The organism is Spirosoma soli (genome assembly GCF_042684525.1).
In the GTDB taxonomy this organism is placed as follows: Bacteria; Bacteroidota; Bacteroidia; order Cytophagales; family Spirosomataceae; genus Spirosoma; species Spirosoma soli.
In genome coordinates this window covers 1-115343 of sequence record NZ_JBHULN010000002.1, presented here as the reverse complement: position 1 = coordinate 115343, position 115343 = coordinate 1, and the positions used below count along the sequence as shown (strand labels likewise).

Here is a 115343-nt window from a genome sequence, read left to right as displayed (position 1 = left end):
TTCCCAGCCCTGCCCAACACAATACGGTGACGTACCACGAGCATCGCCCCCTAACCACGACATAAAGCTAACCTCATTAATAGGGGTTACTATGAGCTGATCGTAAGGATAGCGATCGCGGTAGAACTGAACAAACGCCCGGCACAGAGCCGCAAACCGGCGGGCGAACATGGGGTGCAGGGGCGTAAGGTCGTCTGGATAGCCAAAGTGGCAAAGATCCCAAATCTGCTGAATACCCTGTCTGTGCCCTTCTACCATCATTTGTTCAACAATGGTCCAGTCGTATTGGTAAGGAATCTTCTCAATCTGGCTCCAGCGAATACCTTCCCGCACGGTTCCGATATTGAACAGGCCAAGGTGTTGGTAATCTTCTTTGATCAATTGCAGATGACCTGTCAGCGGTAGAAAATCTACGCGGTTGCCGAAGCAGTTGAGTTGGTCGGTGCATTCGTAACCTGCCCACCAAAAGGTTTGAAATGGATTGGTGAGTACAGGAGTGATTTCATTAATCATCAAGTGGTCCCGTGATCGTATAGGTGATGCTCAAAGATCACAAAAAGGGGAGGTGCTATCAAGAAGATAGCACTTTTTCGAGGGTAAGGCCCGCTCTTATGGTCTGTTTTGTGTAAGATGTGTATACTATAACGCCTGCACGATAGCCAGCACCAACTTAGCTGAATTACGGGCTGCTGTCTTATAAAAGGTGAGCATGTCCTGCCGGGCGTTGCTGTTGGCCTTATCACTCAAGCTGCGAATGACTAAGCATGGGGTACCTTGCTGATAGCACACCTGTGCAACGGCGGCTCCTTCCATCTCGGTAGCGTCTGCTTTATAATCCGTCCGTAATTGGTTAACCCGCGCTTCTGAATTTACGAATTCGTCACCCGTCACGACAGTGCCCGTCACCACAGAAGGTGGGCGTGAGGTAAACGGAATTTGCTCGAATGTAGTTTTCTGAGCCGTAGCCACCGCTTTTATCAGGAGTAAAGAATCCGCAGGGAAGTAAGCAGGATTCATGCGCTTGCTTATCGCATCGCGGGTTTGATTGGTTGGTTTTTGCTCGAACGTAACGCTGTGGTAATCATGATAGCCGGTCAGCCGGGCAATAACAATATCACCCGGTTGCAGATCCGGACTGACGCCACCGGCTATCCCCGTGAATATGATCCGTTCAGGACGAAAGTACGCCAGCACAAAGGCAGTGGTCATGGCTGCATTCGTTTTGCCAATACCCGTTTCGGCAACGACGACCTGGCGATTACCAATAGAACCGGTGGTAAAGGCAATACCATTAAGCGTATCTGTTTTCGGGTTCTTCAGGGATTGCTGCACGAGCTTAACTTCTTCATCGAATGCGCCAAGCAGCGCCGTAATGGGCTGAGGCTTGTATCGTTGGGCAAGCGTAAGCTGCGATGAGAGCAGGAGCAGCCAAAATAAATTTTTCATTAAACAAAGTTAGTTGACAAACAAAGTTACGTTGACCTACAAATATCCTTCATTTACCGGTTTATTGCCCGGTCGTTAGGGCTAGTATACAAAAAGCGTCGACAATCCATAAGCCTAGGGAGACTTCGCGCCCTTTACCCACGGCTACTTTCACGACTGTCCACGACAAAAAACCCCAGATCAGCCCTTGCGTAATGGAATAGCTAAACGGAATCAGGACCAGCGCCAAAAAAGCGGGTAACGCATCGTCTAATTGCCCCCACTCGATGCGGGTAACGGGCTTCATCATGAAAGCGCCGACTAGCACCAGCGCTGGTGCAGTGGCAATGGCAGGAATGATTGATAGCAACGGCGATAGAAACAAAAACGGCAAGAAGCAGCACCCGGCCACTACTGCCGTTAAACCCGTTCGTCCGCCCTGCGCAATGCCCACCGCCGACTCGATGTACGACGTACCAGGGCTAGTGCCAAACACACCCGCCAGCGTCGTGGCCATAGCGTCGGTAAGCAACGCTCGGTTGAGGTTACGGGGTTGACCATCGGCATCATACAAGTCGCCAGCTTCGGCAACGCCGACGAAGGTCGACAAGCTATCGAACAAATCAGTGAAGGCAAACGCGAAAATAACCGGCCAAAGCGACCACTTGAACGAACCTACTAAATCAAGGTTACCCAACAGGCTAAAATCTGGACTTGCCCAAACGCCTTGTAAATTTACTAAGGTTTTTTGCCCGAAGTTAACTGCTGATGCGTCGCCCCAGAGCCGTCCAATGGGCCAGGCCGCCAATGTCGTCAGGACAATACCAATGATGATGGCACCCGGTACGTTTCGCACGACCAAAATGCTTGTTAGTAACAGACCAAATACAAACGTCAGGACGATAGGATCGTCGAAGCGGGCAATACCAACTAACGTAGCCGGGTTAGCAATAATGAATCTGGCGTTTTCAAACCCAATAAGCGTAATGAACAAGCCAATACCGGCCGAAACCGCGTAGCGCAGAGGATGTGGAATAGCCCGCACAATGGCTGATCGAATATTGCCTACCGACAATATCAAAAACAAAATGCCTGCCCAGAACACAGCACCTAGCGCAATCTCCGGTCGAAGCCCCATGCCTTTCACCGCGGTAAACGTAAAAAAGGCATTGAGTCCCATACCTGGGGCCACGACAATCGGGTTGCGGGCATACAACCCCATCATCAAACTGCAAAAAAATGAAAGCAGCACCGTGGCCGTTAGTACCGCACCGAACGGTAATCCGGCCTGACTCAGAATGGACGGATTGACAACAATGATGTACATCGTTGCCAAAAAGGTGGAAATGCCCGCCAGAATTTCAGTGCGGTAGTTTAGGCCTTTAATCGTCATTCGGTGATCATTCATAGTAATGGATTGTATTCGTTGCTGAACATACTATGAATGAAGGTTAATGCCAATAAATGATTACGATTGGGGTAGTAAACTAGCGGCTGCGTTATCGACCCAGACCCGCGCATTGGGATGGGTCTGCACGATACTGGCCGGTACCTGCTCAGTTATAGGTCCCGTCAGTGCTTCGTTAAGCATGGCCGCTTTTTTTGATCCGCTAACTAACAAGATTACCTCATTCGCCTGTGTAAGATGACGTAAACCAAGCGTGATGCCTTGACTCAGTGTCGTTTCCTGCGCGAAATATTTTTGGCCGACGGTTTTAGTGCTTTCGGCCAGCTCGGCCACATGGCAGCCATTGATGAACGGCGTACCGGGTTCGTTGAGCGCAATATGGCCGTTCATGCCCATGCCCACTAATAGTAAATCCAGACCACCGTGGGCGTCAATTATCGCGTCGATCCGGCCGCATTCTGCTTTTAAATCGTCAGATTTGGCGTTGAACGTATGTACTTGATCAGGCCGGAGGTTGAGGGGTATGAAGAGGTCGCGGAACACGTAATACGAACAACTACCCACATCCTCAGGCCCGAACCCAACCCATTCATCAAGACCAATAAACGTACAGCGGCTGATATCGGCTCGTCCGGCTTTAATTAGCTCCACAAACCGATGGTACGTTTCAATCGGCGTATCGCCCGACGCCAGGCATAGCATTGCATCGGGTTTTTGATTGATGACGGCCGCGATATGTTCCGCCGTATGCTGCGACAGCGTATCGTGGTCGGGGAAAATTTGTAAGGTCATCGAATAGAAGTTATTAGTTGGTTGTCATTGAATCCGTACTATACAGTCGTGGTTGATTATTAATGACGAAAGTGACAAAGGCTTAAGAATAACAACAGACTCCTTCGTTTTAACTAGCAAAACAAACATCACTAGTAATGAAGCTGTTTAGGATTTCAGTTCGGGAGCATTTTTTGTCATCCCGACGCAGGAGGGATCTTCGGGTGAGGCTGAAAGCCTCCGGCTAGAGAAGATCCCTCCTGCGTCGGGATGACAAAAAATGCCTGACTTTTATCCTTTTTGTTAAATCCTAAACAGGTCCAATATAATGCCCACAAACTTTGCAACGGATGACTATAGAATTTAGCAATCAAGAGATACAAACAATTAGAAAATACTTTAATAGAATTGATGCTGGAGAAACTCAAAAGCAGTTGCATGGTTTGCATCACGAGTTTCCGGAGTGGAACACTGTTTTTCTCTTGCTAAGAAAATTACTTGCTTACGGGGTTTATTATACCAGTCAAACGGGCCAGGAAATAAGTTACCAGGAGTTGCAGGCAAAAACTCAAAAAGCCGACGACATGCTGGTAAATGTTCACACTCACATTGGTAGATTTGAACAATTATTGGCTACATATATAGCGCACCATTAATGTAAACAACTATACAACCGCCATTTAATCATAATTTAGATTCACTTCAATTCGCTCGCCCGAATATCGCGGCTCCAGCGCTCGGTGCCTTTCTGGTCATACACCTTGATGGTCAGCACCCGGTCTTTCAGCGGACCACTAACCGTCATCATGCTGAAATTGCGATCGGTGACCAGCGTACCGTCGACGTAAGTATCCTGCTTTAGTTCTTCGGGAAGCGGTTTAGCCGGGCTGGATGTCAGTGGCGAAATTGTTACGTCGTAAAGCGGATACAGGCCTTTACGTTCCTGTTTGTGTAAAATGCTGTGGTGACGGTCGCCGGTTATGAAAAGTACGCCCGGAATTTTGGCGTCGGCAATGGCCTTCAGCAGCCGGTCGCGTTCGGTGCCGTAGATGGCATAATTCTCGAATGATTTTGTCGGGTTGATGATCTGCCCACCCGTCACGATAAACTTAAACGTAGCCTTGCTCGAAATCAGGGCATCAAGCAGCCACTGCACTTGTTTATCGCCAAAGTAAACTTTATCTGGTCCGTCGGTCATGTCATCCGGCGCACGAAACGTGCGGTCGTCGAGCATGAAAAATTGGCAGTCGTTCCAAAAGAAGGTACCCGCGCAACTTTCCGGAAAGATGAAGTTGGGATTTGCCCAGAAGAGCTTGAAAGCATCGAGGGTTGTGGCCTTCAGCCAATACGACCGGTCGGAGTCGTTGGGGCCGTAATCGTGATCGTCCCAAATGGCGTAATTATGCGAAGCCGCCAGCAAGGGCTGCATTTCGGGCAACGAACGCGTGTGCGTGTATCGCCGAAGTACACCCGACCGGCTGTTCCAGTCGACTTCGCGCGTGTATGTATTGTCGCCGGTCCAGAGCATGAAATCAGGCTTTTGGGCGGCCAGGACCGTAAAAATTTCGTAGCCTCCACCATAAGGCGTGCCGGGCCGATCGACCTCAGGTTCGTTGACGTAAGTGCAACTTCCGACGCCGAAGCGAAACGTCGGAGGGTCGGTCCGCCACTGCCACAGGCTTTGGGTTTGGAACGTTGTCGGGTAGGGCAGGCTCACCATTCGGCCCTCGATCAACACGTTGTACTCGTACTTTTTTCCGGGTTCCACCTTGTCGGCGAGCAGGTGGGCTGTAAAAGCCGCTTGCTGGTTTGTTTGTACTTCATTAGTTAGATAAACCGGCGTCGGCTTGCCGGCTTCGTGGTAACGAATCTGCACCCGGGCGGGCTGTTTGGTTTGTGCCCACAGCATTACTTCCCGCATGTCTGAGTAGCCTACCATTGGGCCCGATTGAAGCGGATTTGTTGCTTGTGCAGGAGGGCGTTTAACCTTTCTGCTTTGTTGGGGAGACTGAGCCAGACAAGCCCCCATGAAAAGGGCATACCCAAGAAAAAGAACGTGTTTCATAAAACAGTCATTAGCAGTCTTTAGCTGCAAGACAAAGGCGAAAGAATTATATTTGCACCCTAATTTGTGACAAATGCAACTAGAGAACCACCAATATACGATTCAGGGTGTTGACGCGCTGGCCATAGCCGAAGAGTTCGGTCTGCCATTATACGTATATGATGCTGACAAAATTATCGAAAAAATCGGCTTGCTGCGGTCTGCTTTTTCTGGGACACCAGACCGTAGCGTTAATTTAAAGATAAAGTACGCGGCTAAAGCACTTACAAATGTATCAATCCTGAAATTGATGCGGCAACAGGGACTTGATGTCGAGGTGGTGTCGGTTAATGAGGCTCGGTTAGCCCAGCTGGCTGGCTTTGAACCCTCGCAGATCATGTACACGCCCAGCGGAAACGCCTGGAGCGAAATTCAGGAGGCCCTCGAAATGGGGGTGCAGCTGAACGCCGACAGCCTGCCGCTGCTCGAACAAATCGGTCAAACTTACGGTAGCCAATATCCAATTGCTCTCCGAATCAATCCCAGTATTGCCGAGGGCGGTAACTTCAAAATTCAGACGGGGCATGGCGATTCTAAATTTGGTATTCCTATCGACTATCGGGATCAGATCAAGTCCATTATCAGTCAGTATGGTATTCCGGTTGTAGGGCTGCACATTCACACCGGCTCTGATTTTAAAGACGGTAATACGTTCCTGAAAATCGCTGATGTATTGTTCGACCTGGCGATGGATTACCCAGATCTGAAGTTCATTGATTTTGGCAGTGGTTTTAAGGTCCGTTACCGCGAAGGTGACTACGCCACTGACCTCGTTGATTTAGGGGCGAAAGTATCAGCTGCCTTTCGGAGTTTCTGCGAGCGCTACGGCCGCGAACTCGAACTCTGTTTCGAACCGGGTAAGCTGCTCGTCAGTGAAAGCGGACATCTGTTGGCGGGCGTAAACGTAGTGAAGGAGAATCCGACGAGGACATTCGTTCAGGTAGATTCTGGGCTGAATCATCTGATCCGGCCAATGATGTATGATGCGTATCACGACATCAAAAACTTGTCGAACCCGAATGGTGCCGAAAAATCATATACCGTTGTTGGGTATATCTGCGAAACAGACACCTTTGCCACAGATCGGCAGTTACCCGAAGTTCGGACGGGCGATGTGTTATCGTTCGAGAACGCCGGCGCTTACGGGTTTAGCATGGCGTCGAATTACAACGCCCGCCTACGCCCGGCCGAAGTGATGGTGTACGAAGGTAAACCCTACCTGATTCGTCAGCGTGAGACATTTGAAGACTTGCTCAGAGGGCAGGAAATCATTGAATTCGAAGAAGAATTAGTGAAAAATTAATTCATTTAAACACGGAGGTAACAAAGAACTACACAGAGAGCACAACCAAGCTCTGTTACCTCCGTGCTCACCTCTGTATTCTCTGTGTTTTAATCAATTCATCATAATGGGACGCGCATTTGAATACCGGAAAGCCCGAAAAATGAAGCGGTGGGGGCAGATGGCCAAGACCTTCACCCGCATCGGCAAAGACATCGTTATCGCTGTTAAAAATGGTGGCCCTGACCCAGATACGAACGGTCGGCTCCGCGCTATAATCCAAAATGCCAAAGCGGCTAACATGCCGAAAGAGAACGTCGACCGAGCTATCAAAAAAGCGTCGTCGAAAGAGCAGGAGGACTACAAAGAAATTGTCTATGAAGCCTATGCTCCGCACGGCATTGCGCTTGTGATCGAAACGGCAACGGACAACCATAACCGTACGGTGGCTAATGTCCGGAGCTATCTAAATAAACTAGGTGGTAGTTTAGGCACCCAGGGAATGCTCGACTTTATGTTCGATCGTAAGTCAGTATTCCGAATTCCGGCCGATGGCGTTGATCAGGAAGAGCTTGAACTTGAATTAATTGACATTGGTGGAGACGAAGTCGAGTTCGACGAAGAAACGAATCAATACGTTATCTACGGTGAGTTTACCGCTTTTGGTGCTATCCAGAAGTTTTTAGAAGAAAAAGGGTACGAGATCAAACAAGCCGAGTTTGAGCGTATCCCTAATGATTATAAAGAGTTGACAGAAGAAGAAGCCGCCGATGTGGAAAAACTGATCGAACGTATCGAAGAGGACGACGACGTGCAGACGGTCTATCACAACATGAAATAATGATTGTTAAACACAAAAAGGGGAGCTGGTTCACGTGAACCAGCTCCCCTTTTTGTATGCCTTGTTTTCTATCGGATAGTGACGTTCTCTCGCAGGAGCTGGACCCAGCCCTTGATGAGCTGAGCAGGCGCGTTGCGGTCCACCACCGCATACCGCACCCGCACCTGGTAGTAGTACAACCCGCTGGGCAGCTCACTGCCACTGCTGCTTCGCCCGTCCCAGTTCACACTAGGGCTGCTGGCCTCGTACACCTTGGCCCCCCACCGGTTAAAGATCACCAGCTCCACCCCTTCCACAAACCGAGGGCACCGGGCAGCCTCGAACACATCGTTCTTGCCATCTCCGTTGGGGGTGAACACGTTGGGCAGCACCAGCGACGGGCAGGCCTCGTTGCAGACCTTGTTGGAGGGCGCACTCTCCAGCCCCCGGCTGTTCACCGCCGTCACGTAGTAGCAGCCCGCCACCGTGCTCAGACTGCTGTGGGCAAAGCTGGTGGTGGGAGTGGCCAGCTCGCTCAGCAGCGCCAGGCTGTCCTGCACATAGCGGCCGAAGTAGAGCTTGTAGCCCACCACCCTGGCATCGCAGCTGGGCCCTGTGGTGGGCTGCCAGCGCAGCTGGTTGGTGAATTGGGTCTGCTCACAGAGGCTCTCAGAGCTCAGACTGGCACAGTTCAAAGAGTCCAGCCCCAGCCGGGGTGGGCAGGGGCGGGTGGTGTCGGCGGGCTGGGCGCAGAGAAGCTGGCTGTAGTTGGTCAGCAGGCCCAGCCGACTGAGCTGGGCATCGGGGTAGCGGCCCCGGGTCATCACCCGGTAGCAGTAGCTGGAGTCGGCTGAGAGCACCCCAGCCGTGCTGGGTCCTACCGCATCCCCCCCGTCATCAACGAAGGTGTAGCTGGCAGCATTGGTGACGGGCACCTGGGCGATGAGGTCAAAGGGCCCCTGGGGCCCTGAGCGGCTGCGGTAGACATCATGGGTCTGGTTGTCGTTGCTCCAGGGGGTGCTGGCCTGCCAGCTCAGGCCGATGCGCCGGTTGGCCGGGCTGGCTCCCAGCCGCACCGAGGAGGCTGGCTCGGTCACATCCAGCCGGGTGAGCTGGCCGGTGCTGGCTTCGGTGTAGTAGAACTCCAGGCGGTAGGTGTAAGCGCTGTCGGCGGAGTTGACACTGCGGTCGATGTAGACCGTGTCGGCCGTGCCGGGCTGGAGGCTGGTGTTGATCGTAGCGATGGGCACAAAGGCGGTGCCGCCCAGGCCCGGTGCCCGTTGGAGTCGGTACTGGTAGGGCCCGCCCAGGTCGCCGGCCTGCAGGCCCAGGGGTCGGGTCCAGCGGACGGTGATCTGGCCCCGGGGCTGGGTAGGGGTAGGGCTGGTGCGGCTACCGGTGGAGTCGACGGTGACCTGGGTGATGACCGGGGCCAGCAGGGGCAGCTCCAGGCAGGCCTGGGTGGAGACCACGCTGACCCCCGCGTTGAAGCCGGGGTACTGAGCCACGATGCGGTAGGAGTAGCTCACGCCCCGGCGCAGGGTGCTGGTGTCGGTGTAGGTGGTGGCACCCAGGGGCAGGCTGGCGATCCGGGTGTAGCCCGCGGGTATGCCGGTGGTGCAGGCCCCTGGATCGGAGGGGCCACAGCCTTCTTTGCGGTAGACCAGCAGGGCGGCCGTGTCAGGGGCGGTGGCCGGGGGCGAGCAGCTGTAAGGGCTCCAGCTGAGCTGGATGGTGCGGCCGGTGGGGCCGCTGGCGATGGGGCGGGCCGTCAGGTTCTGGACCGGTGGGCCGATGATGCGGATGCGGAAGGTCTGGAAGGAGACCAGCGAGACGGCAGGCTTGGGGGGCACGTCGTTGACCTTGAAGGTGACGTCGTAGGGAGCCTGTCGGATGTGGTTGCAGTTGGTCTGCCAGCGGAAGGTGACGGTGGCGGGTTGGGCCAGGGGCTGGTTGTTGTTGGTCAGACTGGCGTAGTCGGGGGCGATGAGCTGGCCGGGGGGCAGGGGCTGGCGGTCCTGACCGAGGTTGAAGACGCCCCCAAAGCCGGTGATGATGACGCGCTGGCCGTCGGGGTCGGTGGCCGTGACGGGCTGGGTGATGAGGGCGCCGGCGGTGACGCAGAGGTCGGGGATGGGCTGGAGCAGGGGTCTTCGGTTGAGCTGGTCGACGACGACGATCTGCATGTCGCGGGTGATCTCGCCGATGAGCACGCCGTTTCGCCACTCCTCAACGATGAAGGCGAAGTTGTACTGTCCTTCCTCGCCGGGGGCGTCCCAGCAGAGCTCGCCGGTACGGGCGTCGATGGAGAAGGAGGGTGAGCCGCCGGTCTCACTGGTGCGGCTGAAGCGGGTCGGGTCCTGATACGCCGGGATGGGACGATTCTGTGGACAAACTTCGGTAAGTCCTTGCTTTGGTACACTGAGTCGGTAAGCTAAGCTGTCGCCATCGGCGTCGAAGGCGGCTGGGTTGTGGCAGAATCGCTGGCCGACGCGTCCCGAGTCGAGGGGCGGGTTGAGCATGACCGGCGTGGAGTTGAGACCCAAGGGTTCGTTGATCAGAATCGTCGTTGAGACAAAGAATCTAATATCGGAACTAGGCTGCGGCAAGTTCTTGGTGTTTGCATTTCTATTTGGTATCGTCACCGAGATGGTGTACGGTCCTCCACCAGGGTAAGTGTGAATGACCCGATACACATTGATTGAGGATGTATTACTGTTAATGTACGTGCGCGGCAAACGATTAACCGTCTGGGAGGTGCCATCGCCGAAGCAAATTGGGTAAGACTCCGCTTGGTCAGCCGCCGTCTTACCAGCAGGTGTCTCATCGTAATAAGCGGTAAAGGTAATCTCGTAAGTGAGTGAGGTGGCCGAGATCCGTCGGGTGGTGATCTCTCCGGCCCGCACGTGCGAAGCCCGGCTGACGGTCGGCCATAGTAAGGCACCCATCAGCAGGCTCAGCAGCCCAATTGTATACACTAAGCGCATAGAGTTTGCATCATTTTCATTACAACGATTTACATCATAAAAAGTGTGTTCCTTTTCGGATAAGCAAGGTATTTTCTGACCTATTGAACCGGTTTGTTCTCCCTATGTAATTATTTCAGAAATAATCCCTGATAAGCAGGAGCTTCAGACGTAATACTACTGAAATTTCTTAATGCTATTTCGGGCTACGAACGAATAACAGTATACGAATTGGCGTAAAAGTTACAGGTATAAAAAGCAAGGTGGGAGTTGCACCGCTACAAACTGCTTAGCGTTACAACTCCCACCTTTTCTGTTTGTACTGTGCTTGTCTTATCGAATGGTGACGTTCTCTCGCAGGAGCTGGACCCAGCCCTTGATGAGCTGAGCAGGCGCGTTGCGGTCCACCACCGCATACCGCACCCGCACCTGGTAGTAGTACAACCCGCTGGGCAGCTCACTGCCACTGCTGCTTCGCCCGTCCCAGTTCACACTGGGGCTGCTGGCCTCGTACACCTTGGCCCCCCACCGGTTAAAGATCACCAGCTCCACCCCCTCCACAAACCGAGGGCACCGGGCTGCCTCGAACACATCGTTCTTGCCATCCCCGTTGGGGGTGAACACGTTGGGCAGCACCAGCGACGGGCAGGCCTCGTTGCAGACCTTGTTGGAGGGCGCACTCTCCAGCCCCCGGCTGTTCACCGCCGTCACGTAGTAGCAGCCCGCCACCGTGCTCAGACTGCTGTGGGCAAAGCTGGTGGTGGGAGTGGCCAGCTCGCTCAGCAGCGCCAGGCTGTCCTGCACATAGCGGCCGAAGTAGAGCTTGTAGCCCACCACCCTGGCATCGCAGCTGGGCCCTGTGGTGGGCTGCCAGCGCAGCTGGTTGGTGAATTGGGTCTGCTCACAGAGGCTCTCAGAGCTCAGACTGGCACAGTTCAAAGAGTCCAGCCCCAGCCGGGGTGGGCAGGGGCGGGTGGTGTCGGCGGGCTGGGCGCAGAGAAGCTGGCTGTAGTTGGTCAGCAGGCCCAGCCGACTGAGCTGGGCATCGGGGTAGCGGCCCCGGGTCATCACCCGGTAGCAGTAGCTGGAGTCGGCTGAGAGCACCCCAGCCGTGCTGGGTCCTACCGCATCCCCCCCGTCATCAACGAAGGTGTAGCTGGCAGCATTGGTGACGGGCACCTGGGCGATGAGGTCAAAGGGCCCCTGGGGCCCTGAGCGGCTGCGGTAGACATCATGGGTCTGGTTGTCGTTGCTCCAGGGGGTGCTGGCCTGCCAGCTCAGGCCGATGCGCCGGTTGGCCGGGCTGGCTCCCAGCCGCACCGAGGAGGCTGGCTCGGTCACATCCAGCCGGGTGAGCTGGCCGGTGCTGGCTTCGGTGTAGTAGAACTCCAGGCGGTAGGTGTAAGCGCTGTCGGCGGAGTTGACACTGCGGTCGATGTAGACCGTGTCGGCCGTGCCGGGCTGGAGGCTGGTGTTGATCGTAGCGATGGGCACAAAGGCGGTGCCGCCCAGGCCCGGTGCCCGTTGGAGTCGGTACTGGTAGGGCCCGCCCAGGTCGCCGGCCTGCAGGCCCAGGGGTCGGGTCCAGCGGACGGTGATCTGGCCCCGGGGCTGGGTAGGGGTAGGGCTGGTGCGGCTACCGGTGGAGTCGACGGTGACCTGGGTGATGACCGGGGCCAGCAGGGGCAGCTCCAGGCAGGCCTGGGTGGAGACCACGCTGACCCCCGCGTTGAAGCCGGGGTACTGAGCCACGATGCGGTAGGAGTAGCTCACGCCCCGGCGCAGGGTGCTGGTGTCGGTGTAGGTGGTGGCACCCAGGGGCAGGCTGGCGATCCGGGTGTAGCCCGCGGGTATGCCGGTGGTGCAGGCCCCTGGATCGGAGGGGCCACAGCCTTCTTTGCGGTAGACCAGCAGGGCGGCCGTGTCAGGGGCGGTGGCCGGGGGCGAGCAGCTGTAAGGGCTCCAGCTGAGCTGGATGGTGCGGCCGGTGGGGCCGCTGGCGATGGGGCGGGCCGTCAGGTTCTGGACCGGTGGGCCGATGATGCGGATGCGGAAGGTCTGGAAGGAGACCAGCGAGACGGCAGGCTTGGGGGGCACGTCGTTGACCTTGAAGGTGACGTCGTAGGGAGCCTGTCGGATGTGGTTGCAGTTGGTCTGCCAGCGGAAGGTGACGGTGGCGGGTTGGGCCAGGGGCTGGTTGTTGTTGGTCAGACTGGCGTAGTCGGGGGCGATGAGCTGGCCGGGGGGCAGGGGCTGGCGGTCCTGACCGAGGTTGAAGACGCCCCCAAAGCCGGTGATGATGACGCGCTGGCCGTCGGGGTCGGTGGCCGTGACGGGCTGGGTGATGAGGGCGCCGGCGGTGACGCAGAGGTCGGGGATGGGCTGGAGCAGGGGTCTTCGGTTGAGCTGGTCGACGACGACGATCTGCATGTCGCGGGTGATCTCGCCGATGAGCACGCCGTTTCGCCACTCCTCAACGATGAAGGCGAAGTTGTACTGTCCTTCCTCGCCGGGGGCGTCCCAGCAGAGCTCGCCGGTACGGGCGTCGATGGAGAAGGAGGGTGAGCCGCCGGTCTCACTGGTGCGGCTGAAGCGGGTCGGGTCCTGATACGCAGCGATAGTTCGTCCTCGGCATCCATTGTCAGTGAGGCCTTCCTGGGGCACGCTCAATCGAAAGGCGAGGCTGTCGCCATCGGCGTCAAAGGCGGCCGGGTTGTGGCAGAAGCGCTGGCCGACGCGTCCCGAGTCAAGGGGCGGGTTGAGCATGACCGGCGTGGAGTTGAGACCCAAGGGTTCGTTGATCAGAATCGTCGTCGATACGTAGAAACGGATAAGTTCACTGGGTTGAGGCAGGTTTTTAGTGTTTGCATTGCGGTTTGCTACCGTTACCGAGATGGTGTACGGTCCTCCGCCAGGGTAAGTGTGGTTAATTCGATACGTATTGATGGAAGATGTACCGCCGTTAATAAACCGTTTCGGTAAACGGGTTACTGGTGCCGAGGTGCCATCGCCGAAGCAAATGGTGTACGTATCAGCTGGTGGTCCTGCTGCATCTCGTCCTCTCTGTTCGTCGTAATAGGCGGTAAAGGTAATCTCGTAAGTGAGTGAGGTGGCCGAGATCCGTCGGGTGGTGATCTCTCCGGCCCGCACGTGCGTAGCCTGGCTAACGGTTGGCCATAGTAAGGCACCCATCAGCAGGCTCAGCAGCCCAATTGTATACACTAAGCGCATAGAGTTTGCATCATTTTACTCAAAACGATTTTACCCCTGAAAAGTATATTCCTTTCCAGGGGTAAACAGTCAAGTTTTGCTATTTTTCTACCAAATAGTTGTTGAAAGGTAGTTTGGTAATTTTAAGAAATGACTCTGGCTTAATACAGTACCCAGGTGTCTTTACCGCCACCTCCTTGCGAGGAGTTGACAACCAGCGAACCTTTGCGTAGTGCCACACGCGTTAAGCCACCTGGAATCACATTGACATTGTCGCCGTAAAGAATGTAAGGGCGCAAATCAACGTGGCGTCCTTCTGCACGATCGCCTACAATGCACGGCACTCTCGACAGAGAAATAGTCGGTTGGGCGATGTAATTACGGGGGTTTTCCCGGATTTTCTGCCGGAACAGCTCATGTTCTTCCGGAGTAGCTTTAGGGCCAATAAGCATGCCGTAACCGCCGGCTTCATTGGCTTCTTTAACCACCAGCTGCTCAATATTCTCCATTACGTACCGGCAATCTTCTTCTTCGCGGCAGATGTACGTCCGAACGTTGGGAATGATAGCCTCTTCGCCCAGATAATACTGGATAATACGGGGCACGTATGCGTAAATTACTTTGTCGTCGGCTACGCCCGTTCCGGGGGCATTGGCCAATGCTACTCGCCCTTTCTTATAAACGTCGAAAATGCCCGGTACGCCAATCATCGAATCAGGATTGAAGGCCTTCGGGTCCAGGAACGTATCGTCGATGCGTCGATAGATGACATCGACAATCTGAAAGCCTTTTGTGGTACGCATCTTCACGTAGCCACCTGATACGACCAGGTCACGGGCTTCGACCAGCTCAACGCCCATTTGCTGGGCCAGATAGGAATGCTCAAAGTAGGCCGAGTTATAGATGCCCGGTGTTAAGACTACTACAGTTGGATTAGGCCGGTCAGCAATGAACTGAAGCATTTGCAGCAGCCGGGTGGGGTAGTCGGATACAGGCCGAACGCCAGTTTGGGCAAGTACTTCCGGGAAGGTTTGCTTGGTAAGCTCTCGATTCTCAAGCATGTACGATACGCCTGAAGGGCAACGGAGGTTGTCTTCAAGCACCATGAACTGCCCGTCGTCTCCCCGAATAAGGTCGGTCCCGGTAATATGGCACCAGATGCCCTTGGGGGGCTTTACGCCTAAGCAGGGTTGCAGGAAGGATTTGCTGGACTCGATCAGGTCGCGAGGAACCACGCCGTCGTTCAAAATGCGCTGCTCATTATAGACATCATCCAGAAACATATTCAGGGCTTTAATACGCTGGATAAGTCCGGCTTCCAGCTGATTCCATTCGGCCGATTCAATGACTCGGGGAATGATGTCAATGGGCATGATACGCTCCGTGCCTTCTCCTTCCGAATAGACGTTGAACGTGATGCCCATGCTCATCAGTGCCCGCTCGGCTGCGTGCTGTCGGCCGATAATGTCTTCGCGGGTGAGCTGCTCAACGCGTTGCCGGAAGGGGACGTAACCCGCCCGAACCTGCGTTTCGCTGACGAACATTTCGTCGAAGAAGCTCTCGGTCTGATAATCGGTAAATGAGAAATTGGCTGAATTCTGACTTTGCGATTGACTCATGCCATTCATCGCTTGCGATTGGAACTGCATGGTGGGTTTACGTTTCATGCAACAATATATTGCTAATCGGGTCTACAGCCAAATAATTAAAATGTTCTCGTCGCTTTGTATAAAATGACCGCCGAAAAAGTCAATTAAACGTAGTGTTAATTTTAAGAACCAATTACAACTACGTATGATAATGTTGTATCCTTACGGACGACTATAAACCAGATACAGTTATGAAAAGATTACTTCTTATAATGAGCTTATTGATTACAAGTATTTCGGCGGTTACGGCCCAAACGGAGAAAGGCCGCTGGACGGTTGGGGTAAGTGTAGGTAATTTTCAATACAGTTCTCAGAATAACTATCATTCGTTTTCTGGGAGTTTGTCGCCGTCTGCAGGCTATTTTTTTGCCAAAAACCTGGTTGTTGGTACCGGCTTACCCTTAAGTTTATCAACTAATAAATACCAAAGTATCAAGGCTAGTAACTCCGGTATCGGATTGTCTCCCTTTGTTCGCTACTATTTTGGCGATGCCAAACTCAAACCTTATGTGGGGTTGTCTTACGCATACTCAAAAACCTGGCAGCGAAATACAGGTGGTGGCCAGGATTACAAGGGGGAAGGATACACATCCAGCCTGTCGCCGTCGGTAGGTCTCGCTTATTTTATTAACAACAACGTAGCACTAAACGCTGGGTTAGGCTACGTTCATAGCCGCTTTAAAAGTGCTTCTGGTTACTTTGATGTTACCGGGCAGCCAATAGATTCCCCAGCGTCAACATCAAACTATTTCTCGCTTGGTATCGGTTTCCAGATCTTCTTTGGAAAGTAAGCTGGATGCTCACGCCGTAGTCCTATTCACGGCGTGAGCCGAATTACCACAAGTAATGAACCGGATTTTTGATCCGCTCGTCGTAGATTTTCTTAACTGCCGCCATTTGTTCGGGGGATGGTGCCGGGCGTTCCATAGCCTGTAAGTTTGATGCCAGGTGCTCGGGTTTGGAGGCACCGGGAATGATGCAGCTAACTGCGTCGAAGGTTAAAATCCAACGTAACGCATCGGGGGCTACGTTTTGGGCGCCAGGAAAGACGGCTTTTAGCTCGTCGACGGCGGCTAATCCGGTTTCGTAGTCGACGCCCGAGAAGGTCTCGCCCTTGTCGAACGCGTCGCCCTGGCGGTTAAAATTTCGGTGATCGTCTTTCGAGAAGTTCGTGTTTCGGTCAAACTTACCCGTTAGCAGACCGCTCGCCAACGGCACTCGAACGATGATGCCAATCTCCCGACGTTTGGCTTGCTCGAAAAACAATTCGGCGGGCCGCTGTCGGAACATGTTGAAGATGATCTGCACAGACTGTACGTTCGGAAACTCAATCGCTTTGAGCCCCTCTTCTATCTTCTCGACGCTGACGCCCAGGTTTTGAATCTTTCCCTCGTCTTTCAGGCGGTCAAACTCCTCGAAGATTGCGGGGCGGTAGTAGACCTCCGTGGGTGGACAGTGGAGCTGAATCAGGTCGAGTGTTTCCAGCCCCATATTACGCAAACTGTCTTCCACGAAGTTGCGCAGGACTTTAGGCTGGTAGGCTTCATTAACGTGTGGCTGCAAACGTCGGCCGCATTTAGTGGCAACGTAGATCCGCTCTGTTCGCGAACGAACGAGTCGGCCGACCGCTTTTTCGCTTTCCCCATCGCCATACACGTCGGCGGTATCAATGAAATTAACACCCGAGTCGACGGCGGCATTAAGAATTTGATCGGCGTTGTCGTGGCTAAACGAGTCGCCCCATTTGCCGCCTACCTGCCAGGTGCCAAGGCTAATCTCTGAGATAGAAAAACCGGTTTTGCCAAGGTTTCGATACTGCATACCAATTAGTTTATTAACGATTCGCTTAAACAGCTTCTTAAGGTAACCTGCCTGGCGGCCGGAGGTTTATAACGCTACGTTAAATCGTTCGCCTAAATCGGTAAGACTCTGGACCACTGGCTCCACTAACGGAATGCCGTTGGCTAACCGCTCGGCCTCCATTATTCGCTCAGGGTCGCCCGGAATCAGAACCTGATGCCCTTCGACAGCTTTCGCCTGTCGGAACCGCTGAATCCAGGTATCCATATGGCTTTTGAATTCATCCGCTGGCCGGAAGGCGTCAATACGCATGGCCCCAAAAAAGTGGCCAGTGCCCTGACCGACCCCTTCGTTAGCCTGCATGAAACCGGCGGTGGCAAACGGCGGTACCCATGGGCCATAGTTGGCACCCGACAGCACGCCCGAAAAAATATCGACGATTGCTCCCAAACCATACCCTTTATGACTGCCGTGTTCGCGGTCGGTGCCCAGGGGCAGCAAAGCCCCGCCATTCCGAATGGCGTTGGCGTCGGTAGTCGGTTGACCCTCGGCGTTCTGAGCCCAGCCCAGTGGAATGTCCTGCCCTTTTCGTTGTAAAATTTCGAGTTTACCATAGGCCACCGCTGTCGACGCAAAATCAGCCAGGAAGGTTGGCTCGGTGGCGGCTGGTATGGCCACCGCGATAGGGTTAGTACCCAAAAGCTTATCCAGCGAAAACGTTGGGGCCACGAGCGGGGCGGCATGGGTCATGGCCTGGCCAATCATGTCGTGGTCAGCAGCTAGCAGGGCGTGGTAACCCGCAATGCCGAAGTGATTGGAGTTACGCACGGCGACCCAGCCGGTGCCAGCGCTACGCGCTTTCTCAATGGCGATGTTCATGGCCCAGGGACCAACAATGAGCCCTAGCCCCCGGTCACCGTCAACGACGGCAGTGGAGGGGGTTTCGTGAACAACGCGAATGTGCGGCTGAGGGTTGATGCGGCCGTGGTCGTAGAGCCGAACGTAGCCCGGCAGACGAGCCACGCCGTGCGAGTCTACCCCACGCAGGTCGGCACTAACCAAAACGTCGGCGGCTAAGTGAGCGTCAGCCTCAGAACAGCCGATGGCAATAAAAATCTGTTCGGTAAAGGAACGGAGCTGGTTGGCAGTAATCATGGGCGCAAATTAGCCAACACCTGGCGAATGGGTTAAACTTTGCTAAAAAAACAGCCAATGGCTCCACTTTTCCGTTATACTGCAATCTAAAACGTAACGTAACTCACTTATGAACCGCTCGTTTGCCCGATTGCTCACCATTCTTTTAATTAGTTATTGCTCTTTCTTGATACCTCATAACTCACTAGCCCAACCCCGGGATACGCTTACGACCGAACAACTTCTACAACGGAGAGGTACGGCTTATTCTGCTTTGTTACGCCCGTCGCGTTATCTGGCGTTCGACGTAAACCATGCGCTGGGTGGCTTCCGGCGGTACCGTTACTTCGAAGGCGATGAAATTCATTTTAAAGCTCGGGGAGAGAAATATCGTGAGACGCTGTATGAGGTTACCGACAGCACATTCAGCATTCTGGTGGCAAACGAAGTCATGAATCGCGACGAGCCCGTATCGTTTCGCTTTGACGAAGTTGAGAAAATTATGCTCCACCGCCGAATTCCCTTCGTGACGGCTGCCGGAACACTCTTTCCCATTGCTGGGGGCGTGTATCTGCTGGCCGATGTGATCAATAACCGAGGATTTTATTCAAACACCCTGCCCGTTGTCGGTACACTGGTACTAAGTGGAGCCTTGTTCCACGGGATCAGTAATCCGCATATCCGGGTTAACAAAAACCATCGGTTGAAGGTGTTACGAACGTATTGACCAGGCCCGCGAACAGACATACTCTCATACCGCTAACACGTCTCCGTGCGTTTGCCGCATCACGCTTCGCAGGGCAGGCTTAAACGTACCAAAAGCCCATATACCGGCTTCCGTCAGCCAGGGGTGACCAAACAGCTTTTGTACGTTTCGACCCACCCATAACCGACGGGCAAACATAGCCGACCAGCTGCGTTGGTAGCGTCGTTCGAGTTCGGATCGTTCGAGTTGGCTACGTAAAAAAGCGTCGGATAACTCGCTGGCCAGTTTAGCACCGTGAATGGCCATGGCCATTCCGTTGCCGCACAAGGGCGTAATCAGTCCCGCCGAATCGCCCGCCATCAGCATGTGGTGTTCAACGGCTCGTTTGGGAGCAAACGATATTTCGTTAATGACTTCGGGCTTGTCGAATAAGAAATCGGCCTCCTGAAAAACGGCTTTCAAGTGAGGATTCTGACACAAAATGGCCTGCTCCATATCGGCGACGTTACCAAATTGCCGGAGGTTTTCGCGGGTTGTCAGATAACACACGCAGTACTTACCGTCTTCAATGGCCGACATGCCGCAGTAGCCATCCGCGAAATTATGCAGCGCGATTACGTCGTCGGGAAAGTCCATGACAACATGGTACTTAACTCCAATGTAAGGCGACCGATGCGCTGGTGCGGAGGGCTGCATAAACGACCGATTAAGCGTTTTGTCGAGCCGGGTACGTTTGCCGAAAGCCCCGATCACCAACCGGCTTTCCAGCGCTTGACCGTCAGTAAGCTGAACCGTGAAGCGCTCCTGCTCGAACGTTACGTCTTCAACTTGCTCGTTCAGCATGAACTGAACACCGGCGGCTTGGGCAAGGGTGTACAACTCATAGTCGAGGGTATAGCGGCTGATGCCGAAACCGCCCAGGTCGAGGGGGCTTTCGAGCAGCCGTCCCGATGGGGCTGACACCTGAAACCGCTTTATATCAGCTGCCCCTAATCTCATTAAATCAATACCCAGCGACTCGATATAAGGCCGCACCTCGTTTGAGACGTACTCCCCACAAACCTTATGAAAAGGATAGGTCTTTCGTTCAATCAGTGTGACTGTGTGATTGGCCCGCGCCAGTTCTAACGCACTGACCAGACCCGCCAATCCCCCACCAATAATAATAACGTCCTGCATATTCATTCCCTGCTCGCTATTGACACTAAACGATACGTACGACAAACAGTTTTGACCTTTACCGGATCGGCAACCGTCGGACGAGTGGCTGGTCAGCAATACGTACAGATGACAGGTATGCAAACGGATGGCCTGTTAACAGAAGAAGCCGCCAAACAATAAATACGGAACGTCGGTCTTGTTTCAGAAGCGGAAGCCTGAACAGTTCGGCTGTTCGTATGTTTTCTATCTTTGTCCTATGCCTACCACCATCAATGACCTGCAAGCCGATTGGTATAAGAACTACACGGCGTATGTAAACGACTATCAATCAGGGCAGGCGTCGTTTCTGGCTAACCTGCTACCGCAGACGGCCGTCCAGCTTACAGTCTATCAAACACTCGAGATGTTGCACAAGCGACTGGGCAACGATGCGTTACGGCGGGCACTAGATCCGGCTGACACTATCCAAAGCCCAGCCGCCGTATATTCAGATGGCGCGTGGCTGAAGCGGAGTAACATGGTCGGTATCAACGTTCGGACGATCGGCTCCTTCTGGAAGGTCATTAATTACGTGCTGACGCTGCCAGCCTCCCATGATAGCATTCACTTGTTGCCCATCTGGGAGCCGGGGGTTGTCGGTAGTTTATACGGCATGGTAAGCTGGCAGATCAATCCTGAGTTCTTCGATGTAGACCTGGCCCGTTATGTACCGGCGCTCGATACGGTTGAGAAGCAGCTTAAAGTGGTTACTAACCTGCTGCACGCTATGGGGCGCACAGTGGGCATGGATGTTATTCCGCATACCGACCGTTTTTCGGAAATGGTGCTGGCCTGCCCTTCGTTGTTTGAGTGGGTGCACCGGAGCGGGCCTGAACTTACTGACCACAGTAGTCTGGTATACAAATACGTCGAAGAAGCCATCTGGCAGTTTCTTAAATTTCACGGGGCTGCCGACGGTACACTGCTGACCTTCCCTAAAGATGTGTTTTTCTCAACCGATCTGGCTATTCTGACCGATGACCAGCGATTGCGTATTTTATTCGGCAATGCCCGTGATTATGGTGGGCGACTAAACCGTCGGCTCGCGCTCATTCGTCACCTGACAGCGCAAGGCTTCGAGACGTTGCCCATGACGATGGCTCCGCCGTATCGAGGGCTGCACATTGATCCGACTGATTTTGTCGTCGACGATTTTGGCCAAATCTGGTACCAATACGCGTTCGATGAGCCACAGCAGATGTCGCGGGTGTTTGGGCCTCTGGCCAGGTACCGGTTCTACGAGGCTAAGGACAACAACCAAAATTGGGCGCTTGACTTCAATAAGCCCAACCATGCTGCCTGGGCCTACATTTGTCGTAAGGTACACGACTGCCAGCGGCAATACAACTTTGATTTTATGCGGGGCGACATGGCCCACGTGCAGATGCGGCCAGATGGAGTCCCTGACGTGATCGATGAGTATTACGATCCGTTGCGGGCCATTAAGAAATACGTTCAGGCCAACGGCACACCTTATTACGCATTCTTCGCCGAAACCTTCCTGGCCCCGCCCAATACGATGGGCTACGGCAACGAGCTCGACCATCTCGAAGCGATTGAGGCTGACTCGACGCTGGGCGATTTGCAATCGCTGGTCGTAGGGTCGGACGAGTTCACACGCCAGTTTGTGCAGTATGATCGCTACCTGCGAACGCGACAGTTTGCACCGAACTTTACAGTGATGACCGCCGATAAAGACGACCCGCGCTTCGACGAGTTCTACCGCACTGGCAATCTGTTTCGCTATTTCACGGCGCTGTTTCTGACGGATATGCCGAGTTACGTTGGGCTGGGTTTTGAAGTGCGTAACCGGCATGAGCAGCGCGGGGCAAACGAGGAGTACACGAAGTTGTACGTTTTTCGAATTGAAGATGATCGCCAGCCCGACAAGGTGACGCACGGCCCATTTGAATGGGGGCAAAACGCCGATCAGTTTGCTGCCATTCTGAGCATCCGGCAATGCGCCGAGCGTATCTGGGCTGAAATAGCTGGTCGGGAAACCCGTTGGCTAGTGGCGCCCGGTGAAGCGGAGTACATTGCCTGGACCCACATTGAACCAACCGGTTACGTTTTCGCTTCTGCAATGACCGGAACCCTGCCCGACACGATCCCTGATTTTCCCGCTGGCGAACTGATTTTTGAGGAAAGTGAGTGCCGGGTCTGGCGGGTTGAACTAGTTTGATCTAACAGGCTTTTAACGGTCTATTGCATAGACTAACTTTGGTGAAATCAAAAATATTTTATGCTAAACGCTTCATCTCAGGCCGTTGCCCTGCCAACAACGTTCGAGGAGTTTCTGCGATTTGAGCCAAACGACGGCTACAAATACGAATGGAACGATGGCGAACTGATCAGATTTTCAGGCATGAAACGGAAACATTTGCAGTTGATCAAACGCCTGAACAGGCTTTTTATTCGAACGGCCGCTCATGCGGCAGGGGGCGAACTTATCTGCGAGCAAGATGTAATGTTGACGGGCATTCAGATGCGATGCCCTGACATCGCTTATTTTTCGGATGAGCAAATTCGTAATGAGGAGGATGAACCAATTCCCGCATTTTGTATTGAAATTATATCGCCTACCGATGAAAGCGAGAAAGTAGAGGCTAAACGGATCGAATATTTCCGGGCGGGAGTACAAGTCGTTTGGCATATCTTTCCTGAAAATAAAGAAGTTTACATATACACCAGCCGCAAGACTGTACAAATCTGCTCAGATGATGACACCTGCTCAGCGCACCCTGTGCTAAACGATTTTGCGATTACGGTAAATGAATTGTTGGCGTGACTGAACCAATGGCATTTTGAACAAACGTCTCCCCATGCTAAGAAAGACTGGTGGTTAAGTTGGTAGGAAATGAAGTTTGTGCAAATGGCTGAAGACAAAAAAATAGATCGGCTGCTAGTGGAGTTTTTCTTGATTTTAGCTTGCGAACCACAGGAAAACCGTAACCCTTTTGCAGTTAGATTGGAGGACTTATTCGTTCCATGAATCGTAACCAAACGGTTAGTCGCTACCGCGACGGCCTCAACTTTGCTTCTAAACTGACACCGAAACGCGTAGCCAACGCCTTGAAGGTGGTATCCAGTTATTATCTGTCGAGGCAGAATGGGCGGTCGATGCACCGGGGACTACCCATGTCTGTGTCGTTTGAACCTACAACCTCCTGCAACCTGCGCTGCCCCGAATGCCCCAGCGGACTCCGGTCGTTTACGCGGCCAACCGGTATGCTGGGCGAAGACCTGTATAAACGTACCATCGACGAACTGCACGATACCTTGCTATACCTGATTTTTTATTTTCAGGGAGAGCCGTATTTGCATCCTCAGTTTCTGGACCTAGTGCGCTACGCCACGGATCGTAACATTTATACCGCTACCAGTACCAACGCCCATTACCTGACGGATGCCAATGCCCGTAAAACGGTGGAGTCGGGGCTGGACCGGTTAATTATTTCTATTGATGGCACCACGCAGGAGGTGTACCAGCAGTATCGGGTAGGCGGGAAACTCGAAAAAGTACTTGAGGGCACGAAGAACATTCTGCGCTGGAAAAAAGAGCTTAAGTCCCGCACACCCCATGTGATGTTCCAATTTTTGGTCGTCAAACCGAACGAGCACCAGATTGCCGAAGTAAAGCAACTTGCCCGTGCGCTAGGCGTGGATGAAGTGGTGTTGAAGACCGCTCAGATTTATGACTACGAACACGGCTCTGACCTGATTCCGACCTTGGATCAATACAGCCGTTATGCTCCTCAGTCTGATGGCACGTACCAAATCAAAAACGGCTTTGGTGACCATTGCTGGAAGATGTGGCACTCCTGCGTGATTACCTGGGACGGCCTTGTGGTGCCCTGTTGCTTCGACAAAGACGCTCACCATCGGCTCGGCGACCTCCAGACAGAGTCGTTCGCTGACCTCTGGCAAGGGGCTGCCTACAACGAGTTTCGTCAGACATTGCTCCGGTCACGTTCCGAGATTGAGATGTGTCGGAACTGTACCGAAGGCACCAAAGTATGGGCTTAGCAACAAGTCTTTTTAGTCTCGGCCTAAACCTTTCGAATTCGGCCAATTGCTTTACGTTTGTCTCGCAAACAGTTTACAAAACCAGCTGAGCATGTAGCCGGGCCAGGGTGGCTGCGGCATCGGTGCATAGACCCGGATGAACAGCCGATGTTTGTACAACGGTGCTACGAGTGGCCGTCAGCCAGCGAAAACGAGCGGCTATGGGAAGCTGGCCGATGGTTCCTCCGGTGGCCCGACCCGCACAGATGCGCTCAAAGGCCTGTAAGCGTTCGTGCAATTCGGGTAGATTGATGTCGCCAAAAAGAGCACGTAGCCGCTCTTCGGGTAGCGCGTACACAGTTTGCAAAAAGCCCTGAGCAGGACAGTACAGAATGACGCCTACATTCAGAAACTCCTCGCGTTCAACGCGCGGCATAACGCGAATAATGGCGTATTCAAACAAGTGCTTTTCTGGCATGTTGCGCTTCTTTGACAAAGATTTCGGAATGGGCGAGTCGGGTCGCTAAGAATTGAACGTAAACCTGGCGCTGTTCATCGGCCGAAACATCCGACGACTCGTCCGTCAGCCATTCATCGGGAACCAATGAAACAATGGCTTCAATACGATCGGGGGTTAGAACGGAGCGAAACTCGGCGTCGACGCTATCAAGTTCGCTGGCCCGAGGGAGTAATACATGATCTTTGACCTGAACGAACGGCCGCCTGGCCTGCTCTTCCCAGTTTTGTCCTGAGTGGTGAAAGTAAAGCGACGCGCCATGGTCGATCAGCCACAACTCTTTATGCCAGATGAGCATGTTGGTGTTGCGGGCGGTGCGGTCTACGTTCGTCACCAGGCAGTCGAGCCAAACAATTTGCGAGGCAAGTTTGGGGTCAACAGTGGTGACGAGGGCATCAAACGTAATGGCACCCGACAGGTAGTGAAGCGCCAGATTGAGCCCGATGCTGGCTCGGAGCAGGTCCTGGATTTCCTCATCGGGTTCGGCGCGGCTGAAAGCTATATCGAGGTTGGTAAAGACAATTTCGGGGACGCGCAGGCCCAGCAGCCGCGCTAGTTCGCCCGCAATTAGTTCGGCAATTAATGCCTTGGCTCCTTGCCCGGCCCCTCTAAATTTCAGGACGTACAAAAAGTCATCGTCTGCCTCAATGAGAGCAGGCAACGAACCACCTTCGCGCAAAGGAGTGACGTAGCGAGTCACATTAACGGTTCGGAGTTGAGGGGCGCTATAACTCACAAGTTTATAGGTCAAATTTGCTTTCTACAATTTACTGGTAGGAGTATATACAAGCTTCATTGCGGAAAGTTTGCCGGAAATTTAAGCCAAATTATTCAGCCCGAGGCTAACCCAGGGGGCTTTTTGAACCAGACGTGAACCCAGCGATGCACCGGCGCTTATCCCCTTAGCTTCTTACCCGGCTTTGCTCACTTTCTGAACCGCCCGTTGACCGTTGACGTAGCGTTTGGCCACTGTTGAAGCGGTATGAGAATGAAAGGGTGGCTACACGGCTGTCGAAATAGCTGTACCACCGAGCTGTTGAGTTGGCTAGTCCCTGAATGTCGCCACCGACCTGGTTCGTGTAAAATACATCGCTGAGGGCCAGTTTGAGCGAACCCTTATCCTGCCAGACTTTTTTCGCTAATCCGGCACGAACCTGACCGATGGGAATGATAATAAACTGCCCGAAGTAAGAGCGTGTCTGGTATGAACCACTCAGCTCGGCGCTCCAGGATGAGCTGAGTCGGAACTGGTTCGTTGGTGCTACCTGCCAATACGTTCCGGAGTTATCCAATGTCTGATTGTACAGGGTCGCCTGGAAGCTATTGTGCATCAATTCGGTATAAAGTTGTAGTGTCCACCACTTGGCAAGCTGCCACGTACCATTAAGGCTGATACCGTAGCTTACCTGCTTACCGATATTGCCCGGACGACTGTAGAATATTTGGTTTTCCTGCTGGATGGTCTCCGTAATAACATCAGTGGCCCGGCTGTAGCGTAGAGTAGTCGTAATGGCGTTGTTAACGGTGTGTGATAGCTCGAAATTATCCGAAAACGTGGGTCGTAAGAATGGATTGCCGCCGTAAAGCGTGAAGCGATCCATAGGGTAAGTGAACGGATTCATAGCCTGATAATTGGGCCGGTCAATCCGTCGGCCGTAGGAGAAGCGTAGCTGCTGCTTACCCGCTGAGTCGAGTCGATACGTAGTGTAGAACGTGGGGAAAAGGCTATTGTACTGCCGCGTGAACGATGAGTCCTTCACCATCTCGTTGCCCAGTTGCTCCCCACGAATGGCTGTGTTTTCGAAGCGCAGTCCTGCCTGAAGGGTGAACCGTTTGCGCTCAAGGCTGTAATTTAGATAACCCGCATTAATGACTTCGCGATAGGTGAAGTTATTCGAAAATTCGTAGTTTGGTTCACGCTGGTTACCCACCACATCGAAGAAATCAGCTACGTTTTCAGTCTGAATGTTACTCCACTTCACACCCGCTTCGAGTTTGGCCCCTCCGGCCAGCGGATGCACATAATCGGCTTTGGCGGTCTGAATGGTAATGGTTGAGGGTAGCGATGATTCCAGAATAGTCTTAACTACAGGTTGATCCGTCGCAAAAACAGTGTTGGTCAGCGATTGGTCGATGGCAGATCGGTAGGTGAGGTAATCCAGATTGGTGGAGAGCTCGCGTCCGCTACTGTCGAATTTATACGTGTAGTTCAGGTTGGCGCTACCGTTATCGAGCACCCGGTCGGACGGACTGAACGCTTCAACCCTTGCCGAACTAGCGCGGGTAGCATCCAGCACACGGGCATTATTGGTGATGGTCGCGTTCGTCGGATTACGAAAACCGCTCAACACCAAACCCAGCGTTGACTTTTTCGACACGTACCAATCTACGCCTGTTTTGAAGTTGGCGCTGTTGAACCGGCGCCGAATGAATGAGTTTTGCGTAAAGACTGACTGTTTTTGTCCGGTAGGGGTAAAGTACTCGCGCCAGATTGTTAGGTCCTGATACATGTTGTTAGCATTCAGGCTGGCATTACCAAAGAAGTTGAGGTTACCCATGCGGTAGTTAAGATTGCCGCTATTGTTACTGCGGAACAAGCGACCTTGTCCGTAGCTGACATTCCAGCCGCCGTTCAGGCCGCGTGCTTTGGTTTTTTTCAGCCGGATATTAATAACCCCCGCATTACCAGCTGCGTCGTATTTGGCGGGTGGGTTGGTCATGATTTCAATCGTTTCAATCGACCCCGATGGTAATGAACGTAAGTAATTGGCTAATTCGGTAGCCGATAGATACGTTGGCTTGTCGTCTATAAATACCACTACACCCGCTCGTCCCTGTAGGCTGATGATCCCGTTGGCGTCGACCTGAACACCGGGTGCTTTTTCGAGTACTTCCAGCGAGGTCGTCCCGGCATTGCTGATGAGCGCGTCGGGGTTTACAACTACCCGATCGATGCGCTGTTCTACAAATGGTTTTTTGGCTACCACTTGCACCTCGTTCAGGCTCTTCTCAGCCGCTTGTAATACTATGGTGGGTAGGGTAAGGCTCGTTTGCTGTTCACCGAGGGTAATTAGTTGGCTCAGGTAGTTTTGGTAGCCCAGGTAACTGATTGACACTCGAAATGCTCCCGCTGGCAATCCGGTCAGCGCGAACGATCCGTCGGCCTCTACCAGAGCACCTTTCACGAACGAAGAGTCGGTGGCGCTGAGCAGGGAGACAACTGCCCCTTCGACTGATTTTCTATCCGCCCCAATCACTGAACCTTTAATAAAGTGAGTTTGAGCAACTGCAAAACTGGTTAGTAAGCAAAGAAGGCAGGAGTAGAGTAAGTGGCGCATGAATTAGGGCAGTCTCGTTGACTAGATTCGTGCGCAAAAGTGACGATGGGAGGTTAGGCTACAAACCATCCTTGGTTGAATTGTGTAAAAAGAAGGCTGAAATGATGAAAGCTGGGAATCAATCGAGTATGGAAAACAGAACGGTCAGCTTAATTGAGTAGCCGTAATGAAGGTGCTCACAGATTATGAAAGCCAATGATTTATGATCAATCGCTAACTTTAATCATCACTTAAACTAATTTATATACACTGAACGTAGCACCCTGAACTGCTTTAGTAGTTTGTCAAAAAAAGGGAAGCTCTCCTTATAAGTCGCATCTTCTTTGCCATATTCTCACTAACTCCGCTTTCTGACAGATGCATTGACCGTCACCACTTAACAAACTTTGTGGAACATTCCGTGGAACAGTTCTTGGATTCGTGAAAACTATCCGGCATATTTGGGACTGCAACGCACAGACCCATGGGTAAAGTCATTGCTATCGCCAACCAAAAGGGGGGCGTCGGTAAAACTACGACAACAATTAATTTGGCCGCCAGCTTGGCCGCCCTCGAATTTCAGACGCTCATTGTTGACGCGGACCCTCAGGCGAATTCTACGTCAGGGCTGGGTTACAATCCAAAAGAAATCGAGAATAGCATCTACGAATGCATGGTGGAGGGCGTTCGCCCACACGACGCTATTATCCAGACCGATTTTCCAAATCTGGATCTGTTACCGTCGCATATCGACCTTGTAGGCGCTGAAATCGAGATGATCAATCTCCAGAATCGGGAGGATAAGATGAAAAACGCCCTCGACAGCATTCGCGATGAGTACGATTTCATTATTATCGACTGCTCGCCTTCGCTCGGTCTAATCACCATCAACAGCTTGACGGCCGCTGATTCAGTTATTATTCCTGTGCAGTGTGAGTATTTTGCGCTGGAAGGTTTAGGAAAGCTGCTCAACACCATCAAGATTATCCAGTCAAGACTGAATACGCACCTGGCCATTGAAGGTATCCTGCTAACGATGTATGATCTGCGCGTCCGACTATCGAATCAGGTAGTGGGCGAAGTAACAAGTCATTTTCAGCAAATGGTGTTCAGTACTATTATTCCACGTAATATCCGGCTGAGCGAATCGCCTAGTTTTGGCGTACCGGCGTTGGCTCAGGATGCCGATAGCAAAGGAGCTGTGAGCTATCTGAACCTGGCCCGCGAGATTCTGATTAAAAATGGCTTGATGCCACAGGAAGCTTAATACCAAGTATGTATGATGTATGATGTATGGTATAGTCTGCCATACTTGACAACAGGCTGTATCATACATCATACATCATACATCATACATACTTGCACATGGAAAACGCGAACACCAAAGCACCGAATAAGAAGATGATTGGACTGGGCCGTGGCTTAGGTGCCTTGCTGCATGATAGCGAAGCAGTTAACCGGCAGACCAAAACGTCGCCCTTTGAATCGATCAGTACGATGACCGAAATTGGTCTGGGACTGATTGAAACAAACCCATTCCAACCTCGTACGCGATTCGATGAAGAAGCTCTCCAGGAACTGGCTGAATCGATTCGGGTACAGGGTATTATTCAGCCCATCACGGTTCGGCAGTTAGGTAAGGACCGTTACCAGTTGATTTCCGGCGAACGACGTCTTCAGGCTTCGAAGTTAATCGGATTAACAACCATCCCGGCGTATGTTCGTACAGCTAATGACCAGCAGATGCTGGAAATGGCCCTGATTGAGAACATTCAGCGTGAAAACCTCAATTCTATAGAGATTGCCTTAAGCTATCAACGGCTTATTACGGAGTGTAGTCTGAAGCAGGAGGAATTAGGCGAGCGGGTTGGTAAAAACCGGACGACGGTTAATAACTACATTCGGTTACTGAAGCTGCCACCGGTTATTCAGGCGGCACTGCGTGATAACAAGATCTCGATGGGGCATGCCCGGGCGATTATTAACATTGAAAACCCCGACGCGCAGATTCGCCTGTTCAACCGAGCCGTTGATGAAGAATGGTCGGTACGGAAAGTAGAAGAAGCCGTACGCAATCTGGCCGACGAAGCCGATGAGCCAGCTGCAACTAGCCGACGGGTTACGTTGCCTAAGCAGGAAATGCGCAGCCTTCAATTCAAACTGTCGTCGTTGTTCGGCACAAAAGTATCGATCAAGGCCGATGAGAAACATAAAGGAGAAATCAAGATTCCGTTTACCTCGCAGGAAGAGCTAACTAAAATCCTGGAAGTCTTGAACTCTCAAGCGTAATTGTGTTAAATTATTTTAAAAAGGCCAACGAGAAGGGGGAGCGAAAGGCATTTGGCGTTGTGTAAGTATGAAGTATTTTTTCGCCTTACTCACGGCCATTTTAGTATGTCACTCGCCAATTAGGCTTGCCTTTGCGCAGCAGCCAGCCATCGTGCCGGCCCCGACGCCCGTTGCGACTGACTCGACACGGCAATCCCGTTCGGCAGCAGACACGATCCCAGCCACTGTAGAACGAAATGGTATTAGAGTGCCTAACAGCGGTGCTACCCGTCCGGTATTAACGCCTAATTCAGGGTTTTCTTCGTTAAGTGTTGACACAGTCCGTGTAACGCAAAAACAGGAGGCACAGATCCGAAAGATCATCCCACGTAAGGCCACCCTTCGTTCATTGATGTTGCCCGGCCTGGGGCAGGCATACAACCGACAGTATTATAAAATTCCGTTTATCTACGCTGGTTTTGGCGTAATGGGATACCTGTTTGTAAAATACCGTGGGTTAGCCAGTGAAGCGGCTGACGGATATCGGTTGCTGCTGTATGGCCCGCCAAAGGAGTACGTCACTGTCCCTCCAGATAATGTTCCTGGAACAATAATGAAGCCTGTATTGATTCCTGGCGTTGTGGCTTACTCTGGAAATAAGGTAACTGAAGTGCAGATTGGTGACAATATCATTCGCTCTACTGCGACAGCCAAGAACGCCTATGACCTCTACCGGCGCTACCGTGATTTGAATATTTTGCTCTCGGCTGCCCTTTGGGGTATTAATATTGTTGAAGCGAACGTGGCGGCTCATCTGAAAACGTTTGATTTAACCGACGATATTTCGATGCGTATCGAACCGGGAGCATTGCCCATTCCGGGAGCAGGCATCGTTCCGGGGGTTCGCGTCGCATTTACGTTTAAATAATGTAATAGATGATTAATGGTGTATGAGCTATAACGTAGTTGATATATGGCTTGTACATTGTAATTCATAAATCATAATTCCATACATGAACATTCTTCTTCTTGGCTACGGTAAAATGGGTAAAACGATTGAGCAAATTGCGCTCGACCGTGGTCATCAGATTGCCGGCCGTATCGACCGGATGGCTGACCCCGGCGTTAACCATACTGATTTGGATCAGTTGTCAACCGAGTCGGTCGATGCGGTCATTGAGTTTAGTTCGCCTGAGTCAGCCGTTGAAAATATCACATATTGCCTGGAACGCGGCTGGCCAGTAGTGTGCGGAACAACTGGCTGGTTAAGTGAGCGAGCTTCCGTTGAAGAATTATGCCGTGAAAAGAAAGGTGCATTTTTCTATGCGTCAAATTACAGTATTGGCGTCAATCTGTTTTTTCGGTTGAATAAAACCTTGGCGCAGTTTATGCGTAATTACCCGTCATACCATGTGTCAATGACGGAAATTCACCATACTGAAAAGAAAGACGCACCTAGTGGCACGGCCATTACGTTAGCAGAAGGTGTCATGGAACACTTGCCTAACAAACGTCGTTGGGTAGGCAAGGAAACCGCTGGATCATTGGTCGACTCGACAGATGCCGTCGAGATTGAATCATTGCGAGAGGGAACCGTACCCGGTACGCACACTGTCCGCTACGAGTCGGATATTGACCGAATTGAAATATCTCATGTAGCGCATAGTCGGCAAGGGTTTGCGCTGGGAGCAGTGGTGGCGGCCGAGTGGATCGTTGGTCGCCAGGGGGTATTTGGTATGGATGACTTGTTAGGGGAGTGATAAACGAAGGATGATGTATGATGAGCGGTTACGTTCAGCCAGTTATCCTTCGTAACTTCGCATTTATTAATTTTTTGATAGCGCCTGTCCATCGTTTGTCATTTATTATTTAAGATACTGTGTCAGAGGTAAAAACTAGAGCCGAAATGAAACCGGCTAAAGCCAAGAAATCACCCATCCGGGAGTGGTTCGATTCTGTTTTGTTTGCCGTTGTGGCGGCTACGCTCATTCGTTGGCTGTTTATGGAAGCGTTCACAATTCCTACGCCTTCGATGGAAAATAGCCTCATGGTGGGTGATTTTCTGTTTGTTAGCAAGCTGCATTACGGCACCCGGACACCAAGAACACCGTTACAAGTGCCACTAACGCATCAAAAAATCTGGGGAACGAACATTCCTTCGTACAGCACGGCTATTCAACTGCCTTCTTATCGGCTACCGGGCTTCACACACGTAAAGAATGGCGATGTCGTCGTATTCAATGTCCCACCCAAGTACCTCAACGATAATATTGACTACCCCGTTGATTTAAAGACCAATTACATCAAGCGGTGTATAGGTATTCCCGGCGATGTGTTGGAAGTGAGACAGCGAGAGGTATTTGTGAATGGAAAACCTTTTCCCAAACCGCCCCGCTCCGAACAGAAATACTTCATTAAAACAACCGAAGTGCTTGATGCTAACTTCTTCCGGAAATACGAGATCGTTAACGATTACCGCGATCCCAGCCAGCCCACCGAGAACTGGAAGCCGCTGGAGCAGTACAACGACTCAACCAGATCGTCGACCATGGTTGGGTACAGCGTAAACACGACCGAAGATGTGATTGCAAAATTCAAGGAGTTTGATTGGGTAAAAGGCATTGAACCAATGGCTGACAAACCCGGTGAAATGTCGCCACAGATTTATGGAGCGCCAACCTTCAAGTGGAACCATGACAATTTTGGACCTATCACGATTCCGAAAAAAGGAGCCACGATTCAAATCAATACGCAGACCATTGCCTTGTACGGGCCGGTAATAGAGCTGTACGAAGGCAACGAAAAAGTAGAGGTGACGCCTACCAGCATCAAAATCGCCGGGCAGCCTGTTACGTCGTATACCTTCAAGCAAGATTACTATTTTATGATGGGCGATAATCGTGATAACTCGCTCGACTCCCGCTTTTGGGGGTTTGTGCCCGAAGACCACATTGTTGGAAAAGCAGTTTTCGTCTGGATGTCGCTCGATCCTAACCCAGCGAACATCTGGAACAAAATTCGCTGGAACCGCCTGTTCCGCACGATTGATTAAAGAGATAAGGGCAGGGGGCGCAGGGCTTGGGGGAGATGGTACCCCAAGCCCTGCGCCCCCTGCCCATTCTATTACCACTCAATTAGTGCCAGCCCTTTACTTACCAGATAGTCATTCGCCTGGCTGAAGTGTTTGTTGCCAAACCAGCCACCCCACTGGGCTGCCATGGGCGAAGGGTGCTTCGATTTCAGAATTAAATGTTTCTTGCCATCAATGACGGCTCCTTTTTTCTGAGCATAAGCGCCCCAGAGCATAAAAACGACATGCTCTTTTTCGTCAGAAATTAGCTTAATAACCTGGTCGGTGAAGGTTTCCCACCCTTTCCCCTGGTGCGAACCCGCCTGCCCAGCCCGTACCGTCAGCGTTGCGTTCAGGAGCATAACCCCCTGGCTAGCCCAACGCTCAAGATTACCGGATTTTGGAACAGGCTTGCCCAGATCATCCTGAATTTCTTTAAATATATTGACCAGCGATGGTGGCTTTGTAATGCCATCGGCCACTGAGAACGCCAGCCCGTTAGCTTGCCCTTCGCCGTGGTAGGGGTCCTGGCCTAAAATCACCACGCGTGTATCATCGAAGCTGCATTTGTCAAAGGCATTAAAGATGAGCCGCCCCGGAGGATACACTCGCTGCGTGCTATACTCCTGACGTAAAAACTCAGCCAACTGACGGAAATAAGGCTTATCAAACTCTGGCTGTAGCCGCGATTGCCATGATTCGGCGATAGATACTTTCATGTAGGGAACTGATCGAAGTGATTCGGCATTATAGGCCATGAATGCCAGAAGCCGCCCTCGGAAAATTTTTTAGAAGCGGTTCTTGCGTAACAAAACTAATCAACTTAATTTTCGTTCTAAGGTTGCAAACGACCCAAAATTTATGGTTTCGTCAGTCACAGAAGGCGTAAAGGTTAGCGTGAAAACGGAGTATCAGTCGGACTATTCCAGCCCGCTGCAGGCTCACTACGTATTCACTTACCGAATCACAATCGAGAATGCCAGCGACTACACCATTCAGTTGCTTCGGCGTCACTGGACGATCTTCGACTCGAACGGCACAGTCCGCGAAGTTGAAGGGGAAGGCGTCGTTGGCTTACAGCCCGTGCTGGAACCCGGCGAGGTTCATGAGTATGTATCGGGCTGTAACCTGCGGTCAAGCATGGGCAAGATGGCCGGAACGTATCTCGTTGAACGCATTATAGACGGGAAACAAGTCCGTGTCACTATTCCCGAGTTTACTATGGTTGTGCCATACAGACTGAACTAGTGAGGAAACGCTGCTCCCGTTCATTCGTTAACTGGCTATCATAGCCGTGTGTTTGATTGTGCCCCTGTAATACATCAGCGTTTTGACAAGGAACGGCTGCTATGACCGGATGCGTAGTTACTTCGTAAATGAATTACGGCTGGTTTTTCCGCAACTCCATTTTATCAAATAGACCAATGATATGGAGATTACAATGTGAACCGCTGCCAAACTGAACTGTTTTTTGCTGATCCCTTATTTTCGCTATCTGAGTCGCGCCCGCGACGAACACTCGCTTCATTCGCCCTTTCTGTTTGCCTTATACACACAGGTTATAAAAGCTGATAATCGCCGTGAGGTTGCTTTTATGCCCATCTGGATGCTCCGTAAACAATTACGTAAGAGTAAGGAAACAATTGATATTACTGATTTAGGAGCAGGCTCTAAAGTAAACGCATCTCGGCAACGCTCGATCCGAGACATTGCCCGACATTCGCAGAAGCCCGCTCGTTTCGGCCGTTTGCTGTTTCGACTTATTCGTCGGTTTGATGCAAAAACTATTATTGATTTAGGGACGTCACTTGGCGTAACGACAGCGTATCTGGCTGAGGCAACCAAGCCCTTCAACGGACAAGTGATGACGTTTGAGGGATGCCCTCAGACGGCGGCTGTTGCTCAACAGAACTTCACTCGATTAAGCATCGACAACGTGAAGGTGATTGTTGGAAATATAGACGAAACACTAGCCCCGAACATAGCGACGCTAGACCCCATTGATGTAGCTTTTTTTGATGCCAACCATCGCTATGAACCCACTGTCCGTTATTTTGAGACCTGCCTGCCTTATATCCACAATGATACCGTATTTATAATGGACGACATTCACTGGTCGGACGAGATGGAACAAGCCTGGGCATACATTAAAGCACATTCGGCAGTTAGCGTAACTGTCGACTTGTTCTGGGTGGGGTTAGTGTTTTTTCGCAAAGAGCAGCCTAAACAGGATTTCGTGTTGCAGTTTTGACGAATTGTGTAGTTACATCTCTCGGTGTAACTATAGAATGGCCAATAATATAAATAGCTTAGATCTTGAGATTCTTGACTGCATGATAACTGACAGAAATCCGTTATCTTTCCGTAGTCTCCGTCTGATACGTAGCACATGAACCTTTTTACTTACAGCCGTGTAGCTCTGGCCGCTGGCGCATCTGCTTTATTATTAAATCTTGTATCATGCCAGAAAACCGGTACTGAAGCATCGGACCCGGCCGTGATGGCGTCATTTGATTTAATGCAACAAAAAATCCTGACGCCTTCCTGCGCTACATCGGGTTGCCATGCGTCGGAAAAGGACCCCAGCTTTGCGCAGCACGGGCTGGTGCTGGCTGAAGGGATAGCCTATCAGAACCTGGTTGATGCCGATCCGAAAAACAGTTCAGCTAAGGCAGATAGGCTTAAACGAGTAAAGCCTTTTGCGTCTTTAGAAAGCTTACTGTATCATAAATTAAACGCAGCCGCCAGTCATCACAGCGGTAAGCAATACGGTAATCCGATGCCATTGGGTGGGCAATTATTGTCTAATGGGCAGATTGAGTTTGTTCGGCGATGGATTGAGGCTGGCGCGCCTAAAACAGGTAGCGTAGCTGATGCTAAGCTCTTAGACGATAAAACAACAACGGATGCTACGTATGAGCCGTTACCTGCTCCAACAGCAGGAGCGGGTATCCAGATGAGTATTGCGCCGTTTGATATTCAACCCAAGTTCGAGCGGGAGCTGTTTACGCGAAAGATGGTAGGGAATACACAGGATATCTACGTCAATCGGTACGAGATTAAAATGCGCAGTGGTAGCCACCACTTCGTCGCTTATGATTTTCGCAATAAGAACATATTGCCCAACCTGAATGATGTACGGGATCTGCGGAATGCTGATAACTCGCTGAATCTGTTAACGGCTTTAAGTATGTCAAATCACGTTTATCTGGCTGGCTCTCAGGCTCAGTATCAGGATTATACGTTTCCAGAGGGCGCGGCTCTGTTACTGCCGGCTGGTGCTTCACTCGATCTGAATTCGCATTATGTCAATAAAACCGATGCGGTTATGAAAGGCGAAGCACAAATCAATTTATACACAATAGATAAATCGAAAGTAACCCAGGTTATTCAAACGCTTGATTTAGGCAACACAAACCTGAATATTCCGGCAAACGGCCGTGTGACATTAACGAGATCGTTTACATTCGACAAGCCACGCAAAATCCTGACGCTGACATCGCACATGCACAAACTGGGCGAGAAGTTTGTCATTAAAATTAACGGTGGGCCACGCAATGGTGAGGTCGTCTACACGTCTACGGATTGGGAACACCCAGACATTATTACCTTCAAGACTCCTATTAATCTTCAGAAAGGAGAGGGGTTGACGTCAGAAATAACATATAACAACACCACTAATAAGACTGTCAATTTCGGCCTGACCAGTGAAGACGAGATGGGGATAATTTTTGGCTATTATTACGAATAATCAAAACCGGGATTTAGCGAATTTATGGATTAGACAAATTTTGTGAATCTTTAAAAAGACCAAAATCCTGCCAATCTATAAATCCGCTAAATCCCGGTTCTGACGATTACCGTGCTACTTCGATATTCACCCGGCGGCCTTTGATGGTGTTACCTTCCATGGCGTCGAGAACTCGGTTCGCTACATCTTTCGGTACGTCTACATAAGTAAACTTGTCGAAGATGTCGATGCTACCGATGCTGTTTCCTGGGATGTTGGCTTCGCCAGCAATGGCACCAACGATGTCGCCTGGGCGAACGTAATCTTTACGACCAATGCTCACCATCAGGCGAGTCATGTTAGCGTCGCGCTCACGAGGGGCACGTTGCTCGTCGCGGTCGAAGTATGGCTTACGATCACCATCGCGACCGCCCCGACGGTCCTCAAAACGGCCACCGCGTTCTTCACGGTTGCCGTAGCTTGGTCGATCACGGTCTCCGAAGCGAGAAGCACCCCGGTCGCCATAACTTGGCCGGTCACGGTCTCCGAAACGTGATCCACTGCGCCGGTCTGGTCCGTCGTTACGGTCGAAGCGACCACCCCGATCCGCGTATTTGTCACGGCCATTCCTACGGTCATCTTCCAGGCCAAGGTTTTGGTCAGCAAACTCGTTTTTCTCTAAACCCATGCTACGCTTCACCAGTGCGGCCACGATCTGCTCGGTCGAGAAGCCCGAATGGTGTAGTTGCGTTAGCATGTCTTCGTACAGGTTAAGGTCCTGGCTTTCCTGGATTGTCTGTTGCAGTTGCTCGATAAAGCGGGCTTTACGAACACCGACGATATCTTCAAACGAAGGGATCACCCCTTTCTCAACCTTAACTTTCGTGTATCCCTGAATCTCACGGAATCGGAACTTCTCATCCCGACCAACCAGCGAGAACGCGCGGCCCGATTTGCCAGCGCGGCCCGTCCGGCCAATGCGGTGTACATAGTACTCTTCGTCGAGCGGAATGTCGAAGTTAATAACGGCATCTACATCGTCAACGTCAATACCACGAGCGGCTACGTCGGTAGCTACTAGAATGCTGGTTGTACCCGAGCGGAACTTGCTCATTACGTTGTTACGCTGCGCCTGCCGCAAATCACCGTGTAAACCTTCAGCCTGATAGCCCCGGACTTGCAGGTCTTCAACGATCTCGTCTACCTTCCGCTTCGTGTTACAGAAGACGAGCAGCAGTTTAAGGTCGTACATGTCGATCAGACGGCACATTACCTCAACCTTTGCCTTCGGCTTTACTTCAAAATAAACCTGCTCAATGTTGGTGTTGGTCAGCTCACGCTTAACAACCTTCACCAGGACAGGATCTTTCTGAAATTTCTGGGTGATCTGCATGATCGGCTTCGACATTGTAGCCGAGAACAGAATCGTCTGCCGCTCTTCGGGCATCTCATCCAGAATGCTTTCGATATCTTCACGGAAGCCCATGTCGAGCATTTCGTCAGCTTCGTCAAGAATCATCATTTTGACCTTGTTCAGCTTCAGTGTATTGCGCTCCATGTGGTCCATCACACGGCCTGGCGTGCCGATTACAATATGCACACCGCTTTTGAGCGACCGGATCTGGCGCTCAATCGAATCGCCACCGTAAATAGCTTCGATACGAATGCCACGCTTGTACTTAGCTAATTTCTTGATCTCATCAGCTACCTGAAGCGCTAGTTCACGTGTAGGGCACAGAACAAGTGTCTGTACTGAGCGATCCTGAACATCAATTAACTCAAGGGCTGGAATGCCGAAGGCGGCTGTTTTACCGGTACCTGTCTGAGCCTGACCAATAACATCGCGACCTGCCAGAATTGGCGGAATTGCTTCCGCCTGGATCGGCGAAGGGCTCACAAATCCCATATCCGTAACGGCTTGTAACAGCTCGTCAGAAATGGCCAGACTTGAGAATAAAATCTGGTTAGGATCAGCAACAGGAGCGGCTACTGGCGCGGCTTCGTCAGATGCATTGCTTTCGGCATCAACTGTTTCGATGCTGGCGTTCTCTACATCAATCTGATTGTCAGGTTGTGTGGCAACGTCCGTTGCAGTCTGGTCTACGTTCAGAACTTGGTCCTGTTCGTCAGTTTTCGTTTTTTTCGTTTTCATTAACTTGGAAAGAAATAAGAATAAACCATCCAAGCGAAGACGAGTGTGTGCCAGTGAACGGCGCGATAATGCAGGAATTGCCCAACGAACGATTGCCCCAACGACCCAACAAGAACCACCAACCGCTCTGGCGGCCCGGCCCAACCTACTAAGGGAAAAGACAACTTTATTATTCGACGATTAGCCCACGCGCAAGTGCCCCACCCGGGAGCGTCCACACAGAAAAACCCATCTGTACATCCGTACTGGACTCTGTTAGACCTAACTCAGCGTATAAAAAAGGAGAGAAACAGAGATGCGACGGATGTCGCTTGTAAAATCTAGTACAAAAGTACGTTAAATGTTTGTAAAAAGCAAGTGAGGCTCAGTTAAAATTGTATTAATTATAGAGAGTCTAAAAAGGGTTATACAAAACCTCAAGCAGAGGTAGCATACTAAGTACTATGATAGTACTCTAACAAGTCTGCTTAAAATCTGAACTTTGATTTGCATTACCCGTTTCACTTACAACAATTGTTGTTGACAAATGAATCCGACAACCGGTAAATACATCATTTTAATTGGAGCCGCGCTGGTAGTCATTGGCGCAGTTATTTACTTTTTTGGCGATAAATTAAGCTGGCTAGGACGCTTACCGGGCGACATTCGTATTGAAGATAAAAACGGCGGTGGATTCTATTTCCCAATTGTAACTTGCATCGTAATCAGTATTGTTCTGAACTTAATTATCGTTCTGATCCGTCGTTTTTTCGGGTCGTAGCCTCTGCTGATTTGTTTGCCGAAGAATCAGCGCTATAGGTTAGTTTATTGATATAAAATACTTCACGTTGATTGCCAGAGCTTTTTGTGGGAGCAATCTTCTGAAAGCCGCAGGCTAAAAAGTGCCGGTCGTACCAGGCCATTAGGTTGTCCTGCGCCGAAAATGTTACTTTCTCGTCTTCAGCATTGGTTTGAAGCTTAATCTTCTCGGTCTCCTTCAGCACCTTACTGCCCTGAATCACTTCGGTCGTGATTTCGCCATCGTTGGGGTAAGCCAGCACCATCTGGTCGCCCTGTTGTGAAATCTGAACCATCTCGGTCAATTCAGAACTGAGCAACTCTTTAATGGGTAAACAATTATCCCACAGAAGTGTGCCTTGCTTATCAAATCCGCAGATAAATGCATGCGTGTACCGAAATCCTTCGTAACGATCGGCCCAGCGCAAATACCCTCCATAGGCAAGCGTACTACCCCGATACTGCGGATAATAAACCTCAGCTACTAAAGTCAGCCCATCAGAGGTTGGTTGTAAATCGTGGACAAGCAGGCGATAGTGAAATTTGTAGTCCTTGCCTTCTTCTTTCTTTTTCATAGCCTTAGCCAGCAGCTTTTGCTGTCTGTGCGGTTTGAGATAATTGAAAAAGTTCTGAAGCTGTGAAAACTCGATGTATTGAATTCGGTTCACTGCATCGGTAGAGGCATCAGCTGATTCGCCATGATGAATTCGGGTTACGTATATACCCTGAGAGTAAGGGGTGCAATCGGTAGAATAATTACCAACCAGCAGAGATTCATGTTCATTGACGGGTAGGAGCTTGCCCGAGATCAGGCTGTTTTTAGCCCCGTCAAAATCAATGGTACGAAGCAGCTTGCTGTCGTAATTGTAAGTTCTGATCGAGAACTTGCAATGGCGCTTTAGTGAATGAACCAATACATTGACTTCCTGCCGAGCTTCGTCAATTTCCAGGCTACTGAGCTCCATATGATTAATATACATGCCTGGCAAGACCTTAGCCGAACGGTCGAAGAAGGAGAAGGCCATAACAACCGGACGGCTATGATGATAACCGCCCACGTAGGCCTGACCGCCCATTACTTTGAAATGCTGGATGTCAAATTGCTCAAGTAAGTTGCCTTCAAAGGTCTCAACGGCACCGTCGTCGAGGTGCAGCCGAAGAAACATGAACCGTTCGGTGTCCGGCTCCCGGAAGAGGTGATATACGTATTGTCCGTTCTGATACGAGGTGACGGGTTTAAACTTGATATCTTGCGTAAACGATACTTGCCATACTAACTTCAGATCGGTACTAAATTTTTTAAAATTGAACTTGGCAGGTGTATTGTCATAGAAATTACCTGTCCGGATGGTCATTAATACGCCTTGCTCGGCAAGAGGAGTTACGTCGAAGGCTTCGGCTTCGTTGGGGTCAGACGGAATCTCAATCCGTAGTGAATGCGTCAACTGCCCCCGAGACGGGTGGACTATAAAGCTTAGAAGCAGTAGATAAAGTATGACAGGTACACGCAGCATAGTGTATCAAAAGTACTATTTTTTAACGTCTTACGCCTTCTTACCAGCGCGGCAATTAGTAATAGGTAACCTACATTCTCGAACAGGTCATCTATCAGCATTTTAAATGCCAGTCAATGAATGTACTAACTTGTTTGTTGCTTGTGTGCTGATAATCTGGCTAAACATATGGTAAGGATGCTTTTTAGACCTGCCAGCGTTTTTTTAGGTAATCTTTCATAAAGACATTGATGTCCCACTGACTAGCAACAGGCTGTTGCGTATAAGGAAGAGTAGGCAAATATCCGGCTGGGCCAAATTCACAAGTAATGGTGAGGGTAGGAGCGTTAGCCTTCTGCAAACGTTCACGAATGGCGTCCCACCACTTTGCATGACTTTCGAGGGCACTTTTCCATTCGGGAGCACGGGGATCGCTTACCTGCGGACCCTCAGGATGACCGACGCGGCAGTGGATGTGGTCGCTGACAGCAATGGCCCGATTGACGTTTTCTGCCTGATCGCTCAGATAAGACTCGGCTACGTTGACCCAGTGAGAATAATCAGCCGTTAGACGTAAGTCTGTAAGTTTAAGCAGGTAATACTGAATAGCTGGTGCACTATAAGAGAAACGCCCCCGGTGCGTTTCGTGCAGAATACGAACGCCGGTTTGTTTCTGTACGTCCATTGCCGTCTGAATTAGTTCAGTGTTCTGCTCAAACGTAAAGTAGTCATGGCCCGTATGGGCGTTGATGAACAAGGGCTTGTGCGATGCAATATCCAACAGGTCGTCGTGGTACTTCTTTTGGTGCTCGGTGAAATTGCTGCTTCCGCCAAACGCCATCAAAATCACTTCCAGGCCATTGTCGCGCATGACCTGCACGGCTTCCTTACGTTTATCGGGTCCGGCGGAGATTTCCATGCCATCGTATCCAACCGCTTTTACGCGTTTGGCCGCGTCGGGGTAAGATAGGCTTTCCATACCCCACATTGGGCAGAAGAAGAGAGTTTTCATGCAAATTAAAGGTTAACAAAGGATTGCAAAGTAGAGCGAAAAGTGTATACTTGAAAACGAATGTTTACTAAAAAGTATGATTTCACTGAGTAGCAAAAAGAAGCAACTATTTAATATCATATTTCTGCCGATCCTGAAACTAGGAGGAATTATAATGATAACGTACCTAGTTTTGACTAAACTGCTGAAATTTCAAATGTTAAAGGAAGAAGCACTTGACTATTTCGTTCCGCTTCTCATCGCGTGGATTTGTTGTCTTATATGGATTCGACCCCGTCTACGAATCTTGCAAACGAGCGATTACCGTGATGCTAATACCAATCTTTTTTGGACGGTTCTTTTGATTGCCTTACCTGTAATGGCAGTACGTCAATTTATTAAAAAAGATACTGAAAAGTTGATTCAATTGGGTTCTGTCAATGATATTGTATTTGAGAGCCCATTCAAACGTTATTTTGAATTAGAGTATTATTATCTTGATAAACTGAGAGTCTCTTTCGTAGATATACAGGACACGCGTAATAAGGGTCGAGTTCGTATTTTCCGTAGATACTATACTGTTCCTATTCTGTACTCAAACGAAGACACAGTACGCCATAAATGTGCTGCTTGGCTTGGGATGTGCTATGAAAGGGAAGTTAATAATACAAAAGACGAGTTGGCACTAAAAAGATATCTGCTTGATTTTAATCGATATGTCGAGCGCAGTTTTAGTTCGACTTCCAACCCTAAATTCATCTACTTGGATAAGATTGGTAACACATATGATAAAGATCATTATGTGGAAGCTATTGACAAAAATGGCTATTACAAAAATATCAACCAATGGGGATACAGGGATGAGAGCTATCGAGTACTTGTCCCAATCAATGAACCGTTTGAAAGCCGTGCAAAGATGGCAACGCTGTATGTGTTAGGGGCTTTGTTATTACCAATAATCTATTGGTTATGGCTTCAAACAAAGAAAATTAAAGAAGAAGCTATTCAAGAATGGATAGCTTAATAGTCACTTAGACCAACAAAAATCGTATTTTGCGACTCCATTTCGTCTACACCTCATCTGAACTATCTTTGTTCTAAGTTTTTCTGTCTATAGTTCAAAAACAAGATTGTATGTCTGAAGTAGCCACCCGTTTTGCGCCCGGCGTTGTGACCGGTGAAGGCGTCACCGAAATTTTCCGCCACGCCAACGAAAATGATTACGCCTTACCTGCCGTCAACGTTGTTGGGACGGACTCTGTCAATGCTGTATTAGAAACGGCCAAAGCCGTCAACTCGCCAGTAATCATTCAGTTCTCTAACGGAGGTGGTATTTTCTACGCCGGAAAATCGCTGCCTAATGATAAACAGCAGGCTGCTATTGCTGGCTCTATCTCAGGTGCATTGCACGTTCATCATGTTGCCGAGCTTTATGGTGTGCCGGTGATTCTGCACACGGATCACTGCGCTAAAAAGTTGCTTCCCTGGATTGATGGCCTTCTTGAGGCTGGCGAAAAGCATTTCGACCAAACCGGTAGGCCACTCTATTCGTCGCACATGCTCGACTTATCGGAAGAGCCCATCGAAGAGAATATCGAAATTTGCGCTAAGTACTTCGAGCGGATGGCGAAGATCGGTATGACCCTCGAAATTGAACTCGGCGTTACCGGTGGCGAAGAAGATGGCGTTGATAACTCGGACGTTGACGATTCTAAACTATATACCCAGCCGTCGGAAGTAGCGTATGCGTACGAAGAACTGAGCAAAATATCGCCCAACTTCACGATTGCCGCTGCTTTTGGAAACGTACACGGTGTTTACAAGCCCGGTAATGTGAAGCTACAGCCGGTCATTCTAAATAATTCACAGAACTACATCCAGGAGAAGTATGGAACCGGTCCGCTGCCGGTGAACTTCGTTTTCCACGGTGGTTCGGGATCGAGCCGCGAAGAAATTCGCGAAGCCATTCGTTACGGCGCGGTGAAAATGAACCTCGATACCGACATGCAATGGGCTATGTGGGAAGGCGTTCTCAAGTATTATAAGTCAAAAGAAGGTTATCTGCAATCGCAGCTTGGTAACCCGGAAGGAGCTGATTCACCCAATAAGAAATACTACGATCCTCGTGTGTGGCTTCGTAAAGGTGAAGAGAGTATGGTGCAGCGTTTGAAGATAGCGTTCGAGGATCTGAACTGTATCAATCGGCTGGCCTAAGTCGCCCGGAAATTCAACTTTTGAGGTATCGGTTTCAATAAGCCGATACCTTTTTTATTGCTTGCCGTGTAGCCTTCAAAGTTAAAATTGTTGGGTAAATTCGTAACTTTTAGGATTAAATCAGGAGCCATGTAATCCTTTTTGGAGAAAAGAAGGTTTTGTTTGACCTATTCCTTATGGCGCAGTAAAACAACTGAAGTAGAATTACTTAACTGGCTCAATAGAGTTATGAATTTAATCCGATCGGCGTTACGTAAGCCAATAACTATTTTGGTTTTAGTAGCGAGTTTATTTTTCTTCGGTATCAATGCCATCCGTAATATCAAGATTGACATATTCCCGAACTTAAATTTACCCGTTATCTACATCTCCCAACCGTTTGGAGGCTATACGCCTAACCAAATGGAGTCTTTCTTTGGGAAGCAATACGTCAACTTATTGCTGTATGTTTCGGGGGTAAAAAGCATTGAAACGAAAAACATTCAGGGCTTGACGCTCATCAAGCTGTCTTTTTACGAAGGTACCAACATGGCGCAGGCAGCCGCTGAGGTATCGGCCTACTCGAACCGAGCTCAAGCTATCTTTCCCCCAGGTTCGCAGCCGCCGTTTATTCTTCGCTTCGATGCCTCTACGTTGCCGGTTGGCCAGTTAGTACTAAGCAGCCCTATACGCACAAACAACGAACTACAAGACTTGGCAAACGTTTACGTTCGGGCCGGTTTTAGTTCAATTCCGGGCCTGGTAGCGCCCGCGCCGTTTGGTGGGAACTCTCGTACGGTCGTCATTAAAGTTGACCCGGAGCTGATGCGCTCGCATAACCTGACGCCCGACCAATTAGTAGCTGCGTTACGTATTAATAACCAGGCAACTCCCGCCGGTAATGTGCGAGTTGGCGATTTGAATTATTTTACCCCGGCTAATACAACCGTTCAAAACATCAAAGATTTTGGCAATATTCCATTGTATACAGGATCAGTTCAAAACCTGTACTTAAAAGATGTTGCTACCATTGAAGACGGGGCCGACATCACGCAAGGGTATGTATTAGTTAATGGAAAGCGTTCGGTATATCTGCCCATTACAAAGTCGGCCGATGCGTCTACGTGGGAAGTTGTACAAAACTTAAAAGCCGCCTTACCACGCTTTCAGGCATTATTACCCGAGGATGTAAAGCTGACGTATACCTTCGACCAATCGGTGTATGTAATTAACGCCGTAAAAAGCCTGATGACCGAAGGGGCCATTGGGGCTATTCTAACGGGTTTGATGGTCTTGCTTTTCCTGGGCGACGCTCGTGGAGCCCTGATTGTGATTATCACCATTCCGACCTGTATCATTTCGGGGGTGTTGTTCTTATCCCTGTTTGGGCAGACGATTAATATTATGACCCTGAGCGGCCTTTCGCTGGCGATCGGTATTCTGGTGGATGAATCAACCGTGACGATTGAGAATATTCACCAGCATATGGATATGGGTAAGCCCAAAGCGCTTGCTATATGGGATGCCTGTAAGGAAATCGCCTTCTCAAAGCTGTTAATTCTCTTTTGTATTCTGGCCGTATTTGCGCCTGCCTTTACCATGACAGGCATACCGGGAGCATTGTTTTTGCCGCTGGCGTTGGCCATTTCTTTCTCCATGATTACGTCTTATGTGATGGCGCAAACCCTGGTTCCTGTATTGGCAAACTGGATGATGAAAGGGCATAATCATGTTAGTAATGGCCAAGCGCACAAGGGTAGTAACGGGACTGTGATTAAGTCAAATGGAACGAACGGCGTGTCGGCCTCTAACGGTCATACGGCTGATGGTGACACATTAAATGCAAAGAAGAAACTAGCTCATACGAAGGACCTGAACGGCGATGGTAAACTAAGCTTTTTTGAGCGAGTACGCGCGCGTTTTAATCGCTTTATTGGTCGTATGCTGCCCTACCGCAAACCCATCGTGCTGAGTTATATTGTTGTAGCCATGGGTATTGCTGGCCTCCTTATCTTGACAATAGGCCGGGATGTACTCCCTAAAGTAAACGCTGGTCAATTTCAGGTACGACTACGTGCTCCCGACGGTACCCGGCTGGAAAAAACCGAAGCGGTTATGCTGAAGGCGATCAGCGAATTGAATCAGCTGGTTGGTAAAGAAAACGTAGAAATCACCTCCGCTATGGTAGGGATGCACGGCTCGCAGTTTTCAACGAGTCCGATTTACCTCTTTATGGCTGGGCCGCAGGAAGGTGTTATGCAGGTGGCGTTGAAAGAAGACTATGATGTTGATCTGGATGAGTTGAAAGACCAATTCAGAGCCAGCATGAAAAAGGCCCTGCCCGACGTAAAGCTGTCGTTCGAGCCGATTGAGCTAACCGATAAAATCCTTAGCCAGGGTTCGCCTACGCCTATTGAGGTGCGGCTTTCGGGTAAGAACAAAAAGCAGAACGAAGAATATGCCAACAAAGTAATTGCCAAGCTGAACCGCATTTCGTACCTACGGGATGTGCAAATTGGCCAATCGACTAAATACCCATCCATTAACATCAATATCGACCGGGTTCGGGCGGCACAGTTAGGAACGGATATTTCGGCTATTTCCCGGTCGTTGATTGCTTCTACCTCGTCGTCACGGTTTACTGAGAAGAGCGTCTGGATTGATCCGAAATCAGGGCAAAGCTATAGTGTTCAGGTGCAGATTCCGGAGAATCAGATGAAGAGCGTTGATGACATAGGTGAGATACCTATTCTGCAAAATACGAACCGCCCGGTTTTAAGTGATGTGGCCGACATCCAGAAGGGAACGACCTACGGCGAGAATGACAACCTGGGGGCTATTCCTGTTCTATCAGTTACGGCCAACCTGAACGATATGGATTTAGGGACTGCCAGCACCGATGTTGAAAAAGCCATTGCTTCGCTGGGTGAGTTACCACGTGGATTAACTATAAAAACGCAGGGCTTGAGTCAGGTATTGACCGATACGCTCGATAGTCTGCAAACAGGTTTATTGACGGCCATTGTGGTCATCTTTCTCATGCTGGCGGCTAACTTCCAGTCGTTTAAAGTGTCGCTGGTTGTGTTGTGTACCGTACCGGCCGTGTTGGTTGGCTCCCTGGCCCTGTTGATGCTTACGGGTTCGACGCTCAATCTGCAATCGTACATGGGTATGATTATGTCGGTCGGCGTATCGATCTCCAACGCCGTGCTGCTGGTAACCAACGCCGAAGAGCTTCGAATGCGAAATGGCAATGCCTTGCAATCGGCCCGTGAAGCTGCTTCGGTGCGTTTACGGCCTATTTTAATGACCAGCGTCGCCATGGTGGTTGGTATGATTCCTATGGCGTCGGGGTTAGGAGAAGGTGGCTCGCAGGCGGCCCCGCTTGGACGCGCTGTTATCGGTGGACTGGTTGCGTCAACATTTGCAGCCTTGTTTATTTTGCCCCTGGTATTTGCCTGGGTTCAAAATAAGACATCTACTCAATCTGTATCGCTCGACCCCGAAGACAAAGAAAGTAAATTCTATATTCCAGCACCGTATGAATCGGCCAATTAATAAATCGTTTTATAGTCTGCTTGCCGCCGTCGGTAGTTTGCTGCTCGTGGGGGCGCTAGCCGGTTGCCATTCTTCTGAAGGTAAAGAAGAGGCAACCGCTGAAGCGCCCGAAGCTCCCGCTGCTACTGAGGTTTTCACCTTAAAAAAAGGCCAATTATCGTCTTCGTTACAGGTGCCTGGTGAACTAGTGGCATTTCGTGATGTAGACATCTACGCTAAAGTGAGCGGTTATATCAAGAACCTGTACGTAGATGTCGGTAGTGAAGTGAAACAAGGGCAAATGCTGGCCCTGGCCGAAGCTCCAGAACTAAATGCACAGCTGGCCTCGGCTCAATCGAAACTCAAGGCGCAGGAGGCTTTGTCGATTGCCAGCAGAGCCAATTATGAACGCATACTAGAAGCTAGTAAATTCTCGGGAGCTGTTTCGAAAAACGACGTTGACCAGGCACTGGCTAAGCGCAACGCAGATCTGGCTCAGTTAGAAGCGGCAAAATCAGCGTATCGTGAAGTGGCTGATCAGAAGAAATACCTAGAAATACGGGCACCGTTCAACGGGATTATCAGCGCCCGTAATGCTAGTACCGGAGCCTACATTGGACCCGCCGGTAAGGGATCTGAGTTTCCGCTGTTTGTATTGACTGAGCAGAAGAAGTTACGTTTAGTGATTTCCGTTCCGGAAGCCTATACGGGTTATGTTAACATGAACGACGTAGTGAGTTTCAGCGTCAAGGCGTTTCCGGATAAGAAATTTACTGGGCAGGTGAAGCGCCAGGCGGGTGCGTTAGACAAACGACTGCGCTCCGAACGGGTAGAAGTTGATGTGACAAACAATGATAAAAAGCTGCTGCCCGGCATGATCGCCGAAGTAAGTCTTCCGTTGCCTACGCGAAACAATGCCCTGATTGTACCTGAATCAGCGATTATAAACTCGACAACTGGCGTTTATGTGATCCGGATTAATAACCGCAAAGCCGAATGGGTGCCGATCAAGAAAGGGCTTGAAGCTGATGATAAAGCTGAAGTATTCGGTCAACTGAAAGAAGGCGATCAACTAGTCTCAACGGCCACCGAGGAGATTCGGGATGGTTCACCGGTTACTACGAAATAATAGGGAGACGCAAGTGATTACGTCTCTATTTTTCTGTCTGATTATAATCCACTGATAGTTTCTGAAATGAGGTAATAATTTCTGCCATACGTGGATTGTCTACGCGCATAATAAGTGAAGTGAAAAAGAATTCAGTATCTGCGCCGAAACGGTAGTCAAGTTTTACAAAGCTTAGTCCCTTCTGCTCAGATTGCTCAAACCACTGATTGAATTTTCGATTGCGTGAGTTAGCCCGACCATCAGCGTTTTCACATACGTAGACAACGACAGTTTCCTGCGAGACAAAAAAGTCGTTAAAGATACTAGCAATCGTTGCAGGTAGGCTGGTATCGGGTGGAGGTAGCTTAGGTAAAGGATTTTCAGCTACGTCCATTACAAACTCAAAGGCGAACTCTGTGAAAGGCGGTTGATTACCGAAGATGTAGCTGCTGGGTTTAAACTTTATCTCGTAAATGATCTGATGCCTTGTGACAAACGCGTATGTGTTATTTATTCCACCCAGACAAATAAAGTCATACGGCTTATTCTGTGCGTTCAGCATTACGTTTTTTTAATTCATCAATAGCCGCTCTGACTTCGGGCTTATTCATATCATCCCGAATCTCCTGTTGCAGTTGCCGTTTACTCTCCATCATGCGTCGGGCTACGGCAACCATTCGTTTTCGAAGGTCTTCGTGCTCCCGAAGTTGTTGTTCTACTGAGGTGGTCATAGCTGAAAGATGTTATGTCGAGATTAACTAAATTCAAGTTTTGTTAATAACGGGATTTAGCGCAATAATGGTTCTCGGTTACAAATAAACAGGTATTCATCTTACATACCCCAACTTCCTGGGAATCGTATAAATTTCTGTTTGCCGACCGTCGATGTACCGGAAAGTCTGGCCGTCGAAGAAGCCATCTTCTTCCAGCATGATGCGGATCGTTTTCTTCCAGTCGGGTAGCTCAACGGCTGCGTTGAGTTCAATGGAATAAGCCGTGTTGGCTAGTAAGGGATAGTCACCTGAGCCCGGAACGCCCTTTTGCTGATCCCAGAGCCCGATAGTTGGTCCGGCTGCGTGGCCATGAACGCCAATAGGATGCGAGTAAATCGTGCCGCTGATGCCTTCTTTTTTAGCTTGGTCTAAAGCCGCTAACAGCATCTGATTACCTGTTTTGCCGCCTTTGAACTGCTCAGTCAGAATATCCTGCAAGCGATTGCCTTGTTTGAATGCGGCTTTGAGGGCTTCAGGTACGTCAGTTTCGCCAGCACGTAGTACGTAGGCGTGTTGTTGCTGATCGGTGTTCAGCCGAAGATACGTAATGCCAAAGTCCACGTGTAATAAGTCACCGGGCATAATAACCTGCTTGTCGGGTCGCTTCGAAAAGGTACGGAGGTGATTGAAGTCTTGGCTCGGTCGGGATGCCGCATCACCGTCGCCACGGTCGGCGCGTTGAACGTCTACCGTTGGATGAAACCACGTATCAAGTCCTAAGTTCGTGATGCGCTGACGAAACCACCAGACCACATCATCCGTCGTCGTTACGCCCGGCTGAATGACCTGCTCGGAGAAACCTTCCTGAATAATTTGGTGCGATAAGCGGCAGATGAGCGGGTAAATAGCCATCTCTTTTTCTGTCCGCGTTTCGAGCCAGCCAACAGCCACTTTTTCGGCTGAAACAATACGTTTCTGATACTCGGCAGGTAGTTTTTCGAGTAGCTCTTTATGTTCGGTGAACGACATGCCGTCGGCGTGAGCATAGGTTGCGGACATGTCTAGCCCGATCTTCTTCGGCTTTCGGTCTTCAATTATTTTCACGAGGGCTTCCCACTGGTTCGGTCGCACATCGATATCCCACGCCCCTTTGAGTAGATTACCAACGTCATAACGGGCAATGGCTAATTTCTCCACGTCCTTGCCATTGTCAAAGAACACAATGATAGTTCGCCGACGCGCTGATAGCCAGGTCGATGGCAACATAGTGCGTAAAACGGGATCTTCATTGTACTCTCGGGAAATGATCACCCACATATCCAGCCCTTCCCGGCGCATGAGCTGAGGCAGCAAGTTCGTAAAGCGATCTTCGAGGATCTCGTCGACAACGCGGGCGCGTTCGCGTTCGGGAAGCACGGGCGAAGATGGCTGGGCAAGAGCTCTGGTGATGGTAAGCAAAACAAACAGGAATGGGTAGATTCGTTTGAGCATAATGGTAGGCAGAACACTGTTTCTGGCAAGATACACAAAGACGTTATAGTTTTTTAACACCACAGGCAGGCAACGCTTCGATAATTACATGCATCTTCGGATTACCGGTGAAATGATTAACTCTTTTTTATTAATTGTCTGAAATTGACTGTTTGTGGATGAAATGCCACCACGCTTTCGTTAGTTTGTTACATTCGGTTTGAAGTCAGCCTGCTGTTCATGAAAACACTCGTACTAACATTATTGATTCTTTGTGGCCTTACGACAGCCTGGGCACAAACCAGTTCTACCGGACTGCGAGGCACGGTCAAAAGCGCTGGAGGAGAAATGCTACCTTATGCAGCTATTGTGGTCAAGGGTACCGCAAACGGCACCATTACTAATGCGGAAGGCCGCTATGAAATCGGGTTGGCACCAGGTAAATACACGATTGTCTTTCAGTTTCTAGGCTTTCAATCCGTGCAAAAACCAGTGGAGGTGACCACTGGCTTTACAACATTAGATGCTACGCTGGAAGAGCAAGCCTTTCGGTTAGCGGAGGTGCAGACTAAGGCCGGTAACGAAGACCCCGCTTACACTATTATGCGTCGGGCCATTGCCAAAAGCCGGTTCCACCAGTTACAGGTGCAGCGTTTTAAAGCGCGGGTTTATACAAAATCGTCGTTTACCGTAACCGATTTACCCAACCTGGCCGAAATGGCGTTTCGCAAACAATTAAAAGAGGCTGAGAAGGAAGCTAATTTCAAAGTAGGCGTCCCTATCTTAAACGAAACCGTGTCGGAGGTGTCGTTCACGCAGCCGAACACGTATCGCCAGCGCATCATTGCCAACCGTAACTCGCAGGGCGACTTTTTGAGCCCAAGTCAGTTTTATAACGCCAGTTTCTATAGTCCCACCGTGGCTGGCGCGGTTTCTCCATTATCGCCTAAAGCGTTTGCCTATTACAAATTTGAGTACAAAGGAACGTACCGGGAGCAGGGACCGAACGGCACTCCGGTGGAGGTTAGTAAAATTCAGGTTATTCCGCGGCAGTATGGCGAAGGCGTATTTCGAGGGACAATCTATATAATTGAAAACACCTGGGCCATTCATAGCCTTCAGCTTGAAACCGTGAATAATATAGGTATCTCATTCACCGTCAGACACATTTGTAGCCCTGTTCAAGGCGTCTGGATGCCAACAAACCAGCGATACAATGGGAGCGGGGCGTACCTGGGCGTAAAGGCGAATGGGCAGTACGTTCGAAGTTTGACGTTCAGCGAGTTTGTGGTTAATCCGGCGTTTGTTGAAGACATCGAAGTAGCCGACGAAAAGAAAGGACCGCCCGCTCAGACATTGTCTAAAGGCGATATCAAAGGCAAGCAGTTCGACGAACTGGTGAAAAAGCAAAAGGAGTTCTCAACCAAGAACCTCCGCCAGCTTGTCAAGGAATATGAAAAGCAGGAAAAACAAGCTCGTAAAAATCGGAAAGAGGACGTAACAGTCGTGCGAGATGATTCACTGGTCGTGGACTCGCTCGCCCGCAAACGGTCGAACGTGTTCTGGGATTCGTTACGGTCGGTACCGTTAACGACGGCCGAAGTCAGGAGTTACCGAAAAGCCGATAGCCTTGGACTCGTTCGGGAAGTTAAAGCACCAAATGATACAACAAAACAGGATAGCACGCAGAATAAGAAAAACCCTAACAAGTTCGCGTTAGGGCAATTGCTGGGTGGCCATACCTGGCGGCTAACCAGACGTAGCTCGCTGATTTATACCAGTCCACTGGCGCGTGTCGAGTACAATACGGTTGAAGGGTACTCGCTGGAGGGGGCGTTAAACCTGCGTTATCGCGCAAAAGTGGATTCGGTGAATCGGTTTACGCAGATTCCACTGGGCGAGTGGAACATTGGGGGTACGGGGCGCTATCAATTCGGCCGAAAGCAGTTTGTGGGTTACGGACTAGCCAGCTACCAATACAAAACGACGCGCCTGGCGCTTTCGGGGGGGCGGTATTTGTATCAATTCAACCCCGATAACCCCATCAGCCCGTTCCTGAACACCTTAACGTCGTTGTTATTCGAGCAGAATTTTGCAAAACTATATCAGAAGGATTTTTTGAATCTGACCATCAATGTATCGCCGTTTAAGGAGCGCCTGAAACTATCAGGTAGCCTGGAGTACGCTGAACGTACCGAATTGGCTAATTACAGAGAAGATCTCAAGCCGTGGATCAACTGGCGGAACCGCACCTATACGTCGAATCGGCCTGAAAATGCCGAAGTAGTCACAACGGCATTTCCGACGCATCAGGCGGTGGTATTGAGTCTGACCGCGTCGGCCCGACTTGGCGCGACACAGTACACCATCCGCAACGGTCGGCGCATAGCCCGGCGCGATAACGACAGCCCCTTGCTAACGGTAAATTACCGCAAGGGCATTTCAGGTATTGCCGGTTCAGATGTTGATTATGACTTTCTGCAAGCGTCGATTAGTCACTCCTTCGAGACGGGTATCCGCAGCCGGTTAAATTATCAGCTAAGTGCCGGTACGTTCTTTAATGATCGGGCCTTGTATTTTCCTGATTTTAAACATTTCGCCGGAAATCAATTCTTCTTCCAGCAAGGTGATGTAGTTTCCAGCTTCCGGCTATTGCCTTATTACCAATATAGCACGGCCCAACGGTTCGCGGAGGGGCATGTGCTGGCTGAGTTTCGCAAGTTCCTGATTACACAATTGACCGTTGTCCGGCTAATCGGTTTGAAAGAAAACCTGTTCGTGCATTACCTCTACACGCCCACCTCAAAAAACTACGCCGAAGTGGGTTACGGTCTGGATGGCCTGATTCCGCAAGTGTTGCCCTTCTTCCGGGTTGAGGTGATCTCGCAGTGGCAGGACGGTAACTACAACGGTTTGGGCTTCCGGATAGGAACGACTCTTAAGTTCGGGCGGTAAACCGTAGCCTGGACGGCCACGTCCGGGTGGGAATAGTGACATACTACACACCCGGACGTGGCCGCTGGGACGCCAGCCCGGCCAGGCTACGGTTCAGATGCAAACTCACTACCAGCGTAACTTACCTCACATTCTTCCACCCGGCGAAAGTATCTTTATTACGTATCGGCTGGCAGGCTCGATACCTGCTGATATATTATTAAAGTTCCTTGAGGAAAAACAGACTGCTTTGAGACAGATAGCTCAGGCAGGCAGCGATGAAGCCGCCCTCCGAAAGACTCAATACGACGAAGAAAAACGCTATTTTGCCCGCTTTGACAAGTATTTGGACAGTACTGACAAGGGCCCTGACTGGTTGAAATTACCCTCTGTTGCTGGGGTAGTAAAAGAAGGACTTCATCATCGTGATGGTGAGGATTATGACTTACATGCCTATTGTCTCATGTCGAACCACGTACATTTACTTGTCACAATTCGTCATGAACATCGGCCTTTCCATGCAACCATAAAATCGTTAAAAGGCTATTCCGCTCGGAAGATAAATGAATTGCTCGACCGAACTGGACAACCCTTTTGGCACCCTGAGAGTTATGATCACGTCGTAAGAAGTCAGGAAGAATTTAAACGAATTGTGGCCTATATTCTTAATAATCCGGTGAAAGCAGGATTAGTTGAAGCATGGGAAGACTGGCCGCACAGCTATCTTGCTGATTTCTTGTAGCCTGGACGGCCACGTCCGGGTGGGAATAGTGACATACTACACACCCGGACGTGGCCGTCCAGGCTACTGGTTATGCATCGTCGTTCATTCATTCAAACCTCTCTCTCCGCTGCTGCTGGATTGAGTCAACTCGCGCCCGCTATGGCAGACGCTGCTAACTGGACTTTGCCTGATCCTAAGCCCAATAAACTGCCTCGTTGGCGAGGTTTTAACCTACTCGAAAAATTCGTGGCGGGTAAAACCGGGCCCGAACCCGAAGGCCCCTACCAGGAGCGGGATTTTGAATGGATTGCCAAATGGGATTTTAATTTTGTTCGGTTACCCATGTCGTACCATTGCTGGGCCACGCCTGATCCGGCGCACTGGACTGAACTGAACGAGCGAGTGCTGAAAGAGGTTGATGACGCCGTTAACTACGGAAAACAGCATAGGATTCATGTCAATCTGAATTTGCACCGGATTCCGGGTTATTGCGTTAATCCGCCTGCCGAACCACTCAACCTCTGGACCGACGAACGGGCACTGGAAGCCGCTGTATTTCATTGGAAACACTTCGCTGAGCGCTACAAAGGCAAACCTAACCGTGAGGTTTCATTTGACCTGATTAACGAACCGAACACGACCGAAGAAAACTACATTCGCGTTGTGACGGCGTTGGTTGAGGGCATCCGATCGGTTGATCCAGATCGACTGATCATTATTGACGGTTTACAATTTGGTAATCAACCGGTGTTCAAACTGGCTGATCTTAAGTTGGGCCAGAGCACACGCGGTTATCTGCCCATGAATGTCAGTCACTATAAAGCTGAATGGGTGCCCATGCTCAAGGATTTGCCGCCCCCAACATGGCCTGCTCATTGGATGAATGTGACCTGGACGGCTGAAACGCTACGAAAGTTTTCTATTGAGCCGTGGAAAAAGCTGCAAAAAGAGGGCGTTGGCGTACACGTTGGCGAGTGGGGGTGCTTCAATAAGACGCCCCATGACATTGCCCTGCGTTGGATGGAGGATCAGCTGAAGCTTTGGAAAGACGCCGGTTGGGGATGGTCGCTTTGGAATTTTCGGGGAGCGTTCGGCATTCTCAACAGCGACCGGGCCGATGTATCGTACAAAGAATATCAGGGCGAGCAATTAGATGAACAGATGCTGGCGCTGCTGCGGAAATATTGATTTTATATGAACAGTCGGCGTTCATATTAGCTGATTATCTAATACAATCATAAAACTTGTTTAACACCTTCTTCATCAACGAGTCCGTACTTTGCGCAAACCAATGTACGCATGAATCGTCGAGACGTAGTAAGGCGAGTGGGTGCGGGCCTTGCGGCTCTTTCTGTCAATAAGTGGGCGGCTGCTCAGCCAACCTCTTCCCCAAGTCGGTCACTTCGAATTGCTCACCTGACCGATGTCCATGTTCAACCGCTGGTTGGAGCAGCCAAAGGCTTCGAAAAATGTCTCCACCACGTACAAGCCCTCAACGATAAACCCGACTTAATCATCAACGGGGGCGACGCCATCATGGAAGCACACGGTCGCGGACAAGACAGTGTTAAACGGCAATGGCGACTTTACCAGGACGTAATCCGCAGCGAAAATGCGCTACCCATGATAAGCTGCGTCGGGAATCACGACATCTGGTGCCGTCAGGAAACGAAAACTTGCTTTGACGAAGGGCGTCAATGGGCCATGGACGAGCTACAAATGGCCAAACGGTATTACAGTCTCGACCGCAATGGCTGGCATATCATCATGCTGGACAGTGTACAGCCCAAGGCAGATGGGAGTTGGTATACCGCTCATTTGGACGACGAACAGTTTCATTGGTTAGAAGCCGATTTGAAAGCAACGCCAGTCACTACGCCCGTGCTCGTTGTTTCGCACGTTCCTATTTTGGCCGCTTGTGTGTTTTTCGATGGGCAACGTTTCGCGGGCGAAAACTGGAACGTTCCTGCTCGCTGGATGCACAGCGACACGGTTCGCATCACTGACCTGTTCCATCGGTATCCTAACGTCAAATCGGCCTTAAGCGGCCACATCCATCTGGTTGACCGCGTCGATTACAATGGTGTTACGTATTACTGCAACGGCGCGGTAAGCGGAGCCTGGTGGTTTGGTAAGTATCACCACACGGCCGCTGGCTATGCCGTCGTCGATTTATTCGATGACGGATCAGTTGTGAACACGTATGTGAACTATTAGTCTGAACCGGGATTTATAGGATTAGGAAGATTTGTAGGATTTTGTAAAAGATCATGCCTGAAAAAATAGAATCCTTGCATCCATCCTATTAAAGTCCCGGTTCAGACGACATGCAAAATATCAAAGATTTATTCGACGTGTTTCCGCGTCTTGGGCGGGTAGAATGGATTGGTATTCGCCCCGAACGGCGCGGACCCGTCGAGGTTGTTGAATCCGTTAACGTTTCGGAAAAGAAGGGACTTATCGGTGATCATTATAGTGGACAAAGTGGTAACCGACACGTTACGCTCATACAAGCCGAACACTTGCCGGTAGTCGCGGCTCTAACAGGCCGGGATATTCTTGACCCGGCTTTACTGCGTCGTAATATTGTAATATCAGGGTTGAACCTGTTAGCTTTAAAAGACCACCAGCTACAAATTGGTGACGTAGTACTGAAAGTTACGGGGCAGTGCCATCCCTGCTCAAAGATGGAAGCAACGCTGGGACCGGGCGGTTACAACGCTATGCGCGGCCACGGCGGCCTGACGGCGAAGGTGATTCAGGGTGGGGTAATCGGTGTGGGCGACGCGGTAGTTGTCCTTTCTGTGACTACTTCTGCTTAGACGCATCTGCCGGATCGGCCGAGATTCGACTAGGGCGATTGAAGCCGTTGCGATAACGGTTGCGTAATTGCTGAATCGTATTAATTAAGTCGTAATCCGAAGCTTTGAGCAGAAAGTCATCGTCCAGATCACAAAAATCCTGAAAGTGGTCAATGTCTTCGCCTTTTAAGTCAGTCGCCTGATCCACTAGCAGGCGGAATCGCTCGATAGCAAGCGCGTGTCGCCGATCCTGCTGCATGATGTAGTAGGCTTTCCGGTCTGACTTTGGGCGTTTACCAAATAGTTCATAGAGCAATGTAATACCGGCTCCATCGGCAACCCGGTCGAACGCTTGCTCACCCGTTACTTTTTTGGAGGCCGTTGGTTCAGCTAAAACATCCTGGATTTCTCGCTTGACCTCTTCGTAGCGCTTAGCCGTTACCGTTACTTCGGCCAGATCGACGATGCGGTAGGGCAGCGGAGGTAAAGCCCGGGCAACGATGGTAGGATTCTCTGCGCCATCATACTTAATACCCGTGCGGTTATAAAGCTGGCTGGTCAGAATGAGCGAATCACCAGGTTGAATAGTTAAAAAAAAACGTCCGGCTGAATTCGTTTTGGCACGTTGGCGGGTGCGCTGGTTAATGACGGTTGCCTTATCGACACCCTGTTTTGTTGTTTGGTCGATAACCGTCCCGATTACATACTTACCCTGACCTTGCGCCCATACGCTGCCTGACCAACTTAATAGGCTAACTAAGCACAATATCAAGAGTCTTTTGTAGGGCATAACGCAACAAGGTAATTCACAAAATTAGGTGATCTTCAGGGCTGATAAATTTTAATCGCGTTAAAAAACGTTAATCAGTCGCTGGATTCGGTTGAGTGTCATTTCGCTAAAGTTTTGAATAACATCGTCAACAAAAGGACGTAATTCGTCAGGCGTCTGAGTCGTAGCAACACCGATAACGTAAGCTCCTGACGCTTTGGCCGCCTGAATCCCCGTCATTGAGTCTTCAAAAATGACGCTCTCTCCCGGAGCAACGCCCAGCAATGCCATGGCTTTCTGATAAATTTCAGGATCTGGCTTAGGGTGACTAACCATACTCTCATTCAATAAGGCGTCGAAGTAAGGTTGCAGATGTAACGCTTCGATGACAAAGTTAAGGTTCTCGACCGGAGCAGATGTCGCTACTGCGGTTAGAACATTAGCCGCTTTCAACGCCTTAAGAAAATCAACAATACCCGGAACGGGTGTAATATCCGGACGGTACAGTTCCCGAAACAGCGCTTCTTTTTCGTGTCCCAGGCGCAGTACTTCCTCGGGTGTTAAGGTCTTACCTGCAAAGAGGTGAGCGACAATATCAGTGTTGTGCTTACCGGAAACGTGTTGCACAAAATCGGCGTCGCTCAGCGTCTTGCCATACTTCTGATAATACTGGCGCCAGGCAATGCGGTGATGTGGATTGGTGTCCACAATCACGCCGTCCATATCAAAAATTACTGCTTTCATAGTGTATAGAAACACGGAGAAACAGAGAATGCACAGAGCAAACAGAGTTTCTTTGTGGTCTCTGTGCATTCTCTGTTTCTCCGTGTTTAGCTTTTTATTTCATTTTTACAATCGTAACCCCAGCGCCACCGCGGTCGGCGTGTTCGTCTTCCATACGAGCGACCTGTTTGTAGCCACGCAGGTGATTTCGTACGAGTGTCCGCAAGATGCCGTCGCCTTTCCCGTGCACAATACGTAACTCGGGGTAGCCCAGCATCAATGCATCATCGAAGAAGCGATCAACTTCGCCGAGGGCTTCTTCGCCCCGTTTACCCCGAATGTCGAGATTAAAGCTGAAATTCTGCATCTTCTCGTTCATGTCGACGCCCCGACTACGCGGACGATCGTCTCTGGTTTCGGTCGCGTCCTTAAACGTCTTCTTGCTAACTTTCTCAAGTCGGCTCAGCTTCACGTTCGATTTCAGGTCGCCAATGCGAATTTCAGCGTCTTTGCCCCGTATGGCCAATACTTCACCAATGGCGTTCTGTCCCGCAATACGGACATAGCTGCCAGCGGTAATGGCTCCGTTATCTGCTACAAATTCTTCTTCAATTTGTTTAGGCTGTTCGGCTACCAGCGTTTCAGGCTTCAACTGTTTTTGCTCGAATTGCTCCAGTTCTCTTCTGACCTGCTTGGTGGCTTCGCGTTCGGCTTTATTCTCCTTAATCTCACGGATTGTATTCTCAATGCGCTGATTCGCTTCCTGAACCAGTGTTTTAGCCTTCTGCTTAGCGTCGTTGACAATCTTCTTCTGGTCGTTGTCGAGACGCGTTTTCAACGCGGTATATTCGGCGAGTTGCTGAGCAAGTTTTCGTTGGTTAATGCTAATCTCCAGGTTCTTTTCCGAGAAAACACGCTTCTCAATGTCCAACTCTTTTAACAGCTTCTCGAAATTCACCTGCTGGCTACCTAGCTTCTCTTTCGCCCGGTCGATGACGCCTTTCGGTAAGCCAATCTTCTGCGCAATTTCAAAGGCAAACGAACTACCCGGACGTCCGATCTCCAATTGATAAAGTGGTTCGAGATTCTCACCGTCAAAACGCATAGCTCCGTTGATCAGGCCCGGTGTTTTGTCGGCAAATACTTTCAGGTTGGTGTAGTGCGTATTGATGACGCCATATGCTCCTGATTTATTCAAATCCTCCAGAATCGATTCAGCAATGGCACCACCTAAACCGGGCTCTGTACCCGTTCCGAATTCATCAATCAGAAACAAGGTCCGCTTGTTGGCTCCGATCAGAAACTGCTTCATCGCCGTCAGGTGTGATGAATACGTACTGAGGTCATTTTCCAACGATTGTTCGTCACCAATGTCAATGAACAAATTCTGGAATACACCCATCTCAGAGTAGTCAGCCATAGGCACAAGTAAACCACATTGAAGCATGTATTGCACGAGCCCGATGGTTTTTAGCGCCACGGACTTACCACCCGCGTTCGGTCCGGAGATGATCAGGATACGTGCTTTTTCATCAAGGCGTACGCCAAGCGGTACCACTGTTTTTCCTTGCTTTTGGAAGGACAGATGCAGCAATGGGTGCCGGGCGTTAATCCAGTTAAGTAGCGGCCGTTCGTGCAGTTTAGGCATAATAGCGTCTAGCTGAATAGCCAGCTTGGCTTTCGCCCGAATGAAGTCAATTTGAGCCAGGAAGTTAACCGATTTTTTCAGGTCATCCAGATGGGGGCGGATCTGGTCAGTCAGCGCAAGCAGGATGCGGTATATTTCACGCCGTTCTTCGTACTCCAGCTCGCGAATCTCGTTGTTGGCGTCGAACACTTCGGCCGGTTCCAGAAACACCGTTTGCCCCGTCTGCGATTCGTCGTGCACGAAGCCCTTGATTTTCCGTTTATGTTCGGCCGCAATTGGAATGACCAGTCGTCCTCCGCGAACCGTCAGCGACAGATCGTCGGGAATCCAGCCATTTTGGCGGGCCTGCCGCAAAATGCTGTCGAGCCGTTTGCGAAGGTTAGCCTGCTCGCTGATGATACGTCGACGAATGCTGGCTAACTCGGGCGAGGCCGAATCGCGGACAAGCCCCCGATCATCAATCACACGTTCGATGGCGTCGGTCAGTTTCTTATCTACACCGATTGGATCCGCCAGCTCTTTCAAAAAAGGGAAAGCGGTTTCGTCATCGCGTTTGCTCAAAAAACGCAGACAATCCTGAATGGTACGTAATGCCAGTTTCAGGTCGAAGAATTCGGCTTCGGTTAGCGCCAGGCCTTCGACCCGGGCGCGGTTGAGGTGCGGGCGAACGTCAATGTAATTACTGCTCGGGAAATCGGGCTCGTACTGAACGATTTGCTTAAACTCGGCCGTTTGGCGTAATAGCTTATCAATCAGTTGAACATTATCAGTAAAGCGAATCTTCTCAACATAATCTTGTCCCAATGGGCTGACACAAGCGTCTTTGAGTCGTTCGCGAATGGTATCAAAACCTAGTTTATTCTCTAGCGTATTGGGGTAAAGCATTAATCAGATAGTAAAGGGCATTGGATTAAGGGCGCCCTATCTATATGAATAACGTTTGGCAAGGGCAGTGGGTTCGAACATAACTATATAGTTGGCTATGAGGTAATAGGTAATTTGGGGGCTACCTTCAACGTATGTGTTCTAGTCTATCCAGCATTTCCAGGCACGCCCGGCTGTTGTGATAAGAACACTTCCACATGCTGATTTTATCTCTGCCCATTACCTTGTGTTCGGCGTCGACGCCCATGAACCACTCGCCGTTTTTCGTGTCGAGCAGGTATTTTTTGATAAACTCCCAACTCTGCATCGACTTATCGAGAAACTGCTTCTCGTGGGTTAACTGATACGCATTCATGAAGCCAACCATTGCCTCGGCCATTACCCACCAGGAGCGTTCCTGGTTAAGGTGCCCATCCGGGTCCAGTTCGTAATTCATGCCGCCATCCGGCGCCAGGCCGTCCGAAGCTGCCCGGGCCATTTTAACGCCAAGGTCATGTATTGTTTTTTGCAACGCTTTGTCACCAAGTACGTCGGCGGCTTCGGGCAGGAGCCAGGAGGCTTCAATGTCGTGACCGTACGAGATGGCCGTTTTACGTACTTCCCAATCGTCGTTCATGAACAGGTTCATGCGGTACGTTTTCGGATCGACAATGTGCTTCTGAAACATATCCAGCATGCCACGGATCTGTTGATCGACCGACTTGTCGGGCCATACACGATACAGGTTTGAGAAGGCCTCCAAAATGTGGAGGTGTGTATTCATCGTCTTGGTTTCCTGATTCTCGCGTTTGCTCAGGATATAATTGTCAGCCTCTGACCAGTCGCGCGCTAATGCTTCATGATATCCTCCTTTTTTAGAGTCATAAGCATGCTTCACCATTAGTTGAAACAGGTCTTTAGCCATCTTGAGCGCTTCGGCATTATGGGTGGCGTGGGCGTACTCGCTGAGACCATACAGCGTAAAGGCTTGTCCGTATAACTGTTTGACGGTTTGTTTGGGTTGTCCTTTCGCATCAACTGACCAGTATACGCCCCCATATTGAGGGTCAATGAAATACTGTTTGATGTATTGAAAAGACTTATCTGCCGTGGCTCGGTAGTCGTCGTGTTGTGTGTGCCGTAAGGCGGCTGAAAAGGTCCACAGAATACGGCTATTTAAGACAATGCCTTTGTCGGCGTTCGGATCGGGCCGGTTTTGATAATCGACACGGCCATAGAAGCCACCATTGGTAGGATCAGGGGCGTAACGCTCCCAATAGGCAAGAATATCTTTATGCTCCTGTCGGAGTTCGGCACGAAACTGTTTGAGATCAATGGCCATAAAAAATGCGTGTTTGCAAGATCATCGCTATACAGATGAAAATTACAAACACGCAAAAACTACTGATACTAAATTGACCTTTACTAATGCTTTCGGCTGCCATTCCGGCTGCTGCTGTGCCCTGAGTGGCCATGACCACCACGTTCTTCGGCGAGTTCGGCTTTGCTCTTCTCAGTCAGTACGTGATCTTCTTCGGGCCCCTGTTTGCTTTTATTAGAAGGCTGCATGGTCCGTTCACCGTTGGGACGAGTAAAGCTTGTATCGTGGAAGTCATGCTTCCGAGTCCGTTCCGAATGTGGCTGCTCATCTTTAGAGCCAGGCTGGTTTGTGGTTTTATTGTTAGCCATAACGTTGTTGTCTAGTTACTGTGTAGGCTAATAACCGCACGAAAAAACTATTGTTCATGGAAATTGTACCTAGTCGACCAATAGTGTAGATTGTTTTCGGAGGTTGCGCTAGTAATCAGGCTATTTAAGGCATGGATAGTCACTGAACTACAATCTGGTATAAATAAAATGCCTCTCCCAAGAATTCAGGAGAGGCATTGCTTGAGTTGAGGAATTAATAGCCAGGATTTTGCTTTAGTACTTCCTTGCCTTGTAAATCTATCTGTGTCTGTGGAATTGGCAGATACTCATCCTTATTGGCCCTAAATCGCGCTCCGCCCAGGGTTGTCGGTAATTTAGTGCCTTCGTAAGCAAAGTAAGCATTAAGGGTTGGCTCAGCAATGCCCCAGCGAACCAGATCAAAGAAACGATGCCCCTCGTCGCCCAGTTCCAGGCGACGCTCAAACCGGACGGCTGTGCGAGCGGACTCCTTCGTGGCAAATACAGATGCAGGGTAGGGTGAGATTACATAATTAGCTGCTGGTTTGCCATCAGCCCGAACAACGTAACCTGATGGATTAGCCGCCCGGTTACGTACCATATTCGTATACTCAAGGGCTTTATCTAGCGAGCCAATCTCAATTTCGACTTCGGCAGCCATCAATAAAACGTCGGCAAAACGGATGATAGGAACGTTCAGCGCTGTGTAGCCGGGTGTCCATGAGCTGTTATCCTGTAGCGATCCGCGATCCGATTTATAGTACGTGAACTTCTTCGGCGAGTAAGGGCCTCCGTTGGGCTGGTTACGAATCCAGTCAGCACCTGGGTGATCCTGCCAATCAAGGTAAGGAATGCCGCGACGGCCTACCGTATGGTCAAGGCGGGGGTCTAGATTGCCAGCATCAGGGGTGAAGGCATCTTTTGAGAGAACACCCATGTCATTTTTAACCTGATTATCCCCCGTGTTGTATGAGCCATCCAGTAATGGTAAACCATTGGCTGTTGTCCGGAACGAGTTTACATATTCAAAGCTGGGCTGGTTAAATCCGCAGCAGTTTCCTGGGCCGTTCGGTCCCGTATTGTAGGGGTAATTCAGGTCAAACTCCGGGTTTGCGTTGTTGGTGCTACCGGTGTTAGCCGCGGCCTGAATGGCAAAAATGGATTCCTCATTATTATCATTCGAAGCTCTGTACAGATCAGCAAACTTTGGTACCAATCCGTACTTCTTGCCATTCGATGTTTTTCCGCTGGCAATAACGAGGTCGAATAAGGTTTTGGCATCCGCGTATTTCTTCTGGTAGAGATATACTTTCGCCAGCATAGCTGCAGCTGCCCATTTATTTACCCGGCCAGCCGCTGCCTGTGTTTCAGGCAGGTTCTCGTAGGCGAACTTAAGCTCAGCTTCGATCTTTGGGTATAAATCAACCGTGTTTGACACCTTTTCGATACCTGTGCCGTAGTCGACTGTTTCATCAATAAAGGGTGTGTTATTGAAAAGCCGCTTTAACTCAAAGTAGTAGAAACCCCGTAAGAAACGAGCTTCCGCTGTTATGCGTTTTTTGTCATCAGCTGTAACGTCGGGTCCGGCTGTTGCCAGCAGTCGTAAAGTAGCATTAGCCCGGCTAATTCCTTCGTACTTTCGCTGCCATGTCTGACCAAGCTGATCGGAGGTCGAGATGGTTTCAAACCGCTGCAATGGGTTAATACTTGAGAAGTCACCTGGGTCAGTACCTTTATTGGCATCACCTCCGCGAATGCCACCCCATACCCAGTTTGAGGCTGATGCCAGGCGTTCGCCACGACCACTCAGCATCGAGTAAACAGAGATAAGAGAGCCTTCAATACCTGCTTTAGTGCTTAGCAGAGTGTTACTCAACTGACCCGTTACCGGTACTTCCAAAAATTTATCTTTACAGGCAACTGCTGCAACCGACAATGCAACCGTTACCCCAATAATTGAGAATTTATTGCTGTAGTTCATAATATGATTTAGGGATTTGCCGAGGTCGGCTGGAGAACATCCGACCTCGGTGATCACTTAATTTGATTAGAATCCGATGCTGAGGCCCCCGGTGAATTGCCGTGTGATTGGATAGTTACCTACATCGATACCAAAGTTGGTATCGGCGTTACCACCTACGCTAGGGTCTAAGCCCTGGTATTTAGTGATGGTAAACAGGTTGTTCGTCGATACAAATACGCGCACACGTTGCATTTTCAAACGGCTCAGGAGAGCTGTCGGCAGGTTATAACCAATGGACAGGTTCTGTAGACGGAAATAAGAGCCATCTTCAACGTAGTAAGAGTTCGATTGCGTGTTGGTGCTGAAGTTAGACGCCGACTCAAAAATGGGTACGGTAGCACCCGTATTCTGAGGAGTCCAGGATTCTTTCACCCGTGCACTAATGGCTGCACCGGCAAACGATGGGTAGAAGTCGGTAAACCATTTCGACACGTTAAAAATCTTGTTGCCAATTGAGGTGTATGCATACGTCTCGATGTCGAAGCCTTTATACGTGAACTTAAGCGTGAAGCCACCCGTAAACTTAGGTACCGGGCTACCCAGGTAGGTCCGGTCATCAGCCGTGATTTTGCCATCGCCATTGATATCAGCATACCGGAAACGGCCCTGCGCGGCTCCGTCCTGGAACGTAGCGGCCGTTACTGAAGCTGGGTTCGTTGAGGCAGCTTTAGCGGCAGCAAGGGCTGTTGAATTGGCCGCGTTCACTTCCTCCTGCGACTGCCACAAACCTAGTACTTTGTAGCCGTAGAAAGCAGAAATTGAATAATTCAGCTGGTTCCGGATTGGATTAATACCCCGGAATCCAGGGTTGACGGTTGTTAAATACGTCAGACCAGGGGCCAGGTAGGTGATCTCGTTCTTCAGGAAGCTTCCTGTTACGTTAGCTTCGTAGCCTACATCGCTCCCAATCTTGCCACGGGTAATAATCTGTAAATCTATACCCTGGTTCAGCATCTTGCCTACGTTTACCGACGGAGCAGAAGCATACGTACCAATTACGTCAGGAATGGGAACGGCAAACAACAGGTCGCGCGTGTTTTTCTGCCAGACATCTAAGATGACATCCAGCTTCCCGTTAAAGAAGGTTCCATCTAAGCCAACGTTGATTGTTTCGGATGTTTCCCACTTCGCATCAGGGTTACCAATACGTGACCGATAGTAGCCATCCACTGTGCTGGAGTTCGATCCGTTGATGTCGTAGGCTGAGTTGCCAAGGTTAGCAGCATACAGGCTAAACTGGTTGTTCGGGTCTACGTTGTTCGAGTTCCCCATGATACCGTAGCCACCACGAATCTTCAGGTCGGTAACCCAGGGCAGATTCTTCATGAAGTTTTCTGACGAAATACGCCAGGCCGCCGAAGCCGCTGGGAAAACGCCATACCGGTTGTTGGCACCAAACCGGCTGGACCCATCCCGACGAATCAAGCCAGTAAATATGTACTTGTCATTGTACGAGTAATTAACCCGGCCAAACAACGAGTAGAAGTTAACGCCTAAGCCGTATCCACTGCCGACCGTTCGGCCAGTAGCTGATACTGTGTTGAGCGTAATGTAATTCGGATCGAACGAGAAGGGGTTTTGCCCGTTACCATTCATGTTGCGAGAAACACCGGTGTTCAGCGACTCCTGGCCAACTAATACGTCAACATTATGTATGCCGAACCGGCGTTTGTAGTTAGCTGTGTTGGTCAACACCCACGAGAAAGAATAAGCACTATTTTCGTTATAGCTCGTAGCTGAGTTATTCTCAGAGTTTTCGTACTGCAAACGACCATAACCCACGCCGTAGAAGCTATCGAACTGACCACCTAAGCTACTACGCAGAGTCAGATTGTCAATAGGGTCGTACTCGGCATACAGGTTACCAAAGCCGTTAGCGTTAAAGGCTTTGTTATTATCCTGCCCCTGTCGGCTGGCCACTGGGTTTCGAGGGTTGTTGAAGCCTTTAGCGGCCGTACCGGCATAGCCTCCAAACTCATCATAAACCGGGATGATAGACGGCATCCGGAACGCCTGAAGAATGTCGTTTTCGTCAGCAGCAACGCCTTGTCCACCACTGGCACCGCCCTGCCCACGCACCGAACGATACGTAAACTGGAGGTTTTCGCCAATACGAATGCGCTTTGATATGTCAAATTCGGTGTTTGCCCGGAAGGTATACCGCTTGAAATCGTTAGCAAGCAAAATACCTTGCTGGGTTTGTCCACTCAAACCGATATAATATCGGCTGCTGGCGGTGCCCCCCGAAAAACCAAGTGCATGACGCTGGAGCATGGCCGTGCGAGTGATGGCTTTATACCAGTCAGTGCCTTCTTTGTTGGCCCGCACGGTCTGAAAAACCGAACCCGCTGCTGGGTTATTATTGTAATTTCTACGCGCGTAATCCAGGTCAATATTTCCAACGACACCATAGCTGGTGGTCGGCTTACCATCAGCGCCAGGTCGGGTTGCAATCAGATAATCCGGAATAACCGGACTTGATCCAGTGCCAAATTGTGGGTGGTTATAAACCGGATCTTTACCCGCCTGAAGGCCTGTGTTGCGAAAGGCGTTCCAGGTCCATTGAGCAAATTCGGTTGGGTTCAGCATTTCCTGACCGGTACCCGGATCAGTGATACCAACCTGGCCATCGTAACTGATTGACAGTTTGCGAGCCGTGCGTGAACCTTTCTTGGTTGTGTACACAATTACACCGTTGGCAGCACGGGCCCCGTAGATTGAAGCCGAAGCCGCATCTTTCAATACGGTTGTTGTCTCGATGTCATCAGGTGCTAAGAAATCCGTTGAGGCTACTGGGACGCCGTCAACAACGTTTAGCGGGCCATTACCACCGAAGGCGCCAAAACCACGAACACGAACCTGGCTGGTTGTACCAGGCTGTCCGTTCGAGATCACCGTCAGACCAGCTACACGGCCCTGCAATTGTTGCTCAACGTTGCCAGAGGGTACAACCTGCAATGCCCTCGCTTTTACTGTCGATACAGCACCTGTGGTTTCACGCTTGGTGTCAGTAGTGTAACCTGTTACAACAACTTCCTGTAAGGCCGTGGCATCATCTTCAAGCGTAGCGTTGATTTGCGTCTTATTGCCTACGTTAATCTCCTGAGTTTTGAACCCAATAGCTGATACAACTAGTACAGGGTTGTTGCCTCTTACGTTAATTGCAAAGTTTCCCTCCGCATCGGTGGATGTACCTGTTTGGGTACCTTTTAAAACGACATTCGCACCTGGAACGGCACCATCAACGCCTGTTATTTTACCCGTAATTCTACGGTCTTGTGCAGATGCGTTATGCCCCCAGAGCAGTAAGGCAGTGCATAGTAAGATACCATGTAAAAGCTTGTAAAAGAGTGCTTTCATATAGTTTTGGTTGGTTTAAGATTAGGATAACAAAACAATATTATGAATATTAAATTATAACTCAATCAAGAAATTTTATAAATTAGATTGTATATTTATGACATAATGCTGTTTTATATAAAAAAAATTATACTAAAACTTTTTTTAACTAGTTGGTAATCAACTAGTTAAATTCTAACATTAATAAAATAAGTATAAGTACTTATTTTATTAATGTTATTGTAAAATAATATAGTTAATAATACTTAGTTTATATGTTGCACTGTTTGTTTGTAATTCTACGCTGACATGCATACCTACTATCGTCCTCGCCAGCTTGCGTTCGCTCTTAAATCCGATTTGCTGGCTGAGCCCATATGAAACTTAAGCTTATAGACTGCTTCGGCCAAGATGGAGAAGTTCGGGTATTCGCTCCGGCAAAAAGCGGGGCTAACTACTACAAACCGTTTTGCGTCAAGGCTAGCCTTAGGCCCTACTTCTCAGGGCTATTCTTTCCTGATACGGTGCAGCGCGCTTATACAAACAGGCTAGATTTGTTTTCATTCGTAATTGGAGCAGCGGGCGAAGAGCGGGAAGTAGTTGGCATGCGCTCATTTTTGAACGAGCGGTGCGTGGCCATAATGCTGGAAGGGAATTTTACCTTGGTAGTCAAGTTTTGTGTAATCGGCCTAACCTGTTGGGCTTTGTGGGGCCAAAGTTGAGCTGGTATAGATGAGGATGACAGGCCTGCTGCTTGACACTGTCGGTCGAGATAGCAATTTCTATCAAATCTTGGGACATAAAAAACCATCCAAGTGTAGTTGACGCAACTACACTTGGATGGTTTTCGCTTTCGAGCCAATCCCTCAAACTTCAGGATAACTCATGTTGCTATAAGCTACTAGATCATACTATTGACTCCTAGTAGCCTTTATTCTGAGCCAGGATACCAGGTTGATAATCAATCTGGGTTTGCGGAATTGGCATGTATTCATCACGCCCTGCGGTGAACTTAGCCCCGCTGTAGGCAGTTGATAATTTAGGGCCTTCATAGGCTATAAAGGCATTAAGGACAGGTGCCGCAACGCCCCAGCGAACCAGGTCATAAAAGCGGTGCCCTTCGCCCGATAACTCCAGTTTACGCTCGAACCGAACGGCCGTACGCGCATCATCTTTGCCCGCGAAGGGAGTTGTGTAGGTGTTGATGGCGTAATTAGCAGCGGGGGTACCATTCGCGCGAGTTACGAAACCGGCTGGGTTAGCAGCACGAGTACGGACCTGATTGATGTAATTACGGGCTGTCTCCAGACTTCCTACTTCAATTTCGGCTTCTGCGGCCATTAGCAACACATCTGCGTAGCGAATAATATTATAGTTGATCGCTGAATAACCGTCCGTCCAGGAGCTACCATCCGTTAACGTTTTATCCTGCGATTTATAGAACACAAACTTCTTGGGGGAGTACGGACCAGCAAAGCTCTGGTCACGAATCCAGTCCTGACCGGGGTGATCCTGCCAGTCCAGGTAAGGAATACCCCGGCGACCCACAGACCAGTCCAGGCGCGGGTCAACTGGACCCGTATCGGGCGTAAATGGATCTTTCGACGCAATGCCCTGATCATTTTTGAGTTGGTTCGACCCTGTATTGTAAGAGCCATCCAGAAGGGGCAAGCCATTGGCGTTTGTACGGAACGAGTTCGCTAACTCAAAACTTGGCGGGAAAAAGCCGCAGCAACCAGCGGGGCCGTTTGATCCCGTATTATAAGGAAAGTTTAGTACTAGGTCTGGGTTCGCATTATTGGCGCTACCTGTGTTAGCGGCAGCTTGCGAAGCGAAGACAGTCTCTGAATTTGTATCAGTAGCGGCATTGAAAATATCCGCGTATTTAGCCACCAGTGCATACTTAGTTCCACTAGCAGTAGTGCCATTGGCAATAATTTGATCAAAGAGCGCTTTCGCCTGGGCAAATTTTTGCTGATACATATACGTCTTAGCCAGATAGGCAACTGCCGCCCATTTATTAGCACGGCCAGCGGCTGTTTGTGTTGCTGGTAAGTTATCTTGAGCGTATTGAAAATCAGCCTCAATTTTTGGCCAGATGTCGACGTCATTCTTGACTTTATCGATGCCTGTTCCGTAATCAACGGTTTCGTCCACAAACGGCACCATGTTGAATGAGCGCTTCAACTCAAAATAGTAGTGTGCACGCAGAAAACGCGCTTCAGCGCCAATTGAAGCTTTGTCTGCATCCTGTACATCGGGACCAGGCGTTTTCAAAGCACGTAACACCGCATTCGCCCGGCTAACGCCCTCATACATGGCTTGCCATTTAGCGTTTACTTCTCCACTTGAGGGCAGCAATTGGTATGTTTCAAACGGTGTAAGCGCGTTGAAGTCACCCGAGTTTGAGCCTTTGTTCGCTTCACCTCCCGAAATACTACCCCGTACCCAGTTGTAGGAGCTGGCAGACTGCGAAAAGCCCCGCGCGTTAAGTTGAGCGTATGTACTGATGAGTAACCCTTGAATGCCACTTTTAGAGTATAGACTAGAGTTATCACTTCGAAGCACGCCCGTAGGCTGTTTATCCAAAAAACCTTCTTTACAAGCAAACGTCCCCAGCATAAGCAATGCTGTAGCAACGGTGCCCTTTGTAACTAATCGTTTCATATCTAATTACCCGTAATGATTTAGGTTGTAGAAATTGTCAGTAGTAGCGATATCTCCAGTCAAGGATACACCGGTGTGAATCAAGTTTAGAAGCCTAAACTCAACTGAGCGTTATAGCCTCGGGTAACAGGGTAGTTACCCACGTCGATACCAAAGTTCGTATCAGCCGAGCCCCCCACGCCGGGATCTAAGCCGGTGTATTTAGTGACTGTGAACAAGTTGGTTGCTGATACGGCAAACCGGACACGCTTCAAGCCCAGTCTATCAAGCAAACCGGCAGGCAGTGTGTAACCCAGCGACAGATATTGCATCCGTAGGTACGAGCCATTTTCTACATAATATGAGTTGGCCTGGGTGTTGGTGCTAAAGTTAGATGCGCTTTCGAAGATGGGTACGTCGGTGTTTGTATGGGTCGGTAACCATGAATCTTTTACGCGCGCCCCAACCGCTGCTCCCGTGAAGGATGGATAGAAATCGGTAAACCACCGGGTATTGTTAAAGATTTTGTTGCCCAACGACGTATAAAGAAACGTGTTCAGGTCGAAGCCTTTATAGCGTAAGGTCAATGTTAAACCACCCGTGAACTTTGGTACCGGGCTGCCCAGATAGGTCCGGTCCTGGTCGTCAATTTTACCGTCACCATTTATATCGGCATAGCGGAACCGGCCCGGAGCTGCACCATCCTGTGTGGGAGCCGCGGCTACTTCCTCTTTGCTATTAAACAGACCAATCACTTTATATCCGTAAAACGAGGAGATTGAGTGCCCTGCTTCGTTACGAACCACGGGTGTGCCCAGGCGAGTGCCCCCACCGATAAAATAAGGGGTACCTGGAGCCAGGGCTGTAATTTCGTTTTTCAGGAAGCTACCCGTGGCATTTATCTCGTAGTTCAGATCACCGGTCAATTTACCACGGGTTATGATCTGCAGATCAAGGCCCTGGTTACGCATGTCGGCCACGTTAACGTAAGGCGCACTGGCCAGTACACCAACTACGCCTGGCAGGCTTAACTGGAACAGCAAATCTTTCGTGTCTCTACGCCACAAATCAAGAATTACTTCGAGCTTGTTATTAAAGAATGCCCCATCGAATCCAATGTTAGACATCAGACTAGTCTCCCATTTTGCATTAGGGTTACCAAGCTGGCTGCGATAGAAACCGGGCGCAATGGTATTATTAGTGCTGTTAATGTCGTAGCCATTACCCGGATTAGATGCGTATAGGGTGTACTGGTTATTGGGGTCTACGTTGTTCGAGTTCCCCATGGTACCGTATCCGCCCCGAATCTTAAGATCACTGATCCACGGCAAGCTTTTCATGAAATTCTCCGACGATATGCGCCAGGCTCCCGAAATAGCCGGAAATACCCCAAAACGATCCGATGCCCCGAACCGGGACGAACCATCACGGCGAACAACTCCCGTGATAATGTACTTGTCATTGAAGGTATAGCGAACTTGAGCGAATTGAGAATAGAACGTAACGCCCGGTCCATAACCACTGCTTACCTGGCGAGTAGCGCCGGGAGTCGTTGAGCCGATGTTCACATAGTTGGGGTCAGTAACGAACGGGTTTAAGCCTGATCCGTCTATGTTTCTGCCCGCTCCTGTGTTCAATGCCTCGATACCAACCAAGGCGTTGATGTCATGAATGCCAAACTTCTGGCGGAACGTTGCTGTGTTTGTAAACGTCCAGGCTAAGGCCTGGCTTGCTCCTTCTCCGTATTGGTAGTTCGTATTGTTCTCGGAGTTCTCATATTGTGCTCGGTTATAGTAATTGTAGTAGCCGCCAGCATAGGTTCCGCCAATACTACTACGAAGGGTTAAGGCCGGAAGAACATCATATTCCAAGTACGCATTACCAAATCCAATGACCGTGTTGCTTATGTTGTTAGCGGCTGCATCACGGTTGGCAACTACATTACGTGGGTTGTTAAAACCAGGTGCCGCCGTACCTGCGTAGCCACCAAACGAGTTATAGACCGGAATGATAGGGGGCATCCGATAAGCGCCGTTTATGTCGTTCTCATCACTGGCTACGGTCGATTGGTTGTTACGATCGGTGCCTAGTATATTACCGTTGCTACCCTGCAACCCTGGGTTCGAGATATAAGCAAACTGCAGATTTTCTCCCAGTCTCAGTTTTTTTGTTATATCAAATTCGGTATTAGCGCGAAAGGTATATCGGTCATACCGGTTGTTCTTGAGGATACCCGCCTGATTCTGTGCGCTGATACCGACGTAATACCGGCTGAAATCGGTACCGCCCGAAATACCTATGGTGTGGCGGGAGATTGGAGCCACCCGTGTAATTGCTCCATACCAGTCAGTGCCCTGTTTGTTGGCGGGTATAACCAGGTAGATAGCGCCATTGCTAGGGTTAATGTTGTAGTTTTTTTGCTCGTTGGCCAAGTTCACAGCGGAAGCGGGCAGACCTGTCTGTTTCCCTACCAACAAGTAGTCAGGGAGAACCGGGGTTTGGCCGGTACCATACTGCCCGCTGGCAATTCCCGTAAAGCTGTCAGGACCAACAGGAGTACCCGCCTGGTATAAATCATTCTTGCGTGCCTGCCAGGTCCAGTCAGCCTGTTCCTGTGGAGTCAGGACCTTGATGCCTTTTCCTGGGTCGGTAACCCCATATAAACCATCGTAAGTAACGCTTAACTTTTGAGCTTTCCGCTGGCCTTTGCGCGTTGTGATAACAACAACGCCGGCGGCCGCCCGCGCTCCATAAATGGAAGCTGCAGAAGCATCTTTTAGAATTGTTGTCGACTCAATGTCATCTGGGTTAACGAACGTGATCGTTTGCGTGGGAACACCATCGACAACATACAAGGGCTGATTACCGCCGAATGAGCCGAAACCCCGTACCCGAATTTGGCTGGTTGTACCGGGCTGCCCGTTCGTAATGACGGTTACTCCTGATACCCGTCCCTGCAACTGCTGTTCTACGTTACTGGATGGAACGGCTTTGAGTTGTTGAGGCTGCACAGTCGCTACAGCTCCAGTGGTTTCCCGGCGACTATCAGTTGAATATCCCGTAACAACGACCTCCTGTAAGGCGGTGGCGTCGTCTTCTAATGTTATGTTGACCTGGGTTTGATTTCCCAAAGCAACTTCCTTGGTTTTGAACCCAATTGCCGAAACAACTAAGGCCGGATCGGTGCCGCGCACGTTAATTGTGAAGTTACCTTCGGCATCCGTTGCTGTACCTGTTTGAGTGCCTTTTAAAACAACGTTAGCGCCAGGAACGGGCCCATCGGCTCCGGTAACTTTACCCGTAATTCTACGGTCTTGCGCAAACGTATCCTGCGCTCCTAACAACAAAGCCATACACAGCAGAGCACTATGTAAAAGCCTGTAAAAGAATGCTTTCATATAATCTTGGTTAGGTTTAAATTAAGGTAACGAAGCAAGATTATAACTTTAAATTGTAACTTATACAAGAGTATATATAATTTAATTGATATTTAATAGGTTTATGGGAATATTTTATTAAAAAAGTTATATTGGCTTTGTCAGCAAATTATTGGTAATCAATGGTGTATGTAATTAAAAAATGTATTAAGTCTAATTGATATCACGGCGTTTGAATTTTATTGGCATTAAAATCCATTAATAATATGAGTAGTCGTTACTGAAAGCATACCGTGTGTTCTATGTTCGTAATTTTGTGCTGACATGCACACCAACTATTACTTCCTCCGGCAGCTTGCGCCCGCTCTTGAAACTCACATGCTGGCCGAGCATACGTTGGGACTTAAGTTTATGGAGTGCTTTAGCCAAGACCGTGACGAGGTCGTACTGGCGTTCGCTCAGGCCAAGGGCAAAGCCAACTATTACAAACCTTTTTACATCAAGGCGACCCTACGACCTGACTTCTCAGGGCTGTTCTTTCCTGATGCGGTGCAACGGGCCCGTACGAACAGTGTCGATTTATTCGCATCCGTAATTGGCGCCGTAGGAGAAGAACGAAGGGTGATCGGCGTTCGCTCATTTCTAAACGAACGATGTCTGGCCGTTCTGCTGGAAGGAAACTTTGCCTTGGTATTCAAGTTCTTTGGTAATCGGCCTAACCTGCTGGGCTTTTATCAGAATGACGTTGTTGAGCTCTTCAATCAAAAGCTGACAACTGATGAACAATTGAAGCTCGACGCGTTCGACCGGCCGATTGACCAGTCGTATGCTGCTTTCGAACGGGCTGGTTTTGACTACCGGCCGCTTTTTCCAACGTTCGGGAAAGTAGTGAATGAGTGGCTCCATCACAAGGAGCAGGAACAGAGTGGTTCATGGACCGGCGAGAAAAAATGGGCGTTGGTTCAGGATGTGTTAGGCCGCTTAGAGACCCCGACGTATTATCTGACTCGCCTGGACCATAAACCCACTCTCAGTTTACTACCTATTGGTGACAACCAGCGTGAATTCACCGACCCTATTGAAGCCGCTAACCGTTTCTATACCGCGTTCAACGGCCTTACTACGTTCGAGCGCGAGAAATCTGATCTGTTACGGCTGCTTGATAAGCGCCGAAAGCGAGCGCAGGCGCTTATAGATGCCACCTTGCAACGGTTAATTGCGCGCGAAGAAGGTGTGAGCCACGAAGAGATGGGGCATATCTTGATGGCTAATTTGCACGATATACCCGAGAGCCCCGGTGCAAAGTCTCCCGAACGGGTAACTCTATACGATTTTTACCGCGACCAGCCGGTTATCCTTAAGCTTAAGCCCGATTTAAGTCCGCAGAAGAATGCTGAGAATTTTTATCGAAAAGCTAAAAACGAGAAGATTGAGGAGGAACATTTAAACGGTCAAATAGCGGCTCGTGAGGCCGAAATCGCCCGCATTGATCAGCAAAAGGTGGAGTTGGAAGGTATTCAGACGTTGAAAGAGTTACGCCGGTACGTGAAGCAAAACGCGCTGTTTAATGATCAACAAGGGAGCTTGATAACGACTGACGTGACCGAGTTATTCAAGCAGGTGATGGTCGAAAACTTCCGCATACTCATTGGGCGAAACGCAAAAAATAACGACCTGTTGACGCAGAAATACGCTTACAAAGATGATTTGTGGCTTCACGCTCGCGACGTTGCCGGATCTCACGTGCTCGTTAAATATCAGGCTGGCAAAACATTTCCGAAGACGGTTATCGAACGGGCAGCTGAGTTGGCGGCCTGGTATTCTAAACGGCGGACGGACAGCTTGTGTCCAGTTACAGTAACGCCCAAGAAGTTCGTTCGTAAGCCCAAAGGGCTGGCTGAAGGGCAAGTAATTGTTGAGAAAGAAGACGTGGTAATGGTTGTCCCAAAAGGGGAATAATACAACGGGAGAGCAAGCTAACTTGCTCTCCCGTTGTATTATTTACTATATATCTATTGCTCTACAGCTATGCTCATTGAAGCGGTCATTAGCCGGTTCATCTCACTCCAGGTATGATCCCACGAGTTTTCAGCCAGGAATGCATCGATAGCTGACCAGTTTCCAGGATGCTTGGCGTTAAGGGCTAGCTCAATGGCTGCTTCAAATGCACTGGTAGTATCGGCAATCTGCACAAAATTTTCCGTGCCATACGTCCGTACAACGTCATGAATAGGCGTCGACACTACGGGTAGGCCGGCCGCTAGATATTCGGGCGTTTTTGTTGGGCTGATAAACCGAGTTGACTCATTCAGCGCAAAGGGCAGCATGGCAACGTCCCAGTTACTGAAATAAGTTGGCAGCTCTTTATACGCTTTCATGCCCAGATAATGCACATTTGGCCTTTTTGGCAGCAAAGCTGGGTTGATTTTCACGGTAGGTCCCAGCAGGACAAAATGCCAGTTGGGGCGACGTTCTGCTAGTTCTCCAAGTAGTTTATAATCAAACCGTTCGTCAATGACACCGCTGAAGCCGATTCGTGGATTGGGTAACGAACGTTGGTCAACTGGATCTGGCTGCGGGCGACGGGCCGCTGAAAAATGGCTAAAATCGATACTGCTCGGAAAGGCAAATACATGGGGGTGGCGCTTCTGTTTAGCCTCGAACAGGCTATATCCCCCCGTAAACATAACAGCCGCCTGTTTCATTAGCTGCTTTTCTAATTCTAGCAGTTGTGGAGGAGCACCCCAAAAAGCCGACAACTCGTCCATGCAGTCGTACACGGTCAGGCGTGGGCGCAAATGGTCTGTGAAGAGTAAGGCCATTGGGGTATAATACCAGGAGACAAACTCTTTTATGCGTTCGCCTTGAATGAATTCATCGACGAGTTGCCGCTGCAAACGTATAGTTTCTTCAGGACTGATGCCTTTAGGAAGATGAGGGACTAAAACTGTTAAACGATCAGTCTGCCGACAGATGTTCATTCGTGGTTCACCACCATCACAAATAGGCTCTTCAATGAACCAGACTCTGTAATTTTTAGTGGCCCGTTCGAGTAAGTGTTGGGGCCGTTGATAAACAAAATTCCAGCGTAGGTGCGAGAAACAAATTAGATCACGGACTTCCCCGGATAATAATGGCACGCTAACATTAGCCGTGATAACTGGCCGACTGGTACTTTGCGATACAGCAATTGGATCGGGTGTTGAGTCCGTTACTTTCATAGACGTTAGTAGAGGATTAGCCAAAGACGGTCTGCTGGTGTCTGAACCGGACCGTTGGGAGTTCTATGAAAGAACCGAACCACTATTAAAATGTTAGAATGAGTAGGGCATTACTTACGGAGTGGCCCATAAAGATTATTGCATTGGTAAATATATGATAAATGTGGCTCCTGCACCTTCCTGGCTGATAGCCGTTATGTGGCCTTTATGAATGTCGACCACTTTTTTACATATGGCCAGCCCCATGCCTGTGCCTGAATATTCCATTCGGCCGTGTAATCGCTGAAAAATGGTAAAAATCCGGTCCAGGTATCGTTCATCAAAGCCAATACCGTTGTCGATAATCTTAATAAGAGCGTAGCGACGACCCGCCTGAGATGCGTCGGTGGGTAGTACAGCTGCTGGCAATTCGGCGTGAGCAGCCACACGCCCCCGAATCAGTACATGGGGCGTCTCTGTACTGTCCGAACGGTTCGGTTGTTGAAACTTAAGCGCGTTACTCATTAAGTTCTGAAATAGCTGCCGCAGTAAAGACGCGTCTCCCCAAACTGCCGGGAGTGATTCTAACTGAACCGTAGCACGCCGATCCTGAATAGTGATTTCGAGGTCGTCAATGATCGATAAAAGCAAATGGTTTAAATCGACCAGACCAAACGTTTCGGTGTCGCCTGCCAGTCGAGCGTAGGTTAATAAGTCCTGGACTAAAGAACGCATACGACCAGCCGACCGCTGCATCCGGCGGATCAGGTCGGCCGCTGACTCACTCATGCCATCAGCAAATTGATCGGTTAACACATCGCCAAACGAAACAATCTTGCGTAGCGGCTCCTGCAAGTCATGACTGGCTACGTAGGCAAACTGCTCTAAGTTTTGATTAGAACGGTGTAACTCCTGCACTGTAGCTTCGAGTTGCTGCTGTACTTGGCGTTGGGTCGTTACATCCTGAATAGTTGCCACAAAACCATCGTTCAGGCGAGTAAGCGTAATATCGAGCCAGCGGTTTATGGCCGGCACATACTCATCAAAGTGAAAAGGCGTTCCCGTTTCAATTAACTGGCGCAGGCATTCAAACTGTTTGGGGCGAATTGGATAAATCGTCGTCAATGAAGTGCCGGCAAAGTAACTGGCGTCGTGGTTCGTAATCGTTTCGAACATACGATTGACCAATGAAATGTGAAAGTCAATCAGTTCATTCTGGCTGTTACGCGTGGCGTCAAATACGACGATGGCGTTGGGAGACGAGTTAAGCACTCCATTGAGCAAGGCACTTTGCCTGGTTACCCGCCGGGCGACTAAGTGCAGATCACTGGTTTCAGCATATGATAGCAGTAACTTATCTGGCCCAAATGACGATGCCGACTGGATAATTGAGATGTCGCGGTTATCTAGTTTATAGTGCTGCTCAAGGCGGTGAGGCTCTCCTGTTTCAAGTACGTTGATATAAGACTGCCAAATGGGGGTTTCCCGAATTGAAGGATAGAACTCGGTTAGTAAGCGCCCTGGAATAGATTCTTGATCGGTTGCATGCGCCCCCAGTGTATCTCGCAGAGCAATCTGGTTTATGAACAGATAACGAAAATCGACGATCTGGCCAGCGTCGTTTCGGACAGCTACCAAGCCAACTAATCCACTAACGGAATGATGTAATGTCTGCTGCCAAAGTATAACCTGTTCTTCATTGGTAATGGCATCAAGTTGGGGCAAGCCTGCGCTTAAAGGCTCTGAAACAGAGTCTACTATTACTTTACTCATACAGGTTACGGTCGAAGTATGGAAGTAGGTACGTAAAAGCACAACTAAACGATCGTACCTTTTCGTATAAAACATCCATTAAAAATAGCGGATTATTTTTACCGTATAATCAACAAATCGAAGGTTTTGAGTGATCGGCAGGTCAGACGATCGGTGTCAGGAAAAATGTATAGTAAAATGGTAGAAGCAGTTTAATGGTGAACAACTTGCGTTCTTGGGAACGCGTTACCAGGGAAGATAGGGGAGAAAATAGGTAAGGTGCCCGGACCTACAGCCAATGGAGCCGTTGGATGATAGCAGCTTATGGGCATAAGAATGTAGCCGTAGGGAACAGGAAGCCAATCGAGGGTACGATTACAAGAATATGCAGGCGGTTTAATAGCCCGCCGTTGACTTTTTGCCTTCGTTTAACTCGAATAAATAACCGTCAGGATCAGGGAAGTAGATCTGGACAACACCATCAAAGCGCACCTGCCGGTGGTACGCTACTTTTTTAGCTTTCAGGTATTGCTCCGATTTGTTTATATCCGCTACAAATAATGCAAAATGACTACCGTTACGATCGTGTACAATCTGCTCGGTACGCCCGTCGAGCAGGTGAAGCTGCTGGCCATCGCCCATATCGAACCAGGCCCGGGTGGCTTTCAGATTGTCAGGAACCGGGAGTTGCTTTAAACCCATTACGTCACGATAGAAAGCTACGCTGGTTGGAATATCTTTTACATGAAGAGCCAGGTGATTATGACGAATCAGGCCAAGGTTATCTTGCCCACGTGCCGTGGTTGAAAAAGCAATACTAACCGTGAACAGAAGGACAGCGACAATTTTTTGCATAGTTAGAAAAGCGGTTAACGCACCAAAACTACCCGACTTTGGGTTCCATTTTCTGTTTCGAGCGTCAATGTATAGCGACCACCTGCCAGACCCCGTACGTTAAGCATTCGGGTATGATCGCCAGAGGTGAGTTTAGCTTCACTAATTAAACGCACCCGTTGACCGAGTAGGTTAACCAATGATATGGTTACAGGCCCAGTGGATAGCGTAGAAAAGTCGATTGCCAGGCTTTCGGCTGTGGGATTAGGGTACACACGTAGTTTGGTTGATAGCGGCTCGGCCACGGCTGTTACAATACTTGAAGCTTCGACTGTCTTTAGAATCCAGTTGTTGGGATCGATCACTACGCCCGAAACAACACCGCGGGCAGGTAGGTTGAAGGTCTGGTCGGCGCGGTCATTGAACACTGTAACGGTCGTATCGCCCGCTGCCGACTGCACCCTAATCTGCACGGGCATCGTAAACGAGCCTGGATTGCTGGCTATGGTATTGCGTTGCTCAAGCCGCACTGTTGCAGAGTTGTTTCCGCCGGTCATGGTAACACGGTAGGTAGGATAACCTTCGCCGTAAATCCATTGCTTAAAAAAGTAGTCCAGGTTTTGCCCCGATACTTTCTGAGCAACGGCCTGAAAATCTTCAGTAACCGCTGTTCCATAGGCCAGGGCGGGTGTAGCTGTATAAATACGTAGCGTACGAAAGAACAGACTATCTCCCACCACGCCCCGCAGCATGTGTAAGACCGTTGCGCCTTTAGCGTAGCTACGGTTGCTATTAAAAATGTTAGCGAAGTTACTGATATCTTGCACGTAAATACTTCCTCGCGCATTGAGTGCCCTTGTCATAAATGCGTTCATGGTTGTCTTGTAGCCCGTGAGGGAGCTAACCGACTCGGCGTACACGGCTTCGCCATAGGAGGCAAAACCCTCATTGAGCCATATGTTCTGCCAGTCACGACAGGTAATTTTATCGCCAAACCACTGGTGTGCCAGCTCGTGGGCAATTACACTCGGCGTTAAGGCCGAAGCTTCCATCGAGCTGATAGTTTGGTGCTCCATGCCACCGTTTCCTTGTCCGAACTGAGCGTGACCGTACTTTTCGCGCAAGAAGGGATACGGCCCAAATCGCTCGGTAAACAACTGCAACATTCTGGGCGTAAGGTCAAGGTTTGCCTGGGCACGCGGTAATGTTTCAGGGTATATGTAATGCGTTACGGGCATTGTTTGATTACCGTACATAAAAGGAGTGTCGTACCGCGTGTAGTTTGACAGAGCCACCGAAATCAGGTATTGGGCGATAGGATAGCTGTTGCGCCAGTGATACGTACGGGTGCTGTCGGCGTTGTCGGTTGTGCTGATGAGCACCCCATTCGAGACCGATACAAACCGCGTGGGGGCCGTGATACGTACTGACGACGAGTCGGCTTTATCCGCCGGATTGTCTTTACAGGGAAACCAGTCGGGGGCGCCATACGGCTCACTTAAACTCCAGATAGATGGGTCTGTGGTGGTTTCGTGGCGACTGAATCGAAAACTACCCAGATCGCGGCTATTGGGAACGCCCTGATAATAGACAGTAAGCGTCAGCGCCTGGCCGCTGGATATGGGTTGGAGGAGGGTGATGGTTAACTGATTTTGTTGGTGCCGAAACGCCAGGTTTTGAGTGCCTGTCTTGACCGAGTCGACTCGAAGGCCTTCGCCGGTAGTGGCCGTGGTTGAGTTAAGATCCAGAAAAAAACTGGTTACATTGGGCGCTGTACTTTTAAGCGTAATAGTAGCCGCTCCACGGAGATAGGCCGGCGTGTGAGTCAGACGTAAGTCGAGCCCGTAATAGGTTACGTCGATGGTGGCATCGCCGGGATAAGAGACACGGGCCTTCGGGTTGGCTGCCAGCCTGCCAAAGTAGCGAACTTTACCGGCTCGACAAGACTGTCCACCATCTTCAGATTGGCCTAGGCAGAATAGCGGAAGCAGCAAAAAAAAGAGATAGATAAGGCGCATTGGGCTCGGAGGTTGATTAGAGATTTTTAGAATCTAATCCATGACAAAATTCAAACGTACGAACCCTTCAAAAGTTATTGCCCGGTCAGTAGTTGTTTCTGTTCGGTTGATGTACCCTCAGCTTGTGCTTTCAATGCATCCAGCCTCCGTTGATCGGCTTCCGGTAACTGCAACTGCCAGCCCATTGAGCTCGCCAGCTGGTACATCATGTACTGAATCTGATTGTTGGCGATTTTGGGTAAGTCGCTCTGCATGGCCCGCTCATTCATGGCCTTTTTAGCTTCATTCAGAATCTGGGTGTAATCGGCTCCGCTGAAGTGATTTAGGAAACCCGCCTGAATGTCGTAGAACTTATAATCTGTATCAATGGACAAGACCTCAGGGTCGGGAAAAGACTCAATGACTAGCTTCTTTTCTCCGTTGGCGGGTGCCTGAAATCGTACTTTGGCGAAGTCGAACCCGACCAGCACTTTCGATTTGGCAATGACCATTGCCTTCTTCGGATCATTCAGGAGGTAAAGGATTTTTTTCTGATCCTGATAATTATAAATCTCCGAAAAGTAGCCTTCCGCCATGACCACCTTAAACACCTTTTCGATACGCTCCAGCAACAATACCGAGTCGCGCTGAATATCGGTGATTCCCGATCGTTTACGCAGTGCATTGGCCAAGGCAACTCCTCCCCCGCCTACGAGGAGTAACAGTACGGTGGTTAAAAAATCCATGTTGGCTAAACGAGTGGCAGGACGATTTGTTAAAACGATTAGAACACGAATGGTACGGGTTAAACAGATTTAACGCAGATTTTACTTATCCGTGTTAAACCCATTTAATCCCTACCATCCGTGTTCCAATCAATCTACTTCGCGTAAGCTACGGCCCGCATCTCCCGTATGACGGTCACTTTAATCTGACCGGGATACTGCATTTCTTTTTCAATCTTCTGCGAAATTTCGTAAGACAGAATACCTGCTCGTTCGTCTGAAACGTGGTCAGCATCGACCATGATACGCAGCTCGCGACCCGCCTGAATGGCGTAGCACTTGGTCACGCCGGGGAAATTACCCGCTAACTCTTCCAGCTCTTTCAGACGACGAATGTAGGATTCCATCATCTCCCGGCGTGCCCCAGGGCGTGAGCCCGACACGGCGTCACACACCTGCACGATTGGAGAAATCATGCTTGTCATCTCAATTTCGTCGTGGTGAGCGCCGATGGCGTTAATAACTTCGGGGTTTTCTTTGTACTTCTTAGCCAGCTCCATACCCAGAATGGCGTGGGGTAGCTCGGCTTCTTCAGGCCATACCTTGCCAATATCATGAAGCAAACCCGCCCGTTTGGCCAGCTTGGCGTTCAAGCCTAATTCGGCGGCCATAGTAGCACAGAGTTTGGCTACTTCACGGGAGTGTTGTAGTAGGTTCTGACCATAGCTTGACCGGAAACGCATACGACCCACCATCTTGATCAGCTCTGGATGCAGACCATGAATGCCGAGGTCGATAACAGTACGTTCGCCAATCTCGACGATTTCGTCCTCAATATTCTTGCGGGTTTTGGCAACAATCTCTTCAATTCGGGCGGGGTGAATACGGCCATCCTGCACAAGCCGATGCAGCGACAGGCGGGCAATCTCGCGCCGAACCGGATCAAAGCCAGAAATGATGATAGCCTCAGGCGTATCGTCGACGATGATCTCAACGCCAGTAGCGGCTTCCAGGGCGCGGATGTTACGTCCCTCGCGACCAATAACTTTTCCTTTAACGTCGTCGGATTCAATGTTAAAGACCGACACGCAGTTTTCGATAGCGTGTTCGGTAGCGGTTCGCTGAATGGTCTCGATGACCACTTTTTTGGCTTCCTTCGTCGCTGTCAGCTTAGCTTCTTCAACGATGTTTTTAATGTAGGACGACGCTCGGGTTTCCGCTTCAGCTTTCAAGGTGTCGATCAGCTGCTCGCGTGCCTGATCGGCGGACAGACCAGCAATTTTCTCTAATTGGGCTACCTGATCGGCCAGCATACGGTCGGCTTCCTGCTGCCGGCGGTCAACGTCTTCCCGCCGTTTGTTGAGGGCGTCAATCTGCTGCGAGAGGCTATTTTTTTGCTGGGCAATTTCGTTACGCTGCTGATTGAGTTCACCCTCCCGGGTGCGCTGTTGCTCGGCCTGCTGGTTTAATTGCTGTTCTCGCTGCTTAAGCTTATTCTCGTTTTGTTGAAGTAGATTTCGTTTCTGATTGGTCGTTTCTTCGAATTCAGCTTTTAGTTTCAGATACTTCTCTTTGGCCTCCAGCATTCTATCTTTCTTGATAGTCTCGGCCTGTAATTCCGCATTTTTTAAAATAATGGCGGCCTGTTCTTCTGCTTCCTGTTCACGTTTTGCATGAACCCCCGCCATCATCTGGCGGCCAATCAATATGCCAATGCCGCCCCCTACCAGGGCCGCAAGAATCGTTAACCAAACTGGGATGTCCATCGGACTATATCGTTAGGGTTGAACAAATAAACCATCAACCTGCCGCGATACGACGCTTTGAACACTAACTCGGGGTATTCTGGGGCGGATCGTCCACCAATGTTTGTTTATGTGGTAATGGTCGGCGTAACGACCTGATCTAATTGAGTGATTTTGTCAAACACCATTTGTTGTAATCGCTGCACTTGTCGTTCTCCTCTGAGCTTGGTGACTAAGCAGTCGAAGGCAATCATTGCTAAGGCTTCCTGCGTATCGTTGGTGCCCATCTCCCGGTATCGCTTCATTTCTTCCTGAATCAGCTTCGCGGCTTCGCGCACCACTGCTTCTGACTCCGGTTCTACATAGAGCCTGTAGTGCCGGTCGGCGATTTTTACGCGAATTGGCAGTTCTTCCATCGCTGCGGTCGGCTCAGCCGGGCCAAAGCCCCAGAGCCAATTTGGGTTTATGACAAACTACTCAAATGAGCGATACACCGTTCCAAATCCCGGATATACTCGTCGAGTTGTTGTTTTAATTCAGCATTCGTATCTGTCTCGGACAGATTGTCTTTTACAATCTTACTAAAATCTTTCGACTTTGGAACGTCTTTTTCCGAATTACCTTGTTTTTTCTGTAACTGTTTGACGAGGGATTGTTGTTCCTTAACGCTCTCTCGTAAAGAAGAGTTTTCCAGCTCCAGCTGCTCAATGCGTCTTTTTGCATCATTGTATGCGTCTTTAAGCAGCCCGATTTTATGTTCGACCTGTTCAACCAGCGCTACAATTTGAAGCTCGCTAACCAACTGTTTTACAAGTTAATGTGGGTGAAGTACGCAATAACAAAACGGTATGTTAAAACCGGTAACGAGGCCGTTTGAGATGTTAAGCCTCGTTACTGGGGTATTTATTTCCGAATGACGGCGCCCAGTTCGCGCTCGAAGGATGCCATCAGCCGTTGCATCGTTTTTTCGATGGCTACGTCAGTCAGCGTTTGCGTAGGGTCTTGCAAAGTAAAGCTTACAGAATATGCTTTTTTACCCGCTCCTAAGTTGTCGCCTTCATATACGTCGAATGTATTTACCGAACGAAGCAGTTTGCGCTCCGTTTGGTGAGCCACCCGGTTTATCTGTTCAAAAGTAACTGCTTTGTCAATTACCAGAGAAAGGTCGCGCCGAACCTCCGGGAAACGGGGTACTTCTTCGTAGCGGGCCTTAGACGTTGCCAATTTTAACAGAGCGCTCCAATCAAAATCAGCGTAGAAAGCAGGTTGTTTCAGATCCACTAATTTAGTGAGTTTTGGGCTTACTAATCCTAGGCTTACCAACGGCTTTTTATTGACCAGATACGTTAAGCCGTACTGGAACAAAGCAGGGTCAGCGGGCTGTGTGTCAACCTGTTTAACCCGAAATAAACTAAGCACCCGCTGTACTGCCGTGGCTAAATCGTGATACGCCACAGGCTGACCTTTCTGAAGCCAGCTCTCGGCTTGCTGGTTTCCAACCATAGCCAGGCTCAGCCGCATCTGCTCAACATATTTGTGCCTTCCGTCAGCTTGTTCCGCTTTGTGATAGGCTTTGCCAAACTCGAAAAGCTTCAGGTCTTTCTGACGGCGATTGATGTTGTACACCAGCGTTTCGAGCGCCGAGAATAACAACGTCTGCCGCATCACCGACAGCTCTTCGCTGAGTGGATTCAGCAAGACTACATCGGGACCCGGTAGCGTTGAGCGGATGGCTTCATGATACGTCGGACGAGTGAGCGACAACGCCAGGATCTCGTAAAATCCGTTAGCCGCCATGAGCTGCCCAACCCGGCTTTGCCACTGGTTCGGGTCGGTTTTAGGAAATTCTGAGAGCGAATCTGCCGATAGGTTGACCGACAGAGGAACGTTGTCCAGGCCGTAGATACGAAGAATCTCTTCCACCACATCGGCTTCACGTGTTACATCTACACGGTAAGCTGGCACGACGGCCATAAAACCGTCTTCCGTTCGATCTTCCGTCTGAATATCGAGGGCTTCTAAAATGCGGTGGATTTCAGCGTGGTCAATCTGTATACCGATCAGCCGATCAATGTTGCGGTACCGGACCGGCACCCGAAACGGCTCGATTGGGTCAGGATAAAGATCCGTGATTTCGGAGCTTATGTGTCCGCCGGCTACCTGCTGGATGAGCAATGCCGCTCGCTTCAAGGCGAAGACAGGCATGTTAGGGTCCGTGCCACGCTCGAACCGGAAGGAAGCATCCGTTTTTAACCCGTGGTGCTGCGCCGTTTTGCGGACCGACGTCGGTGAGAAGTAAGCCGATTCCAGGAAGATACTCGTTGTTTGCCCCGTAACCCCCGAATTTTGACCACCAAACACCCCAGCGATGCACATTGGTTTTTCGGCATCGCAGATCATAAGATCGGTAGCGGTCAGTTTACGCTCAACGCCATCAAGGGTGACAAAGGATGTACCTTCTGGCAGGGTTTTTACGATCACCTTACCTCCCGCAATTTTGTCCGCGTCGAACGCATGAAGCGGCTGGCCAAGGTCGTGACAAACAAAGTTGGTTATATCAACGACGTTATTGATCGGATTCAAGCCAATGCTGAGCAGTCGCTGCTTAAGCCAATCCGGCGATTCGCCAACGGTTAAACCACTAATGGTTAAGCCGGTATAGCGAGGACAAGCCACTACATTTTCCACTTGCACATCTAGGGTGAGGCTCGTATCCTGCACAAAAAACGAGTCGACCGATGGCATCCGTAAAGGCCGGTTCAAAGCGGCTTTCAGGTCGCGGGCTGTGCCAAAGTGGGAAGCGGCATCAATGCGATTTGGGGTTAAGCCAATAGCGATCTGATAATCAGCTTCCAGATTAAAATAACGGGCAGCAGGCGTTCCGTTCGGCAAGTCAGTGTTGAGCACCATGATGCCTGCGTGCGAAGTTCCCAGGCCAATTTCATCTTCGGCGCAGATCATGCCTTCAGAGGCCGATCCACGAATTTTAGCTTTCTTAATTTGAAAAGGTTCGCCCGACGTTGGGTGCAGGGTAGCACCAACCAAGGCCACTACCACTTTTTGCCCGGCTGCTACATTAGGGGCTCCACAAACAATGGGTAAGGGGTGCTCGGCGCCAACGTCAACCGTGGTTAAGCTTAACTTATCAGCGTCGGGGTGCTTAGTGCAGGTCAGCACTTCCCCAATCACAACGCCTTCCAATCCGCCCGGTATTGTTTCTATCTTTTCAATGCCTTCAACTTCTAGTCCCGTTCCAGTTAGGCGTTTGCCAACTTCTTCGGGTGATTCTGGTAATTCAATATACTCTTGTAACCATTTATAGGAAATTTCCATACAGCGGCAAATCAATAAATACCGCAAAGATAGTAGGCGTCAGGCAGTAGGCAGTGGATAGGCCGCATAAAAGTAATTATCGGCTTGCTGTCAGGTGCTTACCAACAGCTCCTAATCATGCGGTACGTAGCGCTCCCCCGCCCTGATGGCTATGGGCAGGGTGTTCTCTGCCGGAGGAATCGGACAGGCGTATGTTGGATTATAAGCACAATACGGGTTGTAAGCAGCATTGAAATCAACAACGGCGTGATTGTCGGTCAATTTGGCCGGATCTAGTTCAAGATAACGCCCTCCGCCGTAGGTTTCCTTATTCGATGTTGCATCGCGGAACAGTACAGAGTAGGTGTCCTGGAGTTTTACCACTAACAGCCGGCAAGCTTCGCCGTTCAAACTAAACACAGCGTGAGCATACTTATCGTACACTTCTTCACTGCCATCGCTCATTCGAACAACAAGCTTCTGTGTCTTGTCTGCAAACGGTTCTAAGCGGGCAACCACGCGGTAGGCCGGGTCCGGAGCGAAGTAGATTAAGCCTTTAAAGTTCGCTTTGTCCGTAATTGGCGACTCGGCGCTGGTGCGAAAAAATTCATTCTTTTTTTTTCGTTCATCACCGACCTGCTGGCGGTATGTTTTGGGATTAATCGCATCATCGGCAGCTGATGATGCGATGTTACCACCGTCGAAAAAAGAAAAATAAAGAACGGCCAGTACGGCTAGGAAAAGACCAACAAGGAGAAATTTATTCTTTGGCATTTTGAGTAAAATTGGTTAAGTAAACGTGTTCTAGCTGTAAGCACAAGGCCTTTTTAGCCATAGGGTTAAGAGCCTTGATGGTTTATCGTTGGGCATATCTTATATGAGTATTTATACAGTTTGCTGTTTTTTGATAAATTTAGGTCCTCAACCACTGTAAGGCTAACTAACTCTCAAATTAATATCAAGTAATGGCCCAACTTTACGAACTTAAAACATTTACATCTGATAGTGGAAGTTTGACTGTGTTCGAAAAGATTATTCTTGGAGTTATACAACGCATATTTTATATCTACGAAGCGGGTCATAGTGTTCGGGCAGGCCACCGTCATCATCGCGCCTGGAACGCCCTTATTTGTGTCAGCGGTAGTTGCCGGGTCTATGTTCACAATGGACTATCTGAAACAACATATCATTTGTCGAACCCTCAGCAATGCCTTGTGCTAGAGCCCAAAGACTGGCACACTATGGATCAATTTACGGATGATGCCATCTTGCTGGTTGTCTCCAATGAGCATTACGATAAAGACGATTACATCTACGAGCCATACCCTAGCGTTAGAATTGCAGACAAAACGAAAGACCGTACGTTCACGAGTCTGGTTTCGGTAATGGCTGCCGTAGTATGATTCCATTCCTGGACCTGAAGCGTAGTAACGAGCCGTATCAATCCGTCATCAGTGAAGCCATTGAACAAGTCATCGCATCCGGCTGGTATATTCTGGGCCGTGAGCTAGATGCGTTTGAACAACAATTCGCTGCCTATTGCCAGACGCGCCATTGCGTTGGCGTAGCTAATGGCCTTGAAGCGTTAACGTTGGTACTGAAGGCCTGGGGTTTTCCAGCTGGTAGCGAAGTCATTGTGCCCTCAAACGCATATATCGCGTCAGCACTCAGTGTCACACTGGCTGGACTTAAGCCGGTTTGGGTTGAGCCAGATCCTGGTACGTATCTGATTGATCCGGCTAGAATCGAGGCTGCCATCACACCTCACACAAAGGCTATACTGCCTGTTCATCTGTACGGGCGTTGCTGCGATATGACCCCGATTAATACAATAGCGCAACATTACGGATTGAAGGTGCTTGAAGATGCCGCTCAGGCGCACGGAGCTACTTATAAAGATAAGCGAGCTGGTAACCTGGCCGATGCTGCTGGCTGGAGTTTCTATCCAACTAAAAATCTGGGAGCGCTGGGCGATGCTGGTGCTATCACGACCAACAATGATGCACTAGCTGATCAACTACGGGCCTTACGCAACTATGGTTCGGTGAAAAAGTATGTAAACGAACACGTCGGTTATAACAGCCGCCTAGACGAACTACAGGCTGCGATTCTTTCGGCCAAGTTGCCGTTTCTTGATCAGGCTAATAAACGGCGCCGGGTCTTGGCCGAGCGTTACTTGGCGGGCATACGTAACAAAGAAATTATATTACCACTATCTGATCAACTTGAGCACGATGCCTGGCACCTGTTTGTGATTCGTCATCCTCGTCGCGATAAGCTCCGGACGTATCTCAGCCAACAAGGCATAGGTACTGATGTACATTATCCTATTCCGCCCCATCGTCAGCGTGCCTATCTTTCATATGGGCACTTAACCCTACCAATTTCCGAGCAACTTCACCGGGAAGTACTTAGCTTGCCTCTAAATCCAGCAATAACGGACGACGAGGTTATGTATGTGATTACGATGATTAATCAATTTAGCGAATGAATAGAGGCAGTCTGTTGTTCACTCGGTAAATCGGTCGGTTGCAGCATTGAATACGTCCCGAGCTGACCGGCTTGTTAACTCACTAACTTATTTCATGTTTACCGGAATTGTAGAAACTACGGGCCGTGTGGCGAACATTGAGCGCGAAGGCACCAACTTAACGTTTCATATTGAGTCGTGGCTGGCTCCCGAACTGAAGATTGACCAAAGCGTTAGCCATAATGGCGTTTGCCTGACTGTGACCAGCATTGCCGACGGTAGCTATAGCGTAACGGCCGTCGATGAAACCCTGAAAAAAACCAATCTAGGCCAAATTAGAATCGGTGATCGGGTTAACCTCGAACGCTGTATGCCCGCTAATGGTCGCTTCGACGGTCATATTGTACAGGGGCATGTTGACCAGACCGGTATTTGTACAAACGTACAAGACCTGGATGGTAGCTGGCTCTTTGATTTTCAATATGATCCCGATGCGGCCGGCAATGTGACCGTCGAAAAAGGATCTATATGTATCAATGGTGTCAGTTTAACCGTTTTTAACTCGCAGCCGGATCGTTTCCGGGTAACCATTATTCCGTACACCTACGAGCACACTAGTTTTAAGGACTTACAGGTGGGCGACGTGGTTAATCTGGAATTTGATATTGTTGGCAAATACATCAAAAAAATGCTGGCAGGCTATCAATAAGCATCGTTTAGATTCCGCTACTTTTGTGAATGAATGGAGGATAAACGTAACGACATGATAAACTCCACACGGCACGCTCTTAACTAATTACAATCGTCACCGGATGGCTAAAGTCAGCACCCGCTCTTTTCTTGACCTGCTGATTCATATTGGCATTATCATAGCCCTACTGGCTGCTTTGTTTCTGGTTTTCTTTTTTGTCTATCTGCCGTTCACCACCAATCACGGGCAAACGATTACCGTGCCGGACGTAACGAAGCTGAGCTTTGATGAAATGCAGAATATTCTGGATGATCGTGATCTGCGCTACGAGGTGGAAGATTGTACATTCGTGGCGGGAGCTCAACCGTTGACTGTTATCCAGCAATATCCACGGGCCAACTCGAAGGTGAAAGAAGGACGTAAGATTTACCTGACCATCACCAAGCGTGTGGCGCCCATGGTATCCATGCCTCAGTTGGTGAGTATGACCGATCGAAGTGCTGAACTTAACCTGGCTTCGCTGGGGCTGGAGGTGGGTGAGCGAACGTATGTACCCGATGTTGCGAAGAATGCTGTGCTTCGCCAGCTCTATAATGGCAAAGAAATTACGGCCGGGACTCCCATTCCCAAAGGAGCTAAAATAGATCTTGAAATTGGAGATGGCCTGGGAAATACGATGTTCGAGATTCCGAACGTTGTAGGGTTGCCTCTCGATGAAGCCGAAGCTGCCATTCGTGGTTCGAACTTGAAAGTTGGCACGAAAATTTCCGTTGAAGATCCTGAAAAGGAAGTCGGGACGGTGGTTCGTCAGCGACCCGAAGCGCGCTCTGGCGAACGCATTCGTGTCGGTGAAACAATGGATTTGTGGGTTGTGGGGCCAATCGAGCCGGATCAATAAAATCGCTTCCGGGACCAATACTAAATGGGAATTGCTTTACTTACTCAGCCATCTATAACCTTTGCCAGGCAATTCCTGCGCGGTTTTTTGCTGGTCTCCTGCTGCGCGTTTGGCTCAGTTGCCTGGGCGCAGACACCCTTGACTCTGCCGTTTTTCGATGACTTCTCGATTAGGTCAGGAGGCCTTGGTCAAAATCAACCTGATCCCGCTTTATGGCAACCCGGGAGTGGCGTCTACATTAATAATACAATGGCCGTTAGTCAGCCCACGGTTAACGTAGCATCGTTTGATGGGCTACGGGCAAACGGACGGCCTTACATACAGAACAACCAATTAGCACAGGGGTACACCGATACATTGGCTTCGCTGCCTATTACGCTGGAAGGACTCAGTCCGGCCGATTCTGTTTACCTAAGCTTTTACTGGCAGATAAAAGGGCTTGGCGAAGTGCCTGATCCCGGTGATTCACTGACGCTTCAATTCCTGGATCGTACCGGCAACTGGCGAACCGTCTGGCGGGTCGAGAACGCGGGTGACTCGCTCAGAATTCAATACCTGAGTCGGGCAGATACGTTACAGGCTCGTCGGCAAGTGTTTGGGAGTGGTACTGTTAATAATTTTTTTCAGGCGTTCGTCCCGGTGTTGAATCCTAATTTCTTTCATGCTGGATTTGCGTTTCGATTTCGGTCTTATGGGCTTGAGTCAGGGCCGTTTGATACCTGGAATTTGGATTATGTCTATTTGAATAGAAGACGCACCCTGAACGACATCTTCATAAAAGACGTAGCCGTCCGTCAGGCGCTGAGTCCCCTGCTACGACGGTATACGGCTATGCCGTTAGCGCAGTATGTGGTCAACCCGGCTGGCGAAACGGCTGATTCGGTGACCACCGAGATCAATAACTTGTTTAATACGTTCAACTCCATCACGTCTGGTTTCACGATACGTGATGAGGTATCAGACCGTGTCATTCAGAATATTTCGCAGCCCAATTCAATACTTATTCCGTCACTAAGTTCGCAACGGCAGAGTGTCAGACTGGCACCTGTTACTGATTTAGGAGCTGCCGCACGAGCCGTGCTGCGCTATAAATTTGAAGTCGTCACAACTGATAATGTGAATCCATCAATTCCAGGTGTCGATCTGCGCCGAAATGATACCATATCGTCGGTAGCAGTGCTAGATAATTACTACGCTTACGACGATGGTACCTGGGAGTACGCTCAGCAGATTCGGCAACAGGAGCAAATCGCCGTGCGATTCATTCTCAACAAACCCGACGCCATTGCTGGTGTTAGTGCCTGTATCGTGCCTTTTACTACCAATCAGAGCGGCCAGCCCTTTGTGATTAATGTGTACAGTAATCGAAACGGTCGGCCTGGAACGGCTATCTATCGACAGTCATTTTCTACGCAGTATCCGGCTTCCCGCAATGGCTTTGTTAATTTTCCGTTCACCCGAAGCGTTACTGTGCAGGACACCTTTTATGTGGGCTATCAGCAAATAAGCAGTAGCGATACAACCCTGTTGCGGTTAGGCTTTGATAAGAATAGTCTGTTTGGATCGCAGATCTTTTACAACGGAGGAACGATCTGGGAGCAGCCGAACTCAACGGTGTTGAACTTTCAGGGGGCATTCATGCTGCGGCCAATTATGGGGGGTAAACCCGACACGGTGGTGACGGCTACGCCCGAACCCGAACCGCTGGCTCCGTTGCAGGCCTACCCGAACCCAACAACCGGGTTGATTCGCTGGGATGAGCCGAGGCTTACCCGGCTGGAAGTCGTGAACCTTACAGGACGATTGCTGTATGCGCTCGAACCAAGTCGCGGTCAGCAAACGTTAGACCTGAGTTATCTGCCCGACGGATTCTATTTGCTCCGGCTTTCGGCTGGCCAGCGCACCACCGTGCAGAAATTGATTGTGCAACACTAGACCGAACAGATTACCGACATGGACATTACCGTACAGGAGCTAAAAGAACGGCTCGACAAAGGCGAAAAACTCAATTTATTCGACGTTCGTGAGCCTAATGAATACGAGGCCGACAACATAGGCGCTACCCTGATTCCACTTGGTGAGCTGCCATATCGGGTTGATGAACTCGATGGGTTGCAGGATGAAGAAGTTATTGTACACTGCCGGTCGGGTGCACGTAGCGCCAGAGCGCAACAATTTCTGGAAGAGAACGGCTTCAATAACGTTCGCAACGTTACGGGCGGTATGCTGGCGTACCGGGCGCAGTAAGGCAATGATGCATGATGAATGGTTTGGTAATCATTCATCATGCATCATTCTTCGAAGAACTTCATCCATTTCAGGCTTACACCACTCGTAATTGCCCTGATTGCGGAACCACGTAAGCTGACGTTTGGCGTAACGGCGTGAGTTTCGTTTTAATAAGCGGACCATCTCCTCATAATCGTACGTACCATCGAGGTAGGGAAACACTTCCTGATAGCCAACGGTCTGAAGGGCGGGTAGGTGGCGATGGGGGATGAGTGAACGTACTTCTTCCACTATTCCCGCTGTGAGCATGGCATCCATGCGAGTGTCGATACGTGCATATAATTCTTCGCGGGGGCGCTCTAACGCAACCAGAACCGATCGAAATGGGCGCTCGGTCGGTTGCTGCCGCCGAAACGATGAATAGGGTTGGCCCGTGGCCAGACATACTTCAAGAGCCCGCGTCACCCGAACGGGGTTCTGTAAATCGGCCGTTTGGGCATACGTCGGGTCTAACCGACGTAGTTCAGCCTGTAATACTTCTAAACCTTCTTTCCGCAAGCGAGAAAACAGTTGTTCGCGCAGAGCGGGGTCAACCGTAGGCATATCGTCAAGGCCAAAACAAACAGCGTTGATGTACAGGCCGGTACCACCCGATAAGATCACTGTATCTTTATCCTGAAACAGTTCCTGCAGTAAGGTCAGACATTCGCGCTCGTATCGCCCGGCGTTAACGGGGTCGGTAATGGTATGCGAATTAATAAAATGATGGCGGACGCCCCCCATTTCGTCAAGTGAGGGCTTGGCCGTGCCAATACTTAGTTCGCGGTACAGTTGTCGGGAATCTGCCGAGACAACGTCAGTTTTTAATTGGTTGGCTAACTGTACGCATAACGCCGTTTTTCCGACGGCTGTCGGTCCCGCCACAACGAGTAAAGTTTTCAATTAGTAGAAGTATGCTTAGGTTATCAAAATTAAGAGGTTTATCATACATCTTGTAGTAGGTAACTCTACTCATTACGTATATTGCCGCAACAAGTAGCTCTCATTACATGAAATTTGGGCTACCAAGAAAAACTTATCTGCAATTCCATGTATTTACGAGCGAAATACGGGCTACGCCTGTTACTTATCTCAGTTGGGGAAGTCTAACAGGCTAGTTTATTAATATTATTTTATCCTTGGTGCGTAGGTAATTATGCGAAAAAAGTACGTAAATTGATGTACATACATTATGAGTGTATGAATTATTACAGCCCAAACATATATCTTTGCTCATACTTACTCAAGTACCTTCTAATCAGTAAGTTACCCACCATTTAGTTAGTTGTTTTTTATTTATGAATGATCAGCTTCGTACTCAGAAGTCAACTGACACTACTCAGTTAGTGCTACAAAAAACATTAGACATTATTTGCGGGAAATGGCGTTTGTACATCATCTATCAATTAGGCACTGAACCCAAGCGGTATGGCGAACTGCGTCGGATGATTCCTGATGTAAGCGAAAAAGTACTGGTTCAGGAGCTTAAAGTGTTGGTTTCACTTGGCGTTGTGGAAAAGAAGTCATACGGTGAAATACCCCCCCGTGTTGAATACAGCCTGACAGCCAAAGGTCGGCAGGTGCTGCCTAAGTTACTCGACCTCACATCAATCGGCGAAACGTTTCTCGAACCTTAATTAGGTCAACTATTTTTGATTCTGGAGCGTTATTTGTTGTAACGTTAAATAGCGCACAGAGTCGATGAATATAAAAATATGTTGCGGATTTGTAAGTGTATTGTGGTTCAGCTTCATGAATCATGATAATCTGCGGCATATAGATGTGGTAGCTAATTTGACTGAAAGGCCACAATCATCGGAAATCCGGCAACCATCAACGTTTGTCAGCTACACGAAAGAGTTGCGGTTCAACATTTATACCTTCACCATTACGGCCACCGATAGTGGGGCTGTGCGGGACCTCAACGTAAAAGCGTATCGCGGAGCCTTGCTGTTGACCAACTTTCGGACACGTATCGACGGAGCAGTCGTTAGTGCTGAAGTGGCTGATCTGGACCAGAACCGGTTTCCGGAGCTGTATGTCTACAGCACCAGCGATGGCAGTGGTTCGTTTGGACGTGTGTATGGATGGCAGTTTTTGCCGGAGCGCAAAGCCGATGTTACGTTGGTAAACTGGCAGCTTAAAAACACGGATGGCTACATGGGCCACGATAGCCTTTGGGTGGAACGTGACATTTTATGTCGTAAGTACCCTATTTATCGGCCCGGCGATGCGAATGCCGAACCCACCGGTGGCGTTCGAATGATGCGATACCGATTACGGGCAGCCGGTGATAAATACACACTTATGGCTGAGCAATAAAAGGAAAAAGGCCGGTAAGCTCGTAGCTGCCGGCCTTTTTCCTTTTATTCTATGTGAGTGCTAAAACACTTTAAAACCAAGCGAAACGGTTGCGATGCCTAAAAAGCCGGTAATGTTAGCGTCTTTGTAAACACCACCAACTGGTACAGCGTAGCGTACGTCAACATCGAGGAAGTTGATTGGTGTGAAGCCGACCCCCAGCTCTACAGCATACGTGAAGTCTTTTACTTCCAGATTTTGCGCTTCGTATCTGTTCAGCAAATTCGTTGAGCTGTTTGTGGCCGGAATGGCTGTCTGTGGGAAATTAATAGCTGCATTGGCATTGATCTGGCCGCTATTGACCCGGTTAGCTTCGGCCTTCTGTACGAAGATCAGGTTCGGGCCAATATACCCCCGGAGTTTCCCATCCATCCAGCGCTTACCGAATAGGATCGGTACGTTAACCGACTCCAGCACCGACTCCGAAACGATGTTCAGGCTAGCGTTTAGTAAATCCGGTTGTACACTCACAGGTATGGCATTGGCTAGGGCTGGATTCGCGTTTACGTCGAGCGTTACGTCTGTTTTTTGCTTCAGCACAAATCGGTTATACGTTACTTCGGCCTGGATGAAGAATTTATCAAAGTTTTTGCGTGCCCAGAGGCCACCGCTGTAGCCGTAACCAATGCCGTTGCTTTTGTTTTCTAGGGCAGGAACCTGAACACTGCCTATTGATTGAGCGGGAATGTTGGTAAAGCCATGAGTAAACGTGCCTCCCCCTTTAACGCCCAATTCAATACTCCGAATGGGAGTAGTACCAACGGAGGTTTGAGCAGTTGCGGCCGACGCACTTACCAGAAGCAGCGCGGCTATAGAAAGTTGACTAAGTTTCATGAGTGATATTATTGTTGCAATAGGACGCGACGATAGTTGGCAGAATTAACCTGGGGGATGGTTGATCCGTACTTAGCGTTAATTCCTTTAATGATTTCATTGGCCATCAACGCGTAGCCAGCGGGAGTTAGATGTATACCATCAAGACTAAACACTCCCCCTTGAATAAAAGATGCTGTGTATTTGATACCGTTTTGAGTTAATCCATCAGGTGAAGCTACTTGACCTAATACGCTGTTGGGATCAACATAAGCTGCTCCTTTGGCATCAGCCTGGGCTTTCATAATATCATTGAACTCTTTAGTTTTAGCAGTAAGCGTAGCTACTTCTCCTGCATCAAGTACAAGCTGTGTTGGTAAAGGATTAGTTGGACTTAAGCCATATGGACCTTGCTTTGTACCAATTGTAGTGCTACCAATAGTTGCATAGTCTGTCAGGTTTGACAACAAGAGCAAATCACCAGATTGCGTGGCTCTAACACCATTCGGGGTCTGAATAAACAGTGCCGTGATAGGGGTTGGTGGATTAACAGTTGCGTTGATCTGTGCCAGCACTAAAGCAACGGTTATTGTACTGAATAAGGGGGCTGTTGTGATGTTTGGAATCCCTATAACAACACCCTTACGATTACCTTCGGTTAATTTGTTCATCATCGCTGTAAAATTCGTTGTGAACAAATCCGTCGATGTAGGTGCAACGGCTCCACCAGAAAGAGCATACGCTAAGACGTCGTTGTTGCCAAGCCAGCATGAAAAGAAAGTTGCTCCATTCAGGTTGTTGCTAACGTACTGAAAATAAGTAATAACTGGGTCGGCTACTAATCGTTCATAGTAAGCATTGCCTGCCGTTGAGCCGTAACCTGGTGAAAGGACATTAGCTACCTGAATACCAGGAACACCCAAATTTTGATTGACGCCCGTAAACTTAGTCAGCAATGGTGCTGATGGTGTACTGGTCGTCATACCACCACGTGCTGCACCAGGTGCTACCGTTACGAATGAGGTAAGCAAGGTCGCAGGATTAGTAAGTGATGGGACTTTTACAAGCTTTCGATACCCCGAGCCATTAGCTTGTGTATCCAGGAACAATGGCTGTATAAAATCACCACCGCCAACGGTTTTAAACTGCCCTGCCAGAATGTTTGGGTACGAATTGAGTTGTCCTTCACGGTACAAGCCGCCATCGGCAAAACCAGCGGTTAAAGAGTTACCCACAGCTACGTACTTCGTGAAGTCGGCACTGCCTTTGTTCGGTGTTTCGCCATTTACTAAACCTGGGTCAATATCATTGTCTTTGCAAGCTGATAGGCTAACCAACACGGTTAGCATGAGCCCCCATCTAAACCTCTTATAAAACTGCATGCTTGATAAGCAAACTGATTGTAGAAAAAAAAGATAAACTAGTAATAAAAGAACGTAAAAGTAACTGCTTTTTGCCTATTGCATGAGGGGATAGTCATTAAAACTTATGGAGTAGTGACCCCAAAACTTAAAACAATCACAAAACCAGTAGGTTGTTTAAAACGAATAGCCCGGCTTACTTGCCGGGTGTTTGTTCAATGTTTCATCATAAACCATACTAAACCAATGGGTCTTTTATCGTTCTTCAAGGGAGTAGGCGAAAAAATTTTCCACAAAGATCAGGTAGCTGCACCAGCTGATCCTGCACAGGCTGAGAAGGTTGAGCCAGTACGGGCGCAGGCGCTGCTTGACCACGTTAAACAGTTGGGGCTGGCATATAACAGCTTAACCGTTAAAACTAAAGGAGATACTGTGATCCTGACGGGATCGGTAAAATCGCAGGAAGATGCTGAGAAAATTGCGCTGGCTGTTGGGAACGTAGAAGGCGTATCATCGGTAGACAATCAGCTGTCTGTTGATCAACCCACTCCAGAAGGTAAATTCTACACGGTGAAATCAGGCGATACGTTGTCGAAAATTTCTAAGGAGGTGTATGGCGATCCTATGAAATTTGGCATCATCTTCGAGGCCAATAAACCAATGCTGAAAGATCCTGATCTGATTTACCCTGATCAGGTGCTTCGCATTCCTCAGTTGTAAAGCAAAGGGCTGGGGGCGCAGGGCTAAGGGTGAGAAAGTTGTTTCTGCTCTTAGTCCTGCGCCCCCAGCCCTTTGCGCAAAATAGCCTTTCCGAACATTCATACGTATGACCCGGTTAATGTTCTGTCAACCAACGTATGAAAAATGGCCGTTCATTTATTATCTCTTCTGAAGGATCAGTTCACGCCCGCCGTAATTGATCAGCTCAGTGGTGAGTTGAACGAATCGTCTGCCAACACGCTCAAAGCGGTTAACGGTTCGTTACCAACGCTGCTGGGCGCACTTACCAGGCGTGTTCAGGCATCAGGTGGAGCGTCCTCACTGATTAATTTTCTGGAGAAAGAAAATTACGCGGATACTCCTTTCGACGTGTCTCAGGTCACAGATACTCATCAGGAAACCGCTCACACGGTTGCTACCGGTCGACACTTTCTCGACCAAATCTTTGGCAACAATTTAACCCGAACTACTGAACTCATTGGCACTTACAGTGGCACCAAACCGCAGTCGGCGTTAGCCATTCTTAGTTTGGCCGGATCGGTGCTCATGGGCGTGCTAGGACGGCAGGAACAAGAAAATGGCCTGACCGCTGAGAGCCTGAAAACGCTGCTGCTTGGGCAGGCAACCGAGTTCCAGAAAGCTGTTCCAACTGGTTTAGAAGGTGTCGGTAGCTTGCTTGGCTTCAGCGAACTGGTGACCCCTGCCGGACCACAAACCGAAGTACAAGGCACCGATAATTTTAGTGGTACCATTGTTAACCCCAACATTCCGAAAAGTCCCGAAGGCGATCGTCGGCACGAAAATGTGCGCTGGCTCCGTTGGGCCATGTTTGCGTTGGCGGCTTTGGTAATTGCCCTTATTGTACAGAAATGCAGCCAGAATCAGAATGGTATCGACGGCGTCAGTACCGATTCAACGGCTCGTGTTGAATCGGATGAGGCAGAAGACACATCGCCTGCCACAAAGCAAAGCGTTGAGGAGTCTAATGGTCAAGTGTCCGATTCAACCGCACCTGGCGCCCTTGGCATCCGCGATTCATCAGCGTCAGGTGCGAGTGGTTCTTCAGGTAGCGGGCCAGAGGTACGAACGCAGGTAGAACTGCCCGGCGGACGTAAACTGAGCCTGACTGAAAACTCGTTTAACGCTCAACTGGCCCAGTTCCTGGGCAGTAAGCCTAAGAATCCTGAACGTACGTTTACCTTCGATAACCTGACGTTTGAAACTAATTCGGATCGCATTACGGTCGAGTCACGGCCGAACGTCAATGACCTCATCGAGATCATGAAGGCCTATCCTGGCCTACACATCCGGGTTGAAGGTCATACTGATAACACGGGCAATGCCGATGCCAACAAAAAACTGTCGATCGACCGCGCCAACGCCGTGCGGACTGCATTGATGTCAGCCGGTATTGAGGCTAATCGCGTGACAACCCAAGGCTTCGGTTCAACAAAACCAACCGCTTCTAATGAATCGGCCGAAGGACGTCAGAAAAACCGACGTATTGATGTCGCTGTCACAAAGATTTAAGCGAACGATCGGTGCATACACAGAAACTATAGCCAGTCTTGACGGCGGGCTATTGTGAATAAAAAGTAAACTCAACGAATGAAGAAGATGACACGAAACACGGCAAAACAACTGAGAAGCTGGCTGCTGACTGGCTTGCTGATTAGTTCCAGCGTAATGTTCTGGAATTGTTCAGGTAGTAATAAGAATGAATCAGGTAGCGAAGCTGGCTCAACAACCACCGCCGACAGCACAGAGATGGGTCGGCAGGGCGATACCCTAAATTCGTCAAGTATGGATGCGCCACAGCAGGCGCCACCCGATAGCGCCAGTGCCCGCGGAGCTGTAGTGCCCGCTGAGGTTGAGGTGAAAACAAAAAAGCAGTAATTAGTTAATGCGTAATGAATCGGTCAGTTGAGTAGGATTAGCTAATTTGCGAGCTAGTTGACTAATCAACTGGCCAATTCACTGTATTAATTTATGTTTGTTGACGCTATTGAACGCGTTGATCCGTTTACCCGCCCGCTGCATTCTATTGTTCGGCTTTACGGACACGATGAAATTGTACCGGGCAGTGCGACGCTGTTTTTCGTGAATGAAGAAGGCTGCGCGGTTACGTGTAAGCACGTTGCGGAGCTAATCACTCAAACCGAAAAAATCTACGAAAATTACCGAAAGTTTCAGGGGGCTCGCCGGGATGTATTACGCGAGAAAAACGCCGGACATCGTATCAGCCAGTTGGAAGAAGAATTCAAGCTTCGACCCGACACCATCATCCGGCTCCGAAATAACTTTGTTAGCTGCGTTGATCAATATCAGCGATTAACGGTCGATATGCACCCCACGCAGGATTTGGCGCTGCTACGTTTTGAAGGATACACCCGGTTGCTCTACCGGTCTCACGCCGTTTTCTTAGGCGATAGCAATCGCATAAAACCCGGCCGGAGCCTGTGCCGGTTGGGCTACCCCTTTCCCGAGTTTACCAACTTTCGCTACAACCCCAGCATCGACGATATCGAATGGACAACGGAGGGCCGTGTGGCGTCGCCTTGTTTTCCGATTGATGGCATTGTGACCCGGCTACTTAGCGATAACGTAGCTATTACCGGCATTGAGCTAAGTACACCTGGATTACGAGGGCAGAGTGGGGGGCCCTTGTTCGATACCAACGGCCTCATTTATGGTATGCAATCCGCTACGCGCCATTTACACCTTGGATTCGACATTGAAGATCGAGAAGTACTGGTGAACGGTCGAAAAAGCCGGGTGTCAAATTACCCGTTTTTAAACGTGGGTCAATGCGTACATGTCAATGTAATTAAGGCTTTTTTACGGGAGCGGGGCGTAAAATTCTACGAAGGGTAAGTCCATTAAGTATGGATAGAACCGTCAGGGGCCGTTTGCTCATCAATGAAGATACTATAGTAGATATATAGTTTTAGTAGTGTTTTGATTTTGTGCATAACTCAACGTAAACAACTAAAACTATGCGATTCATTTCAACGAAAGTACATGGCGTACTTGACTATCTGGCAGGAGCACTCATTATAGCATCTCCCTGGTTATTTGGCTTTGCCGACGGTAGTTCGGCTCAATGGGTGCCGGTTGTAACAGGGGTAGTACTGCTGCTCTTGTCAATCTGTACCGATTATGAAGCAGGCCCAGTGAAGGCATTTTCAATGTCGTTTCACTTGTCGATGGACGTACTGGCAGGTATTCTTCTGGCCGCTTCGCCCTGGTTATTTGGATTCGCGGACGATGTATACATGCCGCATGTCATATTAGGAATTTTGGAAATTGGCGCTGGCTTAATGACCGAAAAAGTACCGTATCGGCATGGCCATCATGGCGTGCAGACGGGTGTTTAAAGTAACTAGCCAAGTGTTGTCAGGGGTTGTCAAGTATTGATCAATACTTGACAACCCCTGACTATAAATGACCCTCTACTTGTCAGGAACGTTCAGCAACTGGAACCGGATAATCCTTCATAACCTTATGAATCCCCTTTGCTACTTCCTTTTCAATTCGTTTCGGATTGGAAACATCACCCTCAACGCTACCTCGCCAAATTAATTGCTTCGTGTGGGCGTCGACAATATCAACCAATAACGTGCCTTCGGTGTACTGTACGTGCTGAATGTTATTATTCCAGGCGTAAGGCCAGTTGCCAAAGCCGTAAGGGTAGTACCGCCAACCAGCCCGGAAACCAAACGGATAATACATAGGATAAGGGGTGGCTGTGCTGTAGGTGTTTGTTTTTTTCTCCGTGTAGGTATGAAAACCCACCAGGAGATCCGGGTTTTCAGGGTTCATTGTCAGGCCCCGTTTGCCTAATTCATCGGCCAGGGTGGTTTCAATGTTCTTCGTGATTAGTCCGCTGCGGTACACCGGGTTGTTGCCCACCTGGATGTCGGGCGTGCACCAGGCAAATGTTTTATATTTTGTGAAGTCAACCGATTTGTCAAAATCGGTGGCGACTTGCGCTTTGGTCGTTGAGATGCCCCACACCAGCGTTCCAATGAGCAGGGCAAATTTCAGATTCGTTTTCATGGTTGTTGAGTGAATTAGAAGTTATTACTTAATTGATTGGCGTGGCTGATTCGGTATCAATTATTTGTCCGTCGTTGCCAAATACTGCAACGACCGGTTTTCCATGTTGCTTGAAGTGAGCAAATGAGTAATCGTTGTTGTGCGTCCAGCTCACCGACTCTACCTTTCCGAAGCGGTGATTAAACGCTTTTTGAACGGTTTCATTGGGCAGGCCCGATGACATACAGCTTACAAACCAACAGCTTACCAATAAGCTGGCTACTCCTTTTGTGATTGATTTCATACTCGTTGTTCGTTAACACAAACTGTGTCGTTTGATGGGGCTAAGGTGGAAGACCGAGTTTAAAACTATTTTAAAAAAGTCTTAAAAGACGCTTAAAATGAGCTGATTAGTCTATTTAATGAATAGGTGAGACGTTGAAAAAAGTAACCACCTGGTAGCCTTCGAGAATGTTTGGTTAGCTTTTCTTATAAAGAATTTTCTACGCCATACAAAGCCGATGAGTAGATGTACTTCGTAGCTCACGACGGGATTTTATCGTTTCTGGGCGTAAAGGGTTGGCTGGGGTACTGTATCTTTGGACGTACAACTTGATTTTGGTATGTCACAATCCTCTTCCTCAACGACTCCGCAACGTGCCCTGGCTGCCGATGCCTTAGACTTGCTTAAACGCCTGATTGCCACCCCTTCGTTTAGCCGCGAGGAAGACCGGACAGCGGAGTTAATTGAGGATTTTTTTAGCCAGAAGCAAATTCCGTTCAAACGGCTGAAAAACAATATCTGGGCGCAAAACCGGTATTTCGACCTGGCAAAGCCGACTATTCTGCTCAACTCGCACCACGACACTGTCAAACCCAACAAATCTTGGACGCTCGACCCGTTTCAACCGCTGGAGCGTGACGGTAAATTATTCGGACTTGGTTCTAATGACGCAGGTGGCTGTCTGGTTTCGTTGCTCGCTACGTTTGCTTACTTCTACGACCGAGCCGACATGACCCATAACATTGTGATAGCTGCTTCTGCCGAAGAGGAGATTTCGGGCCGCGATGGACTGGAACTACTGCTCCCCGAACTGCCCACTATTACCTTTGCCATTGTGGGCGAACCAACCGAGATGCAATTGGCCATTGCCGAGAAAGGACTCCTTGTTTTGGATTGTACAGCCCATGGTATCAGTGGTCATGCGGCCCGCGACGAAGGCGAAAACGCTATCTATAAAGCCATTCAGGACATCAACTGGCTGACGACCTATCAATTTCCAAACGTATCGCCTACGTTGGGGCCGGTCAAATTGTCGGTCACCATTATCAACGCCGGAACGCAACATAACGTAGTGCCTGATACCTGTACGTTCACTATCGATGTACGAGTAACCGAGCAATACACGCTGGAAGAGGTTATTGATACCATTCGGCAAAACATTCAGGCTGAGGTGAAGCCTCGCTCTATTCGCCTGAAGCCATCGAGTATTCCGGCCGATCATCCGATTGTACAGGCTGGTATAGCCCTTGGGCGTCACACCTACGGATCGCCAACAACGTCTGATCAGGCCGTTTTGAACTGCCCTTCGCTAAAATGCGGACCTGGTCACTCGGGGCGGTCGCATTCGGCGGATGAGTTCATTTATCTTCACGAAATCGAAGCCGGTGTCGATGGGTACATTCAAATGCTGGAGCAGGTGGTTTAAAACTATTCTGGCTCACACAACGATCACTAAACCCTACACGTAATATATGAAGTTCTTGAGCAGGTTATCCTGGCTGATTTTGCTATACCTGACTACGGTACCTGGCTTTGCACAACCGGCTACTCGCAATGCTGGCGTACGACGTGCCGATGTAATAATTTACGGCGGAACGTCGGCAGCAGTAATTGCGGCTGTTCAGGTTAAGAAGATGGGAAAATCCGTGTTGGTTGTGTCGCCGGACAAACATGTAGGCGGACTATCGTCGGGTGGCTTGGGATTTACCGATACCGGTAACAAAGAAGTAATTGGCGGCCTTTCCCGGGAGTTCTACCAGCGTCTGTACCAGCATTACCAGCAGGATACGTCCTGGAAATGGCAGAAACGAGACGAGTATGGCAATAAAGGGCAAGGAACACCCGCCATTGATGGCAATGCCCGAACCATGTGGATATTTGAACCGCACGCTGCCGAACAGGTTTTTGAAGACTTCGCCAAGGAATATAAAATCACCATCTACCGCGACGAATGGCTTGACCGATCGGCCAAAGGAATCCAGAAAAAAGCGGGCGCCATTCAGTCGTTTCGCACGTTAGGGGGTACGGTCTACGAAGGTAAAATGTTCATCGACGCTACGTACGAAGGTGATCTGATGGCTGCTGCGGGTGTTCGTTATCACGTGGGTCGCGAGGCCAGCAAGGTGTATAACGAAACCCATAACGGCGTGCAGGTCGGGGTTTTCCAGCACGGGCATCATTTCAAGACCAACGTCAGTCCATACGTCGTAGCTGGTGATCCTAAAAGTGGTTTATTAGCTGAGGTGTCTAGGGAGAAACCTGGTCCAAACGGGTCAGGGGATAACAAGATTCAGGCGTACTGCTTTCGGATGTGCCTGAGTAACCATCCCGAAAACCGGCTCCCTTTTCCAAAACCTGATGGGTATGACCCGGCGCGCTATGAACTGCTGGCTCGGGTCTTTGCTACGGGTTGGCGGGAGACATTTAATAAATTTGACCCCATCCCAAATCGGAAAACAGACACCAACAACCACGGCCCATTCAGTACCGACTACATTGGTAAAAACTACGATTATCCCGAAGCAACCTACCAACGCCGGAAACAGATCATTAAAGACCACGAGCTGTATCAGAAAGGGCTCATGTATTTTCTGCAAAACGATGAGCGTGTACCGGCCGACGTGCATGAGCAGATGCAGCAGTGGGGTTTACCCAAAGATGAGTTCACCGACAACGGCGGTTGGCCGCATCAACTGTACATCCGCGAGGCTCGCCGAATGTTGGGTGAGTTTGTTATGACCGAGGCTGATGCCTTGGGGAAGACGAACGTACCGAACCCGATTGGTATGGGCTCATATGCTTTAGACGCCCATAACGCCCAACGGTTTGTGAAAGAAGATGGCTTTGTGCAAAACGAAGGCGATATCGGTGTACATCCCGATAAGCCCTATTCCATCGCCTACGGGGCGATTCTGCCTAAAGAAAACGAGTGCAGTAATTTGCTGGTGCCGGTATGCGTATCGAGCTCCCACATTGCTTACGGGTCTATTCGGATGGAGCCGGTTTTCATGATTTTAGGACAATCGGCGGCAACCGCTGCGGTGCTTGCTATTGATAACAAAGTGTCTCCGCAAAGACTGCCGTACGCCAGGCTTCAGGAAGTCTTGTTAAGGGATAAGCAGCGGCTCACTAATTAATTCGGCCGAGTAAGGTCAGTAATTCGGGGTAGATAGAATGCTTTTCCCCTGGTGGCGGCCCATCAGGGGATTTTCTTGCCAATTATTCATGCAAAAACTGATTCTACTTCTTTTACTTGCTTCGTACGCTATTGCTCAGCCGAGCCGAACCAGCCCGGCGAAACCGCCCATTACGTACGTTAATCCGCTGATTGGATCAGCACCCAGTCAGACGCCAACGGCTAAAAAACACAGTGAAGCCGGTAGCGAGTTGAAAGGCCAAATTGCACCCGCTATTGGGCAACCGCACGCCATGACTACCTGGACCCCGCAAACCCAGGCTACCGAAACAAAGTGCATAGCCCCGTATTATTACAATGATCCTAAAATCAACGGCTTTCGCGGAACGCACTGGCTCAACGGAAGCTGCGTACAGGACTATGGTTCGGTGACCATCATGCCGATTTCGGGGAAACTCGCCCTGCGCCCCGCCGAGCGCGGTTCTCGTTTTGACCATGCCAGGGAGATGGTTACACCCGCTTATTATGAGGTCCAACTGGCCGACTCCGATATCAAGGCGCAACTGTCAGCGCACACGCGGGCGGGGTTATTGCAGTTCACGTTCGGTAAAGGGGGCGAAAGCGCGTTGCTCATCGAGCCAAACAGCGACGAAGGCGAAGGGTACATAGCCATTCACCCGGAACGTAATGAAATTGTGGGTTATAATCCGGTACACCGAATCTATCAGGGAGCCGGACAATCCGCGGGTTTCAGCGGTCATTTTGTGGTGCAGTTCGACCGACCGCTGGCTCAGTTTGGTACGTGGACAAACTACGAACCGGCCGAGGGAAGCAAACAGGCCAAAGGAACGGGCAAAAGAGAATCAGTCGGCGCTTATGTTCGCTGGACCTTGAAACCGGGTGAGGTAGTGCGCGTTCGGGTTGGAACGTCGTTTGTCAGTGAAGAAGGGGCCCGGAAAAACGTACAGGCTGAACTTCCAGACTGGAACCTGGCCCGTGTTCGCCAGCAGACCGAAGCCGCCTGGAATACTGAACTTGGCCGGATGCAGGCCACCGGGCGAGACGTTGACAAAACGCTGTTTTACACCGCCCTGTACCACGCCAACCTAACACCCCGTGTCTTTTCGGATGCTGACGGTCGATATCCGGGTTTCGCCGATGACACGACCATTCAGCAAGCCAAGGGCTTTACGTATTACTGCGATTTCAGTTTGTGGGATACCTTTCGAGCCTGTCAGCCGCTGCAAAACCTCTTGAATCCAAAGCGATCCGGCGATCTGATGCAATCGCTGGTCAAAAAGGCCGAGCAGGGGGGCTGGATGCCTATTTTCCCGTGCTGGAACAGCTACACAGCCGCTATGATCGGTGATCACGCCCAGTCGGCAATTGCCGATGCCTACGTTAAAGGTATTCGGAACTTCGACGTCAAAATGGCGTACCAGTACTTACGAAAGAACGCGTTCGACGTCAATAGCGATCCTAAAAGTTACGAGTCGGGTAAAGGACGACGGGCGCTGGCGTCCTACTTACAATACAACTACATTCCGCTCGAAGATTCGGTCTGGCAGGCGTTTCATAAACGTGAACAGGTGTCCCGAACGCTTGAATATGCGTACGACGATTTTTGCCTGAGTCAGCTAGCCAAAGCGCTCGGCCATACCGAAGATGCCGTGACGCTAATCAAACGAGCGCAGAACTATCAAAACGTGCTCGATCCGGCAACGGGCTACGTCCGCGGTCGATACGCTGATGGGCGCTGGATAGCCCAGTTTGACCCATTTGCGCTTCGGTCTTCGTTTATTACGGAAGGGTCGCCAGCGCAGTACACCTTCTTTGTGCCGCAGGACATAGCTGGCTTAGCAAAACAGCTTGGCGGGCGTGAACGGCTGGTTGCCAAACTAGATACACTTTTCGAGGGCGGGCATTACTGGCACGGGAATGAGCCCAATAACCAGATTGCCTACCTCTACGCCTGTGCGGGCGCTCCTTACAAGACCCAGGGCCGGGTTCGGCAGCTCGTTCGTGACGAATACGACAGTTCACCGGGTGGGTTAAGCGGTAATGAAGATGGTGGACAGATGTCAGCCTGGCTCGTGTTTAGTATGGCTGGCTTGTACCCCGTTTGTCCCGGAACGCCTTATTACGTACTGGGTAGCCCCAGCCTGGATGCGGTTACCATTAACCCCCCAGCGGGTAAACCGTTTACAATACGGGCCGTCAATAATTCACCAGAGCATGTCTATATCCAATCGGCCACATTGAATGGCAAGCCCTTCACACGTACGTACCTCACCCATGACGAGCTTCTGAAAGGGGGCGAGCTAATCTTACAAATGGGGGCGGAGCCTAACAAAAACTGGGGTAGCCAACTCAAAGATGCATTCCCTTCGTTGGTGACGGAATCAGGTAAGTCAGATCGTAAATAGCCGTAGCGAGTAATGCTTCTACCTAATCCAGTCTGGTATGAAAGTATTATTCTGGCACTATGTAGCCTGGACGCCACGTCCGGGTGAAAAACAATATTCATTGTAACCCGGACGTGGCCGTCCAGGCTACACAAACGCTCAATTTTGATCACTAAATGGAAGTATATTCTTTATTAGTTTTTCTTCATTTGAAGAATGGCTAACAAATAAGCAGCATCTGTCTCATAAAGTGCCAAAAACAACCAGTTGCTGGATTCTCAAACGTTACTACCTATGAACAAACTTTTTTTATCGCTTACCGTACTAACAATAAGCTGCGTTACTGTACAAGCGCAGTCAACCGGCTGGCAACCCGTTCCGGGTAAAATTATGTCGCCCTGGGCCGAAAAGGTAGATCCCGCTAACGCACTGCCCGAGTACCCCCGACCGCAATTGGTACGTAACAACTGGCTTAACCTGAATGGCCTGTGGGACTATGCGCTGGTACCAAAGGCGGGGACAGAAAGTGCGCCGACGTCGTTCAATGGTAAAATATTGGTACCCTACGCCGTGGAGTCGGCTTTGTCGGGGGTGGGCAAAACGGTTGGAAAAGACAGTGTGCTGTGGTACAAACGTACCGTAACAATTCCGGCTAAATTCAAAGGACAAAACGTGCTGCTGCACTTTGGTGCCGTCGACTGGCAGTGCGATGTGTATATGAACGGTCAGAAAGTGGGAACGCACCAGGGTGGGTATGACCCGTTCTCATTCGACGTAACCAACCAGCTAAAAAAAGGAGGACAGCAAGAGGTTGTTGTACGGGTCTGGGACCCCACCAGCGAAGGGCCACAGCCAAGAGGTAAGCAGATCAACAAGCCTCATAGTATCTGGTATACGCCCGTAACTGGTATCTGGCAAACTGTTTGGCTGGAGGCCGTTCCGAAAACGCACATCGCATCAACCAAACAGACGCCGGATATTGATAAGAAAACCCTGACCGTATCGTCAAAAGTAAACAACCTGCAAGCCAGCGACCGGCTGCGCATTACAGCGCTTTCCAATGGACAGAAAGTAGCAGAGCAAGAGGTTACCAACGGTCAGGATGCTGTGTTAGCCATCAATGACCCGAAACTGTGGTCGCCCGATAGTCCTTTTCTCTATGATCTTGCTGTTGCCGTTGTCAGAAATGGTAAGGTGATCGATGAGGTGAAAAGTTATTTCGCCATGCGGAAGATATCGGTTGCCCCCGATAACAACGGCGTGCTCCGTATGCTGCTCAACAACCAGTTCGTGTTTCAATACGGCCCGCTCGACCAGGGGTGGTGGCCCGATGGGCTTTACACCGCGCCAACTGATGAGGCTCTGCGCTTTGACATTGAAAAGACCAAAGGAATGGGCTTTAACATGATCCGCAAGCACGTAAAAGTAGAACCCGCCCGTTGGTACCATCATTGCGATAAGTTAGGTATGCTGATTTGGCAGGATATGCCCAGTGGCGACAACGGTAACGAGTGGGAGCAGCGTCCTGGCATCATTGGCAAGGCTACCGACCGGGACCGAACAGCTGAATCAGAGCAGATGTACAGAACGGAATGGAAGGCCATCATGGATGCCAACCATAACTTTCCGTCCATTGTGGTATGGGTACCCTTCAATGAAGCCTGGGGACAGTTCAAGACCGAAGAGATCACTAAGTGGACCATGGCTTACGATCCGTCGCGGTTGGTGAACAGTGCCAGCGGTGGCAACTTCTATCCAGTGGGACATATCCTGGATTTACACAACTACCCTGCACCAGCCATGCCCGATCCGGCTCTCTTCGGTCAGAAACAGGTGATTGTATTGGGTGAGTTTGGCGGGTTAGGGTTGCCGCTGGAGGGGCACACGTGGCAGTCGAAAAACAACTGGGGATACCAGACATTCAAGAATGCAGAAGAAATGACGGCTCGTTATACGTCGTTCCTCGACCGGTTTGAAGAGCTTATCAAGCGTGGCTTATCGGCGGCTGTTTACACGCAGACAACGGATGTTGAAGTCGAAACCAATGGCCTGATGACCTACGACCGAAAAGTGATAAAAATGCCCGAAACTCAGCTTAAACAAGCGCATATGAAATTGTACAACCCTGCGCTGGTTAGTGTGAAGTGAGTGAATAATAACCAGGTAAAGGGCGACTAGCTTCCTTAACTTTCAGTCGAAACAGGCTCACCAAATGGGGTAGGAATCGTGTCTTCAGTTACGTAAGTGATAATAGAATAGGAAAAGTGACGGGCCTTGGTGGCATATTTTCTAAATGCAATGACCCGCAAAGTATGAACGATTAGTATGCTAGTGGCAGGGTAGAGGTTTGTGCCTCGCTCAGATAAAATCTGATTGGCTGACTCACAATGCCCTTCTGGTCGTGACTCGTCACGACGAATAATACTTATCCTCAATCCGCACTGATAATACTGAAAATAGGTGGCTACTTAGTTTTACTTAGGGTTATATTTTACTTTCGCCGATTAATAAGATACAGGACTGCCAATCCCCTATGTTAGATCAGTATAAGCAGCAACACCCCTATTTACTAGCCCTTGATTCTATCATTTTCGGTTTTGATGGTGAAAGCTTAAAAGTGCTGTTGGTTAAACGTGGAGTAGAGGATAAGACCTGGTCGCTAATGGGGGGATGGTTACAACCTAATGAAGGGCTCGAACAGGCCGCTGCCCGTATCCTGTTTGAACTTACCGGATTGACTAATGTATACCTTGAACAGTTGTTTGCCTTTGGCGATCCACACCGCGATCCGATTGTTCGTACCATCTCCGTCGCTTATTTCTCACTGGTTAAAGTGGCGGATTATGAGTCGAAAATTTCGGAGACGTTTCAGGCGCGCTGGTTTTCAATTTATGACTTGCCTCCCTTACTATTCGACCATGGCGACATGGTTGAACTGGCGATAAAACGGCTTCGCTACAAAGCTGCTCAGCATCCCATCGGCTTCGAGCTGTTACCCGAGAAATTTACGATTCCCCAGTTGAAGAAGCTCTACGACGCTATCTACAATACAGACTTCGATAAGCGTAATTTTAGCCGAAAAATTCTTTCGACGAATCTGCTGATCAAACTTGATGAGAAGCAGAAGGGTTTTTCGAAACGCGGAGCTTACTATTATCGGGTTGATATGGCTAAGTACCAACAGAATACCGACTCCTTCCTGAATTTTATTCCTTCCTGATCAGGTTTGCATCTAAACATCCTGTGTTGCCAGTTTCGGGTCCTTCAGTAACTCGTCAGCCAATTATTTTATAAAAAATATTAGGTGTCGACTTGACATTTAAAAAATGAGTGTCATTTTTACACTAAAAAATAGCACAAACAGAGTTTCATCTGTAGAAAGTCCATGATAGGATAAGGCAGCTTAACCGAACCTTCTCCGACACTTCAGGCAGCATTCGACCAGTGGCATTCCCACTTGCAGACAACAGAATTAACCAACGTATCATTATAATAACCACTTACCCAATTATGTCGACGATCACAGTAGGCGATCAGGAGTATTTCAAAGGCATTGGTGCTATTGGCTACGAAGGCCCTAAATCCAAAAATCCGTTAGCCTTCAAATGGTACAACCCCGACTTAGTTGTCGGCGGAAAAACCCTGCGCGATCAGTTGCGTTTCGCCATTAGTTACTGGCATACCTTCTGCGGAACCGGTGGCGATCCCTTCGGCCCTGGCACGCGCGTTTTTGCCTGGGATCAGGATAACGATGCCAATGTACGCGCCCGGATGAAAATGGATGCGGCTTTTGAGTTCTTCACCAAAATTGGTGCGCCCTATTACTGTTTCCACGACATCGATCTGGTCGATGAAGGATCGTCGGCCAGCCAGTATGAAGGCCGGTTGCAGAAGATCGTTGAGTATGCGAAGCAGAAACAGCAGGCAAGTGGGGTGAAGTTGCTCTGGGGTACGGCCAACGTATTCTCGAACCCGCGCTACATGAACGGGGCATCGACCAATCCGGATTTTGCAGTGGTGGCTTACGCCGGTACACAGGTGAAAAATGCCATCGATGCGACCATTGCACTCGGGGGCGAAAACTACGTGTTCTGGGGTGGGCGAGAAGGCTATATGTCGCTGCTGAACACCAACATGAAGCGGGAGGTCGAGCACCTGGCCAAATTTCTGACCATCGCCAAAGACTACGCCCGAAAACAGGGTTTCAAAGGCACGTTCTTCATCGAGCCAAAGCCGATGGAGCCGACCAAACATCAGTACGATTACGATGCCGCTACGGTCATTGGCTTCCTACGGCAATACGGTCTGGATAAAGATTTTCAGTTGAATATCGAAGTCAACCACGCGACGCTGGCGGGTCATACGTTCGATCATGAACTGCAGGTTGCCGCTGACGCTGGTATGCTGGGTAGTATCGACGCCAACCGGGGTGATTACCAGAACGGCTGGGATACGGACCAGTTCCCAATCAATTTGTATGAACTGGTTGAGGCCGCGCTTGTGATTCATCAGGCGGGGGGTATCAAACCCGGGGGAATCAACTTCGATGCAAAAGTCCGCCGGAACTCGACTGATCTGGAGGATTTATTCGTCGCTCACATCAGTGGCATGGATGCCTTCGCCCGTTCGTTCATCGTGGCCGATGCTATTTTGCAGGATTCCGACTACCTCAAATTCCGTCAGGAACGGTATGCTTCCTTCGACAATGGTCAGGGAAAAGCATTTGAGGACGGCACCCTGACGCTGGAAGACCTACGAAACTACACGTTTGAACATGGTGAACCACAACTGCGCAGTGGTAAGCAGGAATGGCTCGAAAGTATTATCAATCAGTACATCTAACCAAGTTTCTTCGATCTGACCTCATGAAGTTTTTAAGAACGTGTTTGGGAATTGAGAAAGGCTGGGAGCCGCGTCACCTTTGTAGCGACCAAGCAACAGAGATGTGACCAAACAATTTAATGCTCTAACCGACTCCCAGTGGGCCGCAATTTCGCCTTTT

93 protein-coding genes (1 of these 93 running past the window's edge) are annotated in these 115343 nt (G+C 49.7%); 48 read left to right on the top strand and 45 right to left on the bottom strand.

Translation table 11 applies throughout. The annotated features are described in order from the left end of the window. The 4 genes from ACFSUS_RS04005 to ACFSUS_RS03990 form a co-directional block, all read right to left on the bottom strand. On the bottom strand, positions 1 to 513 hold the 5' portion of the coding sequence (locus ACFSUS_RS04005; RefSeq protein WP_381519411.1) for an amine oxidase. It extends 696 nt beyond the left edge of the window; the window shows 513 of its 1209 coding nt (coding positions 1-513); it begins with the start codon at positions 511 to 513; the stop codon falls past the left edge of the window. A gap of 126 nt (positions 514 to 639) precedes the next feature. After that, complete coding sequence (locus ACFSUS_RS04000; protein WP_381519408.1) at positions 640 to 1446, bottom strand: 5'-methylthioadenosine/adenosylhomocysteine nucleosidase; 807 nt, start codon at positions 1444 to 1446, stop codon at positions 640 to 642. A 61-nt stretch (positions 1447 to 1507) separates the two neighbouring features. Then, positions 1508 to 2833 (bottom strand): NCS2 family permease, encoded by a 1326-nt coding sequence (locus ACFSUS_RS03995; RefSeq protein ID WP_381519405.1) that lies wholly within the window; start codon positions 2831 to 2833, stop codon positions 1508 to 1510. Positions 2834 to 2893: 60 nt separating this feature from the next. Beyond that, on the bottom strand, positions 2894 to 3625 hold the full coding sequence (locus ACFSUS_RS03990; RefSeq protein ID WP_381519403.1) for a 6-phosphogluconolactonase: 732 nt from the start codon (positions 3623 to 3625) through the stop codon (positions 2894 to 2896). 329 nt (positions 3626 to 3954) lie between these two features. On the opposite strand from ACFSUS_RS03990, the gene ACFSUS_RS03985 reads away from it, so the two are divergent. Further along, a complete protein-coding gene (locus tag ACFSUS_RS03985) occupies positions 3955 to 4260 on the top strand; it encodes a hypothetical protein (RefSeq protein WP_381519401.1) in 306 nt (101 codons plus the stop codon). A 41-nt stretch (positions 4261 to 4301) separates the two neighbouring features. Here the strand turns inward: ACFSUS_RS03985 and ACFSUS_RS03980 are convergent, their stop codons facing one another. Continuing rightward, a complete protein-coding gene (locus tag ACFSUS_RS03980) occupies positions 4302 to 5669 on the bottom strand; it encodes an alkaline phosphatase D family protein (protein ID WP_381519400.1) in 1368 nt (455 codons plus the stop codon). A gap of 73 nt (positions 5670 to 5742) precedes the next feature. Between ACFSUS_RS03980 and lysA the strand changes: the two genes are divergently transcribed. Together lysA and ACFSUS_RS03970 are read left to right on the top strand one after the other, a co-directional pair. After that, positions 5743 to 7011 carry a diaminopimelate decarboxylase gene (lysA, locus tag ACFSUS_RS03975; RefSeq protein ID WP_381519397.1) on the top strand — a complete coding sequence of 423 codons (1269 nt, stop codon included), beginning with the start codon at positions 5743 to 5745 and terminating at the stop codon, positions 7009 to 7011. A gap of 106 nt (positions 7012 to 7117) precedes the next feature. Continuing rightward, positions 7118 to 7831 (top strand): YebC/PmpR family DNA-binding transcriptional regulator, encoded by a 714-nt coding sequence (locus ACFSUS_RS03970; RefSeq protein WP_381519394.1) that lies wholly within the window; start codon positions 7118 to 7120, stop codon positions 7829 to 7831. Between the two features lie 68 nt (positions 7832 to 7899). On the opposite strand, the gene ACFSUS_RS03965 is transcribed toward ACFSUS_RS03970, so the two are convergent. Beyond that, positions 7900 to 8745 (bottom strand): T9SS type B sorting domain-containing protein, encoded by an 846-nt coding sequence (locus ACFSUS_RS03965; RefSeq protein WP_381519391.1) that lies wholly within the window; start codon positions 8743 to 8745, stop codon positions 7900 to 7902. Positions 8746 to 8799: 54 nt separating this feature from the next. Between ACFSUS_RS03965 and ACFSUS_RS03960 the strand changes: the two genes are divergently transcribed. Continuing rightward, positions 8800 to 10131 (top strand): hypothetical protein, encoded by a 1332-nt coding sequence (locus tag ACFSUS_RS03960; protein WP_381519388.1) that lies wholly within the window; start codon positions 8800 to 8802, stop codon positions 10129 to 10131. A 978-nt stretch (positions 10132 to 11109) separates the two neighbouring features. On the opposite strand, the gene ACFSUS_RS03955 is transcribed toward ACFSUS_RS03960, so the two are convergent. Continuing rightward, on the bottom strand, positions 11110 to 11955 hold the full coding sequence (locus ACFSUS_RS03955) for a T9SS type B sorting domain-containing protein (RefSeq protein ID WP_381519391.1): 846 nt from the start codon (positions 11953 to 11955) through the stop codon (positions 11110 to 11112). A gap of 54 nt (positions 11956 to 12009) precedes the next feature. Between ACFSUS_RS03955 and ACFSUS_RS03950 the strand changes: the two genes are divergently transcribed. Then, positions 12010 to 13341 carry a hypothetical protein gene (locus tag ACFSUS_RS03950; RefSeq protein WP_381519388.1) on the top strand — a complete coding sequence of 444 codons (1332 nt, stop codon included), beginning with the start codon at positions 12010 to 12012 and terminating at the stop codon, positions 13339 to 13341. Positions 13342 to 14147: 806 nt separating this feature from the next. Here ACFSUS_RS03950 and ACFSUS_RS03945 read toward each other — a convergent pair. Continuing rightward, a complete protein-coding gene (locus tag ACFSUS_RS03945; protein ID WP_381520515.1) occupies positions 14148 to 15605 on the bottom strand; it encodes a circularly permuted type 2 ATP-grasp protein in 1458 nt (485 codons plus the stop codon). 221 nt (positions 15606 to 15826) lie between these two features. On the opposite strand from ACFSUS_RS03945, the gene ACFSUS_RS03940 reads away from it, so the two are divergent. Beyond that, complete coding sequence (locus tag ACFSUS_RS03940; protein WP_381519386.1) at positions 15827 to 16426, top strand: outer membrane beta-barrel protein; 600 nt, start codon at positions 15827 to 15829, stop codon at positions 16424 to 16426. 43 nt (positions 16427 to 16469) lie between these two features. Here ACFSUS_RS03940 and ACFSUS_RS03935 read toward each other — a convergent pair whose 3' ends face one another. After that, a complete protein-coding gene (locus tag ACFSUS_RS03935; RefSeq protein ID WP_381519383.1) occupies positions 16470 to 17456 on the bottom strand; it encodes an aldo/keto reductase in 987 nt (328 codons plus the stop codon). Positions 17457 to 17522: 66 nt separating this feature from the next. After that, positions 17523 to 18590: an Ldh family oxidoreductase gene (locus tag ACFSUS_RS03930; protein ID WP_381519381.1), complete on the bottom strand. Its 1068-nt coding sequence runs from the start codon at positions 18588 to 18590 to the stop codon at positions 17523 to 17525. A gap of 109 nt (positions 18591 to 18699) precedes the next feature. Between ACFSUS_RS03930 and ACFSUS_RS03925 the strand changes: the two genes are divergently transcribed. Then, positions 18700 to 19296 (top strand): hypothetical protein, encoded by a 597-nt coding sequence (locus ACFSUS_RS03925; RefSeq protein WP_381519378.1) that lies wholly within the window; start codon positions 18700 to 18702, stop codon positions 19294 to 19296. Between the two features lie 24 nt (positions 19297 to 19320). Here ACFSUS_RS03925 and ACFSUS_RS03920 read toward each other — a convergent pair whose 3' ends face one another. Beyond that, positions 19321 to 20454 carry an NAD(P)/FAD-dependent oxidoreductase gene (locus ACFSUS_RS03920; RefSeq protein WP_381520513.1) on the bottom strand — a complete coding sequence of 378 codons (1134 nt, stop codon included), beginning with the start codon at positions 20452 to 20454 and terminating at the stop codon, positions 19321 to 19323. 238 nt (positions 20455 to 20692) lie between these two features. Between ACFSUS_RS03920 and ACFSUS_RS03915 the strand changes: the two genes are divergently transcribed. The 3 genes from ACFSUS_RS03915 (at position 20693) to ACFSUS_RS03905 (ending at position 24501) form a co-directional block, all read left to right on the top strand. Further along, positions 20693 to 22657 carry a hypothetical protein gene (locus ACFSUS_RS03915; protein WP_381519375.1) on the top strand — a complete coding sequence of 655 codons (1965 nt, stop codon included), beginning with the start codon at positions 20693 to 20695 and terminating at the stop codon, positions 22655 to 22657. Positions 22658 to 22717: 60 nt separating this feature from the next. Next, positions 22718 to 23263, top strand: a complete 546-nt coding sequence (locus tag ACFSUS_RS03910; RefSeq protein WP_381519372.1) for a Uma2 family endonuclease — start codon at positions 22718 to 22720, stop codon at positions 23261 to 23263. A gap of 200 nt (positions 23264 to 23463) precedes the next feature. Next, positions 23464 to 24501, top strand: a complete 1038-nt coding sequence (locus ACFSUS_RS03905; protein WP_381519369.1) for an SPASM domain-containing protein — start codon at positions 23464 to 23466, stop codon at positions 24499 to 24501. A gap of 73 nt (positions 24502 to 24574) precedes the next feature. Here the strand turns inward: ACFSUS_RS03905 and ACFSUS_RS03900 are convergent, their stop codons facing one another. The 3 genes from ACFSUS_RS03900 to ACFSUS_RS03890 all read right to left on the bottom strand — a co-directional run bounded on the left by ACFSUS_RS03900 (position 24575) and on the right by ACFSUS_RS03890 (position 28335). Continuing rightward, positions 24575 to 24958: a DUF3037 domain-containing protein gene (locus ACFSUS_RS03900; protein WP_381519368.1), complete on the bottom strand. Its 384-nt coding sequence runs from the start codon at positions 24956 to 24958 to the stop codon at positions 24575 to 24577. Next, complete coding sequence (locus ACFSUS_RS03895; protein ID WP_381519365.1) at positions 24936 to 25733, bottom strand: HipA family kinase; 798 nt, start codon at positions 25731 to 25733, stop codon at positions 24936 to 24938. Before ACFSUS_RS03895 ends, ACFSUS_RS03900 begins: the two co-directional genes overlap by 23 nt. 166 nt (positions 25734 to 25899) lie before the next feature. After that, positions 25900 to 28335: a TonB-dependent receptor domain-containing protein gene (locus ACFSUS_RS03890; RefSeq protein ID WP_381519362.1), complete on the bottom strand. Its 2436-nt coding sequence runs from the start codon at positions 28333 to 28335 to the stop codon at positions 25900 to 25902. 463 nt (positions 28336 to 28798) lie between these two features. Here ACFSUS_RS03890 and ACFSUS_RS03885 point away from each other — a divergent pair, with 463 nt between their 5' ends. The 5 genes from ACFSUS_RS03885 (at position 28799) to lepB (ending at position 33634) form a co-directional block, all read left to right on the top strand. Continuing rightward, positions 28799 to 29581 (top strand): ParA family protein, encoded by a 783-nt coding sequence (locus ACFSUS_RS03885; protein ID WP_381519358.1) that lies wholly within the window; start codon positions 28799 to 28801, stop codon positions 29579 to 29581. Between the two features lie 98 nt (positions 29582 to 29679). After that, a complete protein-coding gene (locus ACFSUS_RS03880; RefSeq protein ID WP_381519355.1) occupies positions 29680 to 30603 on the top strand; it encodes a ParB/RepB/Spo0J family partition protein in 924 nt (307 codons plus the stop codon). A 67-nt stretch (positions 30604 to 30670) separates the two neighbouring features. Then, a complete protein-coding gene (locus ACFSUS_RS03875; RefSeq protein ID WP_381519353.1) occupies positions 30671 to 31510 on the top strand; it encodes a DUF5683 domain-containing protein in 840 nt (279 codons plus the stop codon). An 85-nt stretch (positions 31511 to 31595) separates the two neighbouring features. Continuing rightward, positions 31596 to 32342 (top strand): 4-hydroxy-tetrahydrodipicolinate reductase, encoded by a 747-nt coding sequence (gene dapB, locus ACFSUS_RS03870; protein ID WP_381519350.1) that lies wholly within the window; start codon positions 31596 to 31598, stop codon positions 32340 to 32342. Between the two features lie 119 nt (positions 32343 to 32461). Next, positions 32462 to 33634 (top strand): signal peptidase I, encoded by a 1173-nt coding sequence (gene lepB / locus ACFSUS_RS03865; protein WP_381519348.1) that lies wholly within the window; start codon positions 32462 to 32464, stop codon positions 33632 to 33634. A gap of 71 nt (positions 33635 to 33705) precedes the next feature. On the opposite strand, the gene ung is transcribed toward lepB, so the two are convergent. Next, positions 33706 to 34371, bottom strand: a complete 666-nt coding sequence (gene ung, locus ACFSUS_RS03860) for a uracil-DNA glycosylase (protein WP_381519345.1) — start codon at positions 34369 to 34371, stop codon at positions 33706 to 33708. Between the two features lie 142 nt (positions 34372 to 34513). Here ung and apaG point away from each other — a divergent pair, with 142 nt between their 5' ends. From apaG to ACFSUS_RS03845, 3 genes are all read left to right on the top strand, one after another. After that, positions 34514 to 34900 (top strand): Co2+/Mg2+ efflux protein ApaG, encoded by a 387-nt coding sequence (apaG, locus tag ACFSUS_RS03855; RefSeq protein ID WP_381519342.1) that lies wholly within the window; start codon positions 34514 to 34516, stop codon positions 34898 to 34900. A 223-nt stretch (positions 34901 to 35123) separates the two neighbouring features. Continuing rightward, the gene (locus ACFSUS_RS03850) at positions 35124 to 35903 is read left to right on the top strand and encodes an O-methyltransferase (RefSeq protein ID WP_381519340.1); all 780 of its coding nucleotides are present in this window, start codon (positions 35124 to 35126) and stop codon (positions 35901 to 35903) included. 138 nt (positions 35904 to 36041) lie between these two features. Beyond that, complete coding sequence (locus ACFSUS_RS03845) at positions 36042 to 37403, top strand: monooxygenase (RefSeq protein ID WP_381519337.1); 1362 nt, start codon at positions 36042 to 36044, stop codon at positions 37401 to 37403. 106 nt (positions 37404 to 37509) lie between these two features. Here ACFSUS_RS03845 and ACFSUS_RS03840 read toward each other — a convergent pair whose 3' ends face one another. Next, positions 37510 to 39534, bottom strand: coding sequence for a DEAD/DEAH box helicase (locus ACFSUS_RS03840; RefSeq protein ID WP_381519334.1), 2025 nt, complete (start codon positions 39532 to 39534; stop codon positions 37510 to 37512). A 526-nt stretch (positions 39535 to 40060) separates the two neighbouring features. Here ACFSUS_RS03840 and ACFSUS_RS03835 point away from each other — a divergent pair. Continuing rightward, positions 40061 to 40294 (top strand): DUF2905 domain-containing protein, encoded by a 234-nt coding sequence (locus tag ACFSUS_RS03835; RefSeq protein WP_381519331.1) that lies wholly within the window; start codon positions 40061 to 40063, stop codon positions 40292 to 40294. Here the strand turns inward: ACFSUS_RS03835 and ACFSUS_RS03830 are convergent. Then, a complete protein-coding gene (locus ACFSUS_RS03830) occupies positions 40260 to 41825 on the bottom strand; it encodes a hypothetical protein (protein ID WP_381519328.1) in 1566 nt (521 codons plus the stop codon). The two genes, ACFSUS_RS03835 and ACFSUS_RS03830, sit on opposite strands and share 35 nt — an antisense overlap. Before the next feature lie 184 nt (positions 41826 to 42009). Beyond that, complete coding sequence (locus tag ACFSUS_RS03825; RefSeq protein WP_381519325.1) at positions 42010 to 42816, bottom strand: sugar phosphate isomerase/epimerase family protein; 807 nt, start codon at positions 42814 to 42816, stop codon at positions 42010 to 42012. A gap of 286 nt (positions 42817 to 43102) precedes the next feature. Between ACFSUS_RS03825 and ACFSUS_RS03820 the strand changes: the two genes are divergently transcribed. From ACFSUS_RS03820 to ACFSUS_RS03805, 4 genes are all read left to right on the top strand, one after another. Beyond that, entirely contained in the window at positions 43103 to 43819 is a 717-nt protein-coding gene (locus tag ACFSUS_RS03820; RefSeq protein ID WP_381519323.1) for a hypothetical protein, read from the top strand. Positions 43820 to 43929: 110 nt separating this feature from the next. Next, positions 43930 to 45009, top strand: coding sequence for a class II fructose-bisphosphate aldolase (gene fbaA / locus ACFSUS_RS03815; protein WP_381519320.1), 1080 nt, complete (start codon positions 43930 to 43932; stop codon positions 45007 to 45009). 228 nt (positions 45010 to 45237) lie between these two features. Continuing rightward, positions 45238 to 48546 (top strand): efflux RND transporter permease subunit, encoded by a 3309-nt coding sequence (locus ACFSUS_RS03810; RefSeq protein ID WP_381519318.1) that lies wholly within the window; start codon positions 45238 to 45240, stop codon positions 48544 to 48546. After that, complete coding sequence (locus tag ACFSUS_RS03805) at positions 48530 to 49654, top strand: efflux RND transporter periplasmic adaptor subunit (RefSeq protein ID WP_381519315.1); 1125 nt, start codon at positions 48530 to 48532, stop codon at positions 49652 to 49654. Before ACFSUS_RS03810 ends, ACFSUS_RS03805 begins: the two co-directional genes overlap by 17 nt. Positions 49655 to 49679: 25 nt before the next feature. On the opposite strand, the gene ACFSUS_RS03800 is transcribed toward ACFSUS_RS03805, so the two are convergent. The 3 genes from ACFSUS_RS03800 to ACFSUS_RS03790 all read right to left on the bottom strand — a co-directional run bounded on the left by ACFSUS_RS03800 (position 49680) and on the right by ACFSUS_RS03790 (position 51837). Further along, positions 49680 to 50195, bottom strand: coding sequence for a DUF6169 family protein (locus ACFSUS_RS03800; RefSeq protein WP_381519313.1), 516 nt, complete (start codon positions 50193 to 50195; stop codon positions 49680 to 49682). Next, positions 50176 to 50364: a hypothetical protein gene (locus tag ACFSUS_RS03795; protein WP_381519311.1), complete on the bottom strand. Its 189-nt coding sequence runs from the start codon at positions 50362 to 50364 to the stop codon at positions 50176 to 50178. Before ACFSUS_RS03795 ends, ACFSUS_RS03800 begins: the two co-directional genes overlap by 20 nt. A gap of 96 nt (positions 50365 to 50460) precedes the next feature. Next, positions 50461 to 51837 (bottom strand): M24 family metallopeptidase, encoded by a 1377-nt coding sequence (locus ACFSUS_RS03790; RefSeq protein WP_381519309.1) that lies wholly within the window; start codon positions 51835 to 51837, stop codon positions 50461 to 50463. Positions 51838 to 52056: 219 nt separating this feature from the next. On the opposite strand from ACFSUS_RS03790, the gene ACFSUS_RS03785 reads away from it, so the two are divergent. The 5 genes from ACFSUS_RS03785 (at position 52057) to ACFSUS_RS03765 (ending at position 58296) form a co-directional block, all read left to right on the top strand. Continuing rightward, positions 52057 to 54771 (top strand): DUF5686 and carboxypeptidase regulatory-like domain-containing protein, encoded by a 2715-nt coding sequence (locus ACFSUS_RS03785; RefSeq protein WP_381519306.1) that lies wholly within the window; start codon positions 52057 to 52059, stop codon positions 54769 to 54771. Between the two features lie 97 nt (positions 54772 to 54868). Continuing rightward, complete coding sequence (locus ACFSUS_RS03780; protein ID WP_381519303.1) at positions 54869 to 55492, top strand: REP-associated tyrosine transposase; 624 nt, start codon at positions 54869 to 54871, stop codon at positions 55490 to 55492. A gap of 72 nt (positions 55493 to 55564) precedes the next feature. Next, complete coding sequence (locus tag ACFSUS_RS03775; protein WP_381519301.1) at positions 55565 to 56662, top strand: glycoside hydrolase family 5 protein; 1098 nt, start codon at positions 55565 to 55567, stop codon at positions 56660 to 56662. 111 nt (positions 56663 to 56773) lie between these two features. Next, positions 56774 to 57691: a metallophosphoesterase family protein gene (locus ACFSUS_RS03770; RefSeq protein ID WP_381519298.1), complete on the top strand. Its 918-nt coding sequence runs from the start codon at positions 56774 to 56776 to the stop codon at positions 57689 to 57691. Between the two features lie 110 nt (positions 57692 to 57801). Beyond that, positions 57802 to 58296 (top strand): MOSC domain-containing protein, encoded by a 495-nt coding sequence (locus tag ACFSUS_RS03765; RefSeq protein ID WP_381519297.1) that lies wholly within the window; start codon positions 57802 to 57804, stop codon positions 58294 to 58296. Here the strand turns inward: ACFSUS_RS03765 and ACFSUS_RS03760 are convergent. The 9 genes from ACFSUS_RS03760 to ACFSUS_RS03720 all read right to left on the bottom strand — a co-directional run bounded on the left by ACFSUS_RS03760 (position 58283) and on the right by ACFSUS_RS03720 (position 75353). Further along, the gene (locus tag ACFSUS_RS03760; protein ID WP_381519295.1) at positions 58283 to 59065 is read right to left on the bottom strand and encodes a peptidase associated/transthyretin-like domain-containing protein; all 783 of its coding nucleotides are present in this window, start codon (positions 59063 to 59065) and stop codon (positions 58283 to 58285) included. The two genes, ACFSUS_RS03765 and ACFSUS_RS03760, sit on opposite strands and share 14 nt — an antisense overlap. A 60-nt stretch (positions 59066 to 59125) precedes the next feature. Continuing rightward, positions 59126 to 59788 carry an HAD family hydrolase gene (locus tag ACFSUS_RS03755; RefSeq protein WP_381519292.1) on the bottom strand — a complete coding sequence of 221 codons (663 nt, stop codon included), beginning with the start codon at positions 59786 to 59788 and terminating at the stop codon, positions 59126 to 59128. 94 nt (positions 59789 to 59882) lie between these two features. Beyond that, positions 59883 to 62300, bottom strand: a complete 2418-nt coding sequence (locus ACFSUS_RS03750) for an endonuclease MutS2 (protein ID WP_381519289.1) — start codon at positions 62298 to 62300, stop codon at positions 59883 to 59885. 127 nt (positions 62301 to 62427) lie between these two features. Beyond that, on the bottom strand, positions 62428 to 63615 hold the full coding sequence (locus tag ACFSUS_RS03745; protein ID WP_381520510.1) for an AGE family epimerase/isomerase: 1188 nt from the start codon (positions 63613 to 63615) through the stop codon (positions 62428 to 62430). 89 nt (positions 63616 to 63704) lie between these two features. After that, a complete protein-coding gene (locus ACFSUS_RS03740; RefSeq protein WP_381519286.1) occupies positions 63705 to 63968 on the bottom strand; it encodes a hypothetical protein in 264 nt (87 codons plus the stop codon). A 214-nt stretch (positions 63969 to 64182) separates the two neighbouring features. After that, positions 64183 to 65928, bottom strand: coding sequence for a RagB/SusD family nutrient uptake outer membrane protein (locus ACFSUS_RS03735; RefSeq protein WP_381519283.1), 1746 nt, complete (start codon positions 65926 to 65928; stop codon positions 64183 to 64185). A 66-nt stretch (positions 65929 to 65994) separates the two neighbouring features. Continuing rightward, positions 65995 to 69330: a SusC/RagA family TonB-linked outer membrane protein gene (locus tag ACFSUS_RS03730; RefSeq protein WP_381519279.1), complete on the bottom strand. Its 3336-nt coding sequence runs from the start codon at positions 69328 to 69330 to the stop codon at positions 65995 to 65997. 900 nt (positions 69331 to 70230) lie between these two features. Further along, positions 70231 to 71976, bottom strand: a complete 1746-nt coding sequence (locus ACFSUS_RS03725) for a RagB/SusD family nutrient uptake outer membrane protein (RefSeq protein WP_381519277.1) — start codon at positions 71974 to 71976, stop codon at positions 70231 to 70233. 86 nt (positions 71977 to 72062) lie between these two features. Beyond that, entirely contained in the window at positions 72063 to 75353 is a 3291-nt protein-coding gene (locus ACFSUS_RS03720; RefSeq protein WP_381519274.1) for a SusC/RagA family TonB-linked outer membrane protein, read from the bottom strand. Positions 75354 to 75656: 303 nt separating this feature from the next. Here ACFSUS_RS03720 and ACFSUS_RS03715 point away from each other — a divergent pair, with 303 nt between their 5' ends. Then, positions 75657 to 77291, top strand: a complete 1635-nt coding sequence (locus tag ACFSUS_RS03715; protein ID WP_381519272.1) for an NFACT RNA binding domain-containing protein — start codon at positions 75657 to 75659, stop codon at positions 77289 to 77291. A 53-nt stretch (positions 77292 to 77344) separates the two neighbouring features. Here ACFSUS_RS03715 and ACFSUS_RS03710 read toward each other — a convergent pair whose 3' ends face one another. The 10 genes from ACFSUS_RS03710 to ACFSUS_RS03665 form a co-directional block, all read right to left on the bottom strand. Next, entirely contained in the window at positions 77345 to 78553 is a 1209-nt protein-coding gene (locus ACFSUS_RS03710; RefSeq protein WP_381519270.1) for a glycosyltransferase family 1 protein, read from the bottom strand. A gap of 135 nt (positions 78554 to 78688) precedes the next feature. After that, entirely contained in the window at positions 78689 to 80305 is a 1617-nt protein-coding gene (locus tag ACFSUS_RS03705; protein WP_381519267.1) for a sensor histidine kinase, read from the bottom strand. A 375-nt stretch (positions 80306 to 80680) separates the two neighbouring features. Continuing rightward, positions 80681 to 81139, bottom strand: a complete 459-nt coding sequence (locus ACFSUS_RS03700; RefSeq protein WP_381519265.1) for a VOC family protein — start codon at positions 81137 to 81139, stop codon at positions 80681 to 80683. A gap of 14 nt (positions 81140 to 81153) precedes the next feature. Then, the gene (locus ACFSUS_RS03695; RefSeq protein ID WP_381519262.1) at positions 81154 to 83136 is read right to left on the bottom strand and encodes a M1 family aminopeptidase; all 1983 of its coding nucleotides are present in this window, start codon (positions 83134 to 83136) and stop codon (positions 81154 to 81156) included. A 74-nt stretch (positions 83137 to 83210) separates the two neighbouring features. Further along, on the bottom strand, positions 83211 to 83861 hold the full coding sequence (locus ACFSUS_RS03690) for a DUF4230 domain-containing protein (RefSeq protein WP_381519260.1): 651 nt from the start codon (positions 83859 to 83861) through the stop codon (positions 83211 to 83213). 134 nt (positions 83862 to 83995) lie between these two features. After that, positions 83996 to 85606: a ribonuclease Y gene (rny, locus tag ACFSUS_RS03685; protein ID WP_381519259.1), complete on the bottom strand. Its 1611-nt coding sequence runs from the start codon at positions 85604 to 85606 to the stop codon at positions 83996 to 83998. 107 nt (positions 85607 to 85713) lie between these two features. Then, the gene (locus ACFSUS_RS03680) at positions 85714 to 86001 is read right to left on the bottom strand and encodes a cell division protein ZapA (protein ID WP_381519258.1); all 288 of its coding nucleotides are present in this window, start codon (positions 85999 to 86001) and stop codon (positions 85714 to 85716) included. A gap of 47 nt (positions 86002 to 86048) precedes the next feature. Next, positions 86049 to 86387: a hypothetical protein gene (locus ACFSUS_RS03675; RefSeq protein WP_381519256.1), complete on the bottom strand. Its 339-nt coding sequence runs from the start codon at positions 86385 to 86387 to the stop codon at positions 86049 to 86051. A 101-nt stretch (positions 86388 to 86488) separates the two neighbouring features. Next, on the bottom strand, positions 86489 to 88918 hold the full coding sequence (gene pheT / locus ACFSUS_RS03670; protein ID WP_381519253.1) for a phenylalanine--tRNA ligase subunit beta: 2430 nt from the start codon (positions 88916 to 88918) through the stop codon (positions 86489 to 86491). Positions 88919 to 89029: 111 nt separating this feature from the next. After that, complete coding sequence (locus ACFSUS_RS03665; RefSeq protein WP_381519251.1) at positions 89030 to 89671, bottom strand: DUF1684 domain-containing protein; 642 nt, start codon at positions 89669 to 89671, stop codon at positions 89030 to 89032. A 191-nt stretch (positions 89672 to 89862) separates the two neighbouring features. Here ACFSUS_RS03665 and ACFSUS_RS03660 point away from each other — a divergent pair, with 191 nt between their 5' ends. The 6 genes from ACFSUS_RS03660 to ACFSUS_RS03635 all read left to right on the top strand — a co-directional run bounded on the left by ACFSUS_RS03660 (position 89863) and on the right by ACFSUS_RS03635 (position 95203). Next, positions 89863 to 90300: a sugar 3,4-ketoisomerase gene (locus tag ACFSUS_RS03660; protein ID WP_381519249.1), complete on the top strand. Its 438-nt coding sequence runs from the start codon at positions 89863 to 89865 to the stop codon at positions 90298 to 90300. Next, positions 90297 to 91388: a DegT/DnrJ/EryC1/StrS family aminotransferase gene (locus ACFSUS_RS03655; protein WP_381519247.1), complete on the top strand. Its 1092-nt coding sequence runs from the start codon at positions 90297 to 90299 to the stop codon at positions 91386 to 91388. Before ACFSUS_RS03660 ends, ACFSUS_RS03655 begins: the two co-directional genes overlap by 4 nt. 94 nt (positions 91389 to 91482) lie before the next feature. After that, positions 91483 to 92076 carry a riboflavin synthase gene (locus ACFSUS_RS03650; protein WP_381519245.1) on the top strand — a complete coding sequence of 198 codons (594 nt, stop codon included), beginning with the start codon at positions 91483 to 91485 and terminating at the stop codon, positions 92074 to 92076. Positions 92077 to 92179: 103 nt separating this feature from the next. Next, positions 92180 to 92956, top strand: a complete 777-nt coding sequence (locus ACFSUS_RS03645; protein WP_381519243.1) for a PASTA domain-containing protein — start codon at positions 92180 to 92182, stop codon at positions 92954 to 92956. Positions 92957 to 92980: 24 nt separating this feature from the next. After that, entirely contained in the window at positions 92981 to 94891 is a 1911-nt protein-coding gene (locus tag ACFSUS_RS03640; RefSeq protein WP_381519240.1) for a T9SS type A sorting domain-containing protein, read from the top strand. An 18-nt stretch (positions 94892 to 94909) separates the two neighbouring features. Further along, positions 94910 to 95203, top strand: a complete 294-nt coding sequence (locus ACFSUS_RS03635) for a rhodanese-like domain-containing protein (protein ID WP_381519237.1) — start codon at positions 94910 to 94912, stop codon at positions 95201 to 95203. A gap of 30 nt (positions 95204 to 95233) precedes the next feature. Here the strand turns inward: ACFSUS_RS03635 and miaA are convergent, their stop codons facing one another. Further along, on the bottom strand, positions 95234 to 96127 hold the full coding sequence (miaA, locus tag ACFSUS_RS03630; RefSeq protein ID WP_381519234.1) for a tRNA (adenosine(37)-N6)-dimethylallyltransferase MiaA: 894 nt from the start codon (positions 96125 to 96127) through the stop codon (positions 95234 to 95236). Between the two features lie 395 nt (positions 96128 to 96522). Between miaA and ACFSUS_RS03625 the strand changes: the two genes are divergently transcribed. After that, positions 96523 to 96861, top strand: a complete 339-nt coding sequence (locus tag ACFSUS_RS03625; protein ID WP_381519231.1) for a winged helix-turn-helix transcriptional regulator — start codon at positions 96523 to 96525, stop codon at positions 96859 to 96861. Between the two features lie 115 nt (positions 96862 to 96976). Then, the gene (locus ACFSUS_RS03620; RefSeq protein WP_381519230.1) at positions 96977 to 97546 is read left to right on the top strand and encodes a hypothetical protein; all 570 of its coding nucleotides are present in this window, start codon (positions 96977 to 96979) and stop codon (positions 97544 to 97546) included. 60 nt (positions 97547 to 97606) lie between these two features. On the opposite strand, the gene ACFSUS_RS03615 is transcribed toward ACFSUS_RS03620, so the two are convergent. Beyond that, complete coding sequence (locus ACFSUS_RS03615) at positions 97607 to 98419, bottom strand: outer membrane beta-barrel protein (RefSeq protein ID WP_381519227.1); 813 nt, start codon at positions 98417 to 98419, stop codon at positions 97607 to 97609. 8 nt (positions 98420 to 98427) lie between these two features. After that, positions 98428 to 99747 (bottom strand): SGNH/GDSL hydrolase family protein, encoded by a 1320-nt coding sequence (locus tag ACFSUS_RS03610; protein ID WP_381519225.1) that lies wholly within the window; start codon positions 99745 to 99747, stop codon positions 98428 to 98430. Positions 99748 to 100005: 258 nt separating this feature from the next. On the opposite strand from ACFSUS_RS03610, the gene lysM reads away from it, so the two are divergent. From lysM to ACFSUS_RS03585, 5 genes are all read left to right on the top strand, one after another. Continuing rightward, complete coding sequence (gene lysM / locus ACFSUS_RS03605) at positions 100006 to 100479, top strand: peptidoglycan-binding protein LysM (RefSeq protein WP_381519222.1); 474 nt, start codon at positions 100006 to 100008, stop codon at positions 100477 to 100479. Between the two features lie 144 nt (positions 100480 to 100623). Continuing rightward, positions 100624 to 102009 (top strand): DUF937 domain-containing protein, encoded by a 1386-nt coding sequence (locus tag ACFSUS_RS03600; protein ID WP_381519219.1) that lies wholly within the window; start codon positions 100624 to 100626, stop codon positions 102007 to 102009. A 78-nt stretch (positions 102010 to 102087) separates the two neighbouring features. After that, the gene (locus ACFSUS_RS03595) at positions 102088 to 102375 is read left to right on the top strand and encodes a hypothetical protein (RefSeq protein ID WP_381519216.1); all 288 of its coding nucleotides are present in this window, start codon (positions 102088 to 102090) and stop codon (positions 102373 to 102375) included. 93 nt (positions 102376 to 102468) lie between these two features. Next, the gene (locus tag ACFSUS_RS03590) at positions 102469 to 103353 is read left to right on the top strand and encodes a S1 family peptidase (RefSeq protein ID WP_381519214.1); all 885 of its coding nucleotides are present in this window, start codon (positions 102469 to 102471) and stop codon (positions 103351 to 103353) included. A gap of 122 nt (positions 103354 to 103475) precedes the next feature. Continuing rightward, complete coding sequence (locus tag ACFSUS_RS03585; protein WP_381519212.1) at positions 103476 to 103856, top strand: SPW repeat domain-containing protein; 381 nt, start codon at positions 103476 to 103478, stop codon at positions 103854 to 103856. An 82-nt stretch (positions 103857 to 103938) separates the two neighbouring features. Here ACFSUS_RS03585 and ACFSUS_RS03580 read toward each other — a convergent pair whose 3' ends face one another. Continuing rightward, the gene (locus ACFSUS_RS03580) at positions 103939 to 104538 is read right to left on the bottom strand and encodes a DUF4136 domain-containing protein (protein ID WP_381519209.1); all 600 of its coding nucleotides are present in this window, start codon (positions 104536 to 104538) and stop codon (positions 103939 to 103941) included. Between the two features lie 28 nt (positions 104539 to 104566). After that, positions 104567 to 104821, bottom strand: a complete 255-nt coding sequence (locus ACFSUS_RS03575) for an RNA-binding protein (RefSeq protein WP_381519206.1) — start codon at positions 104819 to 104821, stop codon at positions 104567 to 104569. Between the two features lie 319 nt (positions 104822 to 105140). Here ACFSUS_RS03575 and ACFSUS_RS03570 point away from each other — a divergent pair, with 319 nt between their 5' ends. The 6 genes from ACFSUS_RS03570 (at position 105141) to xylA (ending at position 115183) form a co-directional block, all read left to right on the top strand. After that, positions 105141 to 106226, top strand: coding sequence for a M20 family metallo-hydrolase (locus ACFSUS_RS03570; RefSeq protein WP_381519204.1), 1086 nt, complete (start codon positions 105141 to 105143; stop codon positions 106224 to 106226). A 46-nt stretch (positions 106227 to 106272) separates the two neighbouring features. Next, positions 106273 to 107937, top strand: a complete 1665-nt coding sequence (locus ACFSUS_RS03565; protein WP_381519201.1) for an FAD-dependent oxidoreductase — start codon at positions 106273 to 106275, stop codon at positions 107935 to 107937. An 88-nt stretch (positions 107938 to 108025) separates the two neighbouring features. Then, a complete protein-coding gene (locus tag ACFSUS_RS03560; protein WP_381519198.1) occupies positions 108026 to 110362 on the top strand; it encodes a GH92 family glycosyl hydrolase in 2337 nt (778 codons plus the stop codon). A gap of 273 nt (positions 110363 to 110635) precedes the next feature. Next, complete coding sequence (locus ACFSUS_RS03555) at positions 110636 to 112489, top strand: glycoside hydrolase family 2 protein (protein ID WP_381519195.1); 1854 nt, start codon at positions 110636 to 110638, stop codon at positions 112487 to 112489. A gap of 385 nt (positions 112490 to 112874) precedes the next feature. Further along, positions 112875 to 113561, top strand: coding sequence for an NUDIX hydrolase (locus ACFSUS_RS03550; RefSeq protein ID WP_381519192.1), 687 nt, complete (start codon positions 112875 to 112877; stop codon positions 113559 to 113561). Positions 113562 to 113851: 290 nt separating this feature from the next. After that, positions 113852 to 115183, top strand: coding sequence for a xylose isomerase (xylA, locus tag ACFSUS_RS03545; RefSeq protein ID WP_381519190.1), 1332 nt, complete (start codon positions 113852 to 113854; stop codon positions 115181 to 115183). The last annotated feature ends 160 nt before the right edge of the window (positions 115184 to 115343 follow it).

Excerpts from the sequence above, each read along its gene's own strand:
- ACFSUS_RS03805 (WP_381519315.1), top strand. The coding sequence starts at position 48,530 with ATGAATCGGCCAATTAATAAATCGTTTTATAGTCTGCTTGCCGCCGTC.
- ACFSUS_RS03900 (WP_381519368.1), bottom strand. The coding sequence starts at position 24,958 with ATGCCAGAAAAGCACTTGTTTGAATACGCCATTATTCGCGTTATGCCG.
- ACFSUS_RS03650 (WP_381519245.1), top strand. The coding sequence starts at position 91,483 with ATGTTTACCGGAATTGTAGAAACTACGGGCCGTGTGGCGAACATTGAG.
- ACFSUS_RS03970 (WP_381519394.1), top strand. The coding sequence starts at position 7,118 with ATGGGACGCGCATTTGAATACCGGAAAGCCCGAAAAATGAAGCGGTGG.
- lysA (WP_381519397.1), top strand. The coding sequence starts at position 5,743 with ATGCAACTAGAGAACCACCAATATACGATTCAGGGTGTTGACGCGCTG.
- ACFSUS_RS03570 (WP_381519204.1), top strand. The coding sequence starts at position 105,141 with ATGTCACAATCCTCTTCCTCAACGACTCCGCAACGTGCCCTGGCTGCC.
- lysM (WP_381519222.1), top strand. The coding sequence starts at position 100,006 with ATGGGTCTTTTATCGTTCTTCAAGGGAGTAGGCGAAAAAATTTTCCAC.
- ACFSUS_RS03750 (WP_381519289.1), bottom strand. The coding sequence starts at position 62,300 with ATGCTTTACCCCAATACGCTAGAGAATAAACTAGGTTTTGATACCATT.
- ACFSUS_RS03710 (WP_381519270.1), bottom strand. The coding sequence starts at position 78,553 with ATGAAAGTAACGGACTCAACACCCGATCCAATTGCTGTATCGCAAAGT.
- ACFSUS_RS03635 (WP_381519237.1), top strand. The coding sequence starts at position 94,910 with ATGGACATTACCGTACAGGAGCTAAAAGAACGGCTCGACAAAGGCGAA.
- ACFSUS_RS03905 (WP_381519369.1), top strand. The coding sequence starts at position 23,464 with ATGAATCGTAACCAAACGGTTAGTCGCTACCGCGACGGCCTCAACTTT.
- ACFSUS_RS03595 (WP_381519216.1), top strand. The coding sequence starts at position 102,088 with ATGAAGAAGATGACACGAAACACGGCAAAACAACTGAGAAGCTGGCTG.
- ACFSUS_RS03580 (WP_381519209.1), bottom strand. The coding sequence starts at position 104,538 with ATGAAAACGAATCTGAAATTTGCCCTGCTCATTGGAACGCTGGTGTGG.
- xylA (WP_381519190.1), top strand. The coding sequence starts at position 113,852 with ATGTCGACGATCACAGTAGGCGATCAGGAGTATTTCAAAGGCATTGGT.
- ACFSUS_RS03755 (WP_381519292.1), bottom strand. The coding sequence starts at position 59,788 with ATGAAAGCAGTAATTTTTGATATGGACGGCGTGATTGTGGACACCAAT.
- ACFSUS_RS03740 (WP_381519286.1), bottom strand. The coding sequence starts at position 63,968 with ATGGCTAACAATAAAACCACAAACCAGCCTGGCTCTAAAGATGAGCAG.
- ACFSUS_RS03995 (WP_381519405.1), bottom strand. The coding sequence starts at position 2,833 with ATGAATGATCACCGAATGACGATTAAAGGCCTAAACTACCGCACTGAA.
- ACFSUS_RS03780 (WP_381519303.1), top strand. The coding sequence starts at position 54,869 with ATGCAAACTCACTACCAGCGTAACTTACCTCACATTCTTCCACCCGGC.
- ACFSUS_RS03550 (WP_381519192.1), top strand. The coding sequence starts at position 112,875 with ATGTTAGATCAGTATAAGCAGCAACACCCCTATTTACTAGCCCTTGAT.
- ACFSUS_RS03700 (WP_381519265.1), bottom strand. The coding sequence starts at position 81,139 with ATGCAAAAAATTGTCGCTGTCCTTCTGTTCACGGTTAGTATTGCTTTT.
- ACFSUS_RS03785 (WP_381519306.1), top strand. The coding sequence starts at position 52,057 with ATGAAAACACTCGTACTAACATTATTGATTCTTTGTGGCCTTACGACA.
- ung (WP_381519345.1), bottom strand. The coding sequence starts at position 34,371 with ATGAAAGTATCTATCGCCGAATCATGGCAATCGCGGCTACAGCCAGAG.
- ACFSUS_RS03705 (WP_381519267.1), bottom strand. The coding sequence starts at position 80,305 with ATGAGTAAAGTAATAGTAGACTCTGTTTCAGAGCCTTTAAGCGCAGGC.
- ACFSUS_RS03980 (WP_381519400.1), bottom strand. The coding sequence starts at position 5,669 with ATGAAACACGTTCTTTTTCTTGGGTATGCCCTTTTCATGGGGGCTTGT.
- ACFSUS_RS03885 (WP_381519358.1), top strand. The coding sequence starts at position 28,799 with ATGGGTAAAGTCATTGCTATCGCCAACCAAAAGGGGGGCGTCGGTAAA.
- ACFSUS_RS03730 (WP_381519279.1), bottom strand. The coding sequence starts at position 69,330 with ATGAAAGCACTCTTTTACAAGCTTTTACATGGTATCTTACTATGCACT.
- ACFSUS_RS03715 (WP_381519272.1), top strand. The coding sequence starts at position 75,657 with ATGCACACCAACTATTACTTCCTCCGGCAGCTTGCGCCCGCTCTTGAA.
- rny (WP_381519259.1), bottom strand. The coding sequence starts at position 85,606 with ATGGACATCCCAGTTTGGTTAACGATTCTTGCGGCCCTGGTAGGGGGC.
- fbaA (WP_381519320.1), top strand. The coding sequence starts at position 43,930 with ATGTCTGAAGTAGCCACCCGTTTTGCGCCCGGCGTTGTGACCGGTGAA.
- pheT (WP_381519253.1), bottom strand. The coding sequence starts at position 88,918 with ATGGAAATTTCCTATAAATGGTTACAAGAGTATATTGAATTACCAGAA.
- ACFSUS_RS03790 (WP_381519309.1), bottom strand. The coding sequence starts at position 51,837 with ATGCTCAAACGAATCTACCCATTCCTGTTTGTTTTGCTTACCATCACC.
- ACFSUS_RS04000 (WP_381519408.1), bottom strand. The coding sequence starts at position 1,446 with ATGAAAAATTTATTTTGGCTGCTCCTGCTCTCATCGCAGCTTACGCTT.
- dapB (WP_381519350.1), top strand. The coding sequence starts at position 31,596 with ATGAACATTCTTCTTCTTGGCTACGGTAAAATGGGTAAAACGATTGAG.
- ACFSUS_RS03985 (WP_381519401.1), top strand. The coding sequence starts at position 3,955 with ATGACTATAGAATTTAGCAATCAAGAGATACAAACAATTAGAAAATAC.
- ACFSUS_RS03935 (WP_381519383.1), bottom strand. The coding sequence starts at position 17,456 with ATGCAGTATCGAAACCTTGGCAAAACCGGTTTTTCTATCTCAGAGATT.
- ACFSUS_RS03720 (WP_381519274.1), bottom strand. The coding sequence starts at position 75,353 with ATGAAAGCATTCTTTTACAGGCTTTTACATAGTGCTCTGCTGTGTATG.
- ACFSUS_RS03695 (WP_381519262.1), bottom strand. The coding sequence starts at position 83,136 with ATGCGCCTTATCTATCTCTTTTTTTTGCTGCTTCCGCTATTCTGCCTA.
- ACFSUS_RS03665 (WP_381519251.1), bottom strand. The coding sequence starts at position 89,671 with ATGCCAAAGAATAAATTTCTCCTTGTTGGTCTTTTCCTAGCCGTACTG.
- ACFSUS_RS03625 (WP_381519231.1), top strand. The coding sequence starts at position 96,523 with ATGAATGATCAGCTTCGTACTCAGAAGTCAACTGACACTACTCAGTTA.
- ACFSUS_RS03760 (WP_381519295.1), bottom strand. The coding sequence starts at position 59,065 with ATGCCCTACAAAAGACTCTTGATATTGTGCTTAGTTAGCCTATTAAGT.
- ACFSUS_RS03645 (WP_381519243.1), top strand. The coding sequence starts at position 92,180 with ATGGCTAAAGTCAGCACCCGCTCTTTTCTTGACCTGCTGATTCATATT.
- ACFSUS_RS03640 (WP_381519240.1), top strand. The coding sequence starts at position 92,981 with ATGGGAATTGCTTTACTTACTCAGCCATCTATAACCTTTGCCAGGCAA.
- ACFSUS_RS03795 (WP_381519311.1), bottom strand. The coding sequence starts at position 50,364 with ATGACCACCTCAGTAGAACAACAACTTCGGGAGCACGAAGACCTTCGA.
- ACFSUS_RS03830 (WP_381519328.1), bottom strand. The coding sequence starts at position 41,825 with ATGCTGCGTGTACCTGTCATACTTTATCTACTGCTTCTAAGCTTTATA.
- ACFSUS_RS03590 (WP_381519214.1), top strand. The coding sequence starts at position 102,469 with ATGTTTGTTGACGCTATTGAACGCGTTGATCCGTTTACCCGCCCGCTG.
- ACFSUS_RS03655 (WP_381519247.1), top strand. The coding sequence starts at position 90,297 with ATGATTCCATTCCTGGACCTGAAGCGTAGTAACGAGCCGTATCAATCC.
- ACFSUS_RS03810 (WP_381519318.1), top strand. The coding sequence starts at position 45,238 with ATGAATTTAATCCGATCGGCGTTACGTAAGCCAATAACTATTTTGGTT.
- ACFSUS_RS03875 (WP_381519353.1), top strand. The coding sequence starts at position 30,671 with ATGAAGTATTTTTTCGCCTTACTCACGGCCATTTTAGTATGTCACTCG.
- apaG (WP_381519342.1), top strand. The coding sequence starts at position 34,514 with ATGGTTTCGTCAGTCACAGAAGGCGTAAAGGTTAGCGTGAAAACGGAG.
- ACFSUS_RS03920 (WP_381520513.1), bottom strand. The coding sequence starts at position 20,454 with ATGCAGGACGTTATTATTATTGGTGGGGGATTGGCGGGTCTGGTCAGT.
- ACFSUS_RS03945 (WP_381520515.1), bottom strand. The coding sequence starts at position 15,605 with ATGAGTCAATCGCAAAGTCAGAATTCAGCCAATTTCTCATTTACCGAT.
- ACFSUS_RS03960 (WP_381519388.1), top strand. The coding sequence starts at position 8,800 with ATGGGTCTGGTTGTCGTTGCTCCAGGGGGTGCTGGCCTGCCAGCTCAG.
- ACFSUS_RS03910 (WP_381519372.1), top strand. The coding sequence starts at position 22,718 with ATGCTAAACGCTTCATCTCAGGCCGTTGCCCTGCCAACAACGTTCGAG.
- ACFSUS_RS03620 (WP_381519230.1), top strand. The coding sequence starts at position 96,977 with ATGAATCATGATAATCTGCGGCATATAGATGTGGTAGCTAATTTGACT.
- ACFSUS_RS03660 (WP_381519249.1), top strand. The coding sequence starts at position 89,863 with ATGGCCCAACTTTACGAACTTAAAACATTTACATCTGATAGTGGAAGT.
- ACFSUS_RS03990 (WP_381519403.1), bottom strand. The coding sequence starts at position 3,625 with ATGACCTTACAAATTTTCCCCGACCACGATACGCTGTCGCAGCATACG.
- ACFSUS_RS03610 (WP_381519225.1), bottom strand. The coding sequence starts at position 99,747 with ATGCTAACCGTGTTGGTTAGCCTATCAGCTTGCAAAGACAATGATATT.
- ACFSUS_RS03845 (WP_381519337.1), top strand. The coding sequence starts at position 36,042 with ATGAACCTTTTTACTTACAGCCGTGTAGCTCTGGCCGCTGGCGCATCT.
- ACFSUS_RS03765 (WP_381519297.1), top strand. The coding sequence starts at position 57,802 with ATGCAAAATATCAAAGATTTATTCGACGTGTTTCCGCGTCTTGGGCGG.
- ACFSUS_RS03770 (WP_381519298.1), top strand. The coding sequence starts at position 56,774 with ATGAATCGTCGAGACGTAGTAAGGCGAGTGGGTGCGGGCCTTGCGGCT.
- ACFSUS_RS03575 (WP_381519206.1), bottom strand. The coding sequence starts at position 104,821 with ATGAAATCAATCACAAAAGGAGTAGCCAGCTTATTGGTAAGCTGTTGG.
- ACFSUS_RS03555 (WP_381519195.1), top strand. The coding sequence starts at position 110,636 with ATGAACAAACTTTTTTTATCGCTTACCGTACTAACAATAAGCTGCGTT.
- ACFSUS_RS03615 (WP_381519227.1), bottom strand. The coding sequence starts at position 98,419 with ATGAAACTTAGTCAACTTTCTATAGCCGCGCTGCTTCTGGTAAGTGCG.
- ACFSUS_RS03915 (WP_381519375.1), top strand. The coding sequence starts at position 20,693 with ATGCCTACCACCATCAATGACCTGCAAGCCGATTGGTATAAGAACTAC.
- ACFSUS_RS03690 (WP_381519260.1), bottom strand. The coding sequence starts at position 83,861 with ATGGATTTTTTAACCACCGTACTGTTACTCCTCGTAGGCGGGGGAGGA.
- ACFSUS_RS03890 (WP_381519362.1), bottom strand. The coding sequence starts at position 28,335 with ATGCGCCACTTACTCTACTCCTGCCTTCTTTGCTTACTAACCAGTTTT.
- ACFSUS_RS03880 (WP_381519355.1), top strand. The coding sequence starts at position 29,680 with ATGGAAAACGCGAACACCAAAGCACCGAATAAGAAGATGATTGGACTG.
- ACFSUS_RS03725 (WP_381519277.1), bottom strand. The coding sequence starts at position 71,976 with ATGAAACGATTAGTTACAAAGGGCACCGTTGCTACAGCATTGCTTATG.
- ACFSUS_RS03565 (WP_381519201.1), top strand. The coding sequence starts at position 106,273 with ATGAAGTTCTTGAGCAGGTTATCCTGGCTGATTTTGCTATACCTGACT.
- ACFSUS_RS03800 (WP_381519313.1), bottom strand. The coding sequence starts at position 50,195 with ATGCTGAACGCACAGAATAAGCCGTATGACTTTATTTGTCTGGGTGGA.
- ACFSUS_RS03835 (WP_381519331.1), top strand. The coding sequence starts at position 40,061 with ATGAATCCGACAACCGGTAAATACATCATTTTAATTGGAGCCGCGCTG.
- ACFSUS_RS03585 (WP_381519212.1), top strand. The coding sequence starts at position 103,476 with ATGCGATTCATTTCAACGAAAGTACATGGCGTACTTGACTATCTGGCA.
- ACFSUS_RS03600 (WP_381519219.1), top strand. The coding sequence starts at position 100,624 with ATGGCCGTTCATTTATTATCTCTTCTGAAGGATCAGTTCACGCCCGCC.
- ACFSUS_RS03840 (WP_381519334.1), bottom strand. The coding sequence starts at position 39,534 with ATGAAAACGAAAAAAACGAAAACTGACGAACAGGACCAAGTTCTGAAC.
- ACFSUS_RS03925 (WP_381519378.1), top strand. The coding sequence starts at position 18,700 with ATGAACCGCTCGTTTGCCCGATTGCTCACCATTCTTTTAATTAGTTAT.
- ACFSUS_RS03940 (WP_381519386.1), top strand. The coding sequence starts at position 15,827 with ATGAAAAGATTACTTCTTATAATGAGCTTATTGATTACAAGTATTTCG.
- ACFSUS_RS03950 (WP_381519388.1), top strand. The coding sequence starts at position 12,010 with ATGGGTCTGGTTGTCGTTGCTCCAGGGGGTGCTGGCCTGCCAGCTCAG.
- ACFSUS_RS03825 (WP_381519325.1), bottom strand. The coding sequence starts at position 42,816 with ATGAAAACTCTCTTCTTCTGCCCAATGTGGGGTATGGAAAGCCTATCT.
- ACFSUS_RS03930 (WP_381519381.1), bottom strand. The coding sequence starts at position 18,590 with ATGATTACTGCCAACCAGCTCCGTTCCTTTACCGAACAGATTTTTATT.
- ACFSUS_RS03680 (WP_381519258.1), bottom strand. The coding sequence starts at position 86,001 with ATGGAAGAACTGCCAATTCGCGTAAAAATCGCCGACCGGCACTACAGG.
- ACFSUS_RS03735 (WP_381519283.1), bottom strand. The coding sequence starts at position 65,928 with ATGAACTACAGCAATAAATTCTCAATTATTGGGGTAACGGTTGCATTG.
- ACFSUS_RS03560 (WP_381519198.1), top strand. The coding sequence starts at position 108,026 with ATGCAAAAACTGATTCTACTTCTTTTACTTGCTTCGTACGCTATTGCT.
- ACFSUS_RS03775 (WP_381519301.1), top strand. The coding sequence starts at position 55,565 with ATGCATCGTCGTTCATTCATTCAAACCTCTCTCTCCGCTGCTGCTGGA.